A 115343-nucleotide genomic window follows, 5' to 3' on the forward strand; every position below is an offset into this window, starting at 1 on the left:
AACGCCCAATAGAGGACGGTCAGAATTCGACCAGTGGGTACATGTCTTGCCGACCAAGTAGTGCGGGCGAGAAGTGACAAGTAGTGCGGGTGAGAAGTGAAGTATCTCCTACCCGTGCGGCCGATACGGGACCTGATTAGCGTGCATGGTGCGGATAGTTGCACCGATGAACGAAGCGATACGTCCGTGCACCGAGGAGCTTCAACCTGAGGAGAGTCGTGGAGATCGAAACGAGCCTCGAGCCCGTGCCCCCTGCGAACACCATCAACACGGCTTACCCCAGCGAGGATGAGTCGGGCACCAAAAATTCGACGGCGCGCGCTTCTTCCCTGTCCGCCGCATCTGCACGCAGGCAGGTGCACCTCGAAGTCATTATTCCCGCCTACAATGAAGCTGATCGCATCACGGCCACGCTCGGTGCCACAGTGGATTTCCTCGCGGCCCAGCCGTGGTCATCCAGAATCGTGGTGGTCGACAATGGCAGCGCCGATGACACGGGCAGCGTCGTGCGGCGGATCGCGCAGGCATCAGACACCGTGGACATACACCTCATGGGGTGCGCCCACCCGGGCAAGGGCGCTGCTGTTCGTCGCGGTCTGCTGAGTAGCCGTTCCACCTTCGCTGGATTTCTCGACGCTGACCTCGCGACTCCCATCGCCACTCTCGAAGCAGCAATGACCTACCTGGAGGCCGGTGCAGCCGCTGTGATCGCCTCGCGGCACGCTCCCGGATCCACCTTCGTCCAACCTCAGCACCTGGGTCGGAGAGTGGGAGGGACTGCGTTCCGACTGATGACACGGCGCATGGTTCAGGGGATCGCGGATACGCAGTGCGGTTTCAAGTTCTTCGAGGTAAGCGCTGTGAAGCGCGCCCTCGTGGAGTGCCGAACCATGGGGTTCGCTTTCGATGTCGAGCTTCTCCAGCGGATCCAGCACTCTGGAGGGCGGGTTCTCGAAATTCCCGTTTCCTGGACCGACGGACCTGCCTCGACGTTCAGGCCCATTCGCGACGGATTGGCGAGTTTCGGTGCCGTCCTGCAGATGCAGCGGATGTCCTGATGAATCCCTACCCCATGCCGATCGAGCGGCTCGCGGGCAAGCGTCTCCTCATCCTCAACTGGCGGGACATTCGTCATGCTCAAGCGGGCGGTGCCGAACAGTACATGCACCAGATCGCGGTTCGCTGGGTCAAGGCGGGCGCCCTCGTCACGTGGGTGACGGGCCGCGGTGCCGGGCAGTCAGCACGCGACGTGGTGGACGGAATCGATGTCATCCGCTCGGGCGGTGCGCTCGGCCTTTATCCGGCGGCGGCACTCTGGCTGCTCCACAGTGGACGGACCTTCGACGGAGTCATCGACTGCCAGAACGGCATCCCGTTCTTCTCCCCTCTGTTCCTTCCGCAGGCCACGCCGATCGTTCAAGTGGTCCATCATGTGCACCAGGACCAGTTCGACACTCGATTCTCCAGACCTCTCGCCAGGATCGGTCGGTTCCTCGAGAAGGACGTCGCCAGGATCGTGTACGGCAAGCGCTCTATAGCAGCGGTATCGCTCTCCACTCGCCAGGAACTGCGGCGACGCCTGGGCTACACAAATCCCATCTTCGTCGTGCCGAACGGCACAGTGGACCCGCCGAACGAAATCGGCCCACAGGACCCCGACCCCACCGTCACGGTCGTCAGCCGGCTGGTACCGCACAAGAGGATCGACCTGCTGCTCGGGCAGGTCGCCGTGGCAGTGGAGGCCATCCCGCGGCTTCGCGTGAACATCGTCGGCGACGGTCCCGAACGATCACGGCTGCAGAGAATCGCTGTGGATCTCGGTCTGTCGGCGGTCGTCACGTTCCACGGCTACCAGCCGAACCATGTGCGCGATGACCTCCTGAGCCGTGCGTGGGTCACGGCGTCGACATCGGCTGCCGAGGGCTGGGGTTGTTCTGTTATCGAGGCGAATGTGTGGGGGGTGCCCTGCGTGGCCCTGAGGGTCCCGGGAATCCGGGACTCGGTGGTGGATGGCGAGACAGGCTGGCTGGTCGACGACCCGAAGGATTTCGGCCCCGCTCTGGTGGGCGCCCTCGAGCACGTCGGCGAAGCCGCGAAGGCCACATCAATCACCGAGGCATGCCGAACGTGGGCCGGGCGCTTCACCTGGGACCGCAGCGCCTCACTGCTCGCCGGGATCCTCATCGAGCAGAGCGCTCCCACCGTCAAGGCAAAACTCCAGCGTCGTCGAGCGCGCTCGGACATGGCCGCGAATGCCCGGTTCAGCGTCTCGGCAGGATTCGACCCCTCGCGGTCGCTGCGGGCCACTGACGAGGTCTCCGAGGAAGGCATCGAGACCAGCGTCCTGTTGAACGGCTGCGACGAGACGGATGCACATGCTGTGCTGCGCAGGATCGGTATCTTCGAGGCGGAGATCACGCTTGCGGATCGGGACGGAATCCTCGCCGGCCCCTCGGCCGTGAAGAGGTCCGGACCTGTCGATCAGATCCCGTTCCCTGTCAGAGGCGGAGAGGCATGACGGCATCGGTCACCTACTCGGACGCCGACGACACATCATCGCCCGCGCGGCGCGTGGCGCCAGCGGCTCACCGACTGGTTACGGGCACCGCTGCCGGCCTCGTCCTCGTCATCGGTGCCGCCTTTGCTACCCGGGCGATCGGCCTGGTACGTGGATTCGAACTCTGGCTCGACGAGATGCTGTATGCGCGCCTCGGACAGTCGGTCAGCATGGGACAGATCCCCAACCTCCCGGACGGGCCCTTCCTGCTACATCCACCCGGCTACTTTCTTCTCGAGGGCGCCGTCATCGACCTGTTCGGCATCTCGGGCAACAGCATGGACCTGGTACTGCAACTGAGGTGGCTGAACGCCGTGATCGGCGCACTGTCGGTGGGCTTGGCGTTCCTCCTGGTGCGGAAGGTCTCTAATCCGGTGGCGGCCTGGGTCATCGCCGTCGTCCTCATGGTCGAACCGTTTGTCCTGCGCAACAACAGCCGGGTCTTCCTCGAGACCCTCGGAATGGCAGCCCTGCTGGGGGGTTTTCTCATCATCGTCGCATCGATGGACCGCCCGCCCACTCGATTCCGGTCCCTGAGGCTGCTGGCAGCGGGCCTGCTGCTGGGGTATGCCGTGCTGACGAAGGACGTGTATGTCCTTGGTGCAGTCGCCCCTGTGGTCGTCGCCACGCTGTGGCGGCGCACCCTCTCCGCCGGGGATGCCCTGGTGATCCTCCTTGCCGCGGCGATTCCCTATATCGCCTACCTCGCGGTCCTAGCCCTCAACGGCCTCCTGGGAGCCTGGATCTGGGCGAAGACCAACGGTCTGCGGCGAATGACGGGTATCGATCAGACCACTGGCTTCAACCAGGAGGGAGCGCCGAGCTTGGTCGGCAGACTGTTCGACCAGCTGACCCAATTCGGATCCTCATATCTCCTGCTCGCCATCGGCCCGGTCGCCGGACTCGTCCTGTGCTTCAGCGCAGTACCGGGTCGGCGCCTGGTCGGGATCACTGCGGTGCTTTTCGGCTTGTTCGGCGTCTACAGCGTCGCGTTCGGCACCCTCGAGGAACAGTACGGATATCCTGTCCTGTGCGCTGGCGCGGTCAGCTCCGCGGTGTGTGCGGTGGAACTCGTGGAGCGGAAGCAGCAATGGCGAACGCCTGTGATCCTGTTCTCCGTAGCCTTCGTGGCCCTCACCGCGGCGACCGGGCTGCGGACCCTGGTGACCACGGACAACGGCTTCGTGCAGGTTCGCTCCTGGATGCAGGAGAACCTCCCGACCGACGCGAGGGTGAGCGTCTCGAACAGCACCGGTGAGGTCGCATTCGAGGACAACCCGCGGATCGGGGTGTGGCCCTCAGCGCCACTCATGCAGGAGAACGGGGCAAACTACATCATCACGCAGGAGCTCCCCACCTCGCTCGGATATGGGTACGCCCGTCCCGAGATGCTGGAGTGGCTGAAGGCGAATGGCGACCCGATATTCAGCGTCACCGGTCCGACAAACGGCGCCACCGTCCTATGGAGGGTGGACGACGCGATCCTGGCGAGAGGTGCGGCTGACAACGTGGGCTTCCCCTCTGCAACCTTCGAATCCGAGAGGTAGCACAGTGACCAGGGACATCAGAGTGCTCCATCTCGGCTTCGAGGATCCCCTCATGCCGGGAGCCGGAGGCGGATCGGTACGTACCCACCAGATCAACCGACGACTGACCGGTCTCGGCTTCGAGGTGACGGTCCTGACCACGACCTACCCCGGGGCGCAGGAGCGGACGCAGGACGGCGTCCGCTATGTACCGGTCGGTATCGGAAGGGGACGGAACCGCCTCACCCGGCTCCTCGGTTACATCGCTCGATTGCCGCTGGAAGCCCGACGGCGGCGCAGGAGTACCGACCTCGTGGTCGAGGACTTCTTCGCCCCGTTCTCGACCATGGGGGCTCCCCTGTGGACGGGCCGACCAACAGTTGGTATGGTGCAGTGGCTTCACGCCCGCGATAAGGCCAGGCAATACGGGCTTCCCTTTCACTGGCTGGAGCGACAGGGTGTCCTTTCGCATACGCACCTCATCGCCGTCTCACAGGGCACGGCGGACAAGCTGACCTCGCTCAATCCGGATGCCACCGTTGCAGTCGTAGGGAACGGTATCGAACTGGAGTCTCTCGAGGGCGAGGTCACGGTGGGCCGCCACGTCCTGTTCATCGGTCGGCTGGAACTGCATTTGAAAGGCATTGATCTCTTGCTCGCTGCCTGGGCAAAAGTAGTCCCGACGATCGGTGACAGGCTGGTCATTGCGGGAACTGGACCGGACGAACAGAAGATCGAGCATCTCATCGCGTCCCTCGGTCTTGCGGATTCCGTGGACCTGGTGGGCTGGGTCTCGGGGGAGTACAAGCGTTCCCTGGTGCATTCGGCACGTCTCGTCGTCGTACCGTCCCGCCACGAGACGTTCGGACTCGTGGCTGTGGAAGCTCTCGCCGCCGGCACACCCGTGATCATCTTCGACATCCCGTGCCTGCGGGAAGTGGTGCCCGCCGGCTGCGGGTGGTCGGTGGAGCCACTCGACGCAGGCGCCCTCGCCAGGGAGATCGCCTCACGATACGGACGCGAGGCGGATCTGCTCGATGCCGGTCACCGGGGCCGTGACTTCGCCCGCACCTTCGACTGGGATGCACAGGCACAACGGCAGGCGCATGTCTATCGGAGCGTACTGGCGGCACCTGTGAAGGCCTGACCGAAGGAACGCCCATTCCCTGAAGAGAGGCTTCCATGTTCACGAACGTGCCCCGACTGCAACGGTCGGTACTCACCGACCATCCGTGGTTATTTCTGTCCCCCCACCTCGACGATGCCGTGCTGTCCTGTGGCGCGCTGCTGAAGGAGAGCGCCGGAACGAGGGACATCACCGTCGCGACGATCTTCACGGACGTCGCAGCACCTCCCCATACCCACGCCGCCAGGTCGTTCATCGATCAGTGTGCCGCTCCTGACGCGGACGTACTCTTCGAGATGCGAAGGACCGAGGACCGGCACGTGCTGAAGCAACTGGGTGTGCGCCATATGCATGTGGGCCTCGCCGACGCACTCTTCAGGCAGCGTCAGCTTGCTCCCGGCTTCCGGTTCCTCGGGCGACGACTTCCCGAGCTCGCATACCGTTATCCGACCTATCGCTTCGACATCGCCCTGGGGCGTATCGCCAGGGGCGACAGGGCACTCATCGAGGATCTGCGATCGAAGGTCGCGGATCTCCTGGAGCACACAGGTGCGGAATTGCTGTTCTGCCCGCTCGGGGTGGGCCGGCACGTCGACCACGTGATCTCTCGTTTGGTCGGCAGCTACTTCCCTGACCATGTGGTCTACTACGCCGACTTCCCGTACAGCCTCTCCTTCCCGCTGGAGGAACGGTTCATTGGCAAATACGGACTGAACAGCGGCACCTGGGACCGTGAACTGGTCGCCAAGCAGGCGCTGATAAGAGGCTACGCGACCCAGGCAGACGCCCTGTTCCCCGATGGCCAGATTCCCGTGGTTCCCGAAACGTACTTCGCTTCTGCACGATGAGGTGAGTCGGGCGGCGAAATCAGCAGGAGTAGCCTTGCGCGTCGAGGCGGTCATCGAACCCGGGTAGGACACGGAACTCCCCGCTCCTGCACGCGGTGTTCCCCGAGATGACGATGTCGGTCAGATCGCCGGAGAGGACGACCGACGAACCGTCGTTGTCCTGGAACACGTTGTCCAGCAGTCAAAGATCAATTATGGCCCTCACCAGCGTAGTAGCTGGTCTGGACTCCCACTGACGATTCCCAGAATCAATCACCCGCGATCGTCAGCGCGTGCGAGCCATGCTCGAACTCCGCGATCCGCCTGGCCGATCCGATCGGTCCACAGCGGACGTCGTCGTGGAGGTGGGCGACATTGTGAATAGGTTCCCCCATGCTGTGAGCTACCAGTCCGTCACCCCATCAGTACCCGAACCGTAATGCACTCGATTGGCCTGCATCACCCCGTCGCTCGAGTCCATGATGTAGGTGCCGTCGAGCTGATCGCCCTTGCCGCTGGTGGACACCGACGGGGTGTCGTTGACCTCTTGCATCGCCCGGCGAGGAAGAGGCCGGCGGCAGCTGGGGACGAAGTCCTGGTCTCAGGAGGACTCACTTGCCGCCGGCCCCGATCGAGGGCCCGCTCTTACCGGGTAAGGGCACACGCCCTGTCACTGAACCTTGCATCGGCTCAACGAGTGCAAGACTATGCGGATGTCGAACCCGCTTCACGAGAAGCGACCACTCATGTTCCGGCGGCGTTACGGGAACTGGGGCCCTGTGCTACTTGCAAGGCATTGAAGCGCTACGTGCTTCACTCCAGTGGACGCGGGCGCCGCTTCGCCCTGCGCCCGCAGGAACCCCTCAGGCGATGCCGTCGAACAGACTCGTCACCGAGCCGTCGTCGAACACCTCCCGGATGGCGCGCGCGATCAGGGGTGCGATCGAGAGCACCGTCAGCTGCGGGAACCGCTTCTCGGACGGGATGGGAAGGGTGTTGGTGACCACCACTTCCCGGGCCCCGGACTCGGCGAGGCGGCGGGCGGCGGGGTCGGAGAACACCGCGTGCGTCGCTGCGATGATCACGTCCTTCGCCCCTGCGTTCTTCAGCACCTGCACGGCGCCCGAGATGGTCCCTCCGGTGTCGATCATGTCGTCGATCAGCACGCAGGTGCGCCCCTCGACCTGACCCACCACCTGCTTCGAGACCGCCTGGTTCGGCACCGTCAGGTCCCTGCTCTTGTGGACGAACGCCAGCGGCGCGCCACCGAGCCGCTCGGCCCACTGCTCCGCCACGCGGACACGTCCGGTGTCGGGGGAGACCACCGTGATGTTCTCGGCGTCGACCCTGGTGCGGATGTAGTCGGCGAGCAGCGGGATGGCCATGAGGTGGTCCACGGGCCCGTCGAAGAACCCCTGGATCTGCGAGGTGTGCAGATCGACGGACATCAGGCGGTTGGCCCCGGCCGTCTTGTACAGGTCCGCGACGAGACGGGCCGAGATGGGCTCGCGTCCGCGCCCCTTCTTGTCCTGCCGCGCGTAGGGATAGAAGGGTGAGACGACGGTGATGCGCTTCGCCGAGGCCCGCTTGAGGGAATCGACCATGATGAGCTGCTCCATCAGCCAGTTGTTCAGTGGAGCGGGGTGCGCCTGGATCACGAAGACGTCCGTCCCGCGGACGCTCTCCCCCGAGCGCACGTAGATCTCACCGTTCGCGAAGTCGTAGGCCGAGACGGGGAGCAGCTCCGTACCGAGCCAGGAAGCGATCTCCTCCGCCAGCTCCGGGTGCGCGCGCCCGGATGCCAGCACCAGTTTCTTCTCGCCGCGTGCCGTGATCTCGCTCATGACTGTCCGCCTTCGTGTGGTTCTCCGGATGGAACGGGGGCCGTGCCGGACCGTGCAGCATCGGCCGACGCCGTGCCCGGCCTGTTGGACACCGTCCAGTCCTCGATGGTGCGCTGCGACAGGACGCTGAGACCGAGCGCTCCGGCCGGCAGGTCCTTGCGGACCACTGCCCCGGCGCCCGTGTAGGCCCCGTCGCCGATCGTCACGGGCGCCACGAACACGGTGTTGGAGCCCGTCCGGACGTGCGAGCCGATCGAGGTGCGGTGCTTGCCGACGCCGTCGTAGTTGGCCGTGATGTTCCCGCAGCCGATGTTCGTGTACTCGCCGATCTCCGTGTCGCCCGCGTATCCGAGGTGGGAGAGCTTCGACCCGCGGCCGACGACCACGTTCTTGGTCTCGTAGAAGGCTCCGATCTTGCCGTCCTCCCCCAGCACGGTACCCGGACGCAGGAAGGTGAAGGGACCCACGCTGGCGCCCGCTCCGATGCGGGCGCCGCTGCCGTGGGTCCGCACGACGTGCGCGCCCTCCGCGACGACGACGTCGGTGAGCGTGGTGTCGGGACCGACCACCGCGTCCCGGGCGATCCGCGTCGCTCCGTGCAGCTGGGTACCCGGGAGGATCGTCACGTCCTCGTCGAGTTCCACCGACACATCGATCCAGGTGGACGCCGGGTCGACGATGCTGACACCTCCGCGCATCCAGCGTTCCAGGGTCCGCCGATTCAGCTCGGCACCCAGGCCGGCCAGCTGCACCCGGTCGTTGGCACCCTCCACCTGCCAGTGGTCCGCGACGAGCAGCCCCGCCACCCGTCCGCCGTCCGCGCGGGCGAACCCGAGGACATCGGTGAGGTAGAGCTCCCCCTGCGCGTTGTTCGCGTCGATGCGCTCGAGCCCGGCCCGCAGGGCTGCGGCGTCGAACGCGTAGATGCCCGAGTTGACCTCGGAGATGGCCCGCTGGTCCTCGTCGGCGTCCTTGTGCTCGACGATCGCGGTCACCGTACCATCGGCGGCCCGGAGGATCCGCCCGTACCCCGTGGGATCCTCGAGCTCCGCGGTGAGCACGGTGACGGCGTTGCGCTGCTGCTCGTGGGCCCCGACGAGGGCCTCGAGTGTGGTGGCCTCCAGCAGCGGCACGTCCGCGTAGGAGACGACCACGGTGCCCTCGATGGCTCCGGCACGCCGATCGAGCGCGTCGAGGGCCACCTGGACCGCCCGGCCCGTACCCGGCACGTCGTCCTGGTCCACCAGGAGCGCCGAGTCGTCGAGTCCGGCGACGTGGTCCGCCACGAGGTCCCGTTCGTGCCGCACGACGACGACGAGATCGCGGGGTGCGACTCCCCGGGCGGCGTCGAGCGCATGCGCCACCATGGACTGCCCTCCAAGGGGATGCAGGATCTTCGGGGTGCGTGACCTCATGCGGGTACCTGCACCGGCTGCCAGGACGATCACCGCCGACGGCCCGTCCGCCGCTCGATGCGGCCGTGCTGTCGGGTCTGCGCTCTGGTGGTTCACGAGGTGGGAACTCCTACCGATGGTCTGCTGGGGCGGTCCCGCGTCCGGCAGGGACGGGGTACCGGGGCTCTCGCCGTTCCGCCCATAGGATTCGAACCTATACTCCACAGCTCCAAAGGCTGGGGTGCTGCCATTACACCAGGGCGGACCATGCCGCGGTGCTACCTCCTGCCGGGGGCACCTGCGCACGGTTACCTAGTTTGCCACGGAGTTTCCTCCGCAGCGACTTCCCCCGAGGGCCCTCCCGGCCGTACGGCAAGCGCCAGGATCGTTGAAGCGGAAGGGCCGCCGCGCTAGATTCTGACCATGCGACCTCCCCGTCCCGAGATGTCCGACACCACCCCTCCCCCCGTGCCACCGACGCGGACACCGACGGGGCCCGTACGCCTCGCCGGCCGGTTGTGGTTCGGGAGCGTCGTGGTGGGCCTGGTCGCCGTCGTCCTCCGCGTCCTCGACCGGGAAGGCCCCCTGTCCTACCTGCGCCGGACCGCGGGCGAGCTCGATGCCGGGCTCGCGGACGCGGACCTCGAGACGGTGGCCCTGATCGCCTTCTGGGGCACCGTGGGGGCGCTGCTGGTCGTCCTCCTCGCGGAGGCGGTCCTGATCAGGCCGTTCCTGGCGGGACGCGGCTGGACCCGCTGGATGCTCGCGGTCCTGCTCGTCCTGAACCTAGGCTCGGTGCTTCTGGCGTCGGCGTTCCTCACGGACGACTCCGGCGGTCTCCAGTTCACGTTCGTGCTCCTCGTGGTCCAGGCGGTCCTGGCTGCCGCGGCCCTGCTCGTCGCTCTCCTGCCCGCCTCCTCGCGCTGGTTCCGGGAGGCCCGCGACGCCACGACCACGCACCGGCCCTGAAGCCTCCGGGCCGGTACCGGACGCCGAGGGCTCCGCAGGACGAACGTCGCGGAGCAGTTGCTCGCAGGAGCGGATCACCACCTGGCATGCCTCGAGCGCCCCGCGATCGGTGAGCGGATTCTCCGCGACCAGGCGCCACCGGCGCAGTTCCGCCAGGGCGGTGGACGCGACCTCCTCCCCGGCTGCATCGTCGCCGAGGGCCAGTCGGCGGGCGGCGGTGACGCCGGAGCCCCCGATGAGCCGCTCGGCATCCCGGGCGTCCCCGGCGCCCAGCGGGACGGCCCGGGACCGGAGGGCGGAGAGCAGCCTCAGCTCGCGGATCTGGTGCGCTCCGGCCTCGATCCTCTCGATCGACCCCAGCAGACTCCGGTCCTGCGGCGTCGGATGGGCGAGGACCAGGTCACGGACGGCCTGGAGTGCGGTCCGTGCCCGGAGCTGGTCCGAACGCGCCCTGAACTGGCGCTCGACGAGCTGCAGGAGCTGATCGAGGCCGCTGCGCCTGGCCAGTTCCACGGCCAGCTCCGACGAGGTGGCGACGCCCCCGCGTAGCAGGGCACAGGCCAATCGGATCCCGAACACGCCGAAGCGGTCCAGGAGGGAAGCACGCAGCGCCGCGTCCACCTGCAGTCCGGCATCAGGGCGCACGAAGCGGTCCGCCGAGAGCAGCAGTTTCTCGCGCGTGGGCCTGTCGAGGGCCGCGAGGGCCGCGAGGGCTCCGAACTCCTCCTGCCGCAGGGTCCGCGAACTCTGTGCCAGCAGACCCGCGACCGGGACGACGTCGAGGGCCAGCGCCCGCAGCGTGGGATCGGCGCGGTACCTGTCGGCGATACCCGCAGCCGAGATCAGCGAATCGATCCGCCCCGCCCCCACCTCGTCCGCGCGGGACAGCACGGCGAGGGCGTTGACGGTCCCGGAGCTGCCGGTGCTGTCGTCCCGGAACGCCTCGAGGAAATCGAGGTCGGACGCGTGCAGATGACGCATCAGGTAGATGACGGCATCGGCCTCCGAGGCCCGGTCCTCAGGGGTCAACAGCCTCAGACTGCGCTCCGAGAGGTCCGTGGAGAGCGACGCGATACCGGGCGTGTCGATCAGGGTCAGGTGGCGCAGGCTCTCGGCGGGCCATTCCACGACCAGTCTGTGCACCTCGTCGGAGCGCAGACCGCCGAGGTCGAACTGGAGCCGCCCGGCCACGCGGCGCACCGGCAGGAGCACCTGCCCGCCGTCGGTGCGGTGGAGGGTGATCCTCGGAGTGGCCGACCAGCGGTACCAGGTGACGATCCTGGTGCACTCACCCGTGTCGGTCGGCGCGATCTCCTCGCCGATGACGGCGTTCAGGAGGGTCGACTTCCCCGCCTTCATCATTCCCGCCAGGGCCACCCGCAGCGGCTCGTGCAGGCGCTCGGCGAGGTCCTCGAGCAGGGCGCCCACGACCGGGTCGTCGTCGTAGGCGGAGCGTGCCCGGGCGAGGAGCTGCTCGACGTCCGCGAGGGTGTCGGTCACGAACCGGCCTTCACGGCGTCCCCGGTCTGGTCCGGAGCGTGCACGACCTCGGGAGCGAGGGCTGCCGCCTGTCGCCGCAGGGAGGAGACCTGCTCGAGCAGTCCCTTCACCTCCCGGATGCGGTGCTCCCGGTCCTTGGCCTGGGAGGAGGAGATGCGCTGTGCCGCGGCGACGGAATCGGCCAGGGACCGGTGGTACTCCTCGGCGATCTCCGCGAAGTGGTCGCGGGTCTCGCGCTGGACGAGCCGCAGGCGGTCCTTGAGCTGTTTTCCGACCTGGAAGACGACGTCGTCGATCTGGCGTCGCACCATGGTCTTCGCCTCCGTCTGCCTGCGCTTCAGGCGGGCTTCCTTGTCCTCGCGGTAGGCCTTGCGTCCCAGGAGCAGGCCGGCACCGACCGACAGCGGATTGATCAGTGACATGCCGATGATGCCGGTGAGCAGGCCGAACATCAGCACGCCCCCGTACGAGCCGCGCATGCCGATCAGGACCTTGCCGGGCAGGCTCACCCTGCCCGGGTCGAGGTCGGGGACCTCCTCGACCGGCGTGAGGACGTCGTCGGTACCCGACACCTGGAGCAGCGGGAGGGGCACCTCGTCGCGTGCGAACAGCTCGGCGACCTCGCCCGCCAGCCACTGGGAGCGTTCGTTCGTCCACACGAACGTGTCGGACACCGCAGCGGCGACGCGCTGCTCCAGCCACTGCGCGAACTGGTCCCACACCTCCCCCGGATCAGCGGCGTCGATGGCCGTCTCGGCCTCACGCTGGATCTTGCGCAGGCGATCCCGCAGGTCGTGTTCCATGTCGGCGATCAGGTCCGACATGCCGTCGTTGAGGGTGACCTGCCAGCGCGCCGAACGACGACGCTGCTGGTCGGCTTCGGCCTTCGTCTCCTCGAGTCCGGCGAGGAGCTCCCTGACGCCGTCGGGATTCTCGAGGGCGCTGAGTTCGGTCCGCAGCGCCAGCTGCAGATGCTCGGCGGTCGAGAGCAGATCCTGGGCGACCGACCGCTGCTGGACCGCCGCGGCCTTCCCCACGATCTCGTGGAGGAGGTACGTCACGAGTTCGGGGAAGCCGGACTCCTGGTTGAGCTCCGCGTCGTTGGTCTGCGCGGCGTGCAGACGGAGATCCGACGAGACGGGGAGCAACGGCACCGAGGTCGCGTCGGCACGATCGAGATGCCCCCGATCGAGGTCCGCGATCCTCCTCCACTGGGGGTACAGATCCGTCTTCGAGAGCACGCACGCCACGGTGGGCACGATGCGCTGCGCCTGCTTCAGGAAACGGAGCTCGGGTTCCGTGTACTCCTGGGAGGCATCGGACACGAGGAGCATGGCGTCGGCCGTCGGCAGCGCCGTCAGGGTGGTCAGCGCGTGCGCCGAGTCCAGCCCTCCCACGCCGGGCGAGTCGATGATCGACAGTCCTCGCTCGAGGATCTTGCGGGGCAACCCGATCTCGGCGGCTGCCAGGCGCTGCTCGTTGCCCGGGTTGTGCCGCTCCGAGACGTAGTGCGCGATCTCCGCGAGCGGGATCTGCCGTCGCTCCGGTGGCCCGCCGTCCTGCCCCGCTGCGGACTCCCCACCTGCCACGACCACGACGGCGGAGGCCGGATCGCCCCAGCGGACCACGGTCGGGACCGAGGTCGCGATGTCGTCGTCCACGGGACAGACCGGCGCATTGACGAGGGCGTTGATGAGCTTGCTCTTGCCCTGCTTGAACTCACCGACGACGATCACCCTGACCTCCGGGTCGCCGAGCCGCCGGAGGGTCTGCTCCAGCCGTTGCCTGAGATCGCCTCGCTCCCCGACCACCACCAGCTCGATGGCACCCTCCACCATGCTGACCAGATCAACCATCGTGCAACCCCTCGTCCGCCGGATCCGGCAACGGTCCGGCCCAGCAGGAGTGCTTCCCGCTGGGCCGGACCGTTACCCGCCTGTCGTGTGCTCTCCTGCCTAGTGACCAGCCTCCTCCAGGTGGACGTCGGTGTCGACATCCAGGTCCAGCGAGTTGTCCTGGTTGAAGGAGTGGTCGTCGACCGAGGTGTACTCGTTCATCGAGTTGTCGTTGAAGGAGTCCTCGACGGTCAGCTCGGTGTCGACCGACTCGTCGTTGAACGAGTTCTCGACGGCCAGCTCGGTGTCGACCGAGTTGTCGTTGTAGGAGTCCTCGATCGTCGAGTTGTCGTTGAACGAGTCGGTGACGTCGACGGCCAGGTCCACCGAGTTGTCGGTGACCGAGTTGTCCATCGCCAGGGTGTTGCCGTTCAGCGAATCGGTGACCGAGTTGTCCGTGTTCGTGGAGCTGTCGTTGAACGAGTCGCTCGTCGAGTTGTCCGTGCTCGAGTTGTCGTTCAGCGAATCGGTGATGTCCACGTCGAGGTCCACCGAGTTGTCCGTGGTGGTCGAGTTGTCGTTGAACGAGTCACTGACGGAGTTGTCGATGTCGAGGGTGTTGCCGTTCAGCGAATCGTTGACCGAATTGTCGGTGTTGGTCGAGTTGTCGTTCAGCGAATCGGTGATGGCCACGTCGAGGTCCACCGAGTTGTCGGAACTGTCGCTGTTGTCCGAGTTGTCGCTGTTGTCGGAATTGTCGTTGTAGGAATCCGTGGCCGAATTGTCCGAGTTGTCGTTGTGCGAATCGGTGACCGAGTTGTCCGAGTTGTCGCTGTTGTCGGAATTGTCGTTGTAGGAATCCGTGGTCGAGTTGTCCGAGTTGTCGTTGTCGGAGTTGTCGTTGTAGGAGTCCGAGATGACGGTGGTCGTCGAGCTGTCGTTGTTGGAGTCCCTCGTGGAGTTGTCCGTCGAGTTGTCGTTGTTGGAATCCGTCATGACGGTCGTCGTGGAGTTGTCCGAGTTGTCGTTCCCGGAGTCCGTGGTCGTGGTGGAGTTGTCCGAGTTGTCGTTGTAGGAGTCGGTCGTGGTGCCGATCGCGACGCTGGCACCGCCACCCGCAGAGACGTTGGTGGAGCTGTTCTGGGAGTTGTCGACCGAGTTGTCCACGGAGTTGTCCACGGCCGCGTCACCGTTGGCTGCCACGGCGTGATCGCCGGACGCCACGTACGCGTCGTTGTCGAACATCTGGTTGACATCGCCGTTGGCCCAGATGTTCTGGTTCACCGAGCTGTCGACGATCGTGTCCCGGTCGTCCACCGAGGAGGTGTAGGAGTAGTTGTTGACCACGTGCATGAGCTGCTGGACGGCGTTCCCGTGGTCGCTGTCGTCGCCACCGGTCGCGGGGCTTCCCGGCGTGACCGGTGCGGTCGAGCCGCCCCCGTTGCCGCCCGAGCCTCCGGCACCGCCTGCTCCTCCGGCACCGCCCGCTCCGCCGTGGCCGCCGGCTCCGCCCGTGCCGCCGCCTGTGCTGCCGCCACCCATGCTGCCGCCGCCCTGACCGCCCGTGCCACCGGCGCCCATGCCGCCGCCGCCACCCATGCCACCGGCGCCCATGCCGCCGCCCGCGCTCCCGATGACACTCGGCGCCCCGCCGGCACCCGGCATCATCGGAGCCACGTCGCCGGAGGAATTGCCACCGGTCATGTAGGTGCGGTCGAAGGACGCGTTGACCGGTGCGTAGTCGAGGACGACCGGCATGACCGAGTCGACATCGTCCATGCAGACGCCGCCGAGTCCTGCTGCGGCGAGGGTGCCTTCGGGATCGGCGATGAACTCGTTGGCTGCATCGGCGTCGCGGAAGAGGTTCATGAGGAAGTCGAGCAGATCGTTCGCGAGAGTAGTCATTGGGAATCCTTCTCAGTGTCTCGGTACCGGTTCGGCACGGCGTCCTTGCCGGGCTTGATGCAAACCTATGATCGGGTCCGGCGCCGTGGCATCGGGGCGGTGCCCCCCACCGTGGCAGCCCCTGTTAGGGGATTCCGGGTCGGTGCATTAGGGGCTCATGGGGATGCGGCGCCCGCACCGGTGTCCTGGGTGAGCAGGCGAAGACGAGCGAGCAGGTCGGAACGGGTATCGGCGCCGAGGCGCCGCCGGATCCGGGCCACGTGGTGCTCGACCGTGCGGGGGGAGATGAAGACGGTCTCGCTGATCTCGCGGTAGGTGCGGCCCTGCACCACGAACGTCGCGATCTCGCGTTCCCGGTCGGTCAGGAAGGCGCCCGTGGGCTCGGCTGCCTGCGCGGCGTCCGTGGTGGCACGGGTGCGGGCGGGATCCGTGCCGTCCCGTGCGGGTCTGGGAGCTGCTGCTGCTTGGCGGCCTGCCGGAGCAGGAGTCCCGGAGGAGGACGTCGGCTGTGCCTGGGTGTGCTGCACCGTGCTCGACCGTCGCGGGATCGGTCGGAGATCGCGAGCACACGCGAGCAGGCGAACCATGTCGGTCCGGTCCGCTGCCCGGGCGGACGCATGGCCGACAAGCCGGGCGCCGTCCCATGCGTGGCCCACCTCGGCCAGTCCGCGCGCCGCGGCCTCGACGGCGTCCGGGTCGAACCGGCCGCCCAGCACCCTGACCCAGGCCCCACCCGCCGCGGCGTAGGTGCCCGCCAGCGGATAGTCCGCCGCTCCTGACACGAGGGCCGCGGCGTGCGGCGCGAGGCGATCGGGCCGTTCGAGCAGCAACTCGGCCTGGACGGCGCACCAGCGCAGGGGGACCGTCCAGAGCGCCGGCTCGCCGAGGCGTCCGAGGAGGGCCCAGGCTTCCTCCAGGTACGGCTCCAGGACGTCCGCCTTCCGCAGCCGTGCCGCGGCGATCGCGAGTTCACCCAGCGGCAGGAGGGAGAAGAGGTCCACCGATACGTGGAGCAGAGCCTCGCGGGCCCGTTGCCACCCGTGGACGAGGCCGGCGGTGTCATCGGTCCGCCGTGCGAGTCCGACCTGCAGCGCGCACAGCAGGACCTCGTCACGCGGGACGAGGTCGGCATCGGCCGTCGAGGCGTCGGCCATGAGTGCGCGCGCATCATCGAGCTGATCCTCGAGCATCGCTGCCCACGCAGCGATCAGGCACAGCCGGGCGCGCATCCCGCCCTTGCCCTGGCAGCCGTCGAGCGCTGCGGCGAGCACCGATCGAGCCGTGGCGGGGGCCCCCGCCATGATGGCGGCGAGTCCGGCCAGGGCCGCCGGTGATTCGGGGCTCGGCAGGAGGCGCCCCGATGCGGTCAGGGTGTCGGAGGCCCTCACCAGCAGGGGAAGCGCCCTCGGCGACGACCCGAGGCCGGCCAGTGTGCCCTCGGCGAGGAGCGTCGCCGCCACCTGGGTCAGCGACGGGGACCCGGTCGGGGACGGATCCGCGCAGATCCCTCGAGCGCCGTCAGGGTCTCCTGCTGCGACGAGCGCGACGACGGCCAGCGGATCCGGAGCACCCGGATCCCGGAGGGCGGCCCACCGGTGGACGTCGGCTGCACGGGACATCATGCCGCGCTGCGCCCAGACGCTCGCGGAGACCCGCACCGCCCGGGTGAGGTCGGGTGGGTCCGATGCGTGCGTACCGTCCTGCGTCCGGTCCTGATGGGCCGCGAAGTAGTCGTCGAGGATCCTGCAGGCGGCATCGAGGTCGCCCGAGGCTGCTGCGGCCTCGGCGCGTGCTGCGGCGAGGGAGTCCGGATCCGCGCCGGCGGCCACGGCGAGGTCGAACAGGTCCAGCGCCCGGTCGGGCTGGTCCACGAGAGCCTGTGTCGCCTCCTGGACCAGGAGCGGTGGCAGCCGCGGGTCCTGCAGTCCTCCACGGGCGAGGTCCCGGGCCAGACCGCCCAGCGGGATTCCGTGTTCGTCGTGCACGTCGATGAGTGACCGCTGGAGTCGTCGCACCTGGAAGATGTCGGCCTCACGCAGCACGCTGTCGAGCACGTGGGGCAGGGGCCGACCCCCGACCAGCAGGCCGTCCTCCGCAGCCTTCCTGACCAGGGACGGGAACGATGCACCGGCACCGCATCCGTGGGGTGGGACCGGACCGTCCGGACGGAATCCGATTCCCAGCGCCAGCACGGCCGCGCGGAGGCCGGGGTCGCCCGGGACGTGCCCGGCGCCGTCGGCCTCCGCGGTTGCACGGACGGGTTCGGCGTATTCGACGCGCATCGCTCATCCCTCCGCGGGGACGGGCGTTCCGACCGGGGTCGACGACGGTTCTGGTGGGGATGGCTGGACGGTGGGGTCCGCCTCAGCGCCATCGCCGGCCCCGCCTCCGGGGTTCGGAGCGGAGGGGGCCGGAGCGGAGGGTGCCGGGGCGGAAGGTGCCGGGGCGGAGGGGGCCGGCGTGGAAGGCTCCGGTGCGGGCGGCTCGGAGGGCGCGGGGTCGGGACCGGACGGTCCGGGGATCACCGGTGTGGTCGGGCCGGATGTGGGAGCAGGCGGCGTCGGGGCGGGTGACGTGGGTTCCGGCGCGACCGGGGGATCCGATGGGGACGGCGTGGTCGGTGGGGGTCCCATGGGCACGGTCGGCTGCCCCGGAGCGGGGGTGGGCCCTGGCTGCGACGGCGACGACGGCCGGGAGGACGGAGCCGGTGAACCGGTCGGCCGGTCACCTGGTGCAGTGGAGGGTGCGTCCTCGGAGGCACCCGAGGGTGCGCGCCCCGACGACGGCTCCCCCGATACGGGTCTCCCCCCGGACTTCTGCCCGGACTTCTGCCCGGACTTGCGCTCGGAGTCCGGTCCGTCCGCGGCCTGCCGGGTGGCGGCCGGCGAGGATCCTGCAGTCCCTGCACCGCGGCCGGCGGACTTCTTCGCCGACGGCCGGTCGGAGGGATCGCGCTCGTCCGCCGGGTCACCGGCTGCGCGTGATCCTCCCGGAAGGTCTCCATCGAGTGCCGCCTGCGCACGGTCGAGCAGCGTGGGGCCGGCGCCCGGGGTGGGACCGGCACTCGGGTCGGCACCCGCGCTCGGGGTGGCGCGGGCGGTCCTGCCGGCGCCCGGGGCATCGGACGTCGCCTGGGCGGCTTCCGCCGGGCTCCCACCGGCGAGGGAGCTCAGCGCCGAGAACGGCGTCGGCATGCCCGCCGCCGTCGCCGTCGCCACGCCGAGCATGGCCACGGCGCCGAGCACGAGTGCGGCCCTGGCTGCGGTCCGCCGATGCGATCCATGGGCCGGCCCGTGCTGAGCGACGAAGCCGTGCTGCGTTGCGCCGGCATGGGTCGGTGCCGGACGAGGCGGGCGTGCGTCGTCCTGTGCCGTCGCCGCGAGGACCGCGGGGGCCTCTGACGCCCGTTCCTCCTGGAGCGCCGCTGCGGCGAGCGCCGCTCCGAGGGCGATCGAGGCCTTCGGGTCGGCGTCGACGGCGAGGGGGCGGTCGAAGGCGCGGGAGAGGAGCTGCGCCACGAGCGGGATCCTGGAGGATCCGCCGATGAGCAGGATCGCGGAAAGATCAGCGGGGTCCACCCCGGCCCCGTCCAGGGCACCCCCGAGCGCTTCGACCGTCTCGTCGACGGCGGGCTCGATCATCGCCTCGAACTCGGACCGCACGAGGCGGATCCCGGCCTGGCTGCCCGGAAGATACACGGGAATGGTGGCGTCGGCGTCGGTGGACAGGGCCTCCTTCGCCTCCGAGCACTCCTTCCTCAACCGTGCCAGTGCCTGGAGCGTCTCGTCAGCCGTGGGGTCGAGCTCCGCGAACCGCTCCGGGAGGCACCGCACCACGTGGGCGAACACCTCCTGGTCGAAGTCGGCCCCGCCGAGCCGTTCCAGTCCTGCGGGTTCACCCAGGACGGTGAAGGTGTCCACATCCTTGACCAGGACCGTGGCGTCGAAGGTACCGCCGCCCAGGTCGTAGACGGCGAAGGTACTGCCCGGCGCCACCCGCTGCTGCCCGGCGTAGGAGAGCGCGGCGGCTTCCGGCTCGGTCAGCAGGATGATGTCCTCGATGCCGGCACGGGCCACCGCTTCCCGGATCGAGGTCATCCGGTGCTCGCCCCACGCGGCAGGATGCGTCACGGTCACCGAGTCCGCCGGACCACCCTCGCGTTCGCGGGCATGGTCGACCACATGCCGGACGACGGACGCGAGGAGATCCTCGGCGAGCACCGCATGCTCGCCCATCACCAGCGGGACGTCGTCACCCACGCGCCGCTTGAACTCGCGGGCGAGTCGGTCCGGACGGAGCATGCCGCGACGTTCCGCCGCGTCGCCGACCACGAACGAGCCGTCGTCGTCCACGAAGACCACGGAGGGGATGCAGGTCGCGCGGACGCCGAGCGGGAGGATCTGCGGATCCTGGTGCGCTTTCCCGACCCTCATGATCGCGGCGGCTGTATAGCTCGTTCCTACATCGACACTGACGTGATAGGACATTCTTCCCCCGGACGCGGTTTCCCCATGACCAACTGTCCCCAGCCAATACCGCTGCCTCCGGGCGGACAAGAGTAATTGCCCGTGCGCACTACGTGATCACGGACCGCGGATACCCGATTTCCGTGCTCGGGCCCACGCGGTGTCAGGGGACGCGCCCGCCCCTACCGGCGGGAGCGGGCGCTACTCCCCCAGGATCTCCGCGGTCTCCATCCACTGGGCCTCCAGGCCCTCGATCTCCGTCTGCAGCTCCTGCAGCCGGCCGTTGAGCTCCGCGAGGGACCCGAAATCCGCATCGGGCCTGGCCCCGGCATCGTCCATCTGCTGCCGCAGCTTCCCCTTCTGCGTGTCCACCTTGGTGATCTGCCGTTCGATGCGGGTGAGATCCTTGCGTGCCTGGCGGAGCTCGGCCTCGCTCGCGGTACTGCCGGACCCGCCGCTGACGGCCGGTGAGGCCGCGCTGCCGGTGGCCGTCAGGGGCCCGGCCGCGGTACGCAGCTCCAGGTACTGGTCCACCCCGCCCGGCAGATCGCGGAGCCTGCCGTCTCCGAGGAGTGCCATCTGGGAATCGGTGACCCGTTCCAGCAGGTAGCGGTCGTGCGAGACGACCACGAGGGTCCCCGGCCAGCCGTCGAGGACGTCCTCGATCGCCGACAGGGTGTCGGTGTCCAGGTCGTTCGTGGGCTCGTCGAGCATCAGGACGTTCGGTTCGCCGACGAGCAGCCGCAGCAGCTGCAGGCGACGCCGTTCACCGCCGGAGAGCTCGCTCACCCGGGTCCATTGCTTCTCGTTCGTGAAGCCGAGCTGCTCCACGAGCTGGCTGGCCGAGACCTCCTTGCCACCGACCGCGAAGACGCGCTTCTCGGACTCGATGACCTCGATGACCCGGCTGTCCCTCACGTCGTCGAGCTCGCGGACCTCCTGCGACAGCACGGCGGTCCGGACGGTCTTGCCCCGCTTGTACTTGCCGGACGTGGGTGCGATGTCGCCGTTGAGCAGCCGCAGCAGCGTGGTCTTGCCGGAGCCGTTCACGCCGACGAGCCCCAGCCGCTGTCCGGGCGCGAGGCGCAGCGTGATCCTGTGGAAGAGCGTGCGCTCCGGGGTCTGGCCGTCGGCGATGGTCAGGCTCACGTCCTCGAGATCCAGGACGTCCTTGCCGAGGCGGGACATCGCCATCTTGCTCAGGGCCAGCGAGTCCCGCGGCTCCGGCACGTCGGCGATCAGCGCGTTGGCGGCCTCGATGCGGAACTTCGGCTTGGCGGTCCGCGCCGGAGCGCCACGGCGCAGCCAGGCGAGCTCCTTCTTGACGAGCTGGACGCGCTTGGACTCGACCACGGAGGCCATCCGGTCCCGTTCGGCGCGTGCCAGCACGTAGGCGGCGTAGCCGCCCTCGAAGTCGTCGACGACGGCGTCGTGCACCTCCCAGGTGTGGTTGCACACCTCGTCCAGGAACCAGCGGTCGTGGGTGACCACGAGCATGCCGCCCTCGTTCGCCCGCCAGCGCTGCTGCAGGTGCCGGGCGAGCCACGACACGCCCTCCACGTCCAGGTGGTTGGTGGGCTCGTCGAGCATGATGACGTCGTCGTCCGCGATGAGGAGCTTCGCGAGCGCCACCCGCCGCTTCTGGCCGCCGGAGAGCGACGAGATCCGGGCGTGCCAGTCCACCTCGGAGACCAGGCCTCCCATGACGTCGCGGATCCGGGGGTTCGACGCCCACTCGTGGTCCGCCTGGTCCCCCACGATCGCCCGCCCCACCTCGAGGTCGCCGTCGAGCACGTCCGACTGGTCGAGATAGCCGACGCTCACGTCGCGCCGCTTGGTGACCCGGCCCGAGTCGGGGGTGCTGCGCTGGGCGAGCAGGCGCAGCAGGGTCGACTTGCCGTCGCCGTTGCGGCCGACGACGCCGATGCGGTCACCCTCCTCGATGCCGAGGGAGACCGAGTCGAGAACGGTACGGGTGACGAAGGCGACGCTGAGGTTCTCCGCGCCGATGAGGTGTGCCAAGGAAGGACTGCTTTCGGTTGGATCGGGGGTTCAGCCCGCGGACCCGGGCGCGAGCCGGGCGCCGTGCGCCGGTCCGTGGACGGACGTGGCGTGCAGCCCCTCGGCTTCCAGGAGGGACTGCAGCTGGGCCGCATGGCCCGAGCTCCGGGCGAGGAAGGCGATGGTGGGTCCGGATCCGGAGACGATCCCGGCGAGGGCGCCGGCATCCATTCCCGTCCCAAGGATATCCCGCAATCCCGGGGCCAGCTCGAGTGCGGCCTCCTGCAGGTCGTTGTGCAGCAGGGGCGCCAGTGCCGCGGCGTCGCCCGCTCGCATGTGCCCCAGGACCGCCGGGTCGATGGCGGGCTGCGGATCGACCTCCGTGCCGCTGCGCAACCGGAGCTCGTCGAGGGTGCGGTACACCTCGGGCGTGGACAGGCCGTACTCGGAGATCACCAGCACGAAGTGCAGCGGTGTCTTCGAGATCGCGGGGGTCAGGCGGTCGCCGACCCCGAGTCCGACGGCGGTTCCTCCCAGGAGCGCGAACGGTACGTCGGCGCCGAGATCGACGGCGATCCTCGCGAGTTCGTCCCGGGAGAAACCGCTCCCCCACAGCGCGTCGCAGGCGAGCAGGGCGGCCGCGGCGTCGGCGGATCCCCCGCCCATCCCCCCCGCGATGGGAACCCGCTTGGTGATGTCGAGGTGCACCCCGGAGCGGCCGGGGCTGAGCTCCGCGAGCAGACCGGCGGCCCGGACCGCGAGATTGGTGCTGTCGAGCGGGATCGACTCGGCGGGGAGATTGAGCATGCCCTGGCCGTTGACGCTGACACTGATGGCGTCGCCCGGCGTCGCCGTCGCCGTGACCTCCTCGAAGAGCGACACGGCGAGGAACACGCTCGCGAGCCCGTGGTAGCCGTCCTCGCGGAGCGGCCCCACCCTGAGCGCCACATTGATCTTCCCCGGCGCGCGGACCCGCACGGAGCTCGCTCCGGACCGGAGGTCGACTGTTCTGCCCGGGATCATGCTCCCCAACCTAGCCCACCGCTCATGCGGGTCCGGGTTCGCCGGCGGCCGGCACCCGCGCCTCGGCGATCCGGGCGAACGCCGTGATGTCGAGTACCTCCCCGCGCGCCGTCGGATCCACGCCGGCTGCCCGGAGTGCCCGTTCCGCGAGCGCGGGAGACCCGGCCCAGCCCGCGAGTGCAGCGCGCAGGGTCTTCCGGCGCTGGGCGAAGGCGGCGTCGATGACGGCGAAGACGTCCTCGCGGGAGGCCGCGGTGTCGGGGGGATCGCGCCGGGTGAAGCGGACGAGGCCCGAGGCGATCTTCGGTGCCGGCCAGAAGACGTTCATGCCGATCACGCCCGCCTTCGTCGTGGTGGAGTACCACGCGGCCTTCACCGACGGGATGCCGTAGGTCCGCGAGCCGGGAGGGGCCGCGAGCCGGTCCGCCACCTCGTCCTGCACCATCACCAGCCCGTGCCGCAGAGTCGGGACGTGCTCGAGGAGGTTCAGCACCACCGGGACGGCCACGTTGTACGGCAGATTGGCCACGAGCGCCGTGGGGGGATGCGGCAGCGCCGTCACCCGCAGGGCGTCGCCGAGGACGACGTCGAGCGCTCCGGCGCGCTCCGGCCGCCAGTGGCCGACGGTCCCGGGGAGGCGTCCGGCGAGCACCGGATCGATCTCGACCGCGACGACGCGGGCGGCGGCATCGAGGAGCCCGAGGGTCAGCGAGCCGAGTCCCGGCCCCACTTCGAGGACCGTCTCGGCCGGATCGAGCTGCGCGGCCGCGACGATCCGGCGGATGGTGTTCCCGTCGATCACGAAGTTCTGCCCCAGGGTCTTGGTGGGGCGGAGGTCCAGCTCGGCTGCCAGTCTGCGGATGTCGGCTGCCCCGAGGAGGGATGCGGGCCGGCCGGTGGGGAGGGGCGTGGTCACTGTGCCATCGTATCCGGCGGGCGACCCTGCGGTCCTGCCGGGTACAGGCGCGAGGGCGGGTCGCGGATCCGCTCAGTCCCAGCGCCCGTAGACCGCCTCGGTGTTGAGGGTCAGCCGCGTGCAGAGGGTCTCGAGCGGCGTCCCGAGGACCTCCGCCATGGCCCGCACGGTGGTCGGCATCACGTAGGAGGCGTTCGGGCGGCCCCGGTGGGGATGCGGGGTGAGGAAGGGGGCATCCGTCTCGACGAGGACGAGGGCGGGATCGGCGACCAGCAGGGCCTCGCGCAGGTTCGCGGCGTTCTTGAACGTGACGGTCCCGGCGAACGACATGTACCAGCCCTGCTCGTTGCAGCGCCGGGCCAGGTCGGCGCCGCCCGAGAAGCAGTGCAGCACCACCCGGTCCGGCGCGCCGTCGGCCAGGAGGGTGGCGACGACGTCGTCGTGCGCGTCGCGGTCGTGGATCTGCAGTGCCTTGCCCAGTCGCCTGGCGATGTCGATATGGCTCCGGAAGGACTCCAGCTGGCTCCCCCGCCCGGCGTCCCCGGTCCGGAAGTAGTCCAGCCCGGTCTCCCCCAGGGCACGCACACGGTCCCCGGCGGCGAGCGCCTCGATCTCGGCCAGGGCGTCGTCGAGCAGACCGGCCTCGGCGAGCAGGGGCGCCTCGTTCGGGTGCAGCGCGACGGCGCCGAGCAGCCGCGGGTCCTGGTCGACGACGGCGGCGGTGAATCGCGACGACGCGAGATCCGTTCCCACCTGCACCGCTCCGGCGACCCCGGCCGCCGCAGCGGTATCGAGTGCCCGGCCGATCGGCACCTCGGGTGCGGCGCCGTGGATGGCGCCGTGGATGTCGAAGTGCGTGTGGTTGTCGATCACGGGCACCGGCAGCGGGTCGGGGAGCGGTGGGTACCCGCCCTTGCGGTGCGTCCTGGGCTGCAGCGCGTCGTCATCGGACCGGGACCCGGGCTCCGGCTCCCGATAGGGCGCCGGGATCTCGCCGGGGACGGAAGGACGCGGGGACGGGTGGGCGCTGAGGGGCATGGTGCCAAGCCTAGCCAGTGCACGGAACTTATCCCCCGGCGGGCAGGTTGAGCTAGTACTCTGTTGGATCAGTCGGCCGGGCCCGCGCCGGCCCCGCCCGACCGAGTGCCTCGATCCCCGCAGCCGCCCGCCGGAAGGTACCCATGGACACCCGACACGACACCGCCGAGACCGGGGAGGACCCGCGGCTGGTGCCTCCGGCCGGTGGACCCGGGCAGGAGCGGGCGTTCCACGACATCAGTAGCCGGATCCTCGGTGCCATCGACACCGTGATCGACGGCAAACCCTACGCCGCCCGCCTCGCCCTCACGGTCCTCCTCGCGCAGGGCCATCTGCTCCTGGAGGACGTGCCCGGCGTGGGCAAGACCATGCTCGCCAAGACGCTGGCACGCACCATCGACTGCACCGTCAACCGCATCCAGTTCACGCCCGACCTGCTGCCCTCGGACGTCACGGGTGTGTCGATCTTCGACCAGGAGTCCCGCCGGTTCGAGTTCCGGCCCGGCCCCGTCTTCGCGAACATCGTGATCGGCGACGAGATCAACCGCGCGTCGGCCAAGACGCAGTCCTCCCTCCTGGAGTGCATGGAGGAGCACCAGGTGACCGTGGACGGGCGGACACACGCCCTCGGGGAACCCTTCATGGTGGTGGCGACGCAGAACCCGATCGAGATGGAGGGTACGTATCCGCTGCCGGAGGCGCAGCGCGACCGCTTCATGGCACGCATCTCGATGGGGTACCCGGACGCCGGCGCCGAGGCCGACATGCTCGAGTCCCACCAGTCCGTGAGCCCGCTCGCGCGGATCCGTCCCGTCGCCACCGTCTCGGACGTCGCCGCGATGATGCGCCAGGTGCGCGCCGTCCATGTCTCGCCGTCCGTCAAGCACTACACCGTGGCACTGGGGCGGGCCACCCGCGAGCACCCGAGGCTCCGGCTCGGGGCGAGTCCGCGCTCCCTGCTGCAACTGCTCAGGGCGTCGAAGGCGTCGGCCGCACTGGAGGGGCGCGACTTCGTACTCCCGGACGACATCGCGGCGATGGCCGACGCGGTGCTGGCGCACCGGCTCATGCTGGACCGCAAGGCCACCAGTGCGGGGGACACCGCGTCCGGCATCGTGGCCGACGTCGTCTCCCGGGTGCCCGTGGCCCGGGAGACCCAGCGGCGCTGACGATCGTGACCGCGACCCCGCCCCGCACCTCCACCGCAGGACCGGAGGCCTCCTGATGGCGCTGCTCGAACGACTGCCCTCACGCGTCCTCACCGTGCGCGGCTGGAGCTTCGTCCTCTCCGCCGCGGTGGCGCTCCTGGCGGCCCAGACCCTCGGACGGCGGGACCTGCTCCATGTCGGCATCCTGCTGCTGGCGCTCCCCCTGGCCTCCCTGATCGTGCTGCGGGTCCTCAAACCACGCTTCACCGTGGCACGGCACTTCCACCCGGAATCGATGGAGGTCGGCGCCACCACCACGGTGAGCCTCGAGCTGACCGCGTCCGTCGCCGGCGGTGCGCGGATCGCGATGGAGGAGCACCTGCCGGCGCGCTTCGGGGACGCCCCGCGCTTCTCCTATCCCGCCGTCGCCCCGACCCGGGAGGGCGTCTCCCGCTACGAGTACCGGCTCCGCTGCGCGACCCGCGGGGTCTTCGCCATCGGACCGATCACCGCCGAGTTCACGGACCCCTTCGGTCTCGTGACCTCCCGCCACGTGCTCGGCGGGACCGCGGACCTGGTGGTCACACCCGCGCCCGTGGAGCTGCTGGGGTCGGCGCTGTCCGGGTCCCGGGGTGCTGACGGCCTCGCGTCCACCAGGCGGCAGGCGAATCCGAGCGACGACGACGTCATGACCCGTCAGTACCGCCACGGCGACTCGATGCGGCGGGTCCACTGGCCCGCGACCGCTCGTCACAGTGAACTCATGGTCCGTCAGGAGGAATCGGTCACCACGCCGCAGGCCACGCTCCTCATGGACCAGCGGCACCACAGTTTCAGCACCGGCTTCGGGTCCGCCTTCGACCCGGGTGGGACCGGCGCCGGTCTGTCCACGTCCGCCACCTTCGAATGGGCCGTCACCGCGGTCATGTCCATCAGCGCCCACCTCCTGGAGCGCAACTACGCCGTGCGGTTCCTGGACCAGCACGGTGCACCCGCGCTCCTGCGTTCCTCCTCGGCCCCCTCCCCCTCCGACGAGGAGCACCAGGGGTCCGGCGCCGTCGCGGGGATCGCGGAGGGCCTCGCCGCCCTGGAACTGGCGCCCGAGGGCGGGCGCCACACCCCCGGGGAGCAGCGCTCGGGCAGCACCGCGGTCCGCCCGGCGACGAAGGACCGGTCCCCGCGCTCCGGGCGTCCGGCATCAGGGACGTCCCCGGGCCCTTCCGCGGCCTTCGGGGACGAGCTGCTGGACCAGCTCGCGAGCACGCGGCACCGGGGTCCCCTGATCGCCGTCCTGGGCGTCCTCTCCGACCAGGACGCGCGGGCACTGGCCTCCGCCGTCGGCTACGGCTCGGCCTCCTACGCCGTGATCGTGTCGGAACGGCCGGCGGAGGCCCGCCGGCAGCTGGAGATCCTGCGGAACGCCGGCTGGCACGCGACGTCCGCCTCACCGGCAGCGGCCCTGCCGGGGGTGTGGGCGGGTCTCGACCGCACCGCCGCCGACCCGCACCGCGACGACACGGCGGGTTCCGCCCGGCCGATCCGGGAGGCGTCGGCATGACCGCCACGCTCTCGCCGCCGGCACCGCCCACCGCTCCCGCGCCTCCGGCAGGAAACCGCCCCGCCGACCCCTGGCACCGGGCGGTGACGGCAGCGGTCCTGCTGGCCGTCCTCGCGGCCGCCACGAGCCTGAACGGCGTCCTGGAACCATGGACGTGGCTCCTGCCGCTGGTCCGGACGCTCGTCCCGGTGCTGCTCACCACGTCGCTCGTCCGGACGCTGCGCCCGGGCGGTCTCCTCACGGCCGTCGCGGGGGTCCTCGCGCTCGCGGGGTCCCTCGTCGCGCAGTTCCTCCCGGCCCACAGTGCCCTGGCCGTGATCCCGGCCGCCGGTGCCAGCGCCGAGGTGGGGAGACTGCTGGCGCAGGCGGGCGAGACGGTCGCCTCGGAGGTGGCCCCCGTCGCGGCGGAACCGGGCATCCTGCTGGTGCTGTGCTCTGTGCTCGGCATGATCGCGCTGGTCGTCGACGTCCTCTCGACGACGCTGCGCAGGCCCGCGGTGAGCGGCCTCGCCCTGATCGTGGTCATGGTCCCTGCAGCCATCGTCGAACCGGCCGGCGTCGGGATCTTCTCCTTCGTCGTCACGGTCCTCGCCTTCCTCCTGCTCCTGGCCCTGGCCCAGTGGCGCGAGAACCGGATCGCCGCCGGCGGCGCCAGGGCGTCCTCGGGATTCGTCGGACGCAGCGCCGTGATCGGCGTCGTCGCCGTCGTCCTGAGCGTCGTCGTGCCCCTGGGGATACCGGGTTTCACCTCCGGAGCGTTCCCGCAGGGAGCACGCCTCAGTGTCTGGGGTACCGCCTCGGGCCTGAACCCCGCCGTCACGCTGGGAAGCGACCTGCGCAATCCCACCGGGTTCGGGCGCATCACCTATGCGACGAATGCACAGACCGCGCTGTACCTGCGCGCAGTGACCCTGGAGGACTTCAGCGGCCGGCGGTGGGAGCCCGACCAGCGGATCAACGACCGCGAGCCCGGGGTGGACGCGATCGGGACGGAGCGCGGCACCACCGACAGCGCGTCCGGACCCACGATCTACACCCGCATCACCACGCAGAGCTTCGCGAGCCCCTGGCTCCTGGCCCCGTACGCGCCGGAGGGCGTCATCGGCCTCACCGGCAGCTGGTCCTGGGACCCGGCGAATCTGTCGGTCCTCGCCATGGACGGTGGGTCGACGGCAGAGGAGGACTACCTCGTCCGGAGCCGATCGCAGACTCCTACGGCGGAGGAGCTCGGCGCGGTCCGCCCCTCCGACGACGCCCCCGTCCCCGGGGTCTTCTCCGAGCTCCCCGGCGACACCCCGGAGATCGTCCGGACCACGACGGAGGACGTCACCGGTGGGCTGGACCGCCCGTACGAGAAGGCCCTGGCCATCCAGGACTATCTGCGCGGGCCGTCCTTCACCTACTCGGTGGAGGCGCCCGTGGAGGGCGGGTACGACGGCAGCGGGATGAGCGTGATGGCGCGGTTCCTCGAGTCGAGGTCCGGGTACTGCGTGCACTACGCCGGGACCATGGCGGTCATGGCACGGGCCGCAGGCATCCCCAGCCGGGTGGCGGTCGGCTACACACCGGGGACGCCGACCGGTGATGTGGAGGTGGGCCCCGGCGGCCTGGAGCTCAAGGAGTTCGAGGTCGACTCGCGCAACGCGCACGCGTGGCCGGAGCTGTACTTCGAGGGAGCGGGATGGGTCCGGTTCGAGCCCACGCCCTCGCGCGGCGTCGTTCCCGCCTACGCCCAGGAGGCGTTCACCCCGGGTGTGAGGGCGGACGATTCCGACGCCCTCGACCCGCGCGGCGTCCGGGGAGCGACGGGCGCCACGGATGCGGCCACACCACCCGCCGACGACGCGCCCGGTGGCCGGTCCGAGGCCGCCGGGACAGGTGCCCTGACCGGCCTCCTCGTGGGATCGGCCCTGGCACTACCGGTGCTCCTGCCGTTCCTCCTGCGTACCCTCAGGACCCTCGCGCGGCGCCGCATCGCCTCCGGAACGGACACGTCGGCACGCACGGCGGCGGTCGCGGCCTGGGCGGAGACGACGGAGACCGCCGTCGACCTCGGGTACCCACTCGTCCCCACGGACACACCCCGGGTCTTCGCCCGGCGCCTGGCAGGCGACGCCGCACTCGACGACCGGTCCGCCGCGTCACTCGCGCGGCTACGGACGGCCTACGAGCAGGCCGAGTACGCCCGGCCGGCCGGCCGGGCCGGGTCCGGCCGCGCGGCCGGGGTCGCGGTCCTGGAGGACGCGCTTCCGGATTCTGCAGTTCCGCAGGCTGCCGTACGCGAGGATGGCGCGACGCAGGGCTGGGACGACGTCGAGGTCGTCACGGGAGCGTTGCGCCGCAGCAGCTCACGCTCCGCCAGACTCAGGGCCCGCCTGGTCCCCCGGTCGCTCAGCTATCTCGGGTCCCTCGGGTCGCCCGGATCCCCAGGGTCGCTCCGGCACGGCTTCCGGGTCCGCCGCCGACCCGAGGGCGGCGGCGGACCCGGCCACCGCTAGGACGCGTGCGGATCGGCGATGCCGACGTACTGCGTGTAGAGGTACTCCTCGATCCCCTCGGCGCCACCCTCACGGCCCAGGCCCGACTGCTTGACCCCGCCGAAGGGAGCCGCGGCATTGGAGATCACGCCGGCGTTAAGGCCCAGCATGCCCACCTCGAGCCGCTCGCCGATCCTCAGGCCCCGGTTCAGGTCGCGCGTGAACACATAGGCCACGAGACCGTACTCGGTGTCGTTGGCCAGGTCCACCGCCTCGTCCTCGGACGCAAAGGTGACGATCGGGGCCACGGGCCCGAAGATCTCCTCCTGCAGGATCCTCGACGTGGGTGCCACGTCGGTGAGCACGGTGGCCTCGTAGAAGTAGCCCTCCCCCTCTACGGGTGATCCACCGGTCACGGCCTGGGCGCCGTCGGCCACGGCCGCCGTGACGAGCTCGTGGACCTTGTCACGGCTCTTCGCGTCGATGAGCGGGCCGAGCTTCGACTCGTCCTCGGTGCCGCGCGCCGTGGTCATGGCCCCCATGCGTCCGGCGAGGGCCTCGGCGAACTCGTCCGCCACGGACTCGTGGACGATGAAGCGGTTCGCGGCGGTGCAGGCCTCACCCATGTTGCGCAGCTTGGCGAGCATCGCGCCCTCCACGGCGGCCTCGAGATCCGCGTCCTCGAACACGACGAACGGAGCGTTGCCGCCGAGTTCCATGGAGGTCCGGAGCACATTGGCCGACGCCGCCGAGAGCAGGCTGCGTCCGATCGGCGTCGATCCCGTGAACGAGAGCTTGCGCAGCCGGGGGTCCTCGATCAGCGGGCCCGTGACGCTGCCCGCGGTGGTGGTGGTTACGATGTTGAGCACGCCGTCCGGCAGGCCTGCCTCCTGCAGGACAGTGGCGAACAGGGCGCTGGTCAGCGGCGTGAGCGCAGCCGGCTTGAGGACCATGGTGCAGCCCGCCGCGATGGCCGGGGCGATCTTCCGCGTCGCCATCGCCAATGGGAAGTTCCACGGCGTGATGAGCAGGCAGGGCCCCACCGGCTTCTTGTTCACCAGCAGCCGCGACTTCCCGTCCGGAGCCACGGAGTACCGGCCGGAGGCCCGCACGGCCTCCTCGGAGAACCAGCGGAGGAACTCGGCGCCGTAGGTGACCTCCCCGCGGGCCTCGGCGAGCGGCTTGCCCATCTCGAGGGTCATGAGCAGCGCGAACTCGTCCGCCCGAGCGGTCACGAGGTCGAAGGCGCGCCGCAGGATCTCGCCGCGCTCGCGCGGCGCGGTCGCCGCCCAGCCGGCCTGCGCGGCGACGGCCGCATCGAGGGCCGCCATGCCGTCCTCGGGCGTCGCGTCCGCGATGGTCAGCAGCGGCCGGCCCGTCGCCGGGTCCTGGACGTCGAACGTGGCGCCGGAGGACGCCGGACGCCATGCGCCGCCGATGAGGAGCCCCGTGGGCACCTTCTCGAGCAGTGCCTTCTCCTGGTCGATGGTGACAGCCATTCTGAGCTCCTTCGCGAACGATCCGGGCGCCCCCGAGGGGCATTCCCGCTCACGCTAACGTCGGGCCCGGACACTGTCCACTGGAGGATGCACCATACAGGCGAGCTGCCACTGGACACTTGCACAGAGTGAATCAGCGGGAGGCGATCACCGCGGCATAGAGTTCGCGCTTGCTCACGCGCCGCTCGGCGGCCACCGCGGCCACTGCGTCCTTCAGTCGCATGCCACCCTCGAGCAGCGCCGTGACCTCGGGGACGTGGTCCTCGGGCCGGGAGGGTGGGGCGTCGGGAGCACCGGCGACGACGACGGCGAGCTCGCCGCGGACCTCGCCGCCCTGTGCCCACTGCAGCAGGTCGAGGAGGGACCCGCGGACCACCTGCTCGTGCACCTTCGTGAGCTCGCGTGCCACAGCGGCCTGCCGGTCCGAACCGAACTCCTGCTGCAGCGAGCGCAGCATCGCCTCGAGGCGGTGGGGGGCCTCGAAGAAGACCATGGTGCGCCGCTCCGAGACGAGCTCCGCCAGCCGGCCGGCCCGCAGGCCCGCCTTCCGGGGCAGGAAGCCCTCGAAACAGAATCGGTCGGTCGGGAGCCCGGACAGGGCCAGGGCCGCCAGGACGGCGGAGGCCCCGGGCACCACGGTGAGATCGAGGTCCTCCTCGACGGCGGCCCTGACGAGGCGGTACCCGGGATCCGAGACCGCGGGCATCCCGGCGTCGGTGACGAGCAGCACGGTGGCGCCGTCCCGGACGAGGTCGAGGAGTTCGGGGGTCCGCTCCGCCTCGTTGTGCTCGTGGTAGCTGATGACGCGTCCGGACACACCCGCCCCGAGCCCGTGGAGCAGGCGGTGGAGGCGGCGGGTGTCCTCGGCGGCCACCACGTCGGCCGTCCGCAGGAGTCCGATCAGGCGTTCGGTCGCGTCCCCCATGTTGCCGATGGGAGTGGCCGCGAGGACCACGCGGCCCCGTCCGCTGCCGTCCCCGGTCGTCCCCCGGTAGGCCGTGCTAACGGCGTTGACGGCGTTGACGGCGCGGGAGGTGTCCGGCGTCGCCCCGGCCGCGTCCCCTGCATCGCCGCCGGGGGTGTGGGACCCGCCGTCGGCGGGCTCGCCCACCGCGGAGCCTGGCGGACTGGCGGGAGCTGGTGGCTGGTTCACCGCTCCAGCCTAGCCCCGCGCGAGGGACCGGCCTGCCGTTCCCGGACGGGCTGCGCCGGTAGCATGACGGGGTGAGTCACACCGCCGTCCCGCCCCGACGGGTCAGTCCGAGGCAGGGCGGCTCCTGGGTCGTCGCTCCGGCGCGGGCGTTCACGCCCGACGCCCTGGCCGCCCGGCTCCTCGGCCCTCCCACGAGCGGTGGTCCCCTCCGCTGGATCCTGCCCGTCCTGACGGCCGTGCTCGCGGGTGTCCTGCGCTTCGTGAGGCTGGGCGAACCGGGCTCCCTCGTCTTCGACGAGACGTACTACGTCAAGGACGCGTACTCCCTGCTGCTCTCCGGGTACGAGCGCGAGTGGCCGGAGGACGCCGACGAGTCGTTCAACGCCGGCCGGCCCGAGGTGCTGCTGGGCTCCCCCGACTACGTGGTGCATCCGCCGGTCGGGAAATGGATGATCGCCCTCGGCATGCTGGCCTTCGGCTCCGACAACGCCTTCGGCTGGCGCTTCTCGGCCGCCGTGGTCGGGACGCTCTCGGTCCTCCTCCTCGCCCTCGTGGCGCAGCGCATGTTCGGCTCCGCCGCCCTCGGCGGCGCGGCCGGACTCCTCCTCGCCGTGGACGGCCACCACCTCGTGGAGTCCCGCACCTCGCTGCTCGACATCTTCCTCAGCTTCTGGCTGCTCGCCGCGTTCGCCGCCCTCCTCGTGGACCGCGACGACGGACGACGCCGTCTCGCCCGCCGGCTCGCGGCCCTGGCCGGTGCGGGGCACGCGGGCGCCCCAGCGCCGCCGTCCGACCGGGACCTGGTGTACGGACCGTTCCTGGGTCTGCGCCCCTGGCGCCTCGTGGCCGGGATCTGCCTCGGCCTGGCCCTCGGCACCAAATGGTCCGCGCTGCCCTTCATCGCGGTCCTCGGCCTGCTGACCGTGGCCTGGGACCTCAGTGCCCGGCGGATCGCAGGTATCCACCGCTGGATCCTGGGCGGAGTGGTCCGGGACGGGCTCCTGGCGTTCGCGTGCATCGTCCCGGTGGCCCTCGCGACCTATCTGGGGAGCTGGACCGGCTGGTTCCGCTCGGACGACGCCTACGACCGGCACTGGGCCGAGCAGAATCCCTCGGCGCTGTGGGGCTGGCTGCCGGACTCCCTCCGGTCCCTCGCGGAGTACCACCGCAGCGCCTACAGCTTCCACCGGGGCCTCGGCTCGGACCATCCCTACGAGGCCAGCGCGTGGTCCTGGCTGGTGGTGGGACGGCCCACGTCGTTCTTCTACGAGAAGCCGGGCGGCTGCGCGGCGGAGGCCTGCTCCCAGGCGGTGACGGTGCTCGGCAACCCGCTCATCTGGTGGAGCGCGGCGCTGTCCCTGCTCGTCCTGCTGTTCGCCTGGGCGGGACGCCGCGACTGGCGCGCGGCAGCCGTCCTCGCCGGGGTGGCCGCCGGGTACCTGCCCTGGTTCCTGTACCCGGAGCGCACCACCTTCTACTTCTACGCCGTGGCGTTCGAGCCGTTCCTGGTGCTCTCGCTCGTCTACTGTCTCGGCCTCGTCCTGGGCAGCGCGGACGCGACGGCACACCGCCGTCGACGCGGCATCCTCCTGGTGGGGCTCTTCCTGGCCGCCGCCGTGGCGCTCTCGGCCTACTTCCTGCCGATCTGGACGGCCGAGATCATCCCCTACGACCAGTGGCGTTCGCGGATGTGGCTGCCGAGCTGGATCTGAGCGGTTCCGCTCTCGATCGGGGTGGGCCGGATCAGGAGTTCTCCAGCGCCTCACGGAAGCGGGTGTATTCCTCCTCCTGCGCCAGGATGGACCGCTCCCGCCGGGCCCTCGTGGGCCAGCTGACGATCAGCGTGAGGATCGTGGCGCCGAGCACGAGGATCCCGACCGTGAGCGCGGAATCCAGCCAGAACTGCTCGGGGAACAGGCGGATCAGGGTGTCGTCGACCCGGAAGGTCCAGGTGCCGTCGGGGAAGAACACGGCGTGGACCTGCGTGAAGAACGCCTCCCAGGCCAGGACGGCCAGGACGGCCAGGGCTGCTCCGCCGACCAGGGTCAGCACCGCGCCGGCGAAGAGGGCCCGCCTGACGCCGCCGCGGTAGCGTCGCGCCAGATACACACAGGCGAGGACGGCGAGGACGAAGAGCACCAGGCCGAGGAGGAACCCGATGCCGAGGACCCCCTTCACATCGGCCATGTGACCCACCTCGGAGTCGAGGAACAGGGACTCCCCGTCGCTCGTGACGAGCCCGCCGAGGTACTGCGGCGGTGCGAGGTTCAGGACGTAGTCGAGCGCGTAGGAGCCATAGGTCATCCGCTCCTCGAGGGAGAAGCCGAAGCGATCCGCCGGGAACCCGGGGCGGTGGTACTCGAACCAGAGGAAGGACGACGTCGCCACCGCCCGCACGGCTGCCGCCACGACGATCACGGGGAAGAACAGGGCCACGACCATCTGGAGGAAGCGGGGGAACGCGGGCTTGGCAGCCACCGCATGGTCGCGGACCGCGGCGCGCCGCACCGCGTCCCTGTCCGCCTTCCGGCCCGCGACCGGCCCGCCCCCGACGGCCGTCGATCCGGCGGTGTCGTGGTGCGCGGCGGCGTCGTCGGACGCGTCGTCGTCGTACGCGTCGTCGTACGTCGCGGTGTCGTCGGACGCGTCGTCGTCGGTCGCGCTGTCGTCGGTCGCGTCGTCGTCGGACCCGGTCGTATCGTCGACGGCCGCGTCGTCGATCCCGTCCACGCGCGGATCCTCGGACACGGGGGTTCCGGTCTCGTTCGAGCGGGTCCTGTCGGTGTGTGCCACTGCCGTTTCTCCTCCTGGGTGCCACCGGCGCTGCTTCCGGCCCTCCCGACACTACCCGGACACCCGCCGGCCGGACCGGCGTCGGGGACGGCGCCGATCCCGCGTGTTGCCGGCAGCCTAGGCGGTGATGAGGCCGTCGCCGCGATCCACGGCGTCGAGGTCTCCCCCGTACCCGGCGAGCACGGCACGCCGCCCGAGGACCAGCGTGTAGGCCCAGAAGGCCGCGAAGACCAGGAACCCGATGGTCAGGCGCAGCCAGGGAGGCAATCCGCTCGGCGTCACGAAACCCTCGACCAGCCCGGAGACGAGCAGCACCGGGACGAGTCCGAGCGCCACGGTGATCAGGGCGCGGCCCTCCTGCGGGAGTGCCTCGGAACGGCGGCGGCGTCCCGGGGCCACCCAGGCCCAGAAGATGCGCAGGCCGGCAGCCGTGGCGACGAAGATGGCCGTCAACTCCAGGAAGCCGTGCGGCAGGATGTAGACGAAGAAGACGTCGAGCCGGTCGTAGGAGGCCATCATCCCCGCCGCCAAGCCGATCCCCTGGGCATTCTGGTAGAGGATGTGGACCGGCCAGACACCCGTGACGCCGAACGCCACCGCCTGGACCGCGAGCCACGCATTGTTGGTCCACACCAGCCCGGCGAAGGACGCAGCAGGATTTTCGGAGTAGTAGTCCACGAAGTCCTGCTCCACGTACCGGCGCAGCTCCTCGTCGGTGCCGAGCGCCCGGATCACACCCGGTGTGCCGATCACCCAGCCCGCGAAGAGCCACGCCACGACGACGAACAGCACGCCGACCACGACGGTGGGCCACCGGATGCGGTAGAGGGCGGCCGGCAGGGACCGCACGAAGAACCGGGCCAGGTCCTCCACGGCGTCGGACCTCGCCCCCGTGAAGCGCGTCCTGGCCCTGGACAGCCGCATGGACAGCGCTCCGGAGACGGCGCTCTCCGGGTCCACCGACCGGATGATCGACAGGTGCGTCGACACGCGCTGGTACAGCATGAGCAGCTCGTCCGACTCCGGCCCCGAGAGCCTGCGCCGCCCGACCAGCTCGTCGAGGCGCTGCCAGTCCCCGCGGTGCACGTCGATGAAGGCATCCACGTCCATGTCCCAACCCTATAGTGGCTCACCCCTATAGTCCGTGGGCCCCTCGTGGCGGGCCCCGCGGACCCGGCCAGACCCCGCACCCATGGACACTGCATTACGGACGCTGCACCACAGGCGCCGCACCACAGACGACCACAGACGCTGCACCACAGGCGCTGCACGGAGCTAGGCTGGGCGTCGAGACGGTGGTCCCACGACCGCCGAGGCACCACGAGCACCCGGACGGAGGCCCATGAGTTCGGTCGTCACCGGCGAGGCAGTCGTTCTCGAGCTCCGACCGGCCGGCTTCGCCGCCCGAGGGCTGAGCGCGATGATCGACATCCTCGCCCAGCTGGCGCTGGCGATCCTCCTGCTGCTCCTGATCGGCAACGTCTTCGGCGGCGCGCTGGACACCGTCCTCACCACGGCGCTCCTGCTCGTCGTCGTGCTCCTGCTGCTGGTGGTCCTGCCGGTGACCGTGGAGACCCTCACGCGGGGGAAGTCGCTGGGGCGCCTCGTGATGGGGCTGCGGATCGTGCGCGACGACGGCGGCGCCGTCCGCTTCCGGCAGGCCTTCATCCGCGCACTGGTGGCGGTCCTGGAGATCTATCTGCTCGCTGGGTCGCTCGCGTTCCTGGTCTCCCTGTTCAACGAGCGGTCCAAGCGCCTGGGCGACCTGCTCGCCGGAACCTATGCGATGCGGGAACGCACGCTCGTCCCGGCACGGGCGATCGTCACCGTGCCGCCGGCGTTGCAGCAGTGGTCCCGGACCGCGGACATCGGGCGCCTGCCGGATCCATTGGCTCGCAGGATGTCGCAGTTCCTCGCCCAGGCCCCGAGGCTCACTCCGGGGGCACGGCAGGCCCTGTCCCTCGACCTCGCGACCGAGGCGGAGCGGTACGTGTTCCCCGGACCGCCGGCCGCCACGCCTCCCGAGGAGTTCCTGCGGGCCGTGATCGCGTCCCGCCGGGATCGTGACCACGCGGCCCTGACGCGCCGGCGCGAGCACACCGACGCGATGACGGCGAGGATGCATCGCCTGCCGTACCCCTAGCAGGGCCGGCCCCAGGGAGCAGCGCGCGCGGCGAAGGGTCCGCCTAGTCCTGGCCCACCCATTGGTCCCAGGGGACATTCCAGTCGCCGAAGCCGTCCTCCACGTACATGGGCCCGTAGTCGGTGCCGAGAATCTGCACCACGTCGCCCGGACCGAAGGTGTCGTAGAAGTACTCGGCGCCCTCGGGGGACATGCCGATGCAGCCGTGGGACACGTTGACCTCGCCCAGGGCCACCTGCGCCGCGGGCAGTGCCTCGTGCACGAACGCCCCGCCGTTGCTCAGGCGGCTGGCATGATTGACGACCGTCGGCGGATAGTACGCGGGGTCACCCGGATGGAGCCCGATGGACTCCGCCGTGAACCGGGTGGTCTCGTAGTTCTCCATCACCACCATGTACCCCTCCGTGGAGGGCCACTCGTCCGTCCCGAGCGTCACCGGGAAGGTCCGCTCCAGCGTTCCGTCGAGATAGACCTTCATGGTCTTGGTCGCGTTGTCCACCACGGCCAGCCGCGTGTCATGTGTCCTCACGGTCATCGTCGTGTCACCGTTGCCGATCATCCCGCTGCCGAAGTCGACGCCGAAGAGGTCCGCGCGCACCGTGATGGTGCTGTTCGGTGCCCAGAAGGTCTCGGGCCGGTAGCGAACCACCGTGTCGGAGACCTTGCCCGTCCTGTCCGGCAGCCAGTAGAACGCCCCCTCCTGGCCGCTGGAGCTGGTGACGGTGATGGCCTGCTCCACCGCGGCACGGTTCGTGACCGGCTCGCTGAAGGTGAACTCGAGCGGCTGACCGGTGCCGACGGTGCTTCCGTCCAGCGGAAACATCGAGGCGTCGGCCTCGTTCGCGGGTTCCACGGTCGTGAAGGTGGACCGTCCGCGCTGCACCTGTCCGGCGGCGTCGAGCACGCTGTAGTCGACCGAGTACTCGGTGTCGAAGGCGAGGCGCTGCGTCGTCGTCCAGGTGGCCGTGTCGTGTGAGAACTCACCGTCAACGGACGTGCCACCGGCGCTCGGTCGCACGTCGACGGCCTCGAGCGTCGCGCCCGAGACCGAGACCGTCGCTCCGGCCGCGGGATTGACACCCGACGCGGCGTCGGCCGGCGTGAGATCGACCGCGTAGTCGGCGGCCGGCCGGGACTCGGGCGGTGCGGCGCCGGGTCCCGGCGTGGACGGTGCTGATTGCGTCTGCGGGGTGGAGGGTATCTGCGGGGCGGAGGGTATCGAGGACCTTCCCGGGGCGGTGGGCGACGACGGCGTGCCGCCTTCGCTCCCCGCCCCGGAGGATCCGACGCACCCCGCCACGAGGAGCGACGCGGCACAGACCGCGGCGATCCCCGCACCTCGGCGTCGTGCGGTGCTCCGCCCTGCTCCCTGTGCCATCGATCTGCCCCCGTTTTCCTGCACCCTGTGTCTTCCCGCACCCTCCCGCGACGACCTGCGCGGCCTCGCGCCCTGTTCCTCGTGGCTGTCCTGCCCGGTGCCTGCCCGGCACCGGAATCGACCGAGTACCGGAACCGATCAAGTACCGCCTTGGTCCAAGACCTTTTCTGGCCTAGTACCGGTACTGGTCCGACTTGTACGGCCCGGCGACGTCGACGTCGAGGTACTCGGCCTGGCCCTTGGTCAGTTCCGTCAGCTCGACCCCGAGCGCGTCCAGGTGCAGGCGCGCCACCTTCTCGTCGAGGATCTTCGGCAGGACGTAGACCTCGTTCCCGTACTCCTCGTTGCCCTCCGCGTCCTGCTGCCCCACCTTCGTGTAGAGCTCGATCTGCGCGATGGTCTGGTTCGCGAACGAGTTGCTCATGACGAACGACGGGTGGCCGGTGGCATTGCCCAGATTCAGCAGCCGTCCCTCCGACAGCATGATGATGGAGTGCTCCTCGACACTCCCGTCGGAGTTCGCCGGTATGACCCACTCGTGCACCTGGGGCTTGATCTCGATCCTCTCGACCCCCGGCAGGCGCGAGAGACCGGCGAGATCGATCTCGTTGTCGAAGTGGCCGATATTGCCCACGATGGCCTGGTGCTTCATCCGCGCCATGTGATCGGCCATGATCACGTCCTTGTTGCCGGTGGTGGTGATGAAGATGTCGCCCTGTGCCAGGACGCTCTCGAGTGCCGCGACCTGGTAACCGTCCATGACGGCCTGCAGCGCGCAGATCGGATCGATCTCGGTGACGATCACACGGGCGCCCTGACCGCGCAGCGCCTCGGCGGCGCCCTTGCCCACGTCGCCGTAGCCGCAGACGACGGCGACCTTCCCGCCGATCAGTACGTCCGTGGCCCGATTCAGGCCGTCGGGCAGCGAATGGCGGATCCCGTACTTGTTGTCGAACTTCGACTTCGTGACGGAGTCGTTGACGTTGATGGCCGGGAACAGGAGCTCGCCCTGGGCTGCGAGCTGGTAGAGGCGGTGCACGCCCGTCGTCGTCTCCTCGGTGACGCCCTTGATCCCGGCCGCGATGGTGGTCCATTTCTGCGGCTCGGACTCGAACGAGGCGCGGATCGTGTCGAGGAACACCGTGTACTCGTGCGAGTAGTCGGCGTCGCCCTCCTGCGGGCCCGCCGGGACGGCGCCGAGGGCCTCGAACTCCGCGCCCCGATGGACCAGCATGGTGGCGTCGCCGCCGTCGTCGAGGATCATGTTCGGTCCCAGACCGTCCGCCTGGCCGGGCCAGGTGAGGATCTGCGTCGCCGTCCACCAGTAGTCCTCGAGGGACTCGTTCTTCCAGGCGAAGACGGGGACGCCGGCGGGTTCCTCCACGGAGCCGTCCCCGACCACGACGGCGGCCGCGGCCTCGTCCTGGGTGGAGAAGATGTTGCAGGACGCCCAGCGCACCTCGGCCCCGAGGGAGGTGAGCGTCTCGATGAGGACGGCGGTCTGCACCGTCATGTGCAGCGACCCCGCGATCCGCGCCCCTGCCAGCGGTTGCGCAGCGGCGTACTCGGCCCGCAGGGCCATGAGCCCGGGCATCTCGTGCTCCGCGAGCCGGATCTGGTGGCGTCCGGCCTCCGCGAGCGAGAGATCGGCAACTTTGTAATCGAACGTCATGGTCTGCTGTTCCTCGCTGTAATTCATGGGAGTCGGTGGGCTTCGTGGGCGCCGGTGCGTCTCAGGGGCGGACGTCGTCCGGGGATCCGGCGGGGAGGAGGACGGGGATGCCCTCGTCGAGCCGGTAGGTCAGCGGGCCGCCGTCGGGTCCCGGTCGGGACGAGCGCAGCTCGTTCCCGTCCTGGACGAGCTTCGACCGCGTGACGGGGCAGCGGAGGACGTCGAGCAGGGAATCCGGGAGATTGGTCATGGGGTGCTTTCGCTGGGAGACGGAAGGGGTGTCGCTCCGTCCGAGTCTATCGCGACGGGTCAGGGCTCCCGGAGGATCCGGAGGTGTCCGCGCCGCGCACCGGCCGCTCCGGCCGGGGCCTCGATCGGAGCCTTCGCGCCGCGTCGTCCCGCCGGCGGCGCTGCGGTCTCGGCCGCGGCCTCCCGGACCGCCTCCACCAGCGCCACGAGATCGTCCGACGTGTACTCGGGGGCCGTGTCGGGGAGCGCCAGGCGGACCACCTCCCAGCCACGGGGCACCGTCAAGCCCTCGGCGTGCGAGGCACAGAGATCGTAGGTGTGCGGCTCCGCGTAGGTGGCGAGCGGGCCGAGGACCGCGGTGGACTCCGCGTAGACGTAGGTGAGGGTGGCCATCGCACGCTGCTGGCACGTCGATCTTGAGCACTGCCGGAGAGATCCCACGATCGGCAAGCCTACCGGGGATCGGGGGCGCCGCGCCGCGCCGCCACGGAGGTCGGGACCGCCCGGGTGCAGGGCCGGTGCTCAAGGCTTAGAGTCGTCTCATGCAGGATGCTTCCACGTTCTCGGTCAGACTGACCGATCCGACGGCCGCCGGACAACCGTCGCGGTCGTTCTTCGAGCGGCGGCGGAATCGCAGGGGCCGCGGATTGCGGGGCGAGCTGATCCCCGCCCACCTGCCGGGAGCCCGGTCGCGGTCCGAGCGGTTCGACGACTGGGTGCTGGACTCGGCGCATCGGCTGGAACGCCTGTGGGGCGAGCGGATACAGGACCTGCAGATCGTGGTGCAGGAGATCCCCGACGACCTGGAGAGCCGCACCCCGCAGACGATCGGCGGTCTCCTGGGATCCAGCACGCCGGCGCGACCCGGCCGACCCGCCGTGATCACGATCTATCGTCAGCCCACCCTCATGGCGGCGCGTGGTTTCCTGCCGCTCAACGAGCTCGTCCACGACGTCGTGGTGGAGCAGACCGCCGAACTCATGGGCCTGGCACCGGAGGCCGTCGATCCGGCCTACGGTCGCTCGCAGGCGTAGGACCGCCCGGCGGCTGAGTCGTCGGGATCCTGAGTGGCCCGACGCCTGACTGATGATGCCTGAGTGAGCACCGCCCAGCGGGCTGGGGCGCGTCGATCCGGAGGCCGCATACGGGCTCGGACGGGTCAGCCCGCGCTCTTACGCAGTCTGCGGCGCTCGCGCTCGGACATGCCGCCCCAGATGCCGAACCGTTCGTCCTTCTCCAGCGCGTACTCGAGGCACTCCGCCTTCACGATGCACGACCCGCACACCTTCTTGGCGTCGCGGGTGGAACCGCCCTTCTCCGGGAAGAATGCCTCCGGATCGGTCTGGGCGCACAGGGCGTCGGCCTGCCACGAGAGTTCGCCGTCGTCGTCGACGCTGCCCGGCACCAGTGGAAGGCCGATCGGTACGGGCTGGTCCGCGGGAGTCGCCGGCGCGAGGTCGTGCGGTCGGAATGCCAGTGGGGAGACGGCAGCGCCCGGGAGGACGAGGAGGCTGCTCGGGCGGTCCTCGATCTCGGGGAAGCCGGACAGCGCGCCGTGCGCGGCGAGGAACGCCGTCGCGTGGTCGTCGAGCGCCGACCGCGTGTCCTCGCGGTACCGCTCCTCCGCCCCGGGGTCGGCGGGATCGAGGAACCAGTCCGCCGGGACACCCCGCGAACCGTAGCGGACGGCGGTCTCGGCCGCGATGTCCGGTCGTTCCTGAATACGTTCTGCCTGCCCCATGGTCAGCCTTCCCGGTGTTGCCGTTCCAGCATCAGCATGGGTCGACCCTCGCGCCCTGCTGCTGGAACAAATCCGATGCCTAATTACAAGGGTGTAAGTCGGCGTTCGTCAAGCGGGCGGGGGGATCATATAGAGTCGATGCCGGACCGTTACGAGCGCCACGCCGGGCCGACCACCTGTTTAGCCCGGCGTGTCTACCTGTTTTTCTCACGTCATACTCGCATGCTTCACGAGCCGGAAGAACCGCACATGCCGCAGTCACCCGCAGCGATCCTGGCCCGGATGCGCTCCTCGAGTCCCTCGACCCCCCGGCTCGTCTGGCACGGCAGGGACGGCAGGATCGAACTCTCGGGTCGGGTGTTCGACAACTGGGTGGCCAAGAGCTCCAACTTCCTCGTGGACGAACTCGACGCGGAGGAGGCCACGCAGGTGGCCCTCGATCTCCCGGTCCACTGGAAGACCCTCGCCCTCGCCTTCGCCTGCTGGCAGGTGGGGGCCGTGACGATCGTCGAGGACACCGCCGACCCCGCGGCGGGCGAGGACCACCCCACCGGCGCGACGACGGACGGCGGGATCGTGCTCTCCTCCTCGGCGACCGAGGAGCCGGCGGCTCCGCGCGTGCTGGTGTGCGTCGCCCTCGGTTCGCTGGCATTCGCCTGGGACGGTCCGCTACCGCGGGGCGCCGTCGATTTCGCCGCGGAGGTGCGCTCCCACGGGGACGTCTTCCCCGATCCGGTGGACGACGGCGAGGCGTCCGGCAGGGTCCTCGTGCGGGCGGGCCACCGTGACCTCACCGCCGAGGACCTGCTGCGGGAGGTCACGCTTCCCGCCTCGCAGGGGGGCGCGACGGGGGACGGGACAGAAACGCTGCTGCTCGAGCCCGGCGCCGGACTGGTGCGTGTCCTCGCGGCGGCCTACGCGCTGTGGCACAGGGACGGGTCGGTGGTGCTGGTGGAGGACGGCGTGCCCGTCACCGAGAGCCTGCTGAGCGGCGAACGCGTCACTGGCCGGCTGTAGGGCGCCCCACCGCGTCGTCGTCCCTGGCTGCGCGGTCCGCCGGGGTGCCGGCCGTGGCCGCGGCGGCGGCCTGCTCCGCGCGGTGCGGGTGGACGATCTCCTGGTCATGGCTGAACTCCGGTTCGGCGTCCAGCTCCACGTTGAAGACCCAGAAGCGGTAGGCCACGAAGCGCACCAGCGTGGCGAGCACGGTGCCGAAGATCCCCACGAGGAACAGGGGCTGCGGCTCGCTCACGTCGAAGCCGTACTTGGCGATCGCGACGCAGCCCGCGGCGATCCCCATCCCGACCACGTTGATCAGGACGAACATGACCAGCTCACGGGCCGCGTTCGGCTGCCGGCGGTGCCGGAAGGTCCAGTAGCGGTTGGCGAGCCAGGCGAAGACCGTGGCCACACCCGCCGAGACGAAGCGCGCCTTGACCTCGCTGCCACTCATGGGCCCGTGGATCAGGTACCAGTAGAGCCCGTTGTCTATGACGAACGCCACCCCGCCGACGGTCCCGAACTTCGCCACCTCACGCCAGAAGAGCGACGCCAGGCCCCGTATCCGGTCCATGAGTCCTGCCACTGCTCTACCTCCGCGGTTCGGGATGGACGCCGTCCGGCGAGGGGTCGGATCCCCTCGTTCCCGGCGCAGGTCGATCCGGCGGCCGGCAACGGGCCACCGGAGGACCAGCTGTCCTCGGCGTGTTCGACCCCATTTTACGGGCTGGCCGCCGCCTCGCCGCCGCGCTGCGGACCGTGACGCCGCTGCACAGGAGCACGGGCCGTGCGCCCGGTACCCTGTGATGATGACTTTTCCCGTGATAGGCGTGATCGGCGGCGGCCAGCTCGCACGCATGATGGCCGGACCCGCCGTGGAACTCGGCCTCGAACTCCGCGTACTGGCCGAGGGACCCGATGTCTCGGCCGTGGCCGCCGTGGCCCACGCCGTCGTCGGTGACTACCGGGAGCTGCAGACCCTGCGCGGCTTCGCCGCGGACGTGGACGTGGTGACCTTCGACCACGAGCACGTGCCGGGCGAGCTGCTCGAGCAACTCGTCGCCGAGGGCGTGCAGGTCCGTCCTGCGCCGGCCGCGCTGCGGCATGCCCAGGACAAGCTCGTGATGCGGCGCGCCGTCGAGGACCTCGGACTGCCGAATCCGCGGTGGCGGGCCGTCCGGGACACAGACGGCGTCGAGGCCTTCGCCGCAGAGGTCGGGTGGCCCGTGGTCCTGAAGACGCCGCGCGGCGGCTACGACGGCAAGGGGGTCCTGGTGCTGCGGGACGCCGCCGCAGTGGCGGGGGCACGGGCGTGGTTCTCGGGCGGAGACCTGCTCGTGGAGCAGTTCGTCCCCTTCAGTCGCGAGCTGTCCGTCCTCGTGGCGCGACGGCCCTCCGGCGAATCACGCGCCTGGCCGGTGGTCGAATCGATCCAGGTGGACAGCGTGTGCGACGAGGTGATCGCCCCCGCCCCGGACCTGCCCGAGGCGACCGTCGCCGCGGTGACGGAGGCCGCCCTCCAGCTCGCGGACACCCTCGGCGTCACCGGCGTCATGGCCGTCGAACTCTTCGAGACCCCGGGGACGGGAGCGGGCTACCTCGTCAATGAACTCGCCATGCGCCCGCACAACTCCGGCCACTGGACCATGGACGGCTCCCTGACGAGCCAGTTCGAGCAGCATCTGCGGGCCGTCCTCGATCTTCCGCTCGGAGCCACCGATCCGCTGGCACGGCACGCCGTCATGAAGAACGTCCTCGGGGGGCCGAACACCGACATCTACGCGGCCTACCCCCTCGGCCTGTCCTCAGGACCATCCGCTAAAGTGCACTTCTACGGCAAGGACGTCCGCCCGGGCCGCAAGATCGGGCACGTCAACGCGCTGGCGGCTCCAGGGGAACCGCTCGACGCCGTCCGCGCCAGGGCCACGAGGGTTGCCGCGACACTCCGCGACGGCACGGGATCGCCCTCCCCGCACCAGCAATGACCGAAGGGAACGCAGTGTCGAACGCGCAGGTAGGCCTCGTGATGGGGTCCGACTCGGACTGGCCCGTCATGGAGGCCGCAGCAGGAGCGCTCGCCGAATTCGGCGTCCCCTTCGAGGCCGACGTCGTCTCCGCGCACCGGATGCCCACCGCGATGATCGAGTACGGGCAGAGCGCCCACGAGCGCGGGCTGCGGGTGATCATCGCCGGCGCCGGCGGAGCCGCACATCTGCCGGGCATGCTCGCCGCCGTGACACCGCTGCCCGTGATCGGTGTCCCCGTCCCGCTGCGGTACCTCGACGGCATGGACTCCCTGCTCTCCATAGCCCAGATGCCGGCAGGCATCCCCGTGGCGACGATGGCGATCGGGGGCGCCCGCAACGCGGGCCTCCTCGCCGTCCGCATCCTCGCCGCAGGGTCCGACGCCGGGGCCCGGTCACTGCAGGAGCAGCTCCTCCTCTTCGCGAGCGCCCTGCGCGAGACCGCCGAGCACAAGGGCGCTGCGCTCCGCTCCCGCATCGCCGGCACCGGCCCCGGCACCGGCACCGGCCCAGTGGACGCATGAGCGTCGCCCGCGCCGAGGGCGCCGTCGGGAGCAGCACGTCCCTCACCGATCCGGTCCGCCACCCGCACTCCGCCGCCCCGAGGGACCGCACCAAACGGGCCTTCCTCCTGCTGCTCATGACGCTCGTCCTGCCCGGATCGGCGCAGATCGTCGCCGGCGACCGGCGGCTCGGCCGGCGGGCCCTGCGCGTGACCTTCACCGGCTGGGCGCTCGTCCTGCTCTTCCTCGTGCTCGCGCTCACCGATCGCGCGCTCGTCGTCGGGATCGTGACGCATCGCTGGTGGTCGCTGGCGCTGATCCTCGTGCTGCTCGCCGTCGCCGTCGCCTGGGCCGTCCTGTTCGTCAATACGCTGCGCCTGATCCGGTTGCCGCTGCTCGATCGCGGTGTCCGCCCGGTCGTCGCCGCCACGCTCGCCCTGCTCATGGTGCTCACCAGCGGCTCGCTCGCCTACGGCGCGTACCTGCTCGGGGTGGGTCGCTCCACCGTCGGCTCCATCTTCTCGTCCGGACCGGCCTTCGACCCCGTGGACGGCCGCTACAACTTCCTGCTCATGGGCGGCGATGCCGGGGAGGACCGGACGGGCCGGCGACCGGACAGCATCTCGGTGATCAGCGTCGACGCCGAGACCGGCGCCACCGTCACCTTCAGCATCCCGCGGAACTTCCAGAACGCGCCCTTCCCGGCGGACTCCCCGCTCCGGGACGTCTACCCGGACGGGTACTCCTGCGGCGACGCCTGCATCATCAACAGCCTCTACACCGAGGTGACCCAGAATCACGCCGACCTCTATCCGGACGCGGCCGATCCGGGCGCCGCGGCCATGATGGACGCGGCCAGCGGAGTCCTCGGGATCGAGGTCCAGGCCTACCTCCTCGTGGACATGAACGGCTTCGAGCAGCTGATCGATGCGATGGGGGGCATCCGGATCGATGCCGGTGGCTGGGTCCCCATCACCGCTGCGGAGATCCCCGGGACCGACCCCGTGCGGCACTACCCGCCCGACGGCTGGATCGCGCCGGGCGTCCAGACCCTCGACGGGTACCACGCGCTCTGGTACGCCAGGTCCCGGGAGTTCGTGACCGACTACCACCGCATCTCACGCCAGCAGTGCGTGCAGCAGGCGATGATCGCCCAGCTGGACCCCGCGACGCTGCTGACGCGCTTCCAGTCCATCGCGGCCGCAGGCACCCAGATCGTCGAGACGGACATCGCGCAGGACCAGCTGGCGGGTTTCGTGGACCTGGCCCTCGAGGCCCAGGGCCAGCAGACCCGTCGCCTGACCATCGGCGCTCCCGACTTCGGCACGGTGGCCGAGAACTTCGCGACCTACCCCGACTTCGACCGCATCCACGCGCGGGTGGATCGGATGCTGGCCGAGGACGTCGATCCGGGCGCTGCCGGGCCCCTCCCGCTCGAGCGCGCGGGGGTCGTGCTGCCCGCCCAGGGTACCGACAGCGGCCTCACGGAGGAGTATCTGCAGGAACTGGCCACCATCGGGGACGATGCCACCCTCGGGGAGCTCCTCGCCGACAACGGCGAATGCTCACCGGCCTGAGCCGGGGAGCACCCGACTCCGTCCATCAGACCCCATCTACCCGACCCCGTCCACCCGCCCCCGTCCACCCGACCCCGTTGAGCCCGCCCTTATCCAGCCCGACCCCTTCGAAGGACCCCGACGATGTTCCTCCTGGACAATCCGCTCCGCCCGTACGCGTGGGGTTCGCAGCATGCCATCGCCGAGCTGCTGGGAAGGGAACCCTCCGGTGAGCCGGAGGCCGAGCTCTGGGTCGGCGCCCACCCGGACTCCCCCTCACGGATCATCGGTCAGGACGGCTCCCGCACCGGCCTCGACGAGGCCATCGCCGACGATCCCCGGGGACTCCTCGGCGAGGACACCGCCACGCGCTTCGGGGACCGGCTGCCCTTCCTGCTGAAGGTGCTCGCGGCCGCATCCGCCCTCTCGCTCCAGGTCCATCCTGACGCCGGGCAGGCTGCTGCCGGCTTCGATGCCGAGGAGTCCGCCGGCGTCCCGCGGTCCGCTGCACACCGCACCTACCGGGACCGGAACCACAAGCCCGAGCTGCTCTACACCCTCTCGGCCTTCGAGGCGCTGTGCGGCTTCCGTCCGGCGGCCGAGTCCGTCCCGGTCTTCGCCGCCCTCGCCGCCGCCGTCGACCCCGGGTCCGAGGCACACGGCTTCCTCGACTCCGTGGCGGCGCGGCTCGTGGTGGGCGGGAAGGACACCCTGCGAGCGGCGTTCGCGCAGACGCTGCACGCGCCGCGGGACGTCGTGGACGCCGTCGTCGACGCCGTGGAGGGCATGATGGCCACCGGTCCGGAGAGCACCCCGCCGCCCGCGGGCGGCCGCCCCGGCGACGCGGACGACGCCGTCGCGCGTGATCTGGCGACCGTCAGGGAGCTCGCGGCCCAGTACCCGGGCGATCCGGGAGTGCTCGTGGCCCTGCTGCTGAACCGCGTCTCGCTGCGGGCGGGTGAGGCCCTGTACCTCCCCGCGGGGAACGTCCACGCCTATCTCAGCGGACTGGGGATCGAGGTCATGGCGTCGTCGGACAACGTGCTGCGCGGGGGCCTGACCCCCAAGCACGTGGACCCCGATGCGCTGCTCGACACGGTGGTCTTCGAGGCCGTGCCCCCGCCGACGCTGGCACCCGAGTACACGCTCTTCGACCAGGAGCTCTACCGTCCGCCGTTCGACGAGTTCCAGCTGCAGCGGATCGTGCTCGACGACACGCCGGGCGACCCCACCACTGGCCCTGGGGCGGACGGCGACTCCCATGTGCCGGTGCTGCAGAACGGGCCGGTGGTGGTCCTCGCGGTCAGCGGCCCGATCCTGCTCGACACCCCGCGCTCCACGCTCCTCGTCCCGCGGGGCGGCAGTGCCTTCGTCGGGGCCTCCGAGGCGCCGCTGATCGTCCGCGCGGCGAACGACCAGCACGACGCGGACGGGCCCGTGCTCGCCTTCGCGGTGACCGTCGGTGAGGGCCCGCAGCGCGCAGGCGCCTGACGGACGTCAGGCGCCGCGCCTCCGGAGCCCGCGGAGTGCCGGGACGGCCCGTGCCGCCTGCCGGCGGGCCTGCTGCATGCCGCTCCTGGCGAGGGGCAGCAGGCGGCTGAAGAGCGGGTAGTAGGGACTCAGCGGCCGGTCCCACGTCCCGGCGAGGAGATCCTCGTGATCCGCCCAGCCCATCTTGAAGCGGGAGACGCCGTCGTTGAGCAGGCCGTTGAAGTCGTAGCGGGTGACGCCGCGCGCCTTCATCTCTCCGATGGCCAGCCACTTGAGGGCGTAGTTGGCGCGCAGCCGCTCGCCCTCGTCGGTCATGCCGCCGTAGAGCTCGAAGGTGGTGGCACGGCTCGTCGAGAGCCACAGGAAGGCGACGACGTCGGTCCCCTGGAACGCCGCGTACACCGGCGAGGCGTCCCCGAGGTTGTCGAAGATGTCCAGGTAGTAGGCGTCCTCGTGGATGCCGAAGCCCGCACGCTCCGCCGTCGCCCGGTAGACGTCGAGGCAGGCGGGGAGCTCGCGGCGCTCCACGCGGCGGATGTCGAGCTCCTCCCGCCCCGACTTCCGGATGTACTGGCGGTGCTTCTTCGACATGCCCGCCAGCAGCTCGTCGTCGGACCGGCGCAGATCGAGGATGAGCGTCCGCGGGATGAGGATGGTGCTGGTGCTCGCCCTCCACCCGTTGCCCGGCAGTGCTCGGGCCTCGTCGCTCGCGGCGTCCCAGTCCGGTTCGATGCTCAGCGCGACCGAACCGTGCGTGGTCCGCACGTACTCCGCGACGGCGTCGAGGACCTCCGCCGCCCTGCCCCGGGTCGTTTGCGGTCCTCGCGGGACGTAGGCCAGGCTGCGCAGGGGCCACGGCAGGGACTTGAGCACCACCTGGGCGGCCCCGACCACCGCGCCGTCCTCGGTGACGAGCACCCGGTCGGCGCTCCAGCCGTGGGCCGCCTTCGTCTCCCCCCAGCCCCACAGCTGCTGGGGGTGGCCCGCCAGTTCGTCGACGGTGGCGTCCCAGAGGGCGCGGTCCAGGCAGGGCGACACGGAAAGACTCATCACGCCAGCCTATAGGTGTCGGCCCGCCCCGCCGGGCGCCCCCGGCAGCGGCCCCTACTGGTTCACGCGGGCGTAGCTCTCCCACTTGTGGGCCTGGTGCTCGCCGTCGACCACGCGGATGGTCCCGGACTTGGAGCGCATCACCATGGACTGCGTGAGCACCTTGTCCTTGCTGTAGCGCACGCCGCGCAGCAGATCGCCGTCGGTGATGCCGGTCGCCGCGAAGTAGCAGTTGTCACTCGTGACGAGATCGTCGGTGGACAGGACGCGATCGAGATCGTGGCCGGCGTCGATCGCCTTCTGCTTCTCCTCGTCGCTGGTGGGCCAGAGCCTGCCCTGGATGACCCCGCCGAGCGCCTTGATCGCGCACGCCGTCACGATGCCCTCCGGGGTACCTCCGATGCCCATCAGCGCGTCGACGTCGGTCCCCTCCCGGGCCGCGGCGATGGCTCCGGCGACGTCGCCGTCCATGATGAACTTCGTCCGGGCCCCGGCCTCGCGGATCTCCTGCACGAGCGGCTTGTGCCGGTCGCGGTCCAGGATCATGACGTTGAGCTGGCTGACCTTCTTGTTGGTCGCCTTGGCGATCAGGTGCAGATTCTGCTTGACCGGCAGGCGCAGATCCACCATGTCGGCGGCCTCCGGTCCCGTGACGAGCTTCTCCATGTAGAACACGGCCGAGGGATCGAACATCGAACCCCGCTCGGCCACGGCGAGCACCGCGAGCGCGTTGTTGATGCCCAGGGCCGTCAGGCGCGTGCCGTCGATCGGGTCGACGGCCACATCGCACTCCGGGCCGCTGCCGTCCCCCACGCGCTCCCCGTTGAACAGCATGGGGGCCTCGTCCTTCTCGCCCTCCCCGATGACCACGATGCCGTTGAAGTGCACGGTCTGCAGCAGCGAGCGCATGGCGTCGACGGCGGCGCCGTCGGCCAGGTTCTTGTCGCCGAAGCCCACCCAGTGGCCGCCCGCGATCGCTGCCGCCTCGGTGACCCGGACGAGTTCGAGGGCGAGATTCCGGTCCGGCTCGTCGTCACCCACCGCCAGTGCCGGCGAGAGCGTCGAGTACTGGGCATTCGCTGAGTTCTTGGCCACGTCTATCCTCATCGTCGAAGGTAAGCAGGCGGTACGCGCACGTACCGGTTCCCTGGTTGTCATCATAGGCGCGTGAGCGGCGCGGCGCTTCGGAGCGGCCCCCGCAGGGGCGGGCGCCCTCCCGCCTCCGGTTAGGTGACCCGGCGCGGATCAGCGAAAATGGAGCTGTGACTGATCAGGACGATGGACGGGGAACACCCGGGACCGGTGCGCGGCCCGCGGACGGGCAGGACGCCGCGCAGCGGGCCCCGCTACCGGACGCGCGGGGGCAGGAGGAGCGGGACGACGACGCTCCCCCGATCACCCTCACGTCCAGCCAGGCCAGGCGTGCCAGTTCGACGGCGCGCGGCATGCTCATCGCCACCGGGGCCACCATCGCCGTCGTCCTGCCGGTCTACTTCCTGAACCCCACCTACACGGCCGACACCTACCGGCGCGACATCGACGTCGGGACCGTGGCGCGCCAGGCCGCGGGCGACGCCGGCTACCTCCCCGCGGCTCCCGAGCTCCAGGACTGGTACTCCAACTACGCGCGCTGGGTCACCGGGCGCAGCGACGGTGTCGACTTCTGGGAGGTGGGCTACCTGACCCCGGACTCCGGCTTCATCCAGCTCACGCAGACCGACGACGCGAATCCCACCTGGGTGGCGCAGCGGATCGGTGACGCGCAGGTCTCGGGGACCCGCACCATCGACGACCTCGAGTGGGAGCTGCTCGACGCCCCGGACGGCGACACGGTGCTGAGGACCGACGTCGACGGAGCCACGGTGATCCTCAACGGCGAGGCGGAGCTCTCCGAGTTCGACAGCCTCGGCGCCGCGACCGTCGAGGAGATCCGGCAGAACGAGATCGACGAAGCCGAACGCCTGTCATCTTCCGACCCGGCGGGGTAGACACGACCCGTCGGAGCTGGTCGTCGCAGTACGATGGCGATCGTGACCCATGAACTGACCCCCGCCGCCGCCTGGCTCCGGCTCCAGGAGGGCAACGCCAGATTCGTCGCCGCCGACGCCTCCCACCCGAATCAGGACGCCTCCCGCCGCGCCTCCCTCGTCAACACCCAGCATCCGTTCGCGGTGATCTTCGGCTGCTCGGACTCGCGGCTCGCGGCGGAGATCATCTTCGACCTCGGGCTGGGTGACGTGTTCGTGGTGCGGACGGCGGGCCAGGTGATCGACGACGCCGTCCTCGGCTCGCTCGAGTACAGCGTGGCGATCCTCGGCGTGCCGCTGATCGTGGTCCTCGGCCACGACAGCTGCGGTGCCGTGACGGCCACCATCGACACCGTCGAGACCGGGACCATGCCCCCCGGCTTCATCCGCGATCTCGTGGAACGGATCACCCCGTCGGTCCTCACCGCGCGGCGGGCAGGTGTCACCGACGTCAACGCCACGGTGATCGAGCACACCCGGCAGACCACGCAGCGACTCGTGGACAGCTCCCGGATCATCTCGAGTGCGGTGGAGGACGGCTCGGCAGCCGTGGTCGGGGTCTCCTACCGCCTCGACGAGGGCAAGGCCGTGCTGGTCTCAGGATTTGGCTCCGTGGAGAATTGAGCGCCAGAATTGCCGCATGACTCCCATGCCTGCAGCCAGCCCCGACTCCACCTCCGCCAGCGGCGCGACGCCCGGCCCTGAGGATGCGCAGTACCGCGTAGAACACGACACCATGGGCGAGGTCCGCGTGCCGGTCGACGCCCTCTACCGGGCGCAGACGCAGCGCGCCGTCGAGAACTTCCCGATCTCCGGCACCAGGCTGGAGCGCGCCCACATCGAGGCGCTCGCCCGGATCAAGAAGGCCGCCGCGACGGCGAACGCCGAACTCGGGGTGCTCGACGCCGAGCGTGCCCGTGCGATCGAGGCAGCAGCGGACGACGTCGCGGCCGGGCGGTACGACGGCGATTTCCCCGTGGACATCTACCAGACCGGTTCGGGCACGTCGTCGAACATGAACGCCAACGAGGTCATCGCCACCCTGGCCTCCCGCGCCCTCGAGGCGTCCGGCAGCTCCACGACGGTCCACCCCAACGACCACGTCAACGCCTCGCAGTCCTCCAACGACGTCTTCCCCACCTCCGTGCACGTCGCGGCGACCTCCGCCCTCGTGAAGGATCTCGTCCCGGCCCTCACCCATCTCGCCGAGGCGCTCGAGCGCAAGGCCACGGAGTTCGGCGAGGTCGTGAAGTCCGGCCGCACCCACCTGATGGACGCGACCCCCGTCACGCTCGGCCAGGAGTTCGGTGGCTATGCGGCGCAGGTCCGCTACGGCATCGAGCGCATCGAGGCCTCCCTCGTCCGCGTCGCCGAGGTACCCCTCGGGGGGACCGCCGTCGGCACCGGCATCAACACCCCGGCCGGCTTCTCGGCCCGCGTGATCGAACTCCTCGCCGAGGACACCGGGCTCCCGCTCACCGAGGCGCGTGACCACTTCGAGGCCCAGGCCAACCGCGACGGGCTCGTGGAGATCTCCGGCATGCTGCGCACCATCGCCGTCTCACTCACCAAGATCCACAACGATCTGCGCTGGCTCGGCTCGGGGCCCAACACGGGTCTCGGGGAGATCGCCCTGCCCGATCTGCAGCCCGGCTCGTCCATCATGCCCGGCAAGGTCAATCCGGTGATCGCCGAGGCCGTCATCATGGTGTGCGCCCAGGTGGTCGGCAACGACGCCACCGTCGCCTGGTCCGGGACGAACGGTGCGTTCGAGCTGAACGTGGGCATCCCGGTGATCGCCCGCAACGTGCTCGAGTCCATCCGCCTCCTGAGCAACTCCACGCGGGTCTCCGCCGACCGCATGATCGACGGCATCACCGCGAACGTGGAGCGCGCCCGCTTCCTGGCCGAGGCCTCCCCCTCGATCGTGACGCCGCTGAACAAGCACATCGGCTACGAGAACGCGGCGAAGATCGCCAAGAAGGCCGTCGCCGAGGGGCTCACGGTCCGCGAGGCCGTCGTCGCACTCGGTTTCGTGGAGCGCGGCGAGCTCACCGACGAGCAGCTGGACTCGGCCCTCGACGTCCTCTCGATGACACGCCCGCCGCAGGGCTGAGCGGGCGCGAGCCCCGTCCTCGGGGCAGGGATCAGGAGACGAAGCGCGTCACGCCGTCGAAGCTGCCAGCACCGAGGACGAGTGAGCGGTGGCGCGCATTGAGTTCCGGCAGCCGATCGAGGGGGAACCAGCGGACATCGAGTGACTCGTCGTCGTTCACGCGCGCCGTGCCGCTCACCCAGCGGCACCGGAAGTCGAGGGTCAGGAACGTGCACACGTCCCCGTTGGGGAACGTGATGGGGCCCACGACGCCGGTATCGAGGAGGTACTCGACCTCGACGACGACGCCGGTCTCCTCCTCGCACTCCCGCCGCAGCGCGACCGCGGGTTCCTCACCGGGCTCGACCATGCCGGTGATGATGGTCCACCTGCCGTTGTCGGCCCGGCGACCCAGGAGCACGCGGCCCTCGTCGTCGAGGACCACTCCGCCCACTCCCGGGAGCCACAGGGGGTCGTGGCCGATCTTGCGCCGCAGCGTGGTGACGAAATCCGGTGTGGGCATGCCTTTCACCGTAGTACAGCGAGAGCGAGGCCCGTTCCGAGGATGAGGAACGGCCCGAAGGCGATGGACGAGCGCAGACCGGCCCTGCGGGTGATGACCAGAGCCGAGCTCCACAGTCCTCCCAGGAGCACGCCGAAGAACGGCCCCCACCACAGGGCTCCCCAGCCCACGAACCCCAGGTAGAGCCCGAGCAGGCCTGCGAGCTTCACGTCCCCGAAGCCCAGGCCGCGGCGGTTGAGCACGTGCAGGACCGCGAAGCCGGCCCAGAGTACGGCCCCACCCGCGAGCATGCCGCCGATCCGTGGCCACTCACCGGCGGAGGCCGCCGCGCCGCCGAGCAGGAGGATCGCCGCGGGATAGCTCGGCAGGACGATGCGGTCCGGGAGGCGGTGGGTGCGCCAGTCGATCACGCTGAGCCGTGTCCCCACCACGAGGAAGGCGAGCAGAGCGGCGACGAGGAGGACGAGGGCCACGGGTTCCTCCCGGTACACTCCCAGTGCCGCCATCACGGTTCAACGCTACGTCATGCGCCGGACCCGGCACAGGGCAGCGGGGCCGCTGTGGATCCGGCGCGGCGGTGCAGGAGGGAAGACCGGGTCTCAGCCGGGACGGGGTACGGCTGCCGTCGCCATCCGTCCCAGCAGGTCGGGCAGCCGCCGGGCCAGTTCGGTGGTACCGGTCAGGGTGATGAGTTCCTCCCTCAGCGCCTGCTGCCAGGACCGGTCCCCGCGCCACAGTTCCACCATGGTGCGCAGGCCGGTGCGCACGGTCAGGTCGACGTCGAAGCCGGGATCGACATCGCACACGTCCACCTGGTTCCCGCTGACGCACAACCACCAGCGGGCGGTCGCACGCGGCACGTCGTCGAACTCGAACGCGACCACCGTGCGCCGGCGAGGCCACTCCCGGAGCGGCAGGGTGCGATGCATGTCCCAGAGCAGCAGGTGCGGATCCAGGTCCGCCTCCCCGAGCTCCCCTATCCACCGGATCCCCCATGCCGCCAGTGCCTCGACGGCGGGGCGCAGTTCCTCCCCGGAAGCCGTGAGGATGTAGCTCACATGCGTTCCCTCGGCGCGCCGCCCCACGACGCCCGAGCGTTCCAGTCGTGTCAGCCGCTTGGAGAGCAGAGCCGGCGACATCCTTGGATTGCCGCGCCGAAGCTCGTTGAAGTGGGTCGAGCCGGCCAGCAGCTCCCGCACCACGAGCATGGTCCAGCGCTCGTCGAGGATTTCCATGGCCTTCGCCAACGGGCAGAACTGGCCGTAGGACGCCATCGCGCACTCCCTCGTATCGGGTCGGACTACCAGTAGACGCCCGCGGCACCGCCAGCGCCAGTACAGATCGAGAACTCCTCCCGATACAGGTCCAGCACTGGATGCTCCTCCATGGCGAGCACCATGCTGGAGCCACAGCCGGCGTCGGCAACAGGACGGCGCCTCACCGGGGAGGACATCAGCATCATGCAGACCAGCGCACCGGACATCAAAGCCAGGCACCGGCAGATCTGGGCGTCGGGGGACTATCCCTCGGTGGCCGAGGACGTCATTCCCACCCTGGGCGCAGAGCTCGTCCACGCCACCGGCATCACGACCGGCGACCACGTCCTGGACGTGGCAGCGGGATCCGGCAATGCCTCCTTCCCGGCCGCCCGGCGAGGCGCCCGCGTGATCGGCTCCGATCTGACGCCTGAGTTGCTCGAGAGTGGCCGACGACGATCGGAGGATCTGGGCGTCGACGTCGAGTGGCGCGAAGCGGACTGCGAGGAGCTGCCCTTCGACGACGGCGCTTTCGACGCCGTGATCAGCTGCGTGGGTGTCATGTTCGCGCCGTCGCACCAGAGGAGTGCCGACGAACTGGTGCGGGTGTGCCGCCGGGGCGGCCGGATAGGCCTGGCCAACTGGACACCCGCCGGCTTCGTCGGCCAGATGTTCGCCGCCATGAAGCCGTACTCACCACCACCCCTACCCGGGTCGGAACCACCGCCACTCTGGGGGGACGAGCAGCACGTGCGTGCCCTGCTCGGCACGCGGGTGGAGGACGTCGACGTCAGCCGTCGCCAGGTCCGCGTGGATCGCTTCGCCGATGCGGCGTCGTTCCTCGACTACTTCAAGGAGAACTACGGGCCCACCATCGCCGTCTATCGGTCACTGGCGACCGACGCGGGTCGCGTGCGCGGTCTCGACGCCGCGCTGCTCGACCTCGCACGGCGACACGATCGTGGCGGGGGTGCGATGGACTGGGAGTACCTGCTGCTCACCGCCCGCCGACGGTAAGGGGTGCGTGAGCTCGCCCGCCGGATCCCCTGCGGCGTCACGGACAGGGAAGGCCCCGGGACAAGACGTCCCGGGGCCTTCCCTGTCCGTGACGGCTGTCGCCGACGGTTCACCGGTGTCAGACGCGCGCGGCGGCCCGATCGTTGCGGCGGGGCAGCACGAGCGCCAGGGCGATCATGCCGACGCCCAGGCCCAGGTGGAGCCAGTTGTCGGCGTCATTGAGGGGGACGAAGTTGCTGGCGGCCATCGGATCGACGACCAGACCGTAGATCCACAGCACGAGGTAGATGATGCCCCCGACGAGGAGGTACGACCGGGCGCCACCCGCCGAGCGTGCAGCCGCGACACCCACGATGCCGAAGAGCAGGTGCACGATGTTGTGCAGGATGGAGACCTGGAAGAGGCCGAGCAGCAGTGCGCCCGACGCGTGGCCCGCGAACTGCAGCTCGTCGTAGTTGGTGGTAATGCCCGGCACGAAGCCGAGCACGCCGACGAGCAGGAAGACGGCGCCGACGACGAGGGCCGCCGTCTGCACCAGGGTCCGAGCGCCGGAGCGGGGTGTGTCCGCAGTAGTCATGTCTTGTATCCTTTCCATGGAGAAGCCGCGCGGTCTCGTGAACCTGCAGCGGCACTATCTCTCTCAGCCTCTCACGCGCCCGGCGTGGCAGGCATGCCCGCCACGCCCCGTTCCGCGCAGCTGCGACGAGATGCACATCACTGCTTCACTGATCCACTGCTTCACTGCTTCACTGTTTCACTGCTTCACTGCCGCGGTTCGACGGCGAGGTGCCGTCCTCCTCCCGGACCGCCACGTACCCACCAGCGCGAAGGCCAGCAGCAGCTCGGCGATGTCGCCGCCGTAGTACATGAGGTCCGCGCCTGCCCGCAGGTCGTCGCCGGTGACGGGCGCCGGGAGAAGCACCCCCGCGTAGAGCAGTTGGGCCAGCACGGCGTGCCCGGCGATGGCGATCCCGAGGACCACCAGTCGCGACGGGACCGACGGACGGTGCGGCGCCGGGTCCGGCCCGGCGATCGAGAACGCGAACAGGTACCCGGAGGCGAGGACATGGACCTGGACCAGGTGATGAAGAGCCGGGTGCTCCTTGGTGAGGACGTAGAGTCCGGTGGCGTACAGCAGGTACAGTCCGCCGAGGTTGAGGACCAGCGCGGTCACCGGATGGGCGAGCACGCCCAGGGCCGTCGAGGCGAGGAGCCGGCCGATCACCCGGCCGTAGCGCTGCGGGACGGACCGCAGGAGCAGTGTCACCGGCGCCCCGAGCACCAGGCCCAGGGGCGCGTACATCCCGATCAGCAGATGCCGGTACATGTGGGAGGTGAAGCTCTCCTCCTGGAACGGGGAGAGCTGCGGTGTCAGCGCGAGGACGAGGAGTCCCACACCCGCCAGGAAGCTCGCGGTGCGTCGCCTGCTCCAGCCGCGGGCATCCCGCCGTCCGCGCCACGCCAGCACGAGATAGGCGAGGGCGAGGATCGTCAGGGCACCGACGGGCAGGACGGTGTCCCAGCCGATGCCGTGGCCGGGCGCGTGCGCGGTGGTCATCGTCGCGGGTGGCGGTCCGACCCGCTCGGGAGGTCCACGGCCCCACCCGAGCGCTGGAGCAGCCAGCCCGCCACGATCAGCAGGGCACCGAGGAGCAGGAAGGCGATGTCGGCCTGCGTCTGGTAGGGACCGCTGATGACGTGGTGGACGGCCAGGAGGTGATGGTCGATGAGACCCTCGACCACGTTGAACACGCCCCAGCCGACCACGATCCAGCCCCACAGCACGCGGGAGGCCCAGACCCGGCCACGGGAGTGGGTGACGCGCGCGTAGAGGATCCCGAGCCCGGCCAGGACGGCGAGCCAGGTGACCGTGTGGAAGAGGCCGTCCCACAGTGTGTTCAGCTCCAGCCCGTGCACCGTGGTCACGGGGTAGTCCCCGATGTCGATGTTGGCCGTGGCGGAACTGCTGAGCATGTGGTGCCACTGCAGGATCTGGTGCAGCAGGATACCATCCACGAAGCCGCCCAGGCCCACGCCGAGCAGGATGCCGGGCAGCGCGATCCGGCGGGGTGGCGCGGTCCCTGCGCCCTGGGGTACCTCGCTGCCGTGGCTGCTGCCCGTCGTCGTCATGCTGCCTCCCGGAGGATCGTCGCGGTGGTCCCCACAGTACGCCGCCCCGCGGACCGGTTCAGGACCCGAAGCGGCGCTGCCTGCGACCGAAGTCCCGCAGTGCCCGCAGGAAGTCGACGCGACGGAAGTCCGGCCACAGGGCCTCGCAGAAGTAGAACTCGCTGTAGGCGCTCTGCCACATGAGGAATCCCGAGAGCCGCTGCTCGCCCGAGGTACGGATGACCAGGTCGGGGTCCTGCTGCCCGCGGGTGTAGAGGAAGGAGGAGATGTGCTGGTCGGTGAGCTCCTCCGCCAGGGCATCGAGCGACATCCCCCTGCCCGCGGCATCGTGCATCAGTTCCTTGACGGCGTCGACGATCTCACGCCGTCCGCCGTAGCCCACGGCCACGTTCACGTGGAGCCCGTCGATCTTCTCCGTGGAGGCCGAGAGAGCCTCGAGCTTCCGGCTCAGGTCGTCGGGGAGCAGGTCCAGGGCCCCCACGGGCTGCACCCGCACCCGGTTGCTCTCCCCGAGCCGGTCGAGGGTGTCGGCGATGATGCCCAGGAGCTGATCGATCTCGGCCTGGTCCCGACCCATGTTGTCGGTGGAGAGCATGTAGAGGGTGACGACGTCGACCCCCAGCTCCTCGCACCAGCCCAGGAACTCGTGGATCTTGTCGGCGCCGGCCCGGTGGCCGTGACTCGTCGGGGCACCCGCGAGTCTGGCCCACCGCCTGTTCCCGTCCACCATCACACCGATGTGGTGCGGGATCCGCCCCGGGGCGAGCTGGCGCTGGAGCCTGCGCTCGTAGAAGCTGTAGCCGAGGGCTGGGAACTTCCACGTCACGCTCGTGCGCCCTCCCCTGGTCGATGATCCGGTGGTACCCCTGCGCGACGCTGCTGCACCACGTCCGCGGAGCCGATACCAATACCGATACCGACCCAGCTTTTCACACCGAACCGGCACTTGTCCGACGGGACACCGGACGGCACTGCCGGCCAGGTGGCGATCCCCCTCGCCCGACCGCTACAGGGCGCCCCCGTGGGCTAGGATTTTTCCATGACCCCGCGCCGTTCGGCCCCTGCTCCACGCCCTCCGGAACCCGCCGGATCCCCAGGGACCGGCCTCGACGGTGCGGTCAACGCCGTCGCCGGCCCGCTGGCAGACGCGATCGCCGCCAAACCGCTCTGGCGCGGCTGGATCCATGCGGCCGCGACACCGCTGGCCATCGCGGCCGGCGTGGTGCTCATCGTCCTGGCGCCCACGCCCGGACTCAAGCTCGCGTCCGCCGTCTACGCCCTCACCGGTGTCCTGCTGTTCGGCGTCAGCGCCGTGTACCACCGGGGCAACTGGGGTCCGCGCCCGAAGGCGGTCCTCAAGCGACTCGACCACACGAACATCATGCTCGTCATCGCGGGGTCCTACACCCCTCTGGCCTGGGCGCTCCTGGAGCGCGGCAAGGCCGAGACACTGCTCTGGGTGATCTGGGGCGGAGCGCTGGCGGGCGTCCTGTTCCGCAACGTCTGGGTGGACGCCCCGAGATGGCTGTACGTGCCGGTGTACGTGGCGCTCGGCCTCGCGTCGCTGTTCTACCTGCCCGAGTTCTTCGCCGCGAACATCGCGGCGGCGGTGCTGATCTGCGTGGGCGGCGTCCTGTACATCACGGGAGCCGTGTTCTACGGCGTCAAGGCTCCGAACTTCTCACTGCGGGTCTTCGGCTTCCACGAGCTCTTCCACGCGCTGACGGTCGCGGCGTTCGCCGCCCATTTCGTCGCCATCATGCTCGCCGTCCTGGACCCGCGGGCCTAGACCCGAGGCTCAGGCCGGGGACTCGGACCGGGGCCGTCACCGGCGCCCGGGACCGTGCTTGCCGCCGGGCCGGGTCCCCGGCTCGCCCGGCTGCGCGTCGTCCGGGTCCGCTGCGGGCCCGTCCGGGGTGCCTGACTGCTGCTGGACGCGCGTCTGCTCCACCTCACCGGCGTAGCGCACGCGCCGGATGCGCTTGACCATGTCCCGGATCAGGAAGATGACGAGGACGACCACGAAGAGCGTGGCCAGGAAGCCCTCCAGCCCGGGGGTGACCGACGACGGGTCGATCTCCGGGCGGAGCGTAGCCTCCCCGGAGGGCGTCGTCGTCGCGGACATCATCAGCTCGAGGAACACGCAGGCACCACTTTCACGACTCGCAGCGATTCACCGTGGACCGTGCCCGAGAATTCTACGCCGGATAGAAGAGCCGTGCGCACCGGGGTCAGGCCGTCACGTCGGCGAAGAAGTCCGCCTCGGGCAGCGTGGACTCCACCCGAGTCCTGATGAGGGAGTAGTCCTCGTAGGGCCAGACCTGGCGCTGCAGGTCGATGGAGACGGCGAAGAAGAAGCCCTCGGGATCCACCTGGGTGCGATGGGCGAGGAGTGCCCGCTCCCGGCGGTCGAAGAAGTCGCCGCACTCGATCTGTGTGGTGGTGGGGTGGGTCGGCGGCGGGGGCTGGTGGCCCTCGGCGTCGTCCTCGAGCCACTGGGCGAGGCGCTCGGCGTAGGGCGACTCGAGCCCCGCAGCTTCGAGGGCGTCGTGCAGCGCCCGGAACCGCTCCGGGTTGAAGGCGCGATCGTAGTACAGCTTCGAGACCGCCCAGGGCTCCCCCGTCCCCGGATAGCGCGCGGGGTCGGACGCCGCCTCGAACGCCTCGACCGCGATGCGGTGCGCCATGATGTGGTCCGGGTGGGGGTATCCGCCGTTCTCGTCGTATCCGACGATCACGTGCGGGCGGAACTCGCGGACGAGCTTCACGAGGGGCGCCGCGGCGCGCTCGAGGGGCTGCAGGGCGAAGCAGCCGAAGGGCAGGTCCGGCAGCGGATCCCCCTCGGGCAGACCCGAGTCGGTAAAGCCCAGCCACCGGTGCTGCACGCCGAGCTCCGCGACGGCGCCTGCCATCTCGAGCCGCCGCAGGCCGGGAAGATCACGCCGGCCGTGCGGATCGGCCTCCATCGCCGCATTCAGGACGTCGCCGCGCTCGCCGCCGGTGCAGGTGGCCACCATGACCTCTGCTCCCGCTGCCACGTAGCCGGCCATGGTGGCGGCACCCTTGCTCGACTCGTCGTCGGGATGCGCGTGGACCGTGAGGAGGCGGAAGCCCGCTCCGGACACCTGGGGTCGATCATGGGTAGGCACTGCGTGCTCCTGGGTCTGCTGGACTGGGCGGCAACCGGACGGTGCCGTCGCCGGTGGGCGGTAAAATGGCGGTGTGAGTTCCGCATCCACGCCACCATCAAGAGTAGCCACTCGTTACGGCACGCCAAAGCCGCGACGGCAACCACGGCGTGCCCGGGTCCTGACGCTCGCGGCGCTGTCCGGCGCGGTCCTCGCGGCCGGGGTGTTCGCGGTCACCACCGGCAGCCCCCCGGTGGATTCGAAGGACGTCGGTTTCTCCCTCGACGCCGACGGGCGGGCCAGTGTGGACTTCGAGGTCACGAAGGACCGCTCGGCGTCGGCGCAGTGCGCGGTGCAGGCCCTGAGCGAGAACTACGCGGTGGTCGGCTGGAAGATCGTGACCGTCGGCCCCACCGATCCCGGGGACGGGGTCAACGAGGGCAGGACCACGGCGCAGCGCGCCGATCTGCGCACCGACTCCCCCGCCGTCTCGGGCGGTGTCAACGCCTGCTGGATCGTCGAGGACTGACGTCCGCACAGGACGGGTGCTTGGGTTATGTCCGTGACCGCCCTAGAATGGAGCCTGTCGTATCACCCCGCTTCACCGGCAGACCTGCCCCATGACGCGGGGTGTTTGCTTGCCGGTGACGATCCGTCGTCGCCCGGTGGAGTGATCAGGAGCCACGCCGCACCCGGCGCAGGCCGTACCTAAGGAGTTAGTCCGTGTCCACCAACAGCGCCTCCGTCGCCTGGCTCACGCAGGAATCCTACGATCGGCTCAAGAGCGAGCTGGACCATCTCTCCGGACCCGGCCGCGCCGAGATCGTCGCACGCATCGAGCAGGCCCGCTCGGAGGGCGATCTGAAGGAGAACGGCGGGTACCACGCCGCCAAGGAGGAGCAGGGCAAGGCCGAGGGCCGCATCCGTCAGCTCACCGAACTGCTCCGGGACGCCCACGTGGGCGAGTCCCCGGCGGACGACGGCGTGGTCGAGCCGGGCATGATGGTCTCCGCCAGGATCGCGGGCGACGTCGAGAACTTCCTGCTCGGCAGCCGGGAGGTGGCAGGAGACACGGACATCGACGTGTACAGCGAGAGGTCGCCGCTCGGAGCCGCCATCCAGGGCACGAAGGCCGGCGACACCGTCAGCTACACCGCGCCCAACGGCAAGCAGATCACGGTCGAGATCATCTCGGCCACGCCCTACAAGGGCTGAGCCGCTAGGACGTGGGACCCCGGCGGTCAGGAGCCGTCGGGATGGGCCGACGTCGCCTGAGCGCGGAGGCGGCGGCGACCCCGCCGAGCGCACCGAAGAGGTGCGCCTGCCAGGACACGTTCGATCCCGCCGTCGGGAGGATCCCCCAGAGGATGGACCCGTAGGCCGCGAAGAGGATCCCGGCCAGGAGGATCTGCCGGAGGTCCCGGTTGTAGAAGCCGCGCGTGACCAAGTAGGCGAAGAGACCGAAGACCACCCCGGACGCTCCGATGGTGAGCCCGCCCCCGAAGATCCAGGTGCCGAGCCCCGAGGCCAGCCAGGTGATGGCGATGGTCAGCACGAAGCGCCTGGCGCCTTCCAGGAAGGACAGGAAGCCGAGGACGAGCAGGGGCAGTGTGTTGCTCACCAGGTGGTCCACCCCGCCGTGCAGGAGGGGCGCGAAGAGGATGCCGTCGAGACCGTCGATGCGGCGCGGCGCGATCCCCAGCGTCTGCACGAGCAGTCCGCCGAGCAGCACGTTCACGAGGAACACCACCCACATGGCGCCGACGAGGCCGGCGACGGCCAGCAGGCCCGCCTGGGCCCTGCGCGCGAGTGGTCCCATCGTTCAGCCCCGGATGACCACCGGTTGGAAGCCCTCCGCGCGCAGGTTCCCGAGCACCTGCTCGCAGTGCTCCTCGCCCTTGGTCTCCATGTTGATGGTGATCGCCACATCGCCCATGCTGATCGATCCGCCCACCCGCGTGTGATCGACGCCGGTCACGTTGGCATCCGACTCGGCGATGATCCGCGAGATCGTGGCGAGGGATCCGGGCCGGTCGTCGAGCAGCATGCGCACCACGAGGTACCGCCCGGCCGCGGCCAGCCCCCGCTGGATCACCTTGAGCATCAGCATCGGGTCGATGTTCCCGCCCGAGAGCACCACGACGGTGTTCCCGGGGTCCCTGCCGCCCTCCGTCAGTTTTCCGTCCAGCAGTGCCGCGACGCCCACCGCGCCGGCCGGCTCCACGACCATCTTGGAACGTTCCAGGAGGAAGATGAGCGCCCGCGCGAGCGAATCCTCGCTGACGGTCATGACGTCGTCGACGAGTTCACGGATGATCGAGAACGGCAACTGGCCCGGGCTGCCGACGGCGATGCCGTCCGCGATGGTGGACACCCTGGTCAGCGGCACCAGGGCGTCCGCGGCCAGCGAGGGCGGATAGGCCGCCGCGTTCTCGGCCTGGACCCCGATGATGCAAATCTCCCGTCCGAGTTCCCTGGCCCGTGCCTTGACGGCGACCGCGACCCCGGCGAGCAGTCCTCCGCCGCCCACACCCATCAGGATCGTGTCGACGTCGGGAACCTGTTCCAGGATCTCCAGGCCGATGGTGCCCTGCCCCGCGACGACGTCCACGTTGTCGAACGGGTGGACGAAGACGGCACCCCTGGCGTCGGCGTATCTCTTCGCCTCGGCGAGCGCCTCGTCCACGGTGTGCCCGTGCAGCACCACCTCCGCGCCGTGTCCGCGCGTCGCGGCCAGCTTGGGCAGCGCCACGCCGAGCGGCATGTAGATGCGCGCCGAGATACCGAGTTTGGCGGCGGCGACGGCGACACCCTGCGCGTGGTTGCCCGCAGAGGCGGCGACGACGCCGAGGGAGCGCTCGGCCTCGGTCAGCCTCGCCATCCGGTTGTAGGCGCCGCGGACCTTGAAGGACCCGGCTCGCTGGAGATTCTCACACTTGAGCGAGACGTTCGAGCCGGTGAGCCGGCCCAGGGCACGCGACTGTTCGACGGGGGTCAGGGCGATGACGCCCTGCAGCGTCCGCTGTGCGGCCTCGACGTCGGCCAGGCGAACGGGCAGGCCGTCGGGCCGGGTCACCGGAGGGTGTTCCTGGGTGTCTGCAGTGCGGGAGGTGAGGGCCTGGTCGGTCACGGGGATGTCTCTTCCTGGAGTGTCGGCGCCGGCGGTGCGGCGTGAGGTCCGGGGGTGCTGGCCGGTGACGGGAGCGCTCTGCGCTCCACCGCCGCCGGCCGACGAATACCGGGGACCGCCCCCTCGACGCCGGGGCATCGCGCGGCGCGCGGCATCGCCCACTGTGGTGTCGCTCCAGCTAGGCGCATGGGGCAATCCTTCCATAGAAGGACCGCTCGGCCGCTATCCGAGACCGGGGAGAATGCCCCATGCGGCGGAGAACGAGGACCCCGGTTCCAGCCAGCGCAGCCCCTCCCCGGAGTTGAAGGCGTCGGCCGGAGCCGTCATGGGTTCGATCGCCACGGCCTTGCCGACGCCGGGGTAGATGGTGCTGACGTACACGTGGGCATAGGCGAACGAGGCGTCGGCCCACAGCGTGACGCGCCGGCCGTCCGGTGCGGACAGGACGTGCTCGTACCGGCCGTCCACCGCGTGCAGCCCCGCGAAGGCGGTGTCGAACTCGATGTCGCCGACGCGCCGGCCCTCCCGCAGATCGTGCTGCCCGGAGACCCCCCTCCTGCCGGTGGGAATCGCGCGGTCGTCGGTCTCGAACATCTCGTCCGCGAGCACCGTGAGCGTGAGGTCCTCGGTCGGGATGGCGGAGAGCTTGAGATAGGGATGGGCGCCGAGGGCGAAGGGAGCGGCTGCCGCGGACAGGTTGGAGAGCTGCTGCGTGACCCTGAGCTGGTCCGGCGTCAGTTCGTAGGTGGCACGGTGCAGCAGGTGGAAGGGATAGCCGTGCTGCGGGAAGATCTCGGCCTCCAGCACCACGTGCGCCGGCCCGACGTCCACGGGCCGGTAGCCGGTGTTGCGGAGCAGTCCGTGGATGGCGTTGCCCTTCGAGGGTTCCGTGATGTCGAGGCGCTGCTCCGCGCCGTGGAGCCTCCAGCGCCCGGCGGCCACGCGATTGGGCCACGGCGCCAGGAGGATCCCGCCGCCACCGGCCGGGATGTCGTCGTCGCCCCAGGTCTCGGTGAGTGCCACGCCGTCGTGCTCGTAGGATCTCAGGGCGGCTGCCAGAGTCGCGACGACGACGGTCGAGGACCCGGCCACGAGTTCGTAGTTGGTGCCGCTGGCCAGGGGGCGGGTGTCCGGGATCATCCAGCGATGCTACAGCGGCCGTGCAGAGCCTGTCCCGATCCCTCGACTGATAGTTTCGAGAGCCCATGACGTTCATCACCCCCACCCTGCTGTCCGACGGGCGCGAGCTCCTCTACTTCGATGCCGACCGGGCGGCTGCCGAGCGGCATCGCGCGTCCGGGCAGGACCGGCGTGGCCTTCCCCCGCGCGGCCCGTCCGGGACCGCGCGCTACGACGCCCTCACGGGCGAGTGGATCGCCGTCGCCGCCCACCGCCAGTCGCGCACGCACCTGCCGTCGGCGGACCAGTGCCCGCTGTGCCCCTCGACACCGGAGAACCACTCCGAGATCCCCGCCCCCGACTACGAGGTGGTGGTCTTCGAGAACCGGTTCCCGTCCTTCGGACCCGACCTCGGCGAGTTGCCGGCCCACCCGGGCTGGGGCACGACGGCGCCGGCCTCCGGGCGGTGCGAGGTCATCGCCTTCGACCCGGCCCACGAGGGGTCCTTCGGCTCCCTCGCCCCGGAGCGCGCCAGGACGGTGATCGACGCGTGGGCGCACCGCACCGAAGCGCTCTCCGCCCTCCCGGGGATCAGGCAGGTCTTCTGCTTCGAGAACCGCGGCGCCGACATCGGCGTCACCCTGCTGCACCCGCACGGGCAGATCTACGCCTACCCGTTCGTCCCGCCCCGGGCCGCGGCACTCGCGGCGAAGGCCGCACAGTTCTTCGAGGCGGCAGGAGGACGGCAGACCCTCATGGGGCAGGTGCTGGCCTCGGAGCGGGATGCAGGCGATCGCATGGTCATCGAGGGCACACACTTCAGCGCCTTCGTCCCCTTCGCCGCACGCTGGCCGCTCGAGGTGCACCTGGTGCCTCACCGCCGGGTCGCCGACCTCGCCGGACTGTCAGGGACCGAACGCGACGAACTCACCGAGGTCTACCTCGACCTCCTGGGCCGCGTCGACGCCCTCTACCCGACGCCCACCCCGTACATCGCGGCCTGGCAGCAGGCCCCGGTCGACGACGCCCTGCGACGCTCCGGCTACCTGCACCTGCAGCTCACCTCCCCGCGGCGTGCGGTGGACAGGCTGAAATTCCTGGCCGGCTCGGAAGCTGCCATGGGCGCCTTCATCAACGACACGACGCCGGAGCAGGTCGCAGCGGCACTGCGCGCCGCGACACCGGCCGCTCGGTGTGCTGCAGCCGGTCGATCCGCCGGCAGCCCCCGGAAGGACCCCGTGTGAGACGGTCACCGCTCGAGCTCGCCCGCCTGTTCTCCGAACGGACGGGTCGTGAACCCGACGGCCTCTGGTCGGCCCCGGGCCGCGTCAATCTCATCGGCGAGCACACCGACTACAACGACGGCCTGGTCCTGCCCTTCGCGATCGAGCAGTCCGCGACCGTCGCGGCGGCGGTCCGGAAGGACCGGCTCGTCCGTGTCGCCACCACCCTCGCGCCCGACGACGCCCCCGTCGCGGTGGACCTGGACACTCTCGAGGAGGGAGCGGTGCAGGGCTGGGCGGCGTATCCGATCGGGGTCCTCTGGGCCATGGAGCAGCGGGGGTACCGCTGCCCCGGCCTGGATCTCCTCGTCGACTCCACGGTGCCGGTCGGGGCCGGCCTCTCCTCCTCGGCCGCTCTCGAGTGCGCGGTCGCACTCGCTGCCGACGAGCTCTCCGGCGCCGGGATCCCGCGCGGTGAGCTCGTGGTCATCGGGCAGCTCGCCGAGAACCGGATGGTCGGCGCTCCCACGGGCATCATGGACCAGACCGCCTCCCTCCTCGGTGACGCGGGCCACGCCGTCTTCCTCGACTGCCGCTCGGGGGACGCACGCCTCGTGCCCCTCGGGCTCGACGCCGCGGGGCTCGTCCTGCTGGTCGTCGACACGCGTGTCACGCACGAGCACGCCGCCGGCGGCTACGCCGCGCGCCGCCGCTCGTGCGAACTCGGCGCCGAACTGATGTCCGTCCCGTCCCTGCGCGATCTCGCCGGCGGCGATCTCGCGGAGGCGGCGGGCCTGCTCGACGAGGAGACCTTCCGCCGCGTCCGGCACGTGGTGACCGAGAATGCACGGGTGCAGGACGCGGTCGCCGTCCTCGACCGCGGGCGACCAGCGGACCTCGGGCCGCTCCTGGTCGCCAGCCACGCCTCCATGCGGGACGACTTCGGGATCTCCACGGTCGAACTGGATCTGGCCGTCGACACGGCGCTGGAGGCCGGTGCGCTCGGCGCGCGGCTGACGGGCGGGGGCTTCGGCGGGTCCGCGATCGCGCTGGCCCGCACCGACGACGCCCCCGTGATCCGCGCGGCGGTGGAGCAGGCCTTCGCGGCCGCTGCCCTCGCGCCGCCGGTGGTCTTCGGCGTCCTGCCGGGAGCCGGTGCCACCCGCGTCGGGTGAGCGTACGGCGCCATCATCGGACCGATCCGTTCCTGAGACCGGGTCGTACCGGGAACGACGGAGGGACCCGCACCCTATGGGTGCGGGTCCCTCCCGGTCCGGTGCCCGTCGTGCGGCCGACCGCACGACGGGGTGTCGGATCAGTCGCTGCCGCGAATGATCGCGATCAGGCGCAGGATCTCCACGTAGAGCCAGATCAGGGTGACGGTCAGGCCGAAGGCCGCGGTCCAGGAGTAGCGCTGCGGAGCGCCGTGGCGCACGCCGTCGCTGATCGAGGTGAAGTCGATGATCAGGGAGAATGCAGCCAGACCGATGGCGAGCAGCCCGATCACGAGGCCGAAGGGGATCCCGTTGTCGAAGCCGAGCATGCCGTCGGTGCCCGGGATGCCCTGGCTCCGCAGGCCGAACATGCCCTCGGTGACGCCGAAGAGCATGAGGCCCAGATTGACCAGCGAGAACGCCGCGTAGCTGATGAGCGCGATCATGAAGAACTTCATGGCCTTCGGGGTGGCGCGGACCTTCCCGCTCTTGAACAGCGCGAGTGTCACACCGAACACCACGAGGGTCCCGAGGACGGCCTGCAGGGCGATCCCGGGGAACTGCGCCTCGAGGATCATCGTGATGCCGCCGACGAAGAGGCCCTCGAGAGCCGCGTAGGCGAGGATGAGTGCCGGCGAGGGCTCGCGCTTGAACGCATTCACGAGGCCGAGCACCAAGCCGCCGAGCGCTCCGACGATCATGAGCGGCAGGGCCAGGCCCGGCAGCAGGAATGCGGGGATCGCCGCACCGACCAGGACCACGCCGATGCACAGCAGGGTCTTGACGATGACGTCGTCGAACGTCATGCGTCCCGTGTCGGCGGGACCGGCCGACGGCTGGTTGTACAGGTGCTCGAGTTGCTGCTGATCAGCGGCCCCACCCGCGTAGAGCGTGGTGCCCGGACCCGAGGACTGCGTACCCCGGGTGGCCGAGCGGAAGGTCTTCCCGTTGAATACCGGATTACCGCCAAGTGCCATGTGTTCTGGTCCTCCGAATAGGGGGCTGAGTGTTCGTGCAACCCTACCAAGAGCAACGCTTCCGCCCCGGGTTTGTTCCCCTCCCCCACCCTCCCGGTTGTCAGGAGGGCCGCCGGATGACAACACCATGAGGGCCCGATCCCCTGATCGTTACCGAATCTCTACCGCCGCCTGCGCTATTTGTCCTCCGGCCCCTGAACCCCCGAGTAGCATGATCCCGATGTCAGTGACACGCGTCACAGCTGCGGGGCCGTCGCTCATGCGTCGGGCCCGCCCCACCGCGGAGGTTCCCATCTTGCTCACCCCATCGACGCCTGCACGCATCAGGAGGTCGCTGCTGCTGCTCGTCGGCCTCCTGGCGCTCGTGCTGCTGGGCGCCCCTGCGGCCCAGGCCTCGCCTGAACCGCCCGCTCCGGCCACCCACCACGGGAGCTTCGCGCTCCGGGGAACTGCCGCCGTCCAGGCCCAGGAGTTCGACAACAGCATCGGCGGCGTGCTCCGCGGCGCCGACGGCCCGATCGTCGACGTCACGGTGACCGCCAGCGGCAACGGCTTCGAGGGCGAGGCCACCTCCGGGGCGAACGGGGCCTGGAGGATCGGCGTGCCCGAGCAGGGCACCTACGAGGTGGCCATCGACGAGGAGACCCTCCCCGAGGGCATCGTGCTCGCCGAGGACCAGGAGAACCCCCGCGAGGTCACCTTCACGAACACCTCGAGCGCCACCACCCTGTTCCTGTTCGGTGAGGGCATCACCACCCAGCAGACGCCCTTCCTCGAGACCCTCGCGGAGCGCGCGCTCGCGGGCTTCAGTTTCGGCCTCCTCCTGGCCCTGAGCGCCGTGGGGCTCTCCCTGATCTTCGGGACCACCGGGCTCACGAACTTCGCCCACGGCGAGATGGTGACCTTCGGCGCCGTCGTCGCCTTCGCCTTCGCCGCCATGGGCCTCCCGATCGCCGTCGCGATCGTGCTCGCGGTCGTCGCCGGTGGCCTCCTCGGCTACGTGCAGGACGCCGGGCTGTGGAAGCCGCTCCGGCGTCGCGGCACCGGGCTCGTGCCCATGATGATCGTCAGTATCGGCCTCGCGCTCGCCCTGCGGTACATCATCCAGCTGTTCTTCGGCGGTGCCACGCAGCAGCTGCCCGGATCGCAGAGCGAGATCATCGACCTCGGCTCGGTCTCCATCTCACGCAACAATCTCACCTCGCTCTCCGTGAGCCTGGTGATCATCCTGATCGTCGCGTTCCTGCTCCTGCGGACGCGGATCGGCAAGGCGACCCGCGCCGTCGCCGACAACCCGGCCCTGGCCGCCGCGTCCGGGATCGACGTCGACCGCGTGATCCGGATCGTCTGGGTGATCGGCGGCATGCTGGCAGCCCTCGGCGGGATCCTGTGGGCGTACTACCGTCCCGGCGTCTCCTACAACATGGGCCAGCAGATCCTCCTGCTCATCTTCGCCGGGGTGACCCTCGGCGGTCTCGGTACCGTGTTCGGGGCGCTCATCGGTTCCATCATCGTGGGCCTGTTCGTGGAGATCTCCACCATCTGGCTCGAAGCGGACCTCAAGTACGTGGGGGCCCTGCTGATTCTGATTCTTGTGCTCCTCTTCCGGCCGCAGGGCATCCTCGGCCGCCGCGAGCGTATAGGTTAGGGGCTCCCCATGGACTTCGGAAACATCCTCGTCAACGCCTTCGGCGAGCTGATCAGCCCCACGACGGCGGCCTATGCACTGGCGGCCCTCGGGCTCGCCGTGCACTTCGGCTACTCCGGCCTGCTGAACTTCGGCCAGGCCGGCTTCATGGCCGTCGGAGCCTACGGCTACGCGATCTCCACGCTGACCTTCGGCGCGCCCCTGCCGGTCGCGGTGCTCGTGGCGGTCCTGGCCTCGGTCGTCTTCGCCATCGTCCTCGGCATACCGACCCTCCGGCTCCGCGCGGACTACCTGGCGATCGTGACCATCGCCGCGGCAGAGATCATCCGCTACATCGTCACGACCAACGGCCTGACGGACGTCACCGGATCCGCCAACGGACTCGCGGCCTTCGAGGGCGGCTTCTTCGGGCTCAACCCGTTCCCGCCCGGCGCGTACCAGGTGGGCCCCATCTCCATGAACGAGCGTGACCTGTGGATCAGGATCGTCGGCTGGAGCGTCGTCGTCATCGCCTGCCTGCTCGTCTGGCTCCTCATGCGCAGCCCGTGGGGCCGTGTCCTGAAGGGCATCCGTGAGGACGAGAACGCGGTGCGCTCCCTCGGTAAGAACGTCTACGCCTACAAGATGCAGGCCCTCATCATCGGCGGTGTGCTCGGCTCGTTGGCTGGCATCATCTTCACCCTGCCCCGCGGTGCCGTCCAGCCCGCCAACTACGCGACGGAGCTGACCTTCTTCCTCTACACGTGCCTCCTGCTGGGAGGCATGGCCACCGTCCTCGGACCGGTGATCGGCGCCATGATCTTCTGGGTGGTGCTGTCCCTGACACAGGGCCTCCTGTATGGCGCCATCGAGATCGGGGCGATCACGTTCCTGACCAATCCGCAGGCGGGCCAGCTGCGTTACATCCTGGTGGGTGTGGCGCTGATGCTGCTCATGGTCTTCAGGCCGCAGGGCGTCCTGGGCAACAAGAAGGAGTTGGCTTTCGCATGAGCGTCGACCACACCGGCAGTACACCGGAACCGGGCACCGGGAGGGGCGGCGCCCACGCCGCGGACGCCGCTGCGGCGAACGAGTCCCCCATCACCACCGGGGAGACCGGTCCGGGGTGCCGGAAGACCGATCCCATCGTGGTGGCCCGCAACGTGACGCGCAGCTTCGGCGGCATCAACGCCGTCGACGTGGAGCACCTCGAGATCCCGCGCCACCGGATCACGGCACTGATCGGTCCCAACGGGGCCGGCAAGACCACGCTCTTCAATCTGCTGACGGGCTTCGACACGCCCAACAGCGGGGACTGGGAGTTCGACGGCACGCCGCTGGCGAAGGTCTCCTCCCACCGGGTGGCGCGCATGGGGATGGTGCGCACCTTCCAGCTCACCAAGGTCATGGGCAAGCTCACGGTCATGGAGAACATGCGACTCGGGGCCGCGGACCAGCCCGGGGAGTCCCTCGCGCGTGCCCTGTTCAAGGGTCTGTGGGGCGGACGGGAACGGGAGATCACCGCGCAGGCGGAGGTGCTGCTCGCCAAGTTCAAGCTGGACACGAAGCGTGACGACTACGCGGCGTCCCTCTCGGGCGGGCAGCGCAAGCTCCTGGAGATGGCGCGGGCGCTGATGGTCCGGCCCAGGCTCGTGATGCTCGACGAGCCGATGGCCGGCGTGAACCCGGCCCTGACGCAGTCCCTGCTCGACCACATCAAGAATCTCAAGCAGGAGGGCATGACCGTCCTCTTCGTGGAGCACGACATGCACATGGTCCGCCACATCGCCGACTGGGTGATCGTCATGGCGGAGGGCAAGGTGGTCGCGGAGGGTCCTCCGGAGATCGTCATGAAGGACCAGGCCGTCATCGACGCGTACCTGGGAGCCCACCACGACGTGGACCTCGGGGACTCCACGGGTGTCGAGCGCCTGGAGGAGGAGCTGGCCCACGACGCCGGATCGGTCGTGGGCACCAGGGACGAGGGCATCCTGGGGGCAGGAGTCACGGAGGTCGGCGGCGCTCGCGCGGTGGACCCGGCGCACACGGACGAGGAGACGAAGTGATGGAGGAATTCGAGGGCGATTCGGTCGTGAAGGTCACCGATCTGGTGGCCGGCTATCTTCCCGGCGTCAACATCCTCAACGGCTGCAGCATCGAGGCACGCCGCGGTGAGCTCATCGGTATCATCGGTCCCAACGGCGCGGGCAAGTCCACGCTCCTGAAGGCCATGTTCGGCCTCGTGAAGGTCCACTCCGGCACCGTGATCGTCCGCGGTCAGAATCTCACCGGACTCAAGGCCAACCGGCTCGTGAGTCAGGGCGTGGGCTTCGTGCCGCAGAACAACAACGTCTTCAGCACCCTGACCATCGAGGAGAATCTCCAGATGGGTATGTACCAGCGGCCCAGGGACTTCAGGAAGCGCTTCGAGTTCGTCACGAGCCTGTTCCCCGAGCTCGGCAAGAGACGGGCACAGCGTGCCGGCTCGCTCTCCGGCGGTGAACGGCAGATGGTCGCGATGGGCCGGGCCCTCATGATGGACCCGGCGGTGCTGCTGCTCGACGAGCCCTCGGCAGGACTGTCCCCCGTCAAGCAGGACGAGACGTTCCTGCGGGTGCACGAGATCAACCGGGCCGGTGTCTCGGTGATCATGGTGGAGCAGAACGCCCGCCGCTGCCTGCAGATCTGCGATCGCGCCTACGTCCTGGACCAGGGCAAGGACGCGTACACGGGCACCGGACGGGAGCTCATGAAGGACCCGAAGGTGATCCAGCTCTACCTCGGGACGCTCGCCGATACGGCCTGAGCGGTCCGCACCGGCCCCGTGCACCCGCGGACAGCGGGGACACGGCAACCAGGACGACATACGACCACGACTGACGACAAGAGCCCCGGTACTCCTTCCATCGAAGGAGTACCGGGGCTCTTCCCGTCGGAGTGGCCGCACAGGGCCTCGTGCGGTCCTAGAGCTGTCCCACCTCCGAGCGGTAGGGCTGGGGTACGTTGTCGGCGTCGTAGCGGTAGATACCGATGGCGGCTTCCGTGGGGTCGCCGTTCTCGTCGAAGGCCACGGGGCCGGAGATGCCGTCGTAGTCGATGTCCTCGCCCTCGCGCAGGAGGGTCACGCAGCCGGCGAAGTCGAAGCACTTGGTGCCGTCCTTCGAGACGGACTCGAGCTCCGTGGCGATGTCCGTGCCCTCCACGCTGCCGGCCGCCTCGGAGGCGAGTGCGATGAGGTTCACGGCGTCGTAGGCCTCACCGGCGTAGGCCAGGCTGTTCAGATTCGGGTCGACCGTGGCCAGGGCGTCCTGGAAGCCCGACCCGGTGAACGGACCGGGGATGGTGCCCTGGGCGCCCTCGAGGGTGCCGGGATCGAGGTCCGCACTGTAGTCGGAGGTGTTGCCGTCCACCATGAAAACGGTGCTCGGGTCGATGCCCTTGGCGACGAGCAGCGGGACGATGCTCTTGGCCTCGTCGAAGCTGATCAGCACCACGGCGTCCGGCTCCGCGGCCGCGATGGCGTCCACCTGGCTCGAGAACTGCGAGTCGCCGGTGTTGAACATCTCGTTGGCGACGACCTGCCCGCCCGCGGCCTCGATGGTCTCCTGGATGTTGCTCTGCAGCCCGGTCCCGTAGGAGTCGTTCAGCGTGATCATGCCGACCGTCTGGGCTCCACAGGTGGAGATGTAGGTGCCGAGCGTACGGCCCTGGAGGACGTCCGAGGGAGCGGTGCGCCAGTAGAGCCCGTTGTCGTCCCAGTCGGTGAACTCCGGCGAGGTGTTGGCCGGCGAGAACTGCACCACTCCGGCGCCGGTGATCTGGTTGATGACGGTCTTCGAGACGCCCGAGGACGCCGCTCCGACGATCGCGCTGACATCCTGGGACAGCAGATCGGTCACGGACTGGGTGGCGATGTCGGTTGTCGTGTCACCGGAATCGCGCTGGGTGATCGAGACGTCCTGGCCTAGGACGCCGCCGGCCTCGTTGATCTCGTTGACAGCCAGTTGGGTGCCGGCGATCTCGGGCGGGCCGAGGAACGCGAGGGTTCCCGTGGTGGGCAGGAGGGAGCCGAGCTTGAGCGGCTCGGGACTCGTGGTCTCGCTCGCCGGGACGGCGGCCGGATCACCCTTCTCGCCCTGCTCCTCGCCCTCGCCGCCCTCCTCCTCGGGGCAGGCCAGCAGCGAGGCACCGGCCGCGCTGGTGGTCTCCGTGCCGCCGCTCTCGGTGCCGCCACCCCCGGCATCCGAGTCGCCGGAGTCGCCCCCACACCCGGAGGCGAACAGTGCGATGCCCAGTCCGAGCGCTGCGATCTTCGCTGCGCGTGGCGCGTGCTCCCCGATGCCGAACAACGCGGAGTTGCGTGGTGCAGTCATGAATCAGTCTCCTCGACCAAAGGGCCCTGACGGCCCTCGATGCTTCACGCCAGGTCTTCCTGGCCTGTAGAAAAGCTAATCCATAATCACCGGCGGCATAAGGGCATCCGGTTACATCCTTGTAACGCTCGTCACACCGACAGGATCCCACTCTTGACAGGTGTTGCCATGGGAGGTCGGCCGGCCACGTGCCCCAGCAGGGACTCGAACCCTGACTGAACAGATTTTAAGTCTGCTGCCTCTGCCATTGGGCTACTGGGGCCGGACCATCGGGCCAGCCTATCGCGGCCCGGAACAGCACGGCGGGCGCTCTGCGGCGGGCGTCCGTCCCGGAACCACAGACGACGAACGACGGCGGCCCCGCGGGACCGCCGTCGTCGACATGCTTCACATACCGGTGCTGTCCGGAGGTCCGGTATCAGGAGGTCCGGTGTCAGGACGTCCGGTGCCTCCGACTCTGTATCAGGAGGACGCCTTGCCTGCGCCGGCCGTCGCCTTCTTGGCCGGAGGCGTCGCGGCCTCGCGGAACTGGCGGGTGGGCTCCTGCAGGTAGGTCAGCGGCACCAGGTCACGCCCGAACACCAGACCCATGATCCAGTCGGAGAACACGCGCGCCTTGCGCTCGTACATCGGCATGGCGAGACCGTGGTAGCCGCGGTGCGCGAGCCAGGCGGGCAGGCCCTTCAGGCCGAAGCCCATGATGTTCGCCACGCCCTTGTACTGACCCAGACCGGCCACGGCACCGAGGTTGTTGTGCCGGTACTCCTTGACCTCGCCCTCACCGAAGGCTGCGGCGAGGACGTTCGAGGCGAGCAGCTTGGCCTGGCGGACGGCGTGCTGGGCGTTGGGGACACAGAACCCGCCCACTCCCCCACCCGTGAGATCAGGGACGGCCGCAACGTCGCCGGCGGTCCAGGCGTGACCGACGGGTCCGTCGTCGCCCGCGATCTGCAGTTCGGCGGTGGCGCGGAGCCGTCCGCGATCGTCCACGGGGAAGTCGGTGGAGCGGTTCACCGGGTTGGCCTGCACACCGGCGGTCCAGATGAGCGTGTCGGTCTCGAACTCGTCGGCCGGCGTCTTGTCCGGCATGTTGATGAGCTTCACCCTGCCGCCGGCGGCGCTGTCCAGGGAGGTGTTGAGCAGCAGTTCGATGTCGCGGTCGGCGAGGTGCTTCTCCACCCACTTGGCCTGGTCCTCCGTGAGCTCGGGCATGATCCGACCCATGGCCTCGACGACGACGAAGCGCAGATCGGAGCGGGTCAGCCGCGGGTTGGACGCGACGGCGTCGCGTGCGGCGTCCTCGAGCTCCGTGATGGTCTCGATGCCGGCGTAGCCGCCACCGACGAGCACGAAGGTGAGGGCGCGGTCCCGCTCGGGGCCCTTCTCCATGGCCGACGCGGTCTCGATGCGCTCGAGCATCCCGTCACGGACGGCGACCGCTTCCTCGATCGACTTCATGCCGATGCCCTCGTCCTTGAGGCCGTCGATCGGGAAGGTGCGGGTGATGGAGCCGGCCGTCATGACGATCTCGGTGTACGCGAGGTCGAAGGCAGCGCCCCCGTCCACGGGCTCGATCGTGGCCGTCCGTCCGGCGTGGTCGACCTGTGTCACCCGTCCGCTGATCAGTTCCGTCTTCCGCAGGTGCCTGCGGTGCGAGACGATCGCGTGGCGCGGCTCGATGCTGCCCGCTGCCACCTCGGGGAGGAAGGGCTGGTACGTCATGTAAGGGACCGGGTCGACGAGGGTGACGATCCCCCCGTGGTCCCTGATCTTCTTCTGCAGCCTGTGCGCCACGTACAGGCCGGCGTACCCGCCACCGACGACGAGAACGCGCGGACGATCGGAGAAATGTTGTGTCGTTGCCATGCCCCGATGCTACCGGACTTTGTGAAAATCTTCACTAAGTCGGCGGGGGCGGTGGCGGCGTGCCGGCGCGAGCCGTCCGGCGACGCACGCGCTGCACGTGCAGCGTCCCGCCCAGCAGCACCGTGAGCAGTAGTCCGCCGGCTCCGAGCACGATGACGCCGGGCAGCGGGTCCGGCGTCGGCTCCGGGTCGACGGCGGCCGGCACCGTGGGCCGGGGTGCTTCCGTCCGGTCCGGTTGCTGCTCCGAGCGCTCCGGGGCGGCAGCCGGACCGGACGGCTCCGCCCTCCGGTAGAGGTGGATCCATTCGGCCATGCTGCCCAGCCGGTTCTCCGCGGGCACCGTGATGTCCTCGCCGACCGCCGCGGCGGCATCCAGCACACCGTAGCCGTAGAGGGTGTCGAAACCCGGCGGGCCGGCGTCCCTCGCGGTGTCCACGATCCGGTTGACCACCTCCGCGGCGGAGAGTTCCGGATGTTCGGCGCGGATGAGGGCCGCGACGCCGGCCACCAGGGGCGCGGAGCCGCTCGTCCCCGACCAGTCCGCGTAGAGGCCGCCCGGCATTCCCCCGATGAGGTCCTCCGAGGGCGCGGCGACACCGACGCTGATGCCCTCCGAGGACGCCTCGGAGCTCGCGCTCCCGGCACGGTCGAGCCCGGCGACGGCGAGGACGCCCGGGATCGTGGCGGGCGCGCCCACCTGCATCAGCCCCCCGGCCCGGTTGCCCGCGGCGGCGACGATCACGACGTCGTTCTCCTCGGCGTGGAGGAAGGCGTCGTCCCAGCTCGCCGGCCACACCGGGTCGGTGCTGCCGAGTGACATGTTGATGACGTCGGCCCCGTGGTCCACGGCCCAGGTCACGGCCTCGGGCACCTGGTCCTCCACGGGGATGCCGGCTGGATTGGGGCCGCCGGACGGGCCGTCGACCCAGATGGAGACGGCGAGCAGCTCCGCCTTCGGCGCCACCCCCACGATGCCGTCCGGCCCGTGCCCGAAGCCGTCGGCGGTCCCCGGCCCGCCGCCGTGCCCGCGACCGGCCAGGAGCGTGCTCACGAGGGTGCCGTGGCTCGGCACCTCACCGATCCCGAGCTGGCCCGTGGCGCCTCCCGCTCCCGACACGTCGGTACCGTCGACCACCGCGCCCTGCAGATCGGGGTGGCTGCCGTCGACGCCGCTGTCGATCACCGCAACCGTGACACCTTCGCCCTGCGAATCGGCCCAGGCCTCGGTGACCCCGTACTCCTCGAGCCAGTACTCGTCGAAGCGGATGTCGTCGGCCGCCGCGGGCACCGCTCCCGGGAGGACGAGGGCCAGGCATCCCGCGAGCGCGATGCCGCCCCGCAGGACCAGCGACTCCGATCGGCGCATCAGCTCACGCGTCCCTAACCACGATGCTCAGCGCCAGGCCGTCGAGGATGTCGTGCTCACTCGTGACGGCGGAGCGGACGCGGCCCTCCGTCGCGGTCCCGACGCGCTCCAGGACCGAGGACCAGATGAGCGCGCCCGCTCCGATCACGTCGACACGTCCGGGGTGCATGTACGGCAGGGCGGCGCGCTCGGCGCGCGGGAGGTGCAGCAGATCGGTCGACGCCGCGGTGATCTCCTCGAGCGTCAGTTCGGCGCCGTGGATCCGTTCCGGCTGGTATGCCGGCAGCCCGAGCGCGTGGGCGGTCACCGTCGTGACGCTCCCCGCCACGCCGATGATCCTCGTGACCCGGTCGAGGGGCACCTCGGCAGCCGCTTCGTCCACGAGACGGCCCACCTCGGCCCGCATGGCACCGATCTCGTCGTCGACGGGTGGATCGCTCCTCAGGAACCGTTCGGTGAAGCGCACGCAGCCCATGTCGGTGCTCCGGGAAGCGAGCAGGCCCCCACCCGTCCCGGCGACGAACTCCGTGCTGCCACCGCCGAGGTCGATCACCAGGACCGTCTCCTCCCCGGTGGTCGCCAGGACGCTGGAGGCACCCTCGAAGGACAGGCGGGCCTCCTCGTCACCGCTGATGACCTCGGGTTCCACGCCGAGGCGCTCCCGGATCCCGTCGACGAAGTCCTGCCGGTTCTGCGCGTCGCGCGTCGCCGAGGTCGCCACGAAGCGCAGGACCGGGTCCCCGTGCTCCCTGAGCAGACCCGCGTACTCCTCCGCGGCGGCGAACGTGCGCTGCAGCGCCGCGTCCGAGAGCCGTCCGGTCGCATCCACTCCCTCGCCGAGCCGGACCACGCGCATGAGGCGCACGACGTCGCTCAGGACACCGTCCTCGATGTCGGCGATCAGCAGGCGGATGGAATTGGTCCCGCAGTCGATGGCCGCTGTGCGCATCAGTACTCCTTCTCGTCGGACCCGCCGTCGGGCCCGGCTGCGCCGCGCCGGCGGGCCGCACGCTTCGCCTCCAGCTCCTCCGCGCTCAGTCCCTGCGTGCGGGTGTGCCGGCTGAGATCGGCCGCGGGCGCACAGCCCGCGGTGTCCCACGCGCCGTCGCAGGAGCACCGCTCGGCCGTCCACCAGGGCGCGATCCCCGCGATCGCCTCGTCCCCGAGCGGATTCACCCCGGGGCCCGCGGACAGGGCGTGGCCCACGAGCACGTGCAGGCACTTGACCCGGGTGGGCATGCCCCCGGCGGACACGCCGTCGATCTCCGGCACCGGTCCCGTGCCGGCCCGCTCCCCGACGGCGGCCCGCGCCGCGAGGTACGCCTCGTGGGCCCGCCGGTGCCCCCGGGCGAGCTCGTCGTCCTCGCCCAGGCGGGCACTCATGGCGGTCATGACGCCGTCCGCCTCGAGGCGGGAGACCGCGGCGCCGATCACCGGGTGGCTGAGGTAGTAGGTGGTGGGGAAGGGGATCCCGTTCGACAGGCGCGGGGCCGTGACGGCGACGAGCGGGTTGCCGCAGACGCATCGGGCGCCGATCCCGACGACGTCGCGGACGGGACGGCCGAGCTGACGGCTGAGCACGTCGAGGTCCTCCCCCCGGATGCCCGTCCCGTCCTCGGGACGCGCGTCCTGCGGTTCGTCGTGCGGTTCGTCGTGCAGATGTCGGGCGGTCATTCGATGCCTTCCTTGGCGGCTGCTCGGAGTACTGGAGCGGCGGTGCGTGCGTCCGGGCCTCCGCCGGTCGATCGGGTCAGTCCGTCGCCGCGCGCGTGATGGAGTCCCACAGGGAGTCGGCCCAGGGCAGCTCGGCGGGTTCGGCCGCCGACCCCTCACCGGTGCCGTCCTCGATCCCCGCACCACCCTTGACGAGATAGCGGGTCTCACCCGGCATAACGAGGAAGATGCGCTCCCTCGCCTGCTGCTTGACGAACGCCGGATCGTCCCACCGGGCCAGCTCGGACCGGTGCTCCTCCTGTGCCTGCTCCTGGACGGCGATATCGGCCCGGAGTGCGTCCACCTCCGCCTGCTGCTGGACGTAGCGGCTGACGGACGGAGCGAGGAGGACGATGACGGCGACCAGGACGACGGCGAGGGCGAGCAGCCGGCCGGAGAAGGCCTTCGCCGGGATGGGGGTCGCCTCCTCCGCCGGCTGGATGGGCGATTCCACCCGACGGGAGCCCAGCCTGCCGCGGCGGATGCCTCCTGCCAGCTGGGCCCGTTCCGCCGCCCGCTCCTCCGGGGCGGAGCCCTGGCGTGGGCCGCGCGGAGTCGCTTCATCGGGCGTCCCGCCCGCCGCGTGCCCGGGGGCCGGGCTCCACCCGCCGGCGCGGGGGCCCTTGGTGGCCGAGGGGCCGGGCGAGCGCTGCGTGGAGGGTTTGCGCGGTGACGGGGCGTGCTTGTTCTTCGTCGCCGAGGGGCCGGCGCCACGCCCCGGGGTGGAGGCGCGGGGGCCCTGGTCGGGTGACCGGGGCGCGGGCCGGCGCGCTCCGTCGGCTGCCGGGTCGGCACCGGGGGGCTGGCCGGGCCCGTGTGCCGGCCGACCGCCTGCCGGCGACGGCCGTCCAGCCCGCGGCACGTTGGGGCGCCGTGCAGTCATGAAGCTCCTCGTCGATGATGCGTCGCGACGGGCGCCGTCCGGAGCCCGTCCACCGAGGGTATCCGGACGGCGGGGCGCCCGCCGAACCCTAGGCCGTGAAACGCGGGAAGGCGCCCCGACCTGCGTAGCGGGCGGCGTCGTCGAGCTCCTCCTCGATGCGCAGCAGCTGGTTATACTTCGCGACGCGTTCGCTGCGGGCGGGCGCTCCGGTCTTGATCTGGCCCGCATTGGTCGCCACGCAGATGTCGGCGATGGTGGTGTCCTCGGTCTCGCCGGACCGGTGCGAGGTGATCGTCGTGTAGCCGGCGCGCTGCGCGAGGGAAATGGCGTCGAGCGTCTCCGTCAGGGTGCCGATCTGGTTCACCTTCACGAGCAGCGAGTTCGCGGTCCCGCTCGAGATGCCCCTCGAGAGGCGGGTCGGATTGGTGACGAAGAGATCGTCGCCGACGATCTGCACCCTTTCGCCGATCGCGTCCGTGAGGAGCTTCCAGCCCTCCCAGTCGTCCTCGTCGAGGGGGTCCTCGATGGAGACCAGGGGGTAGTCTCGGACGAGCTCCTCGTAGTAGGCACTCATCTGCTCGGTGGTGAGGGACCTACCCTCGAACTGGTAGGTGCCGTTCTCGAAGAACTCGGAGGCCGCGACGTCGAGGGCGAACGCGATGTCCTTGCCGGGGGTGTAGCCGGCACGTTCGATGGCGGACGTGATGAGATCCAGGGCCTCGCGGTTGGAGGGCAGATTGGGGGCGAAGCCGCCCTCGTCCCCCAGTCCCGTGGCCAGGCCCTTCTCCTTCAGCACCGCCTTGAGCTCGTGGTAGACCTCCACGCCCCAGCGCAGCCCCTCCGAGTAGGTCTGCGCGCCGAGGGGCACGATCATGAATTCCTGGATGTCGACGTCGGAGTCCGCGTGCGAGCCACCGTTGAGGATGTTCATCAGGGGTACCGGCAGGACGTGCGCGTTCGGACCGCCGAGGTAGCGGTAGAGCGGCAGCGCCGACGACTCCGCGGCAGCGCGGGCGATCGCCAGCGACACGCCCAGCATGGCATTGGCGCCGAGGGTGGACTTGTTCTCGGACCCGTCGAGGTCGATCATCGCCTGGTCGATGGCGCGCTGGTCGGCCGCGTCGAAACCGAGGAGGGCCGGCTGGATCTGCTCGATGACGGCTTCGACGGCCTGCAGGACGCCCTTGCCGAGATAGCGGCTCTTCTCCCCGTCGCGGCGCTCGTTGGCCTCGAACCTGCCGGTAGACGCGCCGGAGGGAACGGCCGCGCGGCCGAAGGTGTCGTCGTCGAGCAGTACTTCGACCTCGACGGTCGGGTTGCCTCGGGAGTCGAGGATTTCCCTCGCGTGGATGGCGTCGATGATGGCCATGGAAGTGCTCCTTGTCGGGGACGGGTGTGCACATCTGGTGGTGCCAGCTGTCACAGGGCGGCGGAGGTGGAGATTCCAGCCTAGTTCACACCGGTCCGCGTCGCTGCGGAACGGGCGGCCGCATCCGGATCCGCCGGCTCCCTCGGATTTAGAGGATCCGCCGGCTTCCTCGGATCTGCAGGATCCGCTGCCTCCGCCCGATCTGCAGGAGCACCGGACCGCTCGTGGTCGCGCTGGTAGTCCAGGACCGCCCGGCGCAGGGCACGCTCGGGGTCAACTCCCGCGGCCACCGCACCGCGGATGACCGCGAGCAGCTCACTGCCCACCGTCTCCTCGGCAGTCCCGGCGGTCCCGGAGCTCCCGGGCCCGGTGGCCTCCCCGGCACGCCGGAGCGTCTTGGCGGCGAGGGCCAGGGCGGGCAGCTGGTGCGGGATGCCGTCGAAGGGCGAGGTGCGCTGTGGGCGCTCCTGCTGCTTGACGTCCTGCCATGTGGTGACGATCTGCTCCACCGACGCCGGGAACGCCTCCCGCAGGCGGCCGTCCGGGGAGAACACGTGGGGGTTCCGACGGACCAGCTTCGCGGTCAGGGTCTCCACCACCTCCGGGAGGCCGAAGGTGCCCTGCTCGGCCTGGAGCTGCGCGTGCAGCACCACCTGGAACAGGACGTCGCCCAACTCCCCGCGCAACTCGTCGAGGAGGTGCCCGCGCGGTCCGGTCCCGTCCCGCGAGCGCTCGACGTCGTCGGCGGCCTCGTAGAGCTCGTAGGTCTCCTCCACGAGGTACTCGAGCAGCGCCGCATGGTCGAGGGCCGCCGTCCACGGGCAGTGCTCGCGCAGCAACCAGATCACCTCCGTGAGCCGCTCCACCGCCGCCCCCGCACGGGCTCCCTGCGTCCTGTCGGCCCGCGCGTCCCCGGAGCCCGTCACCGCTCCCCCGTCAGGACCCGGCGTCGGGCGCTCCGCCCGACGCGCCGGCCGCCGCGGCGTCGAAGCCGGACGCGATGTGCGCTGCCAGGGCCTCACGGTCCTCGAGCGGGAGGAACGCGGCGTCGACCGCGTTGAGCGTGAGCTCGAGCAGGTCGCCGAGATCGTAGTCGAACGTGTCGACGAGCAGCTCGAACTCCCCGGTCAGCGTCACCCCGCTCATCAGGCGGTTGTCGGTGTTCACCGTGACCTTGAAGCCGAGCTGGTAGAGCAGGTCGAACGGGTGTGCGTCGATGCTCGAGCCGAAGGCCTCGATGGCCCCGGTCTGCAGGTTCGACGACGGGCACAGCTCGAGCGGGATGCCGCGGTCGCGGACCCAGGACGCCAGGCGCCCGAGTTCGGCGATCCCCACTTCCTGGCCGTCGGTCTGTTCCTCGTCCGTGGACTCCTCGATCCGGATGTCCTCGGCGATCCGCACGCCGTGGCCGAGCCGCAGGGCCCGCCCGGCGACGAGTGCGTCCTGGATGCTCTCCAGGCCCGCGGCCTCGCCCGCGTGGACGGTGACGGGGAACTGCTCGGAGGCGAGGAAGGTGAAGGCGTCGGCGAAGCGGGAGGGGAGGAAGCCGTTCTCCGCTCCGGCGATGTCGAAGCCGACGGCGCCCCGATCGCGGTGCCGGACGGCGAGCTCGGCGATCTCCTGGCCCCGGTCGGCGTGGCGCATGGCCGTGATGAGCTGGCCCACCTGGATGATGCGCCCGGCGGCGATCGCCGCCGCGGCACCCGCGTCGAGGCCCTCCTGGACGGCCTCGACGGCCTCGTCCAGCGAGAGGCCCTGCGCCGTGTGCTGCTCGGGTGCCCAGCGCACCTCGCCGTACACGACGCCATCGAGTGCGAGGTCCTCGACGAACTCCCGGGCCACCCGGATGAGCCCCTCGCGGGTCTGCATGACGGCGATCGTGTGGTCGAAGGTCTCGAGGTAGCGCTCGAGGGAGCCGGAGTCCGCGGATTCCCGGAACCAGGCGCCGAGCGCCTCGGCGTCGCCGGCCGGGAGGTCGTGGCCGATCGCGGCGGCGAGCTCCAGGATGGTGGCCGGTCTCAGCCCGCCATCGAGGTGGTCGTGGAGCGAGATCTTGGGCAGGGTGCGGATGTCGATGGCGGCGCCGGAAGCGGCCTCGTGCTGGGTCTGGGTCACCCTGCCCACCCTACGCCTACTCGATGCGGTCGATGATGAGCTGCTGCGCCGGCCGCGAGGTCTCGGGGGCGATCACGACGGCGTCCGCGAGGGCCTCCCGCGCGCGGTCGAACTTCTCCGGGGTGTCGGTCAGCAGCGTCATGAGCGGCTCACCGGCACGGACACGGGCCCCGGGCTTCGCGTGCATCCGCACACCGGCCCCGGCCTGCACCCGGTCCTCCTTGCGGGCCCGCCCTGCGCCCAGCCGCCAGGCGGCCACACCCACGGCGAGGGCGTCGAGCTCCACGAGGACGCCGTCGGCGGGTGCCAGGATCACCTCGGACTCCCGCGCCACCGGCAGTGCCGCACGCGGGTCACCGCCCTGTGCCTCGATCATCGCGTTCCACACGTCCATGGCGCGGCCGTCTCGCAGGGCTGCCGCGGGGTCGGCGTCACGCACGCCGGCGGCGGTGAGCATCTCCTCGGCGAGGCGCACCGTGAGCTCGACGACGTCGGCCGGGCCGCCGCCGGCGAGGACCTCGACGGACTCCTCCACCTCGATGGCGTTCCCCGCGGTGAGACCGAGCGGGGTGCTCATGCCGGTCAGCAGCGCCACGGTGTTGACACCGGCGTCCTTCCCGAGGGCCACCATGGTCTCCGCGAGCTCGCGCGCCTGGTCCACGTCCTTCATGAACGCGCCGCTGCCCACCTTGACGTCGAGGACGAGCGAACCGGTCCCCTCGGCGATCTTCTTGCTCATGATCGAGGAGGCGATCAGCGGGATGGCCTCCACCGTGCCCGTGACGTCGCGCAGCGCGTAGAGCTTCTTGTCGGCCGGTGCCAGGCCGGTCCCGGCGGCGCAGATGACGGCGCCCACCTCGGCGAGCTGGCGCAGCATGTCCTCGTTGCTCAGGTGCGCCTGCCAGCCCGGGATGGACTCCAGCTTGTCCAGCGTGCCGCCCGTGTGGCCGAGGCCGCGGCCCGAGAGCTGCGGCACGGCGACGCCGAACACGGCCACGAGCGGTGCCAGCGGCAGGGTGATCTTGTCACCGACGCCACCGGTGGAGTGCTTGTCGCTCGTGGGGCGGTCCAGGGAGGAGAAGTCCATGCGCTCCCCGGAGGCGATCATGGCGGCCGTCCAGCGGGAGATCTCCGCGCGGTCCATCCCGTTGAGCAGGATCGCCATGTTCAGGGCGGCCATCTGCTCGTCCGCGATCTCGCCGCGCGTGTAGGCGTCGATGGTCCAGTCGATCTGCTCCGGCGAGAGAGTCCCGCGATCGCGCTTGGTACGGATGATGTCGACGGCGTCGAAGGCTTCAGTCATGGGAGGTCCTTGGCTTGGTGGGTCGGTTCCCCGCGGGGAGCCGGAGGTCGAAAGAATGGAAAATGGTGGCCGGTGGTGCGGCCGGTGGTGCACCCGGTGGGGCGGGCGGGGTGGTCGCCTGTGGTGCGGCAGGCGCGGCTCAGCCGAGATGCTGCGGACCGAAGGCGTCCGGGAGCACCTCGTCCATGGTGCGCACCCCGCTGACGGTCATGAGCACCATGTCCGGCGCCCTGAACTCGTACAGGAGCTGGCGGCAGCGCCCGCACGGCATGAGGGTGTTGCCCTCGCCGTCCACGCAGCTGAACGCCCTGATGCGTCCGCCGCCGCTCATCGCGAGCGCGCTGACGAGGGCGCACTCGGCGCAGAGGGTGAGCCCGTAGGAGGCGTTCTCCACGTTGCAGCCGGAGACGATCCGGCCGTCCTCGAGCAGTGCCGCCGCTCCCACGGGGAACTTCGAGTAGGGCACGTACGCGTTGGCCATCGCGTCCCGTGCGGTCGCGGCGAGGCGGTCCCAGGGGATGTCCTGCTCCGTCATTCCAGCTCCTAGCCCTTGATGTACGGGATGCCGCTGGCCCCCGGTGCCCGTGAGCGTCCCACCAGCCCGGCGACCGCGAAGACGGTCACCACGTAGGGCAGCATGCGCAGGAACTGGTCGGGCACGGGAGTACCGAGAAGGCTCAGCACGTTGGACAGATTGGTGGCGAAGCCGAAGAGCAGCGCCGCGAAGAACGCGCCGATCGGGTTCCACCGGCCGAAGATGAGCGCCGCGAGGGCGATGTAGCCCTGGCCCGCCGTCATGTCCTTGCCGAAGCCGGAGACGGCCACGAGCGTGAAGAAGGAGCCGCCCACACCCGCGACCACGCCGGCGAGGAGCACGTTCATGAAGCGCCGCCGGTTCACGTTGACGCCGAGCGTGTCGGCTGCCTTCGGGTGCTCGCCCACCGCGCGGGTGCGGAGCCCCCACCGCGAGTGGTAGAGGGCCACGTAGACCACCGCGACGGCGACGTACATGAGGTAGCCCACGACGGTCTGCTCGAAGAGGATGGGACCGATGATCGGGATGTCCGCGAGGAAGGGGATCCTGATCACCGGCAGGCGCGGCGGCGAGTTCCACCGCTGCGAATCCTCACTGAGCACGGCCGAGAAGAGGAAGCCGGTGAGCCCCGAGACCAGCACGTTCAGCACGACGCCGACGATCACCTGGTTCACCACGTACCGGATGCTGAAGACGGCCAGGACGAGCGAGACGAGCACACCCGCCGCGGCCGCGGCGACGAGTCCGACGACGGCGCTGCCCGAGAGCGAGGCCGCGACCGCGGCCGCGAACGCACCGAACAACAGCTGGCCCTCGATCGCGATGTTGACGACGCCGGAGCGCTCGCAGAGCACGCCCGAGAGCGAGCCGAAGATCAGCGGCACCGCCAGGGTCACGGAGCCCGCGAGGAGCCCGTAGAGGGCCACGTTCGGCGTGCGCGCGCTGCCCACCACCCACGTCAGGAACGCGATGAAGAAGAGGACCGCGAAGACCGCCGGCACCCAGGTGGGCGTCCTGACCCCGGCCCTGGTGCGTCCGACGGCCAGGACGGCGAGGGCGAGCATGACGAGCGTGCAGACCCACCCGATGATCGGTGCGGAGACCACGATCGCAGGGAGGACGATCGCGTCGTCCGCCTCCGAGAGCCTGAAGGTCACGCTGTTGCCCGGCGCACCGAGCGCGAAGACGACGAGGCAGAACAGGGCGACCACGGAGAGGATGATCGGGTTCTTCCAGCTGCGCACCCCAGAGGTGCCGGCGCCCGTCGCTGTGGCGGTGGTGGTTGCTGTGCTCATGCTGCTGCTCCGGTCGAGACTGGCGTGCGGGGGGTGCTGCCCCTGCCCGCGGCACCGGGTACCGGGAGGCGGAACAGCGCGCGGACGAGCGGCGGTGCCGCGATGAACAGGACGATCAGCGACTGCACCACCAGGACGATGTCGATGCTCGTCCCGGTGGAGGCCTGCATGGTGACGCCACCGGCGCGGAAGGCCCCGAACAGGATGCCCGCCGCGAAGGTTCCCCAGGGCGAGGAACGCCCGAGGAGCGCGACGGTGATCGCGTCGAAGCCGAAGCTCGCGGCGACCCCGGAGGTCAGGACCTGCTCCGTCCCGGACACCTGCGCCACGCCGGCCAGTCCCGCGAGTGCTCCCGCGATCGCCATCGCGAGGATGTAGCCCTTGCTGACGCTGATGCCCGCGGTGCGCGCCGCGCTGGGGTTGGCGCCGACGGCCCGGAGCTCGAAGCCGACCGTGGAGCGGTTCAGCAGCCACCACACGAAGACGGTGGCCACCACGGCGACCACGAAACCCCAGTGCAGGCGGAACGCCGGCCCGAGGAGCAGCGGGTAGACGGCGGTGTCGTCCAGCTGCGGACTGATCGGGTTCGTGGAGCCGGGGCGCTGGAAGGCCGGGGTGCTCAGGAAGTACAGCACGAGGTTCGTGGCGATGTAGTTGAACATGATGGTCAGGATGACCTCGTGGGCACCGGTCCGGGCCTTGAGGAGGCCTACGAGTCCTGCCCAGACGGCCCCTCCGACCATGCCCGCGAGCACGACGAGCAGCAGGTGGAGCCCGGCGGGGAGGTGCAGGGTGAAGCCCACCCAGGCGGCGAACGTGGCTCCGATGAGGATCTGGCCCTGCGCGCCGATGTTGAACAGGCCGGCCCGGAACGCCAGGGCCACACCCAGGCCCGCGCAGATCAGCGGGGTCGCCACGGTGAGGGTCTGGGTGAGGGGATAGATCACGCTCGTGAAAGTCGTGCCCCTGACATTGATGACAGACCCCTGGAACAGCGCGATGTACGCGTTGGACGCCGCCGACCAGGCGGCCCCCAGGGTATCCTGGGGGCGGGTGAAGAAGTAGGACGACGCGCGTCCGACGGCGGGATCGGTCACCGCGATCAGCAGGCCGCCGAGGATCAGGGACAGCACCACGGACAGGAAGGCGACGAGCGCGTTCCCGGTCATGATGCGCTGCAGGAGGGTCTGCTCGGAAGTAGGGGCCTCCGGTCCGGTCGTGGCGGTGGGCGCTGTCGAAGCTTCGGGACCCGGGGGCACCTGGTTCTCCTCCTGCGGGCTCACAGGTCTCCTCCTTCAATGTCGTCGGCCTGGGCGAGTGCCTCGTCGGCGGGCATGCCGGCCATCATGAGGCCGAGGACGTCGCGCGAGACCGTGCCGGGCACGATCCCCATGAAGCGTCCGCGGTAGAGCACGGCGATGCGATCGGCGAGCTCCAGGACCTCGTCGAGCTCCGTGGAGACGATGATGACGGGGGTTCCGCCGTCCCGCTCCGCGACGATGCGCCGGTGCAGGAACTCGATGGACCCCACGTCCACGCCGCGGGTGGGCTGCGAGGCGATGAACAGCTTGAGGGGGCGCGAGAGTTCCCGTGCCATGACGACCTTCTGCTGGTTGCCGCCCGAGAGCGTGCCGGCGGCGGACGACGCCGACTGCGTGCGGATGTCGAACTCCTCGATCTTCTCCTCGGCGTTCGTCCTGATCGCTGCCGGGGACATGGACAGTCCCCGGGCGAACGCGGCGTCGTCGTACCGGTTCAGCACGAGGTTCTCCGCGACCGTGAAGCTGCCCACGAGACCCTCGACGCTGCGGTCCTCGGGCACGAAGCCGACACCGGCGCGGATGATGTCCTTGACGCTGCGGCCCACGAGCTCCACACCGTCCAGGGTGATCGACCCGCTCACGTGGTCCTGCAGGCCGAGGATCGCCTCGGTGAGCTCCGTCTGCCCGTTGCCCTGGACGCCGGCGACGGCGAGGATCTCGCCTCGCGACACCTCGAAGCTGAGCCCGTCCACCACGCGCTGGCCGTTCGCTGCCTGGACCACCAGCTCATGGACGCGGAAGCTCGCCTCCCCGGGGGTGGCCGGCGCCTTGTCGAGGGTCAGGCTCACGGAGCGCCCCACCATGAGGGAGGCGAGTTCCGTGGTGGAGGCGCTGGGCTCCGCGGTCCCCACCACCTTGCCGCGACGGATCACGGTGATGACGTCGGAGACGGCCTTGACCTCGCGCAGCTTGTGGGAGATGAAGACGATCGACTTCCCGTCGGCCGTCAGCTGTCCCATGATGCCGAGGAGCTCGTCGGTCTCCCTGGGGGTCAGCACGGCCGTCGGTTCGTCCAGGATCAGCACCTCGGCGTCGCGCACCAGCGCCTTGATGATCTCGACGCGCTGCTGCACGCCCACGGGCAGATCCTCCACGACCGCGTCGGGGTCCACGTCGAACCCGTACTGGTCGGAGATCTCCCGGATGCGCTCCCGCGTCCGCGAGAGGTTCAGCAGGCCTCCGGCCTTGGTGGTCTCGTTCCCGAGGGCCACGTTCTCCGCGACGGTGAAGACCGGCACGAGCATGAAGTGCTGGTGCACCATGCCGATACCCGCCGCCATGGCGTCCGCCGGGCCCTTGAAGACCACGGGCTCGTCATCGACGCGGATCTCGCCCTCGGTCGGGTCGTACAGACCGTAGAGCACGTTCATGAGGGTGGACTTCCCCGCCCCGTTCTCCCCGAGGAGACTGTGGACCTGCCCCGGCTCCACGACGAGATCGATGTGGTCGTTGGCGACGAGCGAGCCGAAGCGCTTCGTGATGCCGATCAGTTCGAGTTTCACAACTCAGCCAGCCTGTTCTGTCGTCTGTGATGGTTCTCCGCCACTGCGCGCGCCGCAGTGCTCGCACGCGCGCACCGCGGGCGCAGAACCGCCTTCGTCCCTGCAGGACCCCGCGGGACGAAGGCGGCTCTGTGCTGTGTGCCGGGCTACTCCGGGCTGGCGTCCGAGCCGACCGTGATCTCGCCGGAGACGATCTTCTCCTGCAGGTCGTCGAGCGTCGACTGCAGGTCGTCCGGGACGTTGGCCTCCTGGTCGTGGAACGGGGCCAGTGCCACGCCGCCGTTCTCCAGGGTGCCCACGTACGGGGAGTTGTCGAACTCGCCGTCGACGTCGGTGCTGATGACGTCCTCGACGGCGTCGCCCATGAGCTTCATGACGGAGGTGAGGATGAACTCCTCCCCCTTGCCGGCCGTCTCGTAGCCGTCCGAGTCGACCCAGACCGCCTTGACGTCCTTGCCGCCGGCGTTGGCCTCGATGACGGCGTCCAGCGTACCGGAGCCCACCGGGCCGGCGACGGGCATGATGATGTCCGCGCCCTCGTTGATGAAGTTCTGGGTGTTCGTCTTGCCGGCGGCTGCGTCCTCGAAGTTGCCCACGAAGGTGCCGTTCTGGCTCTCCTTGTTCCAGCCGAGCAGCTCGACGTCGCCGCCGGTCTCCTCATTGAAGTAGGTGACGCCCTCGGCGAAGCCGTCCATGAAGATGGTCACGGTGGGGATGTTGACGCCGCCGAAGGTGGCCACCTTGCCCGTCTCGCTCGTCGCCGCGGCGGCGTAGCCCGCCAGGAAGGCCGCCTGGGCCGTGTCGTAGATGATGGGCTTGACGTTGGGCAGGTCGATCGAGTTGTCGTCGACGATCGCGAAGTTGGTCTCGGTGTTCGCCTCGGCGGTCGACTTCGTGGTGTCGGCGAGCAGGAAGCCGACCGTGACGATCAGGTCGCAGCCATCCTGCACCATCGCGTCGACGTTGGGGCCGAAGTCGGTCTGGGCCTGCGACTCCGCCTCGTTGGTCTCGATGCCGAGATCGGTCTTGGCCTTCTGCAGGCCCTCGTAGCTCGACTGGTTGAACGAGCGGTCGTCGAACCCACCCGAGTCGGAGACGATGCAGCCGAGGTAGTCGGCGTTCGCGTCGTTCGAACCAGCGGAGGAATCCTCCGCGGGCGGCGCACCGCAGCCGGACAGGACGAGGGCCGATGCGCCGAGCACGGCGGCTGACAGGCCGGTTCCGCGCGAGAACCTGCGCAGTGAGTTCTTCAAAATGCCTCCAGGAAAAAGAAGTACGCCACGGGGACGAATACCAGTGAGTGTCCATCACGGGTCGCTATTGATCCGAGGCTCTGTTTTCACTGAGAGACCGTGGCGCCGCGACAGCGTCGATGCAGCACGTATGCGATCATCCTAAGGCTATGGTGACGTGGAACACGACACGGCCACCGACGGACCCCGGATCGTTCAGGATTCGTTATGCGTCCGTCCCTCAGCGGCCGTTGCCGGCCACGGCCTGCAGCGCCGCCGCGGCCATGACGCGGATGCCGCACTCGATGGAGCGCTCGTCGGGCGCGTAGTCGCCGCGGTGCAGATCGAACGTCTCCCCGCCGGGTGTGCGCGTGCCGAGCCGCATCATGGCGCCGGGCACCTCCTGGGTCATCCAGGCGAAGTCCTCCCCGCCCATCGACTGCGGGGTCAGGACCACGGCCCGCGCACCGAGCTCGGCCCGCGCGGCGGCCTCCAGGAGGCCGGTCTCCGCCTCCTGGTTCACCACCGGCGGCACCCCCCGGATGTGCTCGAGTCTCACGTCCACGCCGAAGGGGGCCGCCACCTCCCGCACCGCCCGGTCCAGCATCTCCCCCGCGGACTCCCACGCCTCACCGTCCAGGCAGCGCAGCGTGCCGGACATGAAACCGTGGGCGGGGATCGCATTGGGCGCGGAGCCGGCATGGATCTGCCCCCACACCACCGAGACGGCACTGCGCACGTCGATCCGGCGGGACAGGATCGCCGGGACGTTGACGGCGATCGAGGCGAGCGCGAAGACCAGGTCCTCCGTCAGGTGCGGCCGCGAGGTGTGCCCCCCGCGCCCGCTCAGTTCCACGCGGATGGTGTCCGAGGCCGAGGTGATGGCACCGATCCGGGTGCCGACGAGTCCGACGTCGATCCGCGGGTCGCAGTGCAGGGCCAGGATCCGCGGCAGTCCGACCAGCACACCCTGGGAGATCACGTCGAGGGCGCCGCCGGGCATCATCTCCTCCGCGGGCTGGAAGATGATCCGCACCGTACCCGGCAGCGGGTCGGCGGCGTCGAGTTCGGCGAGCACGAGGGCGACGCCGAGCATCACGGTCGTGTGGATGTCGTGGCCGCAGGAGTGGGCGATGCCCTGGTTCTCCGAGGAGTAGGCGAGGCCGGTCTCCTCGGAAATGGGAAGGGCGTCGATGTCCGCGCGCAGCCCCAGGGCCAGCGGGCCCCGTCCGATGTCCACGAACACCCCGGTCCCCGTGAGCCGCTGCGGGGCCAGGCCAGCCCGCTCGAGTCGGGCCACGATGAGCTCCGTGGTCAGCTGCTCCCGGAAGGAGAGCTCCGGGTGGCGGTGGAACTCGCGCCGGAGTTCCGTCAGTCCGCCGAGCAGGGGTTCGAGGGCGACGCCCACGCGCGAGGTCGAGGCTCTCTGGGCGTTGTACGTTTCCACGTCCTCAGCCTACCGACACCGGGGCACGGCACCGGCGCACCCGGGACCGCGTCATGCCGCCCGGACGGGGGCGACGCAGCGCCTCCGGCCTAGAGCACGTCCGTGTCGCCGCTGGCCCGCAGGCGTTCGACGGCCTTCTTGACCTCCTGCGCGTGCTCCTTGGTCGTCACGAGCAGGGCGTCCGGGGTGTCCACGATGACGACGTCGTCAATCCCGATCAACGCGATCACGCGCTTGGTGTCGGAGACGACGATGCCGGAGGCGTTCTCGGAGAACACCCTGGCCCCCTCGCCCATCACCGTCAGTTCGCTGTTCTCCTCGGCCGGGTTGAGGCGGCCGATGGCGGCGAAGTCCCCGACGTCGTCCCAGGTGAACTCTCCGGGGATCATGGCGACGTCGCCCGCGGCTGCCGCCGGCTCGGCCACCGCGTAGTCGATCGCGATCTTCGGCAGGGTGGGCCAGACGCGGCGCGCCACCGCCACGCGCTGCGGGGTGTCCCAGGCCGCGGCGATCTCCAGCAGACCGGCGTGCAGCTCGGGCTCGTTCGCCGCGAGGTGCCGGAGCATGAGCTCCACGGGTGCCACGAACATCCCGGCGTTCCAGGAGTAGTTGCCGCTGTCGATGTACCCGTCCGCGACGGCCTGCGAGGGTTTCTCCACGAACTCGATGACCGCGCGCGCCGTGGGCGCCCCGGCGACGGACAGCGGCTCACCCGCGCGGATGTAGCCGAAGCCGGTGGACGGGTGGGTCGGCTTGATCCCGATGGTGACGATGTAACCCCGGGCCGCCGTGTGGATGGCCTCCCGCACCGCGTCCTGGAAGACCTCGACGGGGGCGATCACCTGGTCCGCCGCGAACGACCCCATGATGATGTCCGGGTCCCGCCGGTGCAGGATCGCGGCGGCGAGGCCGATGGCGGCGGCGGAGTCCTTCGGCTCGGCCTCGAGCACCAGGTCGGTGTCCCGGATCTCGGGAAGCTGGGCCAGCACGGCGCGCCGGTGCACGATCCCGGTGACCACCATGATGCGGCCCCCGCTGAGCGGCAGCAGCCGGTCGTAGGTGGCGCGGATGAGCGTGCTGCCGGAGCCGGTGAGATCGTGCAGGAACTTCGGCGCCGCCGCGCGCGAGAGCGGCCACAGGCGGGTGCCGGTACCTCCCGCGGGAATAACGCCGTGGAAGCGGTCCAGCACACTGTCGGGGTTCCGGGCAGCCGCCCTCTCTGTACTCATCAGTCCCACGGTAACCGACGCCCGCCGGAGCCGGACCCGCTGCCGGCGGGCCGGTGTCCACACCGTCGCGGCGGCATCGGGCCGGTGTCTACAACGTCACAGGTCAGGCGCACCTACATTGAACGGTAAATGTCGGCGGCCTAGATTATCGTTGTGCACAAGAGTGCTGTCGCACCGGCGTAATCATTGCGTACAACGCGCTAGCGCCCTCGCGATGCAGGGAGGTCATTTCGATGTCGAAGACACTGGTACCAGCAGGCACCCTCTACCGTGGCCGGGAAGGCCAGTGGTCCTGGGTGGCCCATCGGATCACGGGGGTCGTGATCTTCTTCTTCCTCCTCGTGCACGTCCTCGACACGTCGCTCGTGCGCGTCTCGCCCGAGGCGTACGACGCCGTGATCGCCTCCTACAAGAACCCGATCATGGGCCTGGGCGAACTCGGGCTCGTCGCGGCCATCGTGTTCCACGCCTTCAACGGGATCCGTGTCATCCTCGTGGACTTCTGGAAGAAGGGCCCGAGGTACCACCGGCAGATGCTCTGGAGCGTCGTCGGTCTGTGGGCCGTCGTCATGATCGCCTTCTCGATCCGCCATCTCATGCACGTCTTCGGAGGTTAGGACCCATGGCCACGCCAACAATCGAAAGCCCGCGCTCCGGCCGCGTCTCGCCGGGCTACTCCCGCTCATCGGCCTCCCGCGGCAACTTCGAGATGATCGCCTGGCTCTTCATGCGGCTGTCCGGGGCCCTGCTGGTGGTGCTCATCTTCACCCACCTCTGGGTCAACCTGGTCAGCGGCGACGGCATCAGTGCCATCGACTTCGGCTTCGTCGCCGGCAAGTGGGCCGACCCGCTGTGGCAGATCTGGGATCTGACCATGCTGTGGCTGGCCATGCTGCACGGCACGAACGGTATCCGCGTGATCATCAACGACTACGCCGAGAAGAACAGCACCCGGATGTGGCTCAAGGGTGTGTTGTACACCTCCACCGTCGTGATCGTGGTCCTCGGCACCCTCGTGATCTTCACCTTCGACCCGTGCCCCGTGATCGACGGTGTGGCCCACGTGGCCGACTACTGCCCCGCCACCTAGGCACCTGCTGCACCTCGGCAGATCCGCGGGGCGGACGCGACGGAGCGCCCGCCCCGCACCACCACCGGTTCCAACAGAAAGAGCGACCAGCATGCAGGTCCACAAGTACGACGTCGTCATCGTCGGCGCGGGCGGCGCGGGAATGCGCGCTGCCATCGAGTCCGGGCAACGTGCCCACACCGCCGTCCTGACGAAGCTCTACCCCACGCGCTCCCACACGGGGGCAGCGCAGGGTGGGATGTGCGCGGCCCTGGCCAATGTCGAGGAGGACAACTGGGAGTGGCACACGTTCGACACGGTCAAGGGCGGGGACTACCTCGTGGACCAGGACGCCGCCGAGGTCATGGCGAAGGAAGCCATCGAGGCCGTGCTCGATCTCGAGAAGATGGGCCTGCCCTTCAACCGGACGCCCGAGGGCCGTATCGACCAGCGCCGCTTCGGCGGTCACACGCGTGACCACGGGAAGGCGCCGGTGCGCCGCTCCTGCTACGCCGCCGACCGCACGGGGCACATGATCCTCCAGACCCTGTACCAGAACTGCGTCAAGCACAACGTCGAGTTCTACAACGAGTACTACGTGCTCGATCTCCTGATGGTGGACCAGGAGGTCACGGTGGACGGCGAGACCCGCCTCGAGAAGCGGGTGGCCGGCGTCGTGTCCTACGATCTCGCCTCGGGCGAGCTGCACGTCTTCCAGGCCAAGTCGATCGTCATCGCCTCGGGGGGCGTCGGCAAGGTCTACAAGACGACGTCGAACGCCCATACCCTGACGGGCGACGGCATGGGCATCGCCTTCCGCCGCGGCATCCCCCTCGAGGACATGGAGTTCTTCCAGTTCCACCCGACCGGCCTCGCCGGTCTGGGGATCCTGCTCTCGGAGGCCGCCCGCGGCGAGGGTGCCATCCTGCGCAACTCCGACGGTGAGCGCTTCATGGAACGCTACGCACCCACCATCAAGGATCTCGCCCCGCGCGACATCGTGGCCCGCTCCATGGCCAACGAGGTACGGGAGGGACGCGGAGCCGGACCGAACAAGGACTACGTCCTGCTCGACCTGACGCACCTCGAGCCCGCGCACATCGACGCGAAGCTGCCGGACATCACGGAGTTCGCCCGCACCTACCTCGGCGTGGAGCCGTACACCGAGCCCGTCCCGGTCTTCCCCACCGCGCACTACGCCATGGGCGGGATCCCCACGAACATCTCGGCGGAGGTGCTGGCGGACAACGACACCGTGGTCCCGGGGCTCTACGCCGCCGGCGAGGTGGCCTGCGTCTCCGTGCACGGCTCCAACCGGCTCGGGACCAATTCGCTCCTGGACATCAACGTCTTCGGCAAGCGCGCCGGCATCGCGGCGGCGCAGTACGCACTCACCGCCGACTTCGTCGAGATCCCCGAGAACCCCACGGTGGAGACGGAGGCGCTGCTCGACCGCGCCCGGAGCTCGGAGGGCGGCGAGCGGGTGGCCCTCATCCGCAAGGAGCTGCAGGACATCATGGATGCCAATGTGCAGGTGTTCCGCACCGAGGAGACACTGCTCGAGGCCCTGAGCGTCATCGACGGCCTGGAGGAGCGGTACACGCGTATCACCGTCCAGGACAAGGGCAAGCGGTTCAACCTCGACCTGCTGGAAGCGGTGGAGCTCGGCTTCCTGCTCGACATGGCGAAGGTGATGACGGCGGCCGCGCTGCATCGGAAGGAGTCCCGTGGGGGCCACTTCCGTGAGGACTTCCCGGAGCGCGACGACGAGAACTTCATGACGCACTCCATGGCCTACCGGGACCCCAGTGCCACGAGGACCAGCGGAGTCCGCCTCGAGACCAAGCCCGTGATCTTCACCCGTTACCAGCCGATGGAGCGTAAGTACTGATGAGCACAGAAACCATGGAGAAGGAGCCGGCCTCGAAGGTCGAGCTCGCGCCCGGCGTCGGAGGGGGCGGGGAGATTCCCACCTTCGACATCACCCTGAAAGTGCGCCGCTACAATCCCGAGATCTCGGACGAGGCGCACTGGGACGAGTGGAAGCTCACCATGTACGGCACGGACCGCGTGCTCGACGCCCTCCACCGCGTCAAGTGGGAGCACGACGGCTCGGTGTCCTTCCGGCGGTCCTGCGCCCACGGTGTGTGCGGTTCCGACGCCATGCGTATCAACGGGCGCAACCGTCTGGCCTGCAAGACGCTGCTGAAGGACCTCGACACGTCCAAGCCCATCCTGGTGGAACCCATCAAGGGCCTGCCGGTCGAGAAGGACCTCATCGTGGACATGGAGCCGTTCTTCCAGTCCTATCGCGAGATCATGCCCTTCCTCATCAGCAAGGGGCACTCCCCCACCAAGGAGCGTTTGCAATCCTCCGAGGAACGCGAGCGGTACGACGACACCACCAAGTGCATCCTGTGCGCGGCGTGCACGTCCTCCTGCCCCGTCTTCTGGACCGATGGCCAGTACTTCGGGCCGGCCGCCATCGTCAACGCGCACCGTTTCATCTTCGACTCGCGTGACGACGCCGGGGACATGCGCCTGGAGATCCTCAACGACAAGGAGGGTGTCTGGCGCTGCCGGACCACCTTCAACTGCACCGAGGCATGTCCCCGCGGCATCCAGGTGACCAAGGCGATCTCGGAGGTCAAGCAGGCCATCCTGACCCGGAGGGTCTGATCAACCACCCCTGAGGTGGCGGCGACTCCGCTGCCTCAGGGTGCCCGCCTTCGCGTGGTGCTCGCGCTCGGCCGCTCCCCGGGCATCGGCCGCGGCGATCGCGCACCACGCCGTCGCCAGCAGGTACACCTGGCTGAGGAGGAAGAACCAGACGAAGAGCGCGAGGATCACGGCGAAGGAGAACAGCAGCGGATTGTTGCCCACGCTCCCGAGAATCTGCGCCGAGAACGTCCTCAGCACCGTGCTGCCGAGGCCCGCGAGGACGGCCCCCCGGCGGAGGACCGCCGTGGGCATCTCGATCGCGGAGGCGGACCGGAGCAGGATCGCGGCCATGAGGGTGTCCAGCAGGATCATCAGCACGAAGCCCGCTCCCTGCGTGAGGAGCTGGGTCACCGCGCTGAGCTGGAGGAGCAAGAGCAGTGCGTCGAGGGTGTTGTTGGCGATGACGCCGAGAGCTGTGGTCACGAGCATCACGGCACCGAGCAGGGCCAGGGTGCCGAGGTCCCTAAGCCGGAGCAGGAGCGGGTTCATGGCCACGGGGCGCAGGGCGAAGAGGCCCCGCATGGCCTGCCGCATCCCCGCGATCCAGCCGAGCGAGGTCACCAGCATCACGATGGTGAAGACCACGATCGCCCACCCGAGCCCGCTCGTCGCGTCGAACAGGGCCTGCGGCTCCAGCAGCCCGCCGGCACCCTGCCCGCGATCGATCAGCCCCGGGACGGACTGGTCGAGGGCGTCGACGGAGATGGTGCGCAGCGCCTCGTTGCCCGCGATGACTATGCCGACCGTCGCGAAGCCCACCACGAGGAGCGCGGCGATGGCGAAGAAGAGCCTGTAGGCGAGCCCGGCGGCCATCAGCGGGCCGCGCCGCTCCACGTACAGGAGCAGGACGCGCACCGGCTCGGCCGTGGAGATGCGGAACAGGACCACGTTCAGCCGCGCGAGGAGCAGTTCCGTGCCGCCGGTACCCGAGCGGCTGAGGCGGCCGACCCTGATCCGGGCATCGATTACCCTGCGCCGGAGAGCGGGCAGATCCGTCGGGGAGGGCTGGTCAACCGGGGGCGGTTTGGGAACGGTCAGGGTCCTCGCCAAAGGTCAGCTCCTCCCTCAGCGTCCAGAGCCCGGTAGGGACGTGCTCGTAGAGCCCCATGGTGCGTACCTCGAAGGACGACTCGAAGCCGGCCAGTGTCCGCATCGCCTCGTCCATGGCGGCATCCGAGACATCGTGAGCCACCGTGACGTGCGGATGGAAGTCGAACGCGAGGTCGCGCTCGAGCGGACCGGTCTGCAGCCTGGCATGCAGACCGACGCACTCGTCGAAGCCCGCGACGAGCCGGAGGAACACCACCGGCGAGACGGGCCGGAAGGAGCCCGTACCGAGCAGGCGCACCAGGAAGGGCTCCTGCCGCCGGGCGACGTCGCGGACGTGCCGGATCGTGGCGTCCCAGTCGGAGGCGGGCGTGGTGGTGATGAGGGTGATGTGGGGTGGGACGAGTGCGGCCATCGGGTCGCCGAAGGAGGCCCGCAGCGCCTCGAGGGTCCCCGCGAGTGGCTCCGGGACCGGGATCGTGATGCCCACGCAGCTCTCGCCGAAGCGTGACCGCGACACGGCTGTCCCCTCTGCTCGGCTCCGCGGGCTCACCTCGCCCATCGGTCAGGGGACGACCGTGGCGGGCAGGAAACCGACGCGGGCGTAGACCTCCGCGAGCGTCGGAGCGGCCATGCTCCGGGCCTTGGCCGCTCCCTTGGCGAGCAGGCGGTCGAGTTCGGCGGGATCCGCCAGGAGTTCCTCCGCCCGACGGCGGACCGGGGCCAGCGCCTCGACGACCACCTCGGCGAGATCCACCTTCAGGTGCCCGTACATCCGGCCCGCGTAGTCGGCCTCCAGCTCGGTGACGCTCCGGCCCGAGAGGACCGAGTACACGGTGAGCAGATTCGAGATCCCCGGCTTGCCCTCGCGGTCGAAGCGGATCTCGGTCCCCGTGTCGGTGACCGCGGACCTGATGCGCTTGGTGATAACGGTCGGGTCGTCGAGGAGATTCACGAGACCACCGCTCGACGAGGCCGACTTCGACATCTTCGCGGTGGGGTTCTGCAGATCGTAGATCTTCGCGGACTCCTTCCGGATGAAGGGGTGCGGGAGCACGAAGGTCTCCCCGAACCGGGCGTTGAAGCGCTGGGCGAGATCGCGGCTCAGCTCCACGTGCTGCCGCTGGTCCTCCCCCACGGGGACGCCGTCCGGCTGGTAGAGCAGGATGTCCGCCGCCTGCAGCACCGGGTAGGTGAACAGTCCCACGCTCGCGGAGTCGGTGCCCTGCTTCGAGGCCTTGTCCTTGAACTGCGTCATCCGCGATGCCTCACCGAAGCCGGTCAGGCAGTTCAGCACCCAGGCGAGCTGGGCGTGTTCGGGCACATGCGACTGCACGAAGAGGGTGGCCCGGTCCGGGTCCACCCCGCCGGCGATGTACTGCGCCGCCGTGGTCCGGGTGCGCCGGGCGAGCTCCGCCGGGTCCTGCGGAACGGTGATCGCATGCAGATCGGGGATGAAGAAGACGGCGTCGTACTCCTCCTGCAGCTGCACCCACTGCACGAGGGCGCCGATGTAGTTGCCCAGGTGCAGGGATCCCGCGGAGGGCTGCATCCCCGAGAGGACGCGCTGCCGGCGTCGGGGTGCGGTGGCCTGTTCGGTGTCGGTCATGGGTGTGGTCCTGGTGCTAGATCCGGTAGTCGACGACGAGGGGCGCATGGTCCGAGAACCTCGTGTCCCAGCTCGGCGCCCTGTCGACGTCGGCACTGACGGCGCGCGTGGCGAGGTCCTGCGTGGCGAGCTGGTAGTCGATACGCCACCCGGTGTCGTTGTCGAACGCCTGGCCGCGCCAGGACCACCAGGTGTAGGGGCCGTCGACGTCGCCGGCCAGTGAGCGGGCCACGTCCACGAAGCCGGACCCGTCCGAGAGGAACCGGTCGAAGTAGGCACGTTCCTCGGGGAGGAACCCGGCCTTCTTCACGTTGCCCTTCCAGTTCCTGATGTCGCGCTGCGTGTGGCCCACATTGAGGTCGCCGAGGACCACGGCGTGCCCCGCGCCGTCCCGAAGCCCGGCGAGGCGCTCCCCCATGGCGTCGAGGAAGCGGTACTTGTCATCCTGCTTCTGGGTGCCCACCTCGCCGGAATGGACGTATGCACTGACCACCGTGAGGGCGGCACCCCTGATCTCGAGGTCCATCTCGACCCAGCGGCCCGCGGTGTCGAAGTAGCTGTCGCCGATGCCGGTCCGCACCGCCACCGGCTCCTGGCGCGACGCGATCAGCACCCCGGCACGGCCCTTGGCCTCCGCCTCGGCGTGCTGGATGTGCCAGTGCTCCCCCAGCAGGCTCCGGACCACGGCATCGGGGGCGCGCACCTCCTGGAGGCACAGGATGTCCACGCCGCGCCCGTCCAGCCACTGCTGCATGCCCCGCTTGTAGGCCGCGCGGATCCCGTTGACGTTCACCGAGGCGATGCGCACGGTTTCTTCTGGACTCGATGCCGGATTCACCCGCTCAACCCTACCCGCGAGTGTGCGCCGTCGTCCCTGCGGCACTCCCGGTCAGTCGACAACAGTGCCCTCCACGGGTCCTTCGCCGGAATCCTTCATCATGGAGCGTGCGTTGTGGGAGGTGATCTCGATCGTCTCGAGCGCCCGCTCCACCATCTCCTGGTCCTTCCCGAGGTACTCCCGCACCACATCCACCTGCACCTGCACGATCTTGAAGCTGTGCTCGAGCTTCAGCTCCCTGGACCTGTCCACCGCGACAGGGGACCCGCTGCCCTGCCCGCCCGCGCCCGCATCGGCGTGACCCCGCAGACGCGCGGCCGCCTTGCGGGCCGCGGAGCGGAGGCTGAACACCACGAAACTGAACACGAGGAGCCAGCCGAGCGAGATGATCACCACCAGCCAGCCGACCACGTCGTTCTGGTTCGCCGCGAAGACCACGGCCACGAGGAAGACGACCAGCATGATCGCCACCCCCGTACTGCCCATGCGCATGCTCGGACCCCGACCCGCAGGCCGCCCATTGCTCCCTAATGACTGCATCCGGCCATTGTCCCGCATCCTGTCCGGGTGTCCCACGTGCTTCCACCGCGGGCGAACTGCCAGGTAATTCCAACTTTCTCTCCAGCTTCCCAATCCGTGACGGGACTCACCCCGAACTACTCCCGTGCGTGCCCCACGGTGCGCAGCATTCGCACTATGGAGGACATCATCATGAACAAGAAAATGCGTTTCCTCGCGGTACCGGCCCTCGCCCTCGGCGCAGTCGCCATGGCCAGCTCGCCCGCCCTCGCGGCCGACGGCTCCTACTCCTCGACCCTGGGCCAGCTCAACGGCACCACCGGCACCGGCACCGTCACCGTCGATGTGACCGGTGATCAGGCGAAGGTCAACCTGCAGGTCTCCGGCCTGGCCGAGACCTTCATGGACGGACCGTACCCCCACGTGCAGCACGTCCACGGTGAGGCCATGGGCACCTGCCCCACACCCGCCGATGACGCCGACGGCAACGGCATCGTCAGCACCACCGAGGCTGCTGATCGCTACGGCAACATCCTCACCACGCTGACCACCTCCGGTGACACGTCGCCGGCCGCAGCCCTGAACCTCGAGCTGGGTGGACAAGGTGGTTCGTACACCATCGAGCGCACCATCACCATCAGTGATGCCCAGCAGAAGTCGCTCGAGGCCGGCACCTCGGTCGTCGTCGTGCACGGCCTGGATCCGGCAACCGCCGGCGTCTCCGAGGAGGTCTTCAGCTCGCCCAGCGACCTGGATCCCGAGCTTCCCCTCGGCGCCACCTCGCCCGCACTGTGTGGCACGCTCGTGAAGGGCCAGATGGCCGCCATGCCCGAGGGTGGCGCCGACACCGGTGTCGCCACCGAGAACTCCTCCACGGGCATGATCGCCCTCGGTGGCGGTCTCGTGCTGGCCGCAGCAGCAGGCGGAACCTTCATGGTCCGTCGTCGCGCGGCGCACAACGCATAATCCTGATCCCTGTGATCAGTAGGAAAACCGGCCGTCGCTGGGGCTTCACGGCCCCGGCGGTGGCCGCCCTCTTTCTCCTCGCCGGCTGTGGATCCGCCGCCGAGCCGGGCACCGCCGCGCAGCCGACCTCCGCCGCGTCGTCGTCGGCCGCGGGCACCTCCCCGTCGGCGCCCGCGACGCCGGTACCCACCGCGTCCTCCCCAGCGACGCCGGTACCCACCGCGTCCTCTCCGGCGACGCCGACCGCTGCGCCGTCCCTGCCGCCCGTGCTGCCCGCCTCGGTCCCGACCACGCTCGACATCCCGTCCATCGGCGCACGCTCCGAGCTGCTGAGCCTCGGACTTCGCGAGAACAAGAGTCTCGAGGTCCCGCCGGGCGAGCCCGGATCCCCCGCGAGCTGGTACAACCAGTCGCCCACACCGGGGGAACGCGGCCCCGCCGTGATGCTGGGCCACGTCAACGCGACGGACGGAGGCGCCGGTGTGTTCGCCCGCCTGCGTGAGCTGAAGACCGGGGACGTCATCAACGTGGTCCGCGAGGACGGCACGACGGCGGTCTTCGAGTTCCAGCGCGGCGAGCAGTACATGAAGGACGAGTTCCCCACGCTCACGGTCTACGGGAACACGGCGGGCTCGGAACTGCGCCTCATCACCTGTGACGGCTACAACCCCGACACCGGTGAGTTCGACGACAACTACGTGGTCTACGCGACCCTCAGGACCTGACGCCGCGTTCCTGCCTCGGTGCCCTACTTCAGGAGGTGCCCTGGTTCAGGAGGTCCCTACTTCAGGGGGTGCCCTACTTCAGGAACAGCTTCCGCAGGCGCAGCGTGGTCAGCAACATCCCGACGGCGATCATGACGAGGAAGTAGCCGAGGTGGACCAGCGTGGCAGGGCCGAACGACGCCACGCTGATCTGCCGGAGCAGTTCCACGCCGTGCCAGAGGGGTAACGCCTGGATGAACCACTGGACGGCTTGCGGGTAGACGCTCAGCGGGTAGAAGGTCGCCGAGAACAGGAACATCGGCAGCATCACGAAATTGACCCACTCCATCTGCTGGAACGTCCTCATGAAGCTCGTGATCGCCATGCCGAAGGATGCGAACCCGAAGGCGACGACCACCGACGCCGGGATCATGAGCAGCGCCACCGGCGTGGTGAGCAGACCCATCAGTGCCATCACGGTGGTGAACCCGGTGGCGTACAGGGCGCCGCGGAGCAGCGCCAGGAAGATCTCACCGATCGCCACGTCGAGGGGCCCGAGCGAGGTGTACAGCATGCCCTGGTACAGCTTGGCGAAGTTCATCTTGAAGAAGACGTTCCACGTGCTGTCGTAGACCGCACCGTTCATCGCGGACACCGCGAGCAGAGCCGGTGCGATGTAGGCGGCGTAGCTGATGGGGCGCCCGTCGGGTCCGTCCAGCTCGCCGACGAGCGCGCCGAGTCCGATCCCCATGGACAGGAGATAGAGCACCGGCTCGAAGAAACCCGACACCAGGACCAGCCCGTTGCTGCTCCTGGTCGCCAGCAGCCCCCGGGCGATGACCGCCTTCGCGTTGCGGGAGTACAGTGCGGCCAATGGTCGCGTGGAGCCTTCCAGCCGCAGGTCCGGCCCCGGGAATCCCGCCGTCACCGACCCAGCCTCCGCGCGAAGACCGTCCGGGCCAGGTGCAGGCCGACGACGGCGAGGACCACGAGGACGAGGCCGTGGACGAGCGCCAGCCAGCCCGGAAGCTCGTACCCGTAGGTCAGGGCCCGGCCCAGTTCCGTCCCGTGCCACAGGGGCGAGATCCAGCCGATCCAGCGCAGGAACAGGGGCAGGGTCTCCAGCGGGAAGAATGTGCCGGAGAACAGGAACAGCGGCGTGACGACGAAGCGCATGACGAGCGGGAACTGCCCCCGGTCGTCCTCCACCCCTGCCGCGTAGGCCAGCAGCGGCAGACCGAAAGCGAGCCCCGTGAGGACCGCCACCGGGACTACCAGCACCCCGGCGGGCGAGGGCGAGGCACCGAAGGCCGCGATGATCACGAAATAGATGGCGGTGCTCGCCAGGAGCCGGAGCGTGATCGCCAGGACGTGGCCGTTGACGATCTGGTCCGTCCCCAGGGGTGAGGCATGGGGTCCGTAGTAGACCCTGCGCCACTTGAAGCCGTCCATCACCGGGTAGGTGAACTCGGTGGCCGCCGTCATGATGGCCGCCGACGCCAGCAGCGCAGGTGCGATGAAGGCGAGATAGCCGACCCCGCCGAAGGCTGCGGCGGAGTTCCGGTCCACGAGCGTCGCCAGCCCCACGCCCAGGGCGACGAGGTACACCACCGGTGTGCCCACGCTGGAGGCGAGCAGCGTCCAGCGGTAGCTCCTCATGGACCGCAGCACGTGCTCGGCGTAGTACCAGGTGCCGAACCGGCGTGCCCGGGACGCCGAGACCTCCGGTGCGTGGGAGTGGAGACGGTAGGGCCGGTGTGCCGGGTGGTCGTCCGGCACGGTGGTCCGCGGCTCAGTCAACGAGGCTCCTCCCGGTCAGGCGCAGGAAGACGTCCTCGAGCGAGGACCGCCGCACCAGGGACGTGAGGGGCTTCAGGCCTCGCGCGCTGACCTCCTCCAGCGCCGCCTCGCCGTCGCGCGCGTAGATGAGCACGCGGTCCGGCAGCGGCTCGAGGCGGTCGCCGATGCCCTGCAGCTCCGCGGCCACGGTGGTGTTCCGTTCCGAGCCGAAGCGCAGTTCGAGGACCTCCCGCGTGGAGTGGTCGCGGATGAGCTGGGCGGGTGAGCCCTCCGCCATGATCTGCCCCTTGTCGACGACGACGAGGCGGTCGCAGAGCTGCTCGGCCTCGTCCATGTAGTGCGTGGTCAGGATGAGCGTGACGCCGGCTTCCTTCAGCCGGAACAGCCGGTCCCACAGGATGTGCCGGGCCTGCGGGTCCAGGCCGGTGGTGGGTTCGTCGAGGAGGAGGATCCGGGGCTCGTTGATGAGCGAGCGCGCGATGGTCAGACGCCGTTTCATGCCGCCGGAGAGCGCGTCGACCTTCGCCGAGGCCTTGTCCGTGAGCTGGGCGAACTCGAGGAGTTCGTCGGCCTTGGGCCCGAGATAGCTCAGGGGGAGGCCGAAGTAGCGCCCGTACACGATCAGATTGTCACGGACCCGAAGTTCCTCGTCGAGATTGTCCTGCTGCGGGACCACGCCGAGGTGCGCCCGGACCTCGGGCCCGTGCTCCTCGGGATCGAGCCCCATGATCGTCAGGTGCCCGGAGGTCCGCTGGGACACGCCGCCGATCATGCGCATGGTGGTCGACTTGCCGGCCCCGTTAGGACCCAGCAGCCCGAAGGCCTCACCGGCGGGGACGTCGAAGGAGATCCCGTCGACGGCCCTGAACTCGCCGTAGTGCTTGCTGAGACGCTGGGCGGAGATCACCGGCGGGCCGGGAGAATGTGGGTGCACCTGCCCAGCGTAGGTGAGATCGGGCTCGGAGCGAGGCAGGGCGCGGAGACCGTCAGCTGCTGCCTGCCAGGCGTTCCGCGGCAGCGACCACATTGGCCAGCAGCATGGCGCGGGTCATCGGACCCACTCCCCCCGGATTGGGCGCCAGCCATCCCGCCACGTCCGCGGCAGCGGGCTCGACGTCGCCCGTCAGCACCGCCCTGCCCGTGTCCGGGTCCTCGACGCGGCTCACGCCGACGTCGAGGACGATCGCGCCAGGCTTGAGCTGCTCCGCGCGGATCATGTGGGCATTTCCCGCGGCACCGACCACCACGTCGGCCCGAGCGAGATGCGCCGCGAGATCAGCGGTCCCCGTGTGAGCCAGTGTCACTGTCGCGTTGATCTGCTTCCGTGTCAGCAGCAGGCCCAGCGAGCGGCCCACCGTCACGCCCCTGCCCACCACGAGCACGTCGAGGCCCCGGAGGGACACGCCGTGGCGCTCGAGGAGCTCGACGATGCCGTGCGGCGTGCAGGGCAGCGGCGACACCATCTCCCGGTCCACGTTGAGTACCAGTCTGCCCAGATTGGTGGGATGCAGTCCGTCGGCATCCTTGGCCGGATCGATGCGCTCGAGGATCGCGTCGGTGTCGAGATGTGCGGGCAACGGGAGCTGGACGATGTAGCCCGTGGTGACGTCGTCGGCATTCAACTCGTCGAGGACGGACTCGAGGTCCTCCTGCGTGATGTCCGCGGGCAGATCGCGCCGGACCGAGGTGATACCCACCTCCGCGCAGTCGCGGTGCTTGCCCGCCACGTAGGAGCGGCTGCCCGGGTCGTCGCCCACCAGCACGGTGCCGAGCCCGGGGGTAATCCCCTGCTCCCGCAACGCCGCCACACGTCCGGTCAGCTCCGCCCTCAGCTGCGCGGCGGTTGCTTTCCCGTCAAGGATGCGGGCTGGGCTCATGCGGATCGACCTCGTTCGGTTGCTCGGGTGATGGGTGCTGCGGTTCCGTTCCGCACCACCGACAGGGCGATTGCGCCCCGGCCGGCCCTACCACTCCTCCTGGCCCGGGTAGAGCGGGAAGTCGGCGGCGAGCGCGGAGACCCTCGCGCGGAGGGCCTCGACGTCGGGGGCGGGTTTCAGCGCTGCCGCGATGATCTCCCCGACCTCGGTGAACTCGGTGGCACCGAAGCCGCGGGTGGCCAGGGCAGGGGTCCCGATCCGCAGGCCCGAGGTGACCATCGGCGGACGCGGGTCGAAGGGTACGGCGTTGCGGTTGACGGTGATGCCGACGGAGTGCAGCACGTCCTCCGCCTGCTGGCCGTCGAGGGTGGAGTTGCGCAGGTCGACGAGCACGAGGTGCACGTCGGTGCCGCCCGTGAGCACCGAGACGCCGTGCTCGGCGACGTCCGAGCCGGTGAGGCGCTCGGCGATGAGGCGGGCGCCCTCGAGGACACGCTCCTGGCGCTCCCTGAACTCCGGGGACCCGGCGATCCTGAAGGCAGTGGCCTTCCCGGCGATCACGTGCATGAGCGGGCCGCCCTGCTGTCCGGGGAAGACACTCGAGTTGAGCTTCTTGGCCCACTCCTGCTTCGCGAGGATGACACCGGAGCGCGGTCCGGCGAGCGTCTTGTGGACGGTGGAGGTGACGATGTCGGAGTGGGGCACCGGGTTCGGGTGCACTCCTGCGGCGACGAGACCGGCGAAGTGCGCCATGTCGGTCCAGAGGACCGCCCCCACCTCGTCGGCGATGGAGCGGAAGGCCGCGAAGTCGAGCCGGCGCGGGTAGGCGGACCAGCCGGCGATCAGGACCTGCGGCTTCTCCGCGCGCGCCTGCTCACGCACCCTGTCCATGTCGAGGCGGTGGGTGTCCTCCTCGACACCGTACGCGGCCACGGCGTACAGCTTGCCCGAGAAGTTGAGCTTCATCCCGTGCGTCAGGTGCCCGCCGTGGGCGAGCGAGAGACCCATGATCTTCTCGCCGGGCTTGATCATGGCCGACAGTGCGGCCGCGTTGGCCTGTGCGCCGGAGTGGGGCTGGACGTTCGCGAACTCCGCTCCGAAGAGTGCCTTCACCCGCTCGATCGCCAGATTCTCCGCGACGTCCACGTGCTCGCACCCGCCGTAGTACCGACGTCCCGGGTAGCCCTCGGCGTACTTGTTGGTGAGCACGCTGCCCTGGGCCTGGAGGACCGCCCGGGGAGCGAAGTTCTCGGAGGCGATCATCTCGAGGGTGTCCCGCTGCCGCGCGAGCTCGTCCCTGAGGACGGCCGCGATCTCGGGATCCACCTCCGACAGGGGTGCATCGGTGACGGAGTCCGCCGTGGTGGATCCGGACGTGGGCGAGGTGGTCATCGATCGATCCTTCTCTGGGTCGCGCATCGGCGCAGGCCTCGTGGCCGTGCTTGGACGTCGCCCTCATGCTAACCGCACCGCCCGACCGGCCGCGACAGGTGTCCATCCCGACGACGTCGCCTAGGCTGGCGCCATGGCTCACCTCATCACGTTCCGGGGCAGGACCCCCGTCATCGGCGACTCCGTGTTCACCGCCCCCACCGCGGCACTGATCGGCGACGTCACCGTCGGCGATTTCGCAAGCGTCTTCTACGGCGCCAGCGTCCGCGCGGATGCCGCCCCGATCCACATCGGCGAGGGCACGAATCTGCAGGACAACGTGGTGGTCCACGCCGACCCGGGATTCCCCGCGCGGATCGGGGATCGCGTCAGCGTGGGCCACAGCGCCGTGGTGCACGGGTGCACCGTCGAGGACGACTGCCTCATCGGCATGAGCGCCACCGTCATGAACGGCGCCGTGATCGGCTCCGGGTCGCTCGTGGCGGCGGGCGCCGTCGTGCTCGAGGGAACGGTCGTCCCGCCCCGCTCCCTCGTGGCCGGGGTACCGGCGAAGGTCCGGAGGGAGCTCACCGACAGCGAGGTGGAGGACGTCGGGGCCAATGCGGCCCACTACAGAGCATTGGCACAGGAGCATCGTGATGCGTTGACTTCTTGACGACAGGGGGAAGCTGCGCAACCCTGAGGTCATGCCCGCACGCCCCCTCCCGGACACACCGACCGCCAGCCCCAGAGTCCCCGGTGTATTTGATGTCCCCGGTGTCCCCGGTGTATCCGGTGTCCCCGGTGTGTCCGACGTGGCCGGCAGACCGGGATCGCAGTCGGCGTTGCGTCGGCAGAACCAGCAGCGCCTGGTCTCGGCGCTGAGGAGCGGCGGGTCCCAGACGCAGGCCGAGCTCGCGCGCCAGACCGGGCTGTCGACGGCCACGGTGTCGAACATCGTCAAGGCCCTCGCGTCGGTCGGCATCGTCAGCACGGAGCCGACCACGAGTTCCGGGCGCCGAGCCCTGTCGGTCACGCTTGAGGACGACGGTCAGGTGGCCGCCGGGATCGACGTGGGCCGGAGGCATCTGCGCGTCGTCCTGGCCGGCACGAGCCACAGCATCATCCGGGAGGCCTCGGTCCCGCTGCCCCCCGGCCACACCGCCGCGGACGGGCTCACCATCGCGGCGGACCTCCTCGACAGCCTGCTCGCCGAGGGCGGCATCCACCGGCGGGCCCTCCTCGGAGCAGGCGTGGGCATCCCCGGGCCGATCGACCGGAGGACGGGGACAGTGGTCGAGGGAGGCATCCTGCCGGAGTGGGTGGGGATCGACATCCGCGGCATGTTCCGGGACCGCCTGCAGATCCCGGTCCACATCGACAACGACGCCAACCTCGGCGCCCTCGCCCAGGTGAGCTGGGGCCCGCACCAGGCGGTTGCGAATCTGCTCTTCCTGAAGCTCGGTTCCGGCATCGGGGCGGGCCTCGTGCTCGACGGAGCGCTCTTCTACGGTCACGTCGGCATCACGGGGGAACTGGGACACACCACGATCAACGAGCACGGCGTCATCTGCCGGTGCGGCAATCGCGGGTGCCTCGAGACCGTGGCGTCGACGTCCACCATGATCGAGCTGCTGGGCCGGGGCACGCGGGAGCCGGTCGACACGCGGCAGATCGTGGAGCGGGCGCTCGCCGGGGAGACCGCGGTGCTGCGTGTGGTCGACGACGCAGGGGTCGCCGTCGGGAGGGCACTGGCGCACATGGCCAATCTCGTCAATCCCGAGACCATCGTGATCGGCGGCCCCCTCACGGATCTCGGCGAGATCCTGCTCGAGCCCGTCCGGCGCGGGCTCTCGCGCCACGCCGTCCCGATCGTCGGCGAGACGACCAACCTCTGCATGTCCTCGCTGGGTGACCGGGCCGAGGCACTCGGCGCCGCTGCCCTCGTCCTCGCCCGGGCAGGCCTGGCCCGGCCAAAGACCTGAGCGCCCGGGTCACGCAGCGGTAGCATTGCCTTCAACCATTGACGCCATGGCCATCCACCGTGTTCAATTCTTTCGGGCCAGTTTTGGCTCCACCTTCGACAGTGACGTCCTTGCGGGAGATTCGATGATCAACCACACCATCCTCGAGATGCGCTCCATCACCAAGGAGTTCCCCGGCGTCAAGGCACTGGCCGATGTCTCCATCGCGGTGAGATCGGGGGAGATCCACGCCATCTGCGGTGAGAACGGTGCCGGCAAGTCCACCCTGATGAAGGTCCTCTCGGGGCTGTACCCCTACGGCGAGTACTCGGGCGACATCATCTTCCAGGGCGAGCCGGTCCAGTTCAGGGACATCCGCTCCAGCGAGGCGGCCGGCATCGTGATCATCCACCAGGAGCTCGCCCTCATCCCCGAGCTGTCCATCGCGGAGAACATCTTCCTCGGGAACGAACCCACGCGCTTCGGTGCCATCAACTGGGACCTCGTCAATCGCACGGCACTCGAACTCCTGGCCCGCGTGGGCCTGAGCGAGGATCCCACCACGAAGGTCAAGGACATCGGCGTGGGCAAGCAGCAGCTCGTCGAGATCGCGAAGGCCCTCAACAAGTCGGTCAAACTGCTCATCCTCGACGAACCGACGGCAGCGCTCAACGAGTCGGACTCCCAGCATCTGCTCGATCTCATGGCGGGCCTGCGCTCCAAGGGGATCACGTGCATCATGATCTCGCACAAACTCAACGAGATCGAGCAGATCGCCGACTCGATCACCATCATCCGGGACGGGCGGTCCATCGAGACGCTCCACGTCAAGGACGACGGCGTGGACGAGGACCGCATCATCCGGGGCATGGTGGGCCGCTCGCTCGAATCCCGGTTCCCCGAGCACACCCCGTCCATCGGCGAGACGTTCTTCGAGGTCCGCAACTGGACCGTGGGCCACCCCTCGGTCCCCGACCGCCTCGTGTGCAAGAACTCCAGTTTCCACGTCCGTCGCGGAGAGATCGTCGGCTTCGCCGGGCTGATGGGCGCAGGGCGCACCGAGCTGGCCCGCTCGGTCTTCGGCCGCTCCTACGGCACCTATCGATCCGGCCGGATCGTCATGGACGGCAAGGAGATCACCCTCAGGACCGTGCCGCAGGCCATCGACGCCGGCCTCGCCTATGTGACGGAGGACCGGAAGTCGCTCGGCCTGAATCTGCTGGACGACATCAAGACCACCACGGTCTCGGCGGATCTGAGGAAGATCACGCGGGGTCTGGTGGTCGACCGGGACGAGGAGTTCCGCGTCGCCGAGGACTACCGCAAGTCCCTGCGGACCAAGACGCCGAGCGTCAACGAGGGTGTCGCCAAGCTCTCGGGCGGCAACCAGCAGAAGGTCGTGCTGGCGAAATGGATGTTCACCGATCCCGAGCTCCTGATCCTCGACGAGCCCACCCGCGGCATCGACGTCGGTGCCAAGTACGAGATCTACGGCATCATCCAGAAACTCGCGGACCAGGGCAAGGGCGTGATCGTCATCTCCTCGGAGCTGCCCGAACTGCTCGGACTCTCGGACCGCATCTACACGATCTTCGAGGGTGCCATCACGGGCGAACTGGACCGCCGCAACGCGAACCAGGAATCCCTCATGAAACTCATGACCGCCAGCAGGAAATCCGCCTGACCGAAGCCCCTAGGAAAGACACCATGAAATCCCTCAAACACCTCTTCGGCGGCAACACCCGCCAGTTCGGGATGATCTTCGCCCTGGTCGCGCTCGTCGTGTTCTTCCAGTGGCGCACGGGCGGCAAGACGCTCACGTCCGTGAACATGATGAATCTGTTCAACGGCAACTCCTACATCCTGATCCTGGCGATCGGCATGGTGCTCGTCATCATCGCCGGGCACATCGACCTCTCCGTGGGCTCGATCGCCGCGTTCGTCGGCATCGTCGTCGCGATCGCCATGCGGGACTGGGGCATCCCGTGGTACCTCGGTGTCCTCCTCGGGCTGGTCCTCGGCGCGCTGATCGGCATGTGGCAGGGCTTCTGGGTCGCGTACGTGGGCATACCGGCCTTCATCGTCACCCTGGCGGGCATGCTGTTGTTCCGGGGGGCCAACCAGCGGGTCGGCAACTCGCTCACCGTGCCCGTCCCCGAGGGCTTCCGGTATCTCGGCGCGGGCTACCTCCCCGAGATCGGTCCGACCACGGGCTACAACAACCTGACCCTGCTCATCGGCTTCGCCCTGGTGGCCTTCGTGGTCTACAACGAGTTCCGGGGGCGTCGCAGGCTCGAGAAGATCAACGCCCAGGTGCCTCCCAGCTGGGTCCCCGTGGTCAAGGTGGTCCTCCTCTCCGCCGTCATCCTCTACGCGACGTATCTCTTCGCGACGGGTCGCCCGGGCACCTCGTTCCCCGTCCCCGGCATCATCCTCGGGGTCCTCGTGATCATCTACGCGTTCGTCTCCAACAAGACGATCCTCGGTCGCCACGTCTACGCCGTCGGCGGCAACCGGCACGCAGCCGAACTGTCGGGGGTCAAGAGCAAGCGGGTGAACTTCATGGTCATGATGAACATGTCCGTCCTCGCCGCCCTCGCCGGCATGATCTTCGTGGGCCGCTCCACCGCCTCCGGGCCGTCCGATGGCGTCGGATGGGAACTCGACGCCATCGCCGCCGTGTTCATCGGCGGGGCCGCGGTCACCGGCGGCGTGGGCACCGTGGTCGGCTCCATCATCGGTGGCCTCGTCATGGCCGTCCTCAACAACGGCCTCCAGCTGCTCGGTGCGGGAGCGGACGACACGCAGATCATCAAGGGCCTCGTCCTGCTCGTCGCCGTCGCCTTCGACGTCTTCAACAAGAGCCAGGGCAAGCCCTCCATCATCGGGCTGCTCACCAGGAACCTCGGCGGAGGCGGCGGCACGCGGAAGGCCGATGCGGACGCTCCGGACCCGGCCCCCACCGAACAGGCCGTCGGGACCAAGGCAGTCATCTCCCACGACGTCTAGCCCCGGCCCCGGCCGGACACACAGACCCCCCACGCTCCACCCGTCCATCACAGAAAGAGAATGCAATGCGCACATTCGCACGATCCCTCGCAGCCATCGCTGCCATCTCGGCACTGACGCTGACAGGCTGCGGCCGTGAGGAAGCGGCCCCTGCCACCGACGACAGCAGCGCGGCGACCGGCGGCTTCGATGCCGGCGCCGCCATCGGCGTCGCCCTCCCGCAGAAGACCTCGGAGAACTGGGTCCTCGCGGAACAGCTCTTCAACGAAGGTCTCTCCGACGCCGGGTACGAGCCCGACGTCCAGTTCGCCAACAGCGGTGTCTCCGAGCAGCAGAACCAGATCAGCTCCATGATCACCAACGGCGTGAAGGTGCTCGTGGTCGGGGCGATCGACGGCGCCCAGCTCGGAACGCAGCTCCAGCAGGCCAAGGACGCCGGGATCACGGTCATCGCGTACGACCGCCTCCTGAC

The 115343-nt window shown here is 69.8% G+C and carries 106 protein-coding genes and 2 tRNA genes (2 of these 108 running past the window's edge); 41 read left to right on the top strand and 67 right to left on the bottom strand.

The window, feature by feature from the left end:
* The 6 genes from Q0747_RS08205 to Q0747_RS08230 form a co-directional block, all read left to right on the top strand.
* Positions 1-12, top strand: the 3' end of a protein-coding gene (locus Q0747_RS08205) for a heparan-alpha-glucosaminide N-acetyltransferase domain-containing protein (protein ID WP_298253435.1). Its footprint begins 1149 nt before the window's first position; only the last 12 of its 1161 coding nucleotides appear in the window; its start codon lies off the left edge, out of view; the stop codon is at positions 10-12.
* Positions 13-218: 206 nt separating this feature from the next.
* On the top strand, positions 219-1058 hold the full coding sequence (locus tag Q0747_RS08210) for a glycosyltransferase (protein ID WP_298253437.1): 840 nt from the start codon (positions 219-221) through the stop codon (positions 1056-1058).
* The gene (locus tag Q0747_RS08215; RefSeq protein WP_298253439.1) at positions 1058-2518 is read left to right on the top strand and encodes a glycosyltransferase family 4 protein; all 1461 of its coding nucleotides are present in this window, start codon (positions 1058-1060) and stop codon (positions 2516-2518) included. Before Q0747_RS08210 ends, Q0747_RS08215 begins: the two co-directional genes overlap by 1 nt.
* Complete coding sequence (locus Q0747_RS08220; protein ID WP_298253441.1) at positions 2515-4104, top strand: glycosyltransferase family 39 protein; 1590 nt, start codon at positions 2515-2517, stop codon at positions 4102-4104. The genes Q0747_RS08215 and Q0747_RS08220 overlap by 4 nt, the downstream gene beginning before the upstream one ends.
* A 4-nt stretch (positions 4105-4108) precedes the next feature.
* Complete coding sequence (locus Q0747_RS08225; protein ID WP_298253443.1) at positions 4109-5230, top strand: glycosyltransferase family 4 protein; 1122 nt, start codon at positions 4109-4111, stop codon at positions 5228-5230.
* A 35-nt stretch (positions 5231-5265) separates the two neighbouring features.
* Positions 5266-6057, top strand: a complete 792-nt coding sequence (locus Q0747_RS08230; protein ID WP_298253445.1) for a PIG-L deacetylase family protein — start codon at positions 5266-5268, stop codon at positions 6055-6057.
* Positions 6058-6076: 19 nt separating this feature from the next.
* Here Q0747_RS08230 and Q0747_RS08235 read toward each other — a convergent pair whose 3' ends face one another.
* From Q0747_RS08235 to Q0747_RS08300, 14 genes are all read right to left on the bottom strand, one after another.
* Complete coding sequence (locus Q0747_RS08235; RefSeq protein WP_298253447.1) at positions 6077-6226, bottom strand: hypothetical protein; 150 nt, start codon at positions 6224-6226, stop codon at positions 6077-6079.
* Positions 6227-6439: 213 nt separating this feature from the next.
* Positions 6440-6589: a hypothetical protein gene (locus Q0747_RS08240; protein WP_298253448.1), complete on the bottom strand. Its 150-nt coding sequence runs from the start codon at positions 6587-6589 to the stop codon at positions 6440-6442.
* A gap of 310 nt (positions 6590-6899) precedes the next feature.
* Positions 6900-7880 carry a ribose-phosphate diphosphokinase gene (locus tag Q0747_RS08245; RefSeq protein ID WP_298253450.1) on the bottom strand — a complete coding sequence of 327 codons (981 nt, stop codon included), beginning with the start codon at positions 7878-7880 and terminating at the stop codon, positions 6900-6902.
* Positions 7877-9391, bottom strand: coding sequence for a bifunctional UDP-N-acetylglucosamine diphosphorylase/glucosamine-1-phosphate N-acetyltransferase GlmU (gene glmU / locus Q0747_RS08250; RefSeq protein WP_298253452.1), 1515 nt, complete (start codon positions 9389-9391; stop codon positions 7877-7879). Before glmU ends, Q0747_RS08245 begins: the two co-directional genes overlap by 4 nt.
* Before the next feature lie 76 nt (positions 9392-9467).
* A tRNA-Gln gene (locus Q0747_RS08255) sits at positions 9468-9539 on the bottom strand.
* A gap of 521 nt (positions 9540-10060) precedes the next feature.
* A complete protein-coding gene (locus Q0747_RS08260; RefSeq protein WP_298253454.1) occupies positions 10061-11743 on the bottom strand; it encodes a dynamin family protein in 1683 nt (560 codons plus the stop codon).
* Positions 11740-13599 (bottom strand): dynamin family protein, encoded by a 1860-nt coding sequence (locus tag Q0747_RS08265; protein ID WP_298253456.1) that lies wholly within the window; start codon positions 13597-13599, stop codon positions 11740-11742. The genes Q0747_RS08260 and Q0747_RS08265 overlap by 4 nt, the downstream gene beginning before the upstream one ends.
* Before the next feature lie 99 nt (positions 13600-13698).
* Positions 13699-15483, bottom strand: coding sequence for an IniB N-terminal domain-containing protein (locus Q0747_RS08270; RefSeq protein ID WP_298253458.1), 1785 nt, complete (start codon positions 15481-15483; stop codon positions 13699-13701).
* 155 nt (positions 15484-15638) lie between these two features.
* Positions 15639-17765, bottom strand: a complete 2127-nt coding sequence (locus Q0747_RS08275; protein ID WP_298253460.1) for a helix-turn-helix transcriptional regulator — start codon at positions 17763-17765, stop codon at positions 15639-15641.
* A gap of 3 nt (positions 17766-17768) precedes the next feature.
* The gene (locus Q0747_RS08280) at positions 17769-19970 is read right to left on the bottom strand and encodes an Hsp70 family protein (protein ID WP_298253462.1); all 2202 of its coding nucleotides are present in this window, start codon (positions 19968-19970) and stop codon (positions 17769-17771) included.
* A gap of 180 nt (positions 19971-20150) precedes the next feature.
* Entirely contained in the window at positions 20151-21971 is a 1821-nt protein-coding gene (locus Q0747_RS08285; RefSeq protein WP_298253465.1) for an ABC-F family ATP-binding cassette domain-containing protein, read from the bottom strand.
* A 30-nt stretch (positions 21972-22001) separates the two neighbouring features.
* Complete coding sequence (locus tag Q0747_RS08290; RefSeq protein WP_298253467.1) at positions 22002-22973, bottom strand: 4-(cytidine 5'-diphospho)-2-C-methyl-D-erythritol kinase; 972 nt, start codon at positions 22971-22973, stop codon at positions 22002-22004.
* A 22-nt stretch (positions 22974-22995) separates the two neighbouring features.
* Entirely contained in the window at positions 22996-23889 is an 894-nt protein-coding gene (gene rsmA / locus Q0747_RS08295) for a 16S rRNA (adenine(1518)-N(6)/adenine(1519)-N(6))-dimethyltransferase RsmA (RefSeq protein ID WP_298253469.1), read from the bottom strand.
* A gap of 72 nt (positions 23890-23961) precedes the next feature.
* Complete coding sequence (locus Q0747_RS08300; protein ID WP_298253471.1) at positions 23962-24927, bottom strand: TatD family hydrolase; 966 nt, start codon at positions 24925-24927, stop codon at positions 23962-23964.
* Between the two features lie 143 nt (positions 24928-25070).
* Here Q0747_RS08300 and Q0747_RS08305 point away from each other — a divergent pair, with 143 nt between their 5' ends.
* Genes Q0747_RS08305 through Q0747_RS08315 form a run of 3 tightly spaced genes read left to right on the top strand, consistent with a single transcriptional unit; the run spans position 25071 to position 30131 of the window.
* Positions 25071-26096, top strand: a complete 1026-nt coding sequence (locus Q0747_RS08305) for a MoxR family ATPase (RefSeq protein ID WP_298253473.1) — start codon at positions 25071-25073, stop codon at positions 26094-26096.
* A gap of 55 nt (positions 26097-26151) precedes the next feature.
* Complete coding sequence (locus Q0747_RS08310) at positions 26152-27633, top strand: DUF58 domain-containing protein (RefSeq protein WP_298253475.1); 1482 nt, start codon at positions 26152-26154, stop codon at positions 27631-27633.
* A complete protein-coding gene (locus Q0747_RS08315) occupies positions 27630-30131 on the top strand; it encodes a DUF3488 and transglutaminase-like domain-containing protein (protein ID WP_298253477.1) in 2502 nt (833 codons plus the stop codon). Before Q0747_RS08310 ends, Q0747_RS08315 begins: the two co-directional genes overlap by 4 nt.
* On the opposite strand, the gene Q0747_RS08320 is transcribed toward Q0747_RS08315, so the two are convergent.
* Both Q0747_RS08320 and rsmI read right to left on the bottom strand, forming a co-directional pair.
* Positions 30128-31609: an NAD-dependent succinate-semialdehyde dehydrogenase gene (locus Q0747_RS08320; RefSeq protein WP_298253479.1), complete on the bottom strand. Its 1482-nt coding sequence runs from the start codon at positions 31607-31609 to the stop codon at positions 30128-30130. The genes Q0747_RS08315 and Q0747_RS08320 overlap by 4 nt on opposite strands.
* Before the next feature lie 133 nt (positions 31610-31742).
* Complete coding sequence (gene rsmI / locus Q0747_RS08325) at positions 31743-32564, bottom strand: 16S rRNA (cytidine(1402)-2'-O)-methyltransferase (RefSeq protein WP_298253766.1); 822 nt, start codon at positions 32562-32564, stop codon at positions 31743-31745.
* A gap of 269 nt (positions 32565-32833) precedes the next feature.
* Between rsmI and Q0747_RS08330 the strand changes: the two genes are divergently transcribed.
* Entirely contained in the window at positions 32834-34474 is a 1641-nt protein-coding gene (locus tag Q0747_RS08330; protein ID WP_298253481.1) for a dolichyl-phosphate-mannose--protein mannosyltransferase, read from the top strand.
* A 31-nt stretch (positions 34475-34505) separates the two neighbouring features.
* On the opposite strand, the gene Q0747_RS08335 is transcribed toward Q0747_RS08330, so the two are convergent.
* Positions 34506-35555 (bottom strand): DUF1461 domain-containing protein, encoded by a 1050-nt coding sequence (locus tag Q0747_RS08335; protein ID WP_298253483.1) that lies wholly within the window; start codon positions 35553-35555, stop codon positions 34506-34508.
* Between the two features lie 117 nt (positions 35556-35672).
* Entirely contained in the window at positions 35673-36665 is a 993-nt protein-coding gene (locus tag Q0747_RS08340; protein ID WP_298253485.1) for a stage II sporulation protein M, read from the bottom strand.
* Positions 36666-36897: 232 nt separating this feature from the next.
* Here Q0747_RS08340 and Q0747_RS08345 point away from each other — a divergent pair, with 232 nt between their 5' ends.
* Complete coding sequence (locus Q0747_RS08345; RefSeq protein ID WP_298253487.1) at positions 36898-37698, top strand: RDD family protein; 801 nt, start codon at positions 36898-36900, stop codon at positions 37696-37698.
* 43 nt (positions 37699-37741) lie between these two features.
* Here Q0747_RS08345 and Q0747_RS08350 read toward each other — a convergent pair whose 3' ends face one another.
* The 4 genes from Q0747_RS08350 to Q0747_RS08365 form a co-directional block, all read right to left on the bottom strand.
* Entirely contained in the window at positions 37742-39076 is a 1335-nt protein-coding gene (locus Q0747_RS08350; RefSeq protein ID WP_298253489.1) for an Ig-like domain-containing protein, read from the bottom strand.
* A 172-nt stretch (positions 39077-39248) separates the two neighbouring features.
* Complete coding sequence (gene ahcY / locus Q0747_RS08355) at positions 39249-40748, bottom strand: adenosylhomocysteinase (protein WP_298253491.1); 1500 nt, start codon at positions 40746-40748, stop codon at positions 39249-39251.
* A gap of 61 nt (positions 40749-40809) precedes the next feature.
* A complete protein-coding gene (locus tag Q0747_RS08360; protein ID WP_298253493.1) occupies positions 40810-40998 on the bottom strand; it encodes a Trm112 family protein in 189 nt (62 codons plus the stop codon).
* Positions 40999-41057: 59 nt separating this feature from the next.
* The gene (locus Q0747_RS08365) at positions 41058-41438 is read right to left on the bottom strand and encodes a DUF3499 domain-containing protein (protein WP_298253495.1); all 381 of its coding nucleotides are present in this window, start codon (positions 41436-41438) and stop codon (positions 41058-41060) included.
* Positions 41439-41539: 101 nt separating this feature from the next.
* Here Q0747_RS08365 and Q0747_RS08370 point away from each other — a divergent pair, with 101 nt between their 5' ends.
* Entirely contained in the window at positions 41540-42031 is a 492-nt protein-coding gene (locus Q0747_RS08370) for a metallopeptidase family protein (protein WP_298253497.1), read from the top strand.
* A 125-nt stretch (positions 42032-42156) separates the two neighbouring features.
* Here Q0747_RS08370 and Q0747_RS08375 read toward each other — a convergent pair whose 3' ends face one another.
* Positions 42157-42738 carry a WhiB family transcriptional regulator gene (locus Q0747_RS08375; RefSeq protein WP_298253500.1) on the bottom strand — a complete coding sequence of 194 codons (582 nt, stop codon included), beginning with the start codon at positions 42736-42738 and terminating at the stop codon, positions 42157-42159.
* Positions 42739-42987: 249 nt separating this feature from the next.
* Between Q0747_RS08375 and Q0747_RS08380 the strand changes: the two genes are divergently transcribed.
* The gene (locus Q0747_RS08380) at positions 42988-43755 is read left to right on the top strand and encodes a TIGR03089 family protein (RefSeq protein ID WP_298253502.1); all 768 of its coding nucleotides are present in this window, start codon (positions 42988-42990) and stop codon (positions 43753-43755) included.
* Here the strand turns inward: Q0747_RS08380 and Q0747_RS08385 are convergent.
* Positions 43739-44311 (bottom strand): GtrA family protein, encoded by a 573-nt coding sequence (locus Q0747_RS08385; protein WP_298253504.1) that lies wholly within the window; start codon positions 44309-44311, stop codon positions 43739-43741. The genes Q0747_RS08380 and Q0747_RS08385 overlap by 17 nt on opposite strands.
* 235 nt (positions 44312-44546) lie before the next feature.
* Between Q0747_RS08385 and Q0747_RS08390 the strand changes: the two genes are divergently transcribed.
* From Q0747_RS08390 to manA, 4 genes are all read left to right on the top strand, one after another.
* The gene (locus Q0747_RS08390; protein ID WP_298253506.1) at positions 44547-45722 is read left to right on the top strand and encodes a 5-(carboxyamino)imidazole ribonucleotide synthase; all 1176 of its coding nucleotides are present in this window, start codon (positions 44547-44549) and stop codon (positions 45720-45722) included.
* Positions 45719-46285 carry a 5-(carboxyamino)imidazole ribonucleotide mutase gene (purE, locus tag Q0747_RS08395; RefSeq protein ID WP_298253508.1) on the top strand — a complete coding sequence of 189 codons (567 nt, stop codon included), beginning with the start codon at positions 45719-45721 and terminating at the stop codon, positions 46283-46285. The genes Q0747_RS08390 and purE overlap by 4 nt, the downstream gene beginning before the upstream one ends.
* A complete protein-coding gene (locus Q0747_RS08400) occupies positions 46282-47841 on the top strand; it encodes an LCP family protein (RefSeq protein ID WP_298253510.1) in 1560 nt (519 codons plus the stop codon). Before purE ends, Q0747_RS08400 begins: the two co-directional genes overlap by 4 nt.
* 123 nt (positions 47842-47964) lie before the next feature.
* A complete protein-coding gene (gene manA / locus Q0747_RS08405) occupies positions 47965-49311 on the top strand; it encodes a mannose-6-phosphate isomerase, class I (protein ID WP_298253512.1) in 1347 nt (448 codons plus the stop codon).
* Between the two features lie 6 nt (positions 49312-49317).
* Here the strand turns inward: manA and Q0747_RS08410 are convergent, their stop codons facing one another.
* Both Q0747_RS08410 and glpX read right to left on the bottom strand, forming a co-directional pair.
* A complete protein-coding gene (locus Q0747_RS08410) occupies positions 49318-50361 on the bottom strand; it encodes a peptidoglycan bridge formation glycyltransferase FemA/FemB family protein (RefSeq protein ID WP_298253514.1) in 1044 nt (347 codons plus the stop codon).
* Between the two features lie 54 nt (positions 50362-50415).
* Positions 50416-51468 (bottom strand): class II fructose-bisphosphatase, encoded by a 1053-nt coding sequence (gene glpX, locus Q0747_RS08415; RefSeq protein WP_298253516.1) that lies wholly within the window; start codon positions 51466-51468, stop codon positions 50416-50418.
* A gap of 155 nt (positions 51469-51623) precedes the next feature.
* Here glpX and Q0747_RS08420 point away from each other — a divergent pair, with 155 nt between their 5' ends.
* Genes Q0747_RS08420 through Q0747_RS08430 form a run of 3 tightly spaced genes read left to right on the top strand, consistent with a single transcriptional unit; the run spans position 51624 to position 54504 of the window.
* Positions 51624-52349, top strand: a complete 726-nt coding sequence (locus Q0747_RS08420; RefSeq protein WP_298253518.1) for a DUF4245 domain-containing protein — start codon at positions 51624-51626, stop codon at positions 52347-52349.
* Between the two features lie 42 nt (positions 52350-52391).
* Entirely contained in the window at positions 52392-53012 is a 621-nt protein-coding gene (locus Q0747_RS08425; RefSeq protein ID WP_298253520.1) for a carbonic anhydrase, read from the top strand.
* 25 nt (positions 53013-53037) lie between these two features.
* Entirely contained in the window at positions 53038-54504 is a 1467-nt protein-coding gene (locus tag Q0747_RS08430; protein WP_298253768.1) for a class II fumarate hydratase, read from the top strand.
* Between the two features lie 31 nt (positions 54505-54535).
* Here the strand turns inward: Q0747_RS08430 and Q0747_RS08435 are convergent, their stop codons facing one another.
* The 3 genes from Q0747_RS08435 to Q0747_RS08445 all read right to left on the bottom strand — a co-directional run bounded on the left by Q0747_RS08435 (position 54536) and on the right by Q0747_RS08445 (position 56280).
* Entirely contained in the window at positions 54536-55006 is a 471-nt protein-coding gene (locus tag Q0747_RS08435; protein WP_298253522.1) for an NUDIX domain-containing protein, read from the bottom strand.
* A gap of 5 nt (positions 55007-55011) precedes the next feature.
* Positions 55012-55512, bottom strand: a complete 501-nt coding sequence (locus Q0747_RS08440; RefSeq protein ID WP_298253524.1) for an A24 family peptidase — start codon at positions 55510-55512, stop codon at positions 55012-55014.
* Positions 55513-55605: 93 nt separating this feature from the next.
* Positions 55606-56280 (bottom strand): helix-turn-helix domain-containing protein, encoded by a 675-nt coding sequence (locus Q0747_RS08445; protein ID WP_298253526.1) that lies wholly within the window; start codon positions 56278-56280, stop codon positions 55606-55608.
* Between the two features lie 111 nt (positions 56281-56391).
* Between Q0747_RS08445 and Q0747_RS08450 the strand changes: the two genes are divergently transcribed.
* Positions 56392-57279 (top strand): class I SAM-dependent methyltransferase, encoded by an 888-nt coding sequence (locus Q0747_RS08450; RefSeq protein WP_298253528.1) that lies wholly within the window; start codon positions 56392-56394, stop codon positions 57277-57279.
* 118 nt (positions 57280-57397) lie between these two features.
* Here the strand turns inward: Q0747_RS08450 and Q0747_RS08455 are convergent, their stop codons facing one another.
* The 4 genes from Q0747_RS08455 to Q0747_RS08470 form a co-directional block, all read right to left on the bottom strand.
* A complete protein-coding gene (locus Q0747_RS08455) occupies positions 57398-57856 on the bottom strand; it encodes a DUF4383 domain-containing protein (protein ID WP_298253530.1) in 459 nt (152 codons plus the stop codon).
* 177 nt (positions 57857-58033) lie between these two features.
* Positions 58034-58837 (bottom strand): cytochrome c oxidase assembly protein, encoded by an 804-nt coding sequence (locus Q0747_RS08460; protein WP_298253532.1) that lies wholly within the window; start codon positions 58835-58837, stop codon positions 58034-58036.
* Entirely contained in the window at positions 58834-59409 is a 576-nt protein-coding gene (locus Q0747_RS08465; protein ID WP_298253534.1) for a DUF2243 domain-containing protein, read from the bottom strand. Before Q0747_RS08465 ends, Q0747_RS08460 begins: the two co-directional genes overlap by 4 nt.
* Positions 59410-59467: 58 nt before the next feature.
* Positions 59468-60235 carry an isoprenyl transferase gene (locus tag Q0747_RS08470; protein ID WP_298253536.1) on the bottom strand — a complete coding sequence of 256 codons (768 nt, stop codon included), beginning with the start codon at positions 60233-60235 and terminating at the stop codon, positions 59468-59470.
* A gap of 312 nt (positions 60236-60547) precedes the next feature.
* Here Q0747_RS08470 and Q0747_RS08475 point away from each other — a divergent pair, with 312 nt between their 5' ends.
* Positions 60548-61198: a hemolysin III family protein gene (locus tag Q0747_RS08475; RefSeq protein ID WP_367277696.1), complete on the top strand. Its 651-nt coding sequence runs from the start codon at positions 60548-60550 to the stop codon at positions 61196-61198.
* A 36-nt stretch (positions 61199-61234) separates the two neighbouring features.
* Here Q0747_RS08475 and Q0747_RS08480 read toward each other — a convergent pair whose 3' ends face one another.
* Both Q0747_RS08480 and mca read right to left on the bottom strand, forming a co-directional pair.
* Complete coding sequence (locus tag Q0747_RS08480; RefSeq protein WP_298253540.1) at positions 61235-61552, bottom strand: hypothetical protein; 318 nt, start codon at positions 61550-61552, stop codon at positions 61235-61237.
* A gap of 88 nt (positions 61553-61640) precedes the next feature.
* Positions 61641-62558 carry a mycothiol conjugate amidase Mca gene (mca, locus tag Q0747_RS08485; protein ID WP_298253542.1) on the bottom strand — a complete coding sequence of 306 codons (918 nt, stop codon included), beginning with the start codon at positions 62556-62558 and terminating at the stop codon, positions 61641-61643.
* Between the two features lie 73 nt (positions 62559-62631).
* Here mca and Q0747_RS08490 point away from each other — a divergent pair, with 73 nt between their 5' ends.
* Positions 62632-63066 (top strand): DUF4307 domain-containing protein, encoded by a 435-nt coding sequence (locus Q0747_RS08490; RefSeq protein ID WP_298253544.1) that lies wholly within the window; start codon positions 62632-62634, stop codon positions 63064-63066.
* 194 nt (positions 63067-63260) lie between these two features.
* Positions 63261-63752, top strand: a complete 492-nt coding sequence (gene greA / locus Q0747_RS08495; RefSeq protein WP_298253546.1) for a transcription elongation factor GreA — start codon at positions 63261-63263, stop codon at positions 63750-63752.
* A 4-nt stretch (positions 63753-63756) separates the two neighbouring features.
* On the opposite strand, the gene Q0747_RS08500 is transcribed toward greA, so the two are convergent.
* The 3 genes from Q0747_RS08500 to Q0747_RS08510 form a co-directional block, all read right to left on the bottom strand.
* A complete protein-coding gene (locus Q0747_RS08500) occupies positions 63757-64356 on the bottom strand; it encodes a rhomboid family intramembrane serine protease (RefSeq protein WP_298253548.1) in 600 nt (199 codons plus the stop codon).
* A 3-nt stretch (positions 64357-64359) separates the two neighbouring features.
* On the bottom strand, positions 64360-65613 hold the full coding sequence (ilvA, locus tag Q0747_RS08505) for a threonine ammonia-lyase (RefSeq protein ID WP_298253770.1): 1254 nt from the start codon (positions 65611-65613) through the stop codon (positions 64360-64362).
* A 276-nt stretch (positions 65614-65889) separates the two neighbouring features.
* Positions 65890-66807 carry an aldose 1-epimerase family protein gene (locus tag Q0747_RS08510; RefSeq protein WP_298253550.1) on the bottom strand — a complete coding sequence of 306 codons (918 nt, stop codon included), beginning with the start codon at positions 66805-66807 and terminating at the stop codon, positions 65890-65892.
* Positions 66808-66872: 65 nt separating this feature from the next.
* On the opposite strand from Q0747_RS08510, the gene galT reads away from it, so the two are divergent.
* Both galT and galK read left to right on the top strand, forming a co-directional pair.
* On the top strand, positions 66873-68030 hold the full coding sequence (gene galT, locus Q0747_RS08515; protein WP_298253552.1) for a galactose-1-phosphate uridylyltransferase: 1158 nt from the start codon (positions 66873-66875) through the stop codon (positions 68028-68030).
* Positions 68027-69184: a galactokinase gene (gene galK / locus Q0747_RS08520; protein WP_298253554.1), complete on the top strand. Its 1158-nt coding sequence runs from the start codon at positions 68027-68029 to the stop codon at positions 69182-69184. The genes galT and galK overlap by 4 nt, the downstream gene beginning before the upstream one ends.
* 140 nt (positions 69185-69324) lie before the next feature.
* Here the strand turns inward: galK and Q0747_RS08525 are convergent, their stop codons facing one another.
* Positions 69325-70200 carry a Bax inhibitor-1/YccA family protein gene (locus Q0747_RS08525; protein WP_298253556.1) on the bottom strand — a complete coding sequence of 292 codons (876 nt, stop codon included), beginning with the start codon at positions 70198-70200 and terminating at the stop codon, positions 69325-69327.
* Positions 70201-70495: 295 nt separating this feature from the next.
* On the opposite strand from Q0747_RS08525, the gene Q0747_RS08530 reads away from it, so the two are divergent.
* From Q0747_RS08530 to Q0747_RS08545, 4 genes are read left to right on the top strand one after another with little or no spacing between them, the layout of a single operon-like run.
* Positions 70496-71848 carry a branched-chain amino acid ABC transporter permease gene (locus tag Q0747_RS08530; RefSeq protein WP_298253559.1) on the top strand — a complete coding sequence of 451 codons (1353 nt, stop codon included), beginning with the start codon at positions 70496-70498 and terminating at the stop codon, positions 71846-71848.
* A 9-nt stretch (positions 71849-71857) separates the two neighbouring features.
* Positions 71858-72838: a branched-chain amino acid ABC transporter permease gene (locus tag Q0747_RS08535; protein ID WP_298253561.1), complete on the top strand. Its 981-nt coding sequence runs from the start codon at positions 71858-71860 to the stop codon at positions 72836-72838.
* The gene (locus tag Q0747_RS08540) at positions 72835-73893 is read left to right on the top strand and encodes an ABC transporter ATP-binding protein (protein WP_298253563.1); all 1059 of its coding nucleotides are present in this window, start codon (positions 72835-72837) and stop codon (positions 73891-73893) included. Before Q0747_RS08535 ends, Q0747_RS08540 begins: the two co-directional genes overlap by 4 nt.
* Positions 73893-74633: an ABC transporter ATP-binding protein gene (locus Q0747_RS08545; protein WP_298253564.1), complete on the top strand. Its 741-nt coding sequence runs from the start codon at positions 73893-73895 to the stop codon at positions 74631-74633. Before Q0747_RS08540 ends, Q0747_RS08545 begins: the two co-directional genes overlap by 1 nt.
* Positions 74634-74790: 157 nt before the next feature.
* On the opposite strand, the gene Q0747_RS08550 is transcribed toward Q0747_RS08545, so the two are convergent.
* The 18 genes from Q0747_RS08550 to Q0747_RS08635 all read right to left on the bottom strand — a co-directional run bounded on the left by Q0747_RS08550 (position 74791) and on the right by Q0747_RS08635 (position 95377).
* Positions 74791-76200, bottom strand: a complete 1410-nt coding sequence (locus Q0747_RS08550; protein ID WP_298253565.1) for an ABC transporter substrate-binding protein — start codon at positions 76198-76200, stop codon at positions 74791-74793.
* A 189-nt stretch (positions 76201-76389) separates the two neighbouring features.
* Positions 76390-76462, bottom strand: a tRNA-Leu gene (locus Q0747_RS08555).
* Positions 76463-76662: 200 nt separating this feature from the next.
* Positions 76663-78066: an NAD(P)/FAD-dependent oxidoreductase gene (locus tag Q0747_RS08560; protein ID WP_298253567.1), complete on the bottom strand. Its 1404-nt coding sequence runs from the start codon at positions 78064-78066 to the stop codon at positions 76663-76665.
* A gap of 34 nt (positions 78067-78100) precedes the next feature.
* Positions 78101-79432, bottom strand: a complete 1332-nt coding sequence (locus tag Q0747_RS08565; RefSeq protein ID WP_298253569.1) for a S8 family serine peptidase — start codon at positions 79430-79432, stop codon at positions 78101-78103.
* Positions 79433-79436: 4 nt separating this feature from the next.
* Positions 79437-80384 (bottom strand): Ppx/GppA phosphatase family protein, encoded by a 948-nt coding sequence (locus Q0747_RS08570; RefSeq protein ID WP_298253772.1) that lies wholly within the window; start codon positions 80382-80384, stop codon positions 79437-79439.
* On the bottom strand, positions 80381-81106 hold the full coding sequence (locus Q0747_RS08575; RefSeq protein ID WP_298253571.1) for a DUF501 domain-containing protein: 726 nt from the start codon (positions 81104-81106) through the stop codon (positions 80381-80383). Before Q0747_RS08575 ends, Q0747_RS08570 begins: the two co-directional genes overlap by 4 nt.
* A 76-nt stretch (positions 81107-81182) precedes the next feature.
* Entirely contained in the window at positions 81183-82028 is an 846-nt protein-coding gene (locus tag Q0747_RS08580) for a septum formation initiator family protein (RefSeq protein ID WP_298253573.1), read from the bottom strand.
* Between the two features lie 88 nt (positions 82029-82116).
* Positions 82117-83397, bottom strand: a complete 1281-nt coding sequence (gene eno, locus Q0747_RS08585) for a phosphopyruvate hydratase (RefSeq protein WP_298253575.1) — start codon at positions 83395-83397, stop codon at positions 82117-82119.
* A gap of 80 nt (positions 83398-83477) precedes the next feature.
* On the bottom strand, positions 83478-84323 hold the full coding sequence (locus Q0747_RS08590) for a MazG nucleotide pyrophosphohydrolase domain-containing protein (RefSeq protein ID WP_298253576.1): 846 nt from the start codon (positions 84321-84323) through the stop codon (positions 83478-83480).
* A 10-nt stretch (positions 84324-84333) separates the two neighbouring features.
* Positions 84334-85512, bottom strand: a complete 1179-nt coding sequence (locus tag Q0747_RS08595; protein WP_298253578.1) for an adenosine deaminase — start codon at positions 85510-85512, stop codon at positions 84334-84336.
* Positions 85513-85528: 16 nt separating this feature from the next.
* Positions 85529-86815 (bottom strand): thymidine phosphorylase, encoded by a 1287-nt coding sequence (locus tag Q0747_RS08600; protein WP_298253580.1) that lies wholly within the window; start codon positions 86813-86815, stop codon positions 85529-85531.
* A 139-nt stretch (positions 86816-86954) separates the two neighbouring features.
* Positions 86955-87350: a cytidine deaminase gene (locus Q0747_RS08605; RefSeq protein ID WP_298253582.1), complete on the bottom strand. Its 396-nt coding sequence runs from the start codon at positions 87348-87350 to the stop codon at positions 86955-86957.
* A gap of 8 nt (positions 87351-87358) precedes the next feature.
* Positions 87359-88645 carry an ABC transporter permease gene (locus Q0747_RS08610; protein ID WP_298253584.1) on the bottom strand — a complete coding sequence of 429 codons (1287 nt, stop codon included), beginning with the start codon at positions 88643-88645 and terminating at the stop codon, positions 87359-87361.
* Complete coding sequence (locus Q0747_RS08615; RefSeq protein WP_298253774.1) at positions 88642-89814, bottom strand: ABC transporter permease; 1173 nt, start codon at positions 89812-89814, stop codon at positions 88642-88644. The genes Q0747_RS08610 and Q0747_RS08615 overlap by 4 nt, the downstream gene beginning before the upstream one ends.
* Before the next feature lie 110 nt (positions 89815-89924).
* A complete protein-coding gene (locus Q0747_RS08620) occupies positions 89925-91469 on the bottom strand; it encodes an ABC transporter ATP-binding protein (RefSeq protein ID WP_298253586.1) in 1545 nt (514 codons plus the stop codon).
* Positions 91470-91615: 146 nt separating this feature from the next.
* Positions 91616-92722 carry a BMP family protein gene (locus Q0747_RS08625; RefSeq protein WP_298253588.1) on the bottom strand — a complete coding sequence of 369 codons (1107 nt, stop codon included), beginning with the start codon at positions 92720-92722 and terminating at the stop codon, positions 91616-91618.
* 220 nt (positions 92723-92942) lie between these two features.
* Positions 92943-94148 carry an amidohydrolase gene (locus tag Q0747_RS08630; RefSeq protein WP_298253590.1) on the bottom strand — a complete coding sequence of 402 codons (1206 nt, stop codon included), beginning with the start codon at positions 94146-94148 and terminating at the stop codon, positions 92943-92945.
* An 89-nt stretch (positions 94149-94237) separates the two neighbouring features.
* The gene (locus Q0747_RS08635; protein WP_298253592.1) at positions 94238-95377 is read right to left on the bottom strand and encodes a mannose-1-phosphate guanylyltransferase; all 1140 of its coding nucleotides are present in this window, start codon (positions 95375-95377) and stop codon (positions 94238-94240) included.
* A gap of 233 nt (positions 95378-95610) precedes the next feature.
* Here Q0747_RS08635 and sdhC point away from each other — a divergent pair, with 233 nt between their 5' ends.
* From sdhC to Q0747_RS08655, 4 genes are all read left to right on the top strand, one after another.
* A complete protein-coding gene (gene sdhC / locus Q0747_RS08640) occupies positions 95611-95994 on the top strand; it encodes a succinate dehydrogenase, cytochrome b556 subunit (RefSeq protein WP_136453117.1) in 384 nt (127 codons plus the stop codon).
* A gap of 5 nt (positions 95995-95999) precedes the next feature.
* Positions 96000-96467, top strand: a complete 468-nt coding sequence (locus Q0747_RS08645; protein WP_298253596.1) for a succinate dehydrogenase hydrophobic membrane anchor subunit — start codon at positions 96000-96002, stop codon at positions 96465-96467.
* Positions 96468-96558: 91 nt separating this feature from the next.
* Positions 96559-98337, top strand: a complete 1779-nt coding sequence (sdhA, locus tag Q0747_RS08650) for a succinate dehydrogenase flavoprotein subunit (RefSeq protein WP_298253598.1) — start codon at positions 96559-96561, stop codon at positions 98335-98337.
* Positions 98337-99125 (top strand): succinate dehydrogenase iron-sulfur subunit, encoded by a 789-nt coding sequence (locus Q0747_RS08655; RefSeq protein ID WP_298253600.1) that lies wholly within the window; start codon positions 98337-98339, stop codon positions 99123-99125. Before sdhA ends, Q0747_RS08655 begins: the two co-directional genes overlap by 1 nt.
* On the opposite strand, the gene Q0747_RS08660 is transcribed toward Q0747_RS08655, so the two are convergent.
* The 5 genes from Q0747_RS08660 to Q0747_RS08680 are packed head-to-tail and all read right to left on the bottom strand — an operon-like array spanning position 99126 to position 103201.
* Positions 99126-100217, bottom strand: a complete 1092-nt coding sequence (locus tag Q0747_RS08660) for a YihY/virulence factor BrkB family protein (protein WP_298253602.1) — start codon at positions 100215-100217, stop codon at positions 99126-99128.
* Entirely contained in the window at positions 100177-100734 is a 558-nt protein-coding gene (locus tag Q0747_RS08665; RefSeq protein ID WP_298253604.1) for a 2'-5' RNA ligase family protein, read from the bottom strand. Before Q0747_RS08665 ends, Q0747_RS08660 begins: the two co-directional genes overlap by 41 nt.
* A gap of 45 nt (positions 100735-100779) precedes the next feature.
* Entirely contained in the window at positions 100780-101823 is a 1044-nt protein-coding gene (trpS, locus tag Q0747_RS08670; protein ID WP_298253606.1) for a tryptophan--tRNA ligase, read from the bottom strand.
* A 16-nt stretch (positions 101824-101839) separates the two neighbouring features.
* Positions 101840-102661: an exodeoxyribonuclease III gene (locus Q0747_RS08675; protein ID WP_298253608.1), complete on the bottom strand. Its 822-nt coding sequence runs from the start codon at positions 102659-102661 to the stop codon at positions 101840-101842.
* A 51-nt stretch (positions 102662-102712) separates the two neighbouring features.
* A complete protein-coding gene (locus tag Q0747_RS08680; protein WP_298253610.1) occupies positions 102713-103201 on the bottom strand; it encodes a hypothetical protein in 489 nt (162 codons plus the stop codon).
* A 171-nt stretch (positions 103202-103372) separates the two neighbouring features.
* Here Q0747_RS08680 and Q0747_RS08685 point away from each other — a divergent pair, with 171 nt between their 5' ends.
* Complete coding sequence (locus Q0747_RS08685) at positions 103373-104146, top strand: hypothetical protein (RefSeq protein WP_298253612.1); 774 nt, start codon at positions 103373-103375, stop codon at positions 104144-104146.
* Between the two features lie 11 nt (positions 104147-104157).
* Complete coding sequence (locus Q0747_RS08690) at positions 104158-104871, top strand: class F sortase (protein ID WP_298253614.1); 714 nt, start codon at positions 104158-104160, stop codon at positions 104869-104871.
* 73 nt (positions 104872-104944) lie between these two features.
* On the opposite strand, the gene Q0747_RS08695 is transcribed toward Q0747_RS08690, so the two are convergent.
* From Q0747_RS08695 to glyA, 5 genes are all read right to left on the bottom strand, one after another.
* Positions 104945-105751 (bottom strand): ABC transporter permease, encoded by an 807-nt coding sequence (locus tag Q0747_RS08695; RefSeq protein WP_298253776.1) that lies wholly within the window; start codon positions 105749-105751, stop codon positions 104945-104947.
* A 23-nt stretch (positions 105752-105774) separates the two neighbouring features.
* A complete protein-coding gene (locus tag Q0747_RS08700; protein ID WP_298253616.1) occupies positions 105775-106650 on the bottom strand; it encodes an ABC transporter permease in 876 nt (291 codons plus the stop codon).
* Entirely contained in the window at positions 106643-107584 is a 942-nt protein-coding gene (locus Q0747_RS08705) for an ABC transporter ATP-binding protein (protein WP_298253618.1), read from the bottom strand. Before Q0747_RS08705 ends, Q0747_RS08700 begins: the two co-directional genes overlap by 8 nt.
* Before the next feature lie 52 nt (positions 107585-107636).
* Positions 107637-108527, bottom strand: a complete 891-nt coding sequence (locus Q0747_RS08710; RefSeq protein WP_298253619.1) for a bifunctional methylenetetrahydrofolate dehydrogenase/methenyltetrahydrofolate cyclohydrolase — start codon at positions 108525-108527, stop codon at positions 107637-107639.
* A gap of 87 nt (positions 108528-108614) precedes the next feature.
* Positions 108615-109919, bottom strand: coding sequence for a serine hydroxymethyltransferase (gene glyA, locus Q0747_RS08715; protein WP_298253622.1), 1305 nt, complete (start codon positions 109917-109919; stop codon positions 108615-108617).
* 133 nt (positions 109920-110052) lie between these two features.
* Here glyA and Q0747_RS08720 point away from each other — a divergent pair, with 133 nt between their 5' ends.
* From Q0747_RS08720 to Q0747_RS08740, 5 genes are all read left to right on the top strand, one after another.
* A complete protein-coding gene (locus Q0747_RS08720; RefSeq protein ID WP_298253624.1) occupies positions 110053-110574 on the top strand; it encodes a gamma carbonic anhydrase family protein in 522 nt (173 codons plus the stop codon).
* A gap of 139 nt (positions 110575-110713) precedes the next feature.
* Positions 110714-111883: an ROK family protein gene (locus tag Q0747_RS08725; RefSeq protein WP_298253627.1), complete on the top strand. Its 1170-nt coding sequence runs from the start codon at positions 110714-110716 to the stop codon at positions 111881-111883.
* A gap of 124 nt (positions 111884-112007) precedes the next feature.
* On the top strand, positions 112008-113546 hold the full coding sequence (gene mmsA / locus Q0747_RS08730; RefSeq protein ID WP_298253778.1) for a multiple monosaccharide ABC transporter ATP-binding protein: 1539 nt from the start codon (positions 112008-112010) through the stop codon (positions 113544-113546).
* 23 nt (positions 113547-113569) lie between these two features.
* The gene (gene mmsB / locus Q0747_RS08735; RefSeq protein ID WP_298253629.1) at positions 113570-114871 is read left to right on the top strand and encodes a multiple monosaccharide ABC transporter permease; all 1302 of its coding nucleotides are present in this window, start codon (positions 113570-113572) and stop codon (positions 114869-114871) included.
* A 65-nt stretch (positions 114872-114936) separates the two neighbouring features.
* Positions 114937-115343: the beginning of a sugar-binding protein gene (locus Q0747_RS08740; protein ID WP_298253631.1), read on the top strand. 691 nt of this gene lie beyond the right edge of the window; the window shows 407 of its 1098 coding nt (coding positions 1-407); the start codon lies at positions 114937-114939; its stop codon lies off the right edge, out of view.

The sequence above is a fragment of the uncultured Arthrobacter sp. genome, from assembly GCF_947493765.1.
GTDB lineage: Bacteria > Actinomycetota > Actinomycetes > Actinomycetales > Micrococcaceae > Arthrobacter_D.

Bases quoted from the DNA above. Each gene is read 5' to 3' on its own strand.
- Q0747_RS08215 (WP_298253439.1), top strand. From the start codon at position 1,058: ATGAATCCCTACCCCATGCCGATCGAGCGGCTCGCGGGCAAGCGTCTC.
- Q0747_RS08220 (WP_298253441.1), top strand. From the start codon at position 2,515: ATGACGGCATCGGTCACCTACTCGGACGCCGACGACACATCATCGCCC.
- Q0747_RS08230 (WP_298253445.1), top strand. From the start codon at position 5,266: ATGTTCACGAACGTGCCCCGACTGCAACGGTCGGTACTCACCGACCAT.
- Q0747_RS08240 (WP_298253448.1), bottom strand. From the start codon at position 6,589: ATGCAAGAGGTCAACGACACCCCGTCGGTGTCCACCAGCGGCAAGGGC.
- Q0747_RS08245 (WP_298253450.1), bottom strand. From the start codon at position 7,880: ATGAGCGAGATCACGGCACGCGGCGAGAAGAAACTGGTGCTGGCATCC.
- Q0747_RS08265 (WP_298253456.1), bottom strand. From the start codon at position 13,599: ATGGTTGATCTGGTCAGCATGGTGGAGGGTGCCATCGAGCTGGTGGTG.
- Q0747_RS08270 (WP_298253458.1), bottom strand. From the start codon at position 15,483: ATGACTACTCTCGCGAACGATCTGCTCGACTTCCTCATGAACCTCTTC.
- Q0747_RS08275 (WP_298253460.1), bottom strand. From the start codon at position 17,765: ATGCGCGTCGAATACGCCGAACCCGTCCGTGCAACCGCGGAGGCCGAC.
- Q0747_RS08280 (WP_298253462.1), bottom strand. From the start codon at position 19,970: ATGTCCTATCACGTCAGTGTCGATGTAGGAACGAGCTATACAGCCGCC.
- Q0747_RS08290 (WP_298253467.1), bottom strand. From the start codon at position 22,973: ATGATCCCGGGCAGAACAGTCGACCTCCGGTCCGGAGCGAGCTCCGTG.
- Q0747_RS08300 (WP_298253471.1), bottom strand. From the start codon at position 24,927: ATGCCCCTCAGCGCCCACCCGTCCCCGCGTCCTTCCGTCCCCGGCGAG.
- Q0747_RS08305 (WP_298253473.1), top strand. From the start codon at position 25,071: ATGGACACCCGACACGACACCGCCGAGACCGGGGAGGACCCGCGGCTG.
- Q0747_RS08310 (WP_298253475.1), top strand. From the start codon at position 26,152: ATGGCGCTGCTCGAACGACTGCCCTCACGCGTCCTCACCGTGCGCGGC.
- Q0747_RS08315 (WP_298253477.1), top strand. From the start codon at position 27,630: ATGACCGCCACGCTCTCGCCGCCGGCACCGCCCACCGCTCCCGCGCCT.
- Q0747_RS08320 (WP_298253479.1), bottom strand. From the start codon at position 31,609: ATGGCTGTCACCATCGACCAGGAGAAGGCACTGCTCGAGAAGGTGCCC.
- Q0747_RS08340 (WP_298253485.1), bottom strand. From the start codon at position 36,665: ATGGACGTGGATGCCTTCATCGACGTGCACCGCGGGGACTGGCAGCGC.
- Q0747_RS08345 (WP_298253487.1), top strand. From the start codon at position 36,898: ATGAGTTCGGTCGTCACCGGCGAGGCAGTCGTTCTCGAGCTCCGACCG.
- Q0747_RS08350 (WP_298253489.1), bottom strand. From the start codon at position 39,076: ATGGCACAGGGAGCAGGGCGGAGCACCGCACGACGCCGAGGTGCGGGG.
- ahcY (WP_298253491.1), bottom strand. From the start codon at position 40,748: ATGACGTTCGATTACAAAGTTGCCGATCTCTCGCTCGCGGAGGCCGGA.
- Q0747_RS08360 (WP_298253493.1), bottom strand. From the start codon at position 40,998: ATGACCAATCTCCCGGATTCCCTGCTCGACGTCCTCCGCTGCCCCGTC.
- Q0747_RS08370 (WP_298253497.1), top strand. From the start codon at position 41,540: ATGCAGGATGCTTCCACGTTCTCGGTCAGACTGACCGATCCGACGGCC.
- Q0747_RS08375 (WP_298253500.1), bottom strand. From the start codon at position 42,738: ATGGGGCAGGCAGAACGTATTCAGGAACGACCGGACATCGCGGCCGAG.
- Q0747_RS08380 (WP_298253502.1), top strand. From the start codon at position 42,988: ATGCCGCAGTCACCCGCAGCGATCCTGGCCCGGATGCGCTCCTCGAGT.
- Q0747_RS08385 (WP_298253504.1), bottom strand. From the start codon at position 44,311: ATGGACCGGATACGGGGCCTGGCGTCGCTCTTCTGGCGTGAGGTGGCG.
- Q0747_RS08390 (WP_298253506.1), top strand. From the start codon at position 44,547: ATGACTTTTCCCGTGATAGGCGTGATCGGCGGCGGCCAGCTCGCACGC.
- purE (WP_298253508.1), top strand. From the start codon at position 45,719: ATGACCGAAGGGAACGCAGTGTCGAACGCGCAGGTAGGCCTCGTGATG.
- Q0747_RS08400 (WP_298253510.1), top strand. From the start codon at position 46,282: ATGAGCGTCGCCCGCGCCGAGGGCGCCGTCGGGAGCAGCACGTCCCTC.
- manA (WP_298253512.1), top strand. From the start codon at position 47,965: ATGTTCCTCCTGGACAATCCGCTCCGCCCGTACGCGTGGGGTTCGCAG.
- Q0747_RS08410 (WP_298253514.1), bottom strand. From the start codon at position 50,361: ATGAGTCTTTCCGTGTCGCCCTGCCTGGACCGCGCCCTCTGGGACGCC.
- glpX (WP_298253516.1), bottom strand. From the start codon at position 51,468: ATGAGGATAGACGTGGCCAAGAACTCAGCGAATGCCCAGTACTCGACG.
- Q0747_RS08430 (WP_298253768.1), top strand. From the start codon at position 53,038: ATGCCTGCAGCCAGCCCCGACTCCACCTCCGCCAGCGGCGCGACGCCC.
- Q0747_RS08435 (WP_298253522.1), bottom strand. From the start codon at position 55,006: ATGCCCACACCGGATTTCGTCACCACGCTGCGGCGCAAGATCGGCCAC.
- Q0747_RS08440 (WP_298253524.1), bottom strand. From the start codon at position 55,512: ATGGCGGCACTGGGAGTGTACCGGGAGGAACCCGTGGCCCTCGTCCTC.
- Q0747_RS08445 (WP_298253526.1), bottom strand. From the start codon at position 56,280: ATGGCGTCCTACGGCCAGTTCTGCCCGTTGGCGAAGGCCATGGAAATC.
- Q0747_RS08450 (WP_298253528.1), top strand. From the start codon at position 56,392: ATGGCGAGCACCATGCTGGAGCCACAGCCGGCGTCGGCAACAGGACGG.
- Q0747_RS08455 (WP_298253530.1), bottom strand. From the start codon at position 57,856: ATGACTACTGCGGACACACCCCGCTCCGGCGCTCGGACCCTGGTGCAG.
- Q0747_RS08460 (WP_298253532.1), bottom strand. From the start codon at position 58,837: ATGACCACCGCGCACGCGCCCGGCCACGGCATCGGCTGGGACACCGTC.
- Q0747_RS08465 (WP_298253534.1), bottom strand. From the start codon at position 59,409: ATGACGACGACGGGCAGCAGCCACGGCAGCGAGGTACCCCAGGGCGCA.
- Q0747_RS08500 (WP_298253548.1), bottom strand. From the start codon at position 64,356: ATGGGACCACTCGCGCGCAGGGCCCAGGCGGGCCTGCTGGCCGTCGCC.
- Q0747_RS08510 (WP_298253550.1), bottom strand. From the start codon at position 66,807: ATGATCCCGGACACCCGCCCCCTGGCCAGCGGCACCAACTACGAACTC.
- galT (WP_298253552.1), top strand. From the start codon at position 66,873: ATGACGTTCATCACCCCCACCCTGCTGTCCGACGGGCGCGAGCTCCTC.
- Q0747_RS08525 (WP_298253556.1), bottom strand. From the start codon at position 70,200: ATGGCACTTGGCGGTAATCCGGTATTCAACGGGAAGACCTTCCGCTCG.
- Q0747_RS08535 (WP_298253561.1), top strand. From the start codon at position 71,858: ATGGACTTCGGAAACATCCTCGTCAACGCCTTCGGCGAGCTGATCAGC.
- Q0747_RS08540 (WP_298253563.1), top strand. From the start codon at position 72,835: ATGAGCGTCGACCACACCGGCAGTACACCGGAACCGGGCACCGGGAGG.
- Q0747_RS08545 (WP_298253564.1), top strand. From the start codon at position 73,893: ATGGAGGAATTCGAGGGCGATTCGGTCGTGAAGGTCACCGATCTGGTG.
- Q0747_RS08550 (WP_298253565.1), bottom strand. From the start codon at position 76,200: ATGACTGCACCACGCAACTCCGCGTTGTTCGGCATCGGGGAGCACGCG.
- Q0747_RS08560 (WP_298253567.1), bottom strand. From the start codon at position 78,066: ATGGCAACGACACAACATTTCTCCGATCGTCCGCGCGTTCTCGTCGTC.
- Q0747_RS08565 (WP_298253569.1), bottom strand. From the start codon at position 79,432: ATGCGCCGATCGGAGTCGCTGGTCCTGCGGGGCGGCATCGCGCTCGCG.
- Q0747_RS08575 (WP_298253571.1), bottom strand. From the start codon at position 81,106: ATGACCGCCCGACATCTGCACGACGAACCGCACGACGAACCGCAGGAC.
- Q0747_RS08580 (WP_298253573.1), bottom strand. From the start codon at position 82,028: ATGACTGCACGGCGCCCCAACGTGCCGCGGGCTGGACGGCCGTCGCCG.
- eno (WP_298253575.1), bottom strand. From the start codon at position 83,397: ATGGCCATCATCGACGCCATCCACGCGAGGGAAATCCTCGACTCCCGA.
- Q0747_RS08600 (WP_298253580.1), bottom strand. From the start codon at position 86,815: ATGACTGAAGCCTTCGACGCCGTCGACATCATCCGTACCAAGCGCGAT.
- Q0747_RS08605 (WP_298253582.1), bottom strand. From the start codon at position 87,350: ATGACGGAGCAGGACATCCCCTGGGACCGCCTCGCCGCGACCGCACGG.
- Q0747_RS08610 (WP_298253584.1), bottom strand. From the start codon at position 88,645: ATGAGCACAGCAACCACCACCGCCACAGCGACGGGCGCCGGCACCTCT.
- Q0747_RS08615 (WP_298253774.1), bottom strand. From the start codon at position 89,814: ATGACCGGGAACGCGCTCGTCGCCTTCCTGTCCGTGGTGCTGTCCCTG.
- Q0747_RS08635 (WP_298253592.1), bottom strand. From the start codon at position 95,377: ATGAGTACAGAGAGGGCGGCTGCCCGGAACCCCGACAGTGTGCTGGAC.
- sdhC (WP_136453117.1), top strand. From the start codon at position 95,611: ATGTCGAAGACACTGGTACCAGCAGGCACCCTCTACCGTGGCCGGGAA.
- Q0747_RS08645 (WP_298253596.1), top strand. From the start codon at position 96,000: ATGGCCACGCCAACAATCGAAAGCCCGCGCTCCGGCCGCGTCTCGCCG.
- sdhA (WP_298253598.1), top strand. From the start codon at position 96,559: ATGCAGGTCCACAAGTACGACGTCGTCATCGTCGGCGCGGGCGGCGCG.
- Q0747_RS08655 (WP_298253600.1), top strand. From the start codon at position 98,337: ATGAGCACAGAAACCATGGAGAAGGAGCCGGCCTCGAAGGTCGAGCTC.
- trpS (WP_298253606.1), bottom strand. From the start codon at position 101,823: ATGACCGACACCGAACAGGCCACCGCACCCCGACGCCGGCAGCGCGTC.
- Q0747_RS08680 (WP_298253610.1), bottom strand. From the start codon at position 103,201: ATGCAGTCATTAGGGAGCAATGGGCGGCCTGCGGGTCGGGGTCCGAGC.
- Q0747_RS08685 (WP_298253612.1), top strand. From the start codon at position 103,373: ATGAACAAGAAAATGCGTTTCCTCGCGGTACCGGCCCTCGCCCTCGGC.
- Q0747_RS08710 (WP_298253619.1), bottom strand. From the start codon at position 108,527: ATGAGCCCAGCCCGCATCCTTGACGGGAAAGCAACCGCCGCGCAGCTG.
- glyA (WP_298253622.1), bottom strand. From the start codon at position 109,919: ATGACCACCTCGCCCACGTCCGGATCCACCACGGCGGACTCCGTCACC.
- Q0747_RS08720 (WP_298253624.1), top strand. From the start codon at position 110,053: ATGGCTCACCTCATCACGTTCCGGGGCAGGACCCCCGTCATCGGCGAC.
- mmsA (WP_298253778.1), top strand. From the start codon at position 112,008: ATGATCAACCACACCATCCTCGAGATGCGCTCCATCACCAAGGAGTTC.
- mmsB (WP_298253629.1), top strand. From the start codon at position 113,570: ATGAAATCCCTCAAACACCTCTTCGGCGGCAACACCCGCCAGTTCGGG.